The 115,343-nt window shown below is 42.5% G+C and carries 108 protein-coding genes, 1 other RNA gene, 1 pseudogene and 1 riboswitch (1 of these 111 running past the window's edge); of the genes and pseudogenes, 91 read left to right on the top strand and 19 right to left on the bottom strand.

Annotated elements, in window-relative coordinates; all coding sequences use genetic code 11:
• From hpaE to hpaB, 3 genes are all read left to right on the top strand, one after another.
• Positions 1–1,273, top strand: the 3' portion of a protein-coding gene (gene hpaE / locus AS888_RS22195) for a 5-carboxymethyl-2-hydroxymuconate semialdehyde dehydrogenase (protein ID WP_061144254.1). It extends 242 nt beyond the left edge of the window; only the last 1,273 of its 1,515 coding nucleotides appear in the window; its start codon lies off the left edge, out of view; its stop codon occupies positions 1,271–1,273.
• Between the two features lie 25 nt (positions 1,274–1,298).
• Entirely contained in the window at positions 1,299–2,282 is a 984-nt protein-coding gene (gene hpaD, locus AS888_RS22190; protein ID WP_061144253.1) for a 3,4-dihydroxyphenylacetate 2,3-dioxygenase, read from the top strand.
• A gap of 117 nt (positions 2,283–2,399) precedes the next feature.
• Complete coding sequence (gene hpaB, locus AS888_RS22185; protein ID WP_061144252.1) at positions 2,400–3,872, top strand: 4-hydroxyphenylacetate 3-monooxygenase, oxygenase component; 1,473 nt, start codon at positions 2,400–2,402, stop codon at positions 3,870–3,872.
• A 57-nt stretch (positions 3,873–3,929) separates the two neighbouring features.
• Here the strand turns inward: hpaB and AS888_RS22180 are convergent, their stop codons facing one another.
• Genes AS888_RS22180 through AS888_RS22170 form a run of 3 tightly spaced genes read right to left on the bottom strand, consistent with a single transcriptional unit; the run spans position 3,930 to position 5,901 of the window.
• On the bottom strand, positions 3,930–4,313 hold the full coding sequence (locus tag AS888_RS22180; protein ID WP_061144429.1) for a 5-carboxymethyl-2-hydroxymuconate Delta-isomerase: 384 nt from the start codon (positions 4,311–4,313) through the stop codon (positions 3,930–3,932).
• A 17-nt stretch (positions 4,314–4,330) separates the two neighbouring features.
• Positions 4,331–5,119, bottom strand: coding sequence for a fumarylacetoacetate hydrolase family protein (locus AS888_RS22175; protein WP_061144251.1), 789 nt, complete (start codon positions 5,117–5,119; stop codon positions 4,331–4,333).
• Positions 5,116–5,901, bottom strand: a complete 786-nt coding sequence (locus AS888_RS22170; RefSeq protein WP_061144250.1) for a fumarylacetoacetate hydrolase family protein — start codon at positions 5,899–5,901, stop codon at positions 5,116–5,118. Before AS888_RS22170 ends, AS888_RS22175 begins: the two co-directional genes overlap by 4 nt.
• A gap of 389 nt (positions 5,902–6,290) precedes the next feature.
• On the opposite strand from AS888_RS22170, the gene asnS reads away from it, so the two are divergent.
• From asnS to AS888_RS22150, 4 genes are all read left to right on the top strand, one after another.
• Positions 6,291–7,583, top strand: coding sequence for an asparagine--tRNA ligase (gene asnS / locus AS888_RS22165; protein ID WP_061144249.1), 1,293 nt, complete (start codon positions 6,291–6,293; stop codon positions 7,581–7,583).
• 116 nt (positions 7,584–7,699) lie between these two features.
• A complete protein-coding gene (locus AS888_RS22160; RefSeq protein ID WP_061144248.1) occupies positions 7,700–8,395 on the top strand; it encodes a DnaD domain-containing protein in 696 nt (231 codons plus the stop codon).
• Positions 8,396–8,417: 22 nt separating this feature from the next.
• Entirely contained in the window at positions 8,418–9,074 is a 657-nt protein-coding gene (gene nth, locus AS888_RS22155) for an endonuclease III (protein ID WP_061144247.1), read from the top strand.
• Positions 9,071–9,610, top strand: coding sequence for a YpoC family protein (locus tag AS888_RS22150; protein WP_061144246.1), 540 nt, complete (start codon positions 9,071–9,073; stop codon positions 9,608–9,610). The genes nth and AS888_RS22150 overlap by 4 nt, the downstream gene beginning before the upstream one ends.
• 348 nt (positions 9,611–9,958) lie before the next feature.
• Here AS888_RS22150 and AS888_RS22145 read toward each other — a convergent pair whose 3' ends face one another.
• Together AS888_RS22145 and recU are read right to left on the bottom strand one after the other, a co-directional pair.
• Positions 9,959–12,679 (bottom strand): PBP1A family penicillin-binding protein, encoded by a 2,721-nt coding sequence (locus AS888_RS22145; RefSeq protein ID WP_061144245.1) that lies wholly within the window; start codon positions 12,677–12,679, stop codon positions 9,959–9,961.
• A gap of 28 nt (positions 12,680–12,707) precedes the next feature.
• Positions 12,708–13,319: a Holliday junction resolvase RecU gene (gene recU / locus AS888_RS22140; RefSeq protein WP_081092569.1), complete on the bottom strand. Its 612-nt coding sequence runs from the start codon at positions 13,317–13,319 to the stop codon at positions 12,708–12,710.
• Between the two features lie 143 nt (positions 13,320–13,462).
• Between recU and AS888_RS22135 the strand changes: the two genes are divergently transcribed.
• From AS888_RS22135 to AS888_RS22120, 4 genes are all read left to right on the top strand, one after another.
• Positions 13,463–14,419: a DUF2515 family protein gene (locus tag AS888_RS22135; RefSeq protein ID WP_061144244.1), complete on the top strand. Its 957-nt coding sequence runs from the start codon at positions 13,463–13,465 to the stop codon at positions 14,417–14,419.
• A gap of 359 nt (positions 14,420–14,778) precedes the next feature.
• Entirely contained in the window at positions 14,779–15,051 is a 273-nt protein-coding gene (locus AS888_RS22130; RefSeq protein ID WP_061144243.1) for a hypothetical protein, read from the top strand.
• A 66-nt stretch (positions 15,052–15,117) separates the two neighbouring features.
• Positions 15,118–15,486 (top strand): YppE family protein, encoded by a 369-nt coding sequence (locus tag AS888_RS22125; protein ID WP_061144242.1) that lies wholly within the window; start codon positions 15,118–15,120, stop codon positions 15,484–15,486.
• A 79-nt stretch (positions 15,487–15,565) separates the two neighbouring features.
• On the top strand, positions 15,566–16,240 hold the full coding sequence (locus AS888_RS22120) for a YppG family protein (RefSeq protein ID WP_061144241.1): 675 nt from the start codon (positions 15,566–15,568) through the stop codon (positions 16,238–16,240).
• 69 nt (positions 16,241–16,309) lie between these two features.
• Here AS888_RS22120 and AS888_RS22115 read toward each other — a convergent pair whose 3' ends face one another.
• Positions 16,310–16,771, bottom strand: a complete 462-nt coding sequence (locus AS888_RS22115; RefSeq protein ID WP_061144240.1) for an Hsp20/alpha crystallin family protein — start codon at positions 16,769–16,771, stop codon at positions 16,310–16,312.
• Positions 16,772–16,911: 140 nt separating this feature from the next.
• On the opposite strand from AS888_RS22115, the gene AS888_RS22110 reads away from it, so the two are divergent.
• The 13 genes from AS888_RS22110 (at position 16,912) to AS888_RS22050 (ending at position 32,156) form a co-directional block, all read left to right on the top strand.
• Entirely contained in the window at positions 16,912–17,676 is a 765-nt protein-coding gene (locus AS888_RS22110) for an alpha/beta fold hydrolase (RefSeq protein WP_061144239.1), read from the top strand.
• 122 nt (positions 17,677–17,798) lie between these two features.
• On the top strand, positions 17,799–20,078 hold the full coding sequence (locus AS888_RS22105) for a DEAD/DEAH box helicase (protein WP_061144238.1): 2,280 nt from the start codon (positions 17,799–17,801) through the stop codon (positions 20,076–20,078).
• A 32-nt stretch (positions 20,079–20,110) separates the two neighbouring features.
• Entirely contained in the window at positions 20,111–21,409 is a 1,299-nt protein-coding gene (locus tag AS888_RS22100) for a ribonuclease H-like domain-containing protein (RefSeq protein ID WP_061144237.1), read from the top strand.
• A gap of 413 nt (positions 21,410–21,822) precedes the next feature.
• Positions 21,823–22,329, top strand: a complete 507-nt coding sequence (locus tag AS888_RS26970; RefSeq protein WP_260320336.1) for a spore coat protein — start codon at positions 21,823–21,825, stop codon at positions 22,327–22,329.
• A 64-nt stretch (positions 22,330–22,393) separates the two neighbouring features.
• On the top strand, positions 22,394–22,945 hold the full coding sequence (locus AS888_RS22090; RefSeq protein ID WP_061144236.1) for an SLOG family protein: 552 nt from the start codon (positions 22,394–22,396) through the stop codon (positions 22,943–22,945).
• Between the two features lie 201 nt (positions 22,946–23,146).
• Entirely contained in the window at positions 23,147–23,458 is a 312-nt protein-coding gene (gpsB, locus tag AS888_RS22085; protein ID WP_057915139.1) for a cell division regulator GpsB, read from the top strand.
• 77 nt (positions 23,459–23,535) lie between these two features.
• An RNA gene (gene rnpB / locus AS888_RS22080) (RNase P RNA component class B) lies at positions 23,536–23,925 on the top strand.
• Positions 23,926–24,487: 562 nt separating this feature from the next.
• Positions 24,488–25,639, top strand: a complete 1,152-nt coding sequence (locus AS888_RS22075; RefSeq protein WP_061144235.1) for a THUMP domain-containing class I SAM-dependent RNA methyltransferase — start codon at positions 24,488–24,490, stop codon at positions 25,637–25,639.
• Between the two features lie 189 nt (positions 25,640–25,828).
• Positions 25,829–26,029: a cold-shock protein gene (locus AS888_RS22070; RefSeq protein WP_034307871.1), complete on the top strand. Its 201-nt coding sequence runs from the start codon at positions 25,829–25,831 to the stop codon at positions 26,027–26,029.
• Between the two features lie 213 nt (positions 26,030–26,242).
• Positions 26,243–28,156: an ATP-dependent DNA helicase gene (locus AS888_RS22065; protein ID WP_061144234.1), complete on the top strand. Its 1,914-nt coding sequence runs from the start codon at positions 26,243–26,245 to the stop codon at positions 28,154–28,156.
• 120 nt (positions 28,157–28,276) lie between these two features.
• A complete protein-coding gene (locus tag AS888_RS22060) occupies positions 28,277–29,794 on the top strand; it encodes a carboxypeptidase M32 (protein ID WP_061144426.1) in 1,518 nt (505 codons plus the stop codon).
• A gap of 189 nt (positions 29,795–29,983) precedes the next feature.
• Positions 29,984–30,085: riboswitch (purine riboswitch) on the top strand.
• A 165-nt stretch (positions 30,086–30,250) separates the two neighbouring features.
• Positions 30,251–30,850 (top strand): xanthine phosphoribosyltransferase, encoded by a 600-nt coding sequence (locus AS888_RS22055; protein WP_061144233.1) that lies wholly within the window; start codon positions 30,251–30,253, stop codon positions 30,848–30,850.
• Positions 30,843–32,156, top strand: coding sequence for a nucleobase:cation symporter-2 family protein (locus tag AS888_RS22050; protein WP_061144232.1), 1,314 nt, complete (start codon positions 30,843–30,845; stop codon positions 32,154–32,156). The genes AS888_RS22055 and AS888_RS22050 overlap by 8 nt, the downstream gene beginning before the upstream one ends.
• A gap of 359 nt (positions 32,157–32,515) precedes the next feature.
• On the opposite strand, the gene AS888_RS22045 is transcribed toward AS888_RS22050, so the two are convergent.
• Entirely contained in the window at positions 32,516–32,965 is a 450-nt protein-coding gene (locus tag AS888_RS22045; protein WP_061144231.1) for a chemotaxis protein CheX, read from the bottom strand.
• Between the two features lie 192 nt (positions 32,966–33,157).
• Between AS888_RS22045 and AS888_RS22040 the strand changes: the two genes are divergently transcribed.
• The 7 genes from AS888_RS22040 (at position 33,158) to AS888_RS22015 (ending at position 41,931) form a co-directional block, all read left to right on the top strand.
• Positions 33,158–34,243, top strand: coding sequence for a type III polyketide synthase (locus AS888_RS22040; RefSeq protein WP_061144230.1), 1,086 nt, complete (start codon positions 33,158–33,160; stop codon positions 34,241–34,243).
• Complete coding sequence (locus AS888_RS22035) at positions 34,243–34,773, top strand: isoprenylcysteine carboxyl methyltransferase family protein (RefSeq protein WP_061144229.1); 531 nt, start codon at positions 34,243–34,245, stop codon at positions 34,771–34,773. Before AS888_RS22040 ends, AS888_RS22035 begins: the two co-directional genes overlap by 1 nt.
• A gap of 25 nt (positions 34,774–34,798) precedes the next feature.
• Entirely contained in the window at positions 34,799–34,984 is a 186-nt protein-coding gene (locus AS888_RS26545) for a hypothetical protein (protein WP_155645582.1), read from the top strand.
• Positions 34,985–35,268: 284 nt separating this feature from the next.
• Positions 35,269–38,976: a dynamin family protein gene (locus tag AS888_RS22030; RefSeq protein WP_061144228.1), complete on the top strand. Its 3,708-nt coding sequence runs from the start codon at positions 35,269–35,271 to the stop codon at positions 38,974–38,976.
• A gap of 326 nt (positions 38,977–39,302) precedes the next feature.
• Entirely contained in the window at positions 39,303–40,130 is an 828-nt protein-coding gene (locus tag AS888_RS22025; RefSeq protein WP_061144227.1) for a sulfurtransferase, read from the top strand.
• Positions 40,131–40,215: 85 nt separating this feature from the next.
• On the top strand, positions 40,216–41,091 hold the full coding sequence (locus AS888_RS22020; protein WP_061144226.1) for a 5'-3' exonuclease: 876 nt from the start codon (positions 40,216–40,218) through the stop codon (positions 41,089–41,091).
• 546 nt (positions 41,092–41,637) lie between these two features.
• Positions 41,638–41,931 carry a DUF6123 family protein gene (locus tag AS888_RS22015; RefSeq protein WP_061144225.1) on the top strand — a complete coding sequence of 98 codons (294 nt, stop codon included), beginning with the start codon at positions 41,638–41,640 and terminating at the stop codon, positions 41,929–41,931.
• Between the two features lie 44 nt (positions 41,932–41,975).
• Here the strand turns inward: AS888_RS22015 and AS888_RS22010 are convergent, their stop codons facing one another.
• Positions 41,976–42,887: a DMT family transporter gene (locus AS888_RS22010; protein ID WP_061144224.1), complete on the bottom strand. Its 912-nt coding sequence runs from the start codon at positions 42,885–42,887 to the stop codon at positions 41,976–41,978.
• A complete protein-coding gene (locus AS888_RS22005) occupies positions 42,871–43,284 on the bottom strand; it encodes a reverse transcriptase-like protein (RefSeq protein ID WP_061144223.1) in 414 nt (137 codons plus the stop codon). The genes AS888_RS22010 and AS888_RS22005 overlap by 17 nt, the downstream gene beginning before the upstream one ends.
• A 206-nt stretch (positions 43,285–43,490) precedes the next feature.
• Here AS888_RS22005 and AS888_RS22000 point away from each other — a divergent pair, with 206 nt between their 5' ends.
• The 3 genes from AS888_RS22000 (at position 43,491) to AS888_RS21990 (ending at position 45,418) form a co-directional block, all read left to right on the top strand.
• Positions 43,491–44,171, top strand: a complete 681-nt coding sequence (locus tag AS888_RS22000) for a ribonuclease H family protein (protein ID WP_260320335.1) — start codon at positions 43,491–43,493, stop codon at positions 44,169–44,171.
• Positions 44,168–44,353 carry a zinc-finger domain-containing protein gene (locus AS888_RS21995; protein ID WP_061144222.1) on the top strand — a complete coding sequence of 62 codons (186 nt, stop codon included), beginning with the start codon at positions 44,168–44,170 and terminating at the stop codon, positions 44,351–44,353. The genes AS888_RS22000 and AS888_RS21995 overlap by 4 nt, the downstream gene beginning before the upstream one ends.
• 78 nt (positions 44,354–44,431) lie before the next feature.
• Positions 44,432–45,418, top strand: coding sequence for an HD-GYP domain-containing protein (locus AS888_RS21990; protein ID WP_155645581.1), 987 nt, complete (start codon positions 44,432–44,434; stop codon positions 45,416–45,418).
• 19 nt (positions 45,419–45,437) lie between these two features.
• Here AS888_RS21990 and AS888_RS21985 read toward each other — a convergent pair whose 3' ends face one another.
• Complete coding sequence (locus AS888_RS21985) at positions 45,438–45,899, bottom strand: RrF2 family transcriptional regulator (protein ID WP_061144220.1); 462 nt, start codon at positions 45,897–45,899, stop codon at positions 45,438–45,440.
• Positions 45,900–46,069: 170 nt separating this feature from the next.
• Between AS888_RS21985 and hmpA the strand changes: the two genes are divergently transcribed.
• The 5 genes from hmpA to AS888_RS21965 all read left to right on the top strand — a co-directional run bounded on the left by hmpA (position 46,070) and on the right by AS888_RS21965 (position 50,513).
• On the top strand, positions 46,070–47,278 hold the full coding sequence (hmpA, locus tag AS888_RS21980) for an NO-inducible flavohemoprotein (RefSeq protein WP_061144219.1): 1,209 nt from the start codon (positions 46,070–46,072) through the stop codon (positions 47,276–47,278).
• A 97-nt stretch (positions 47,279–47,375) separates the two neighbouring features.
• The gene (locus tag AS888_RS26965) at positions 47,376–47,504 is read left to right on the top strand and encodes a hypothetical protein (RefSeq protein ID WP_260320334.1); all 129 of its coding nucleotides are present in this window, start codon (positions 47,376–47,378) and stop codon (positions 47,502–47,504) included.
• A 111-nt stretch (positions 47,505–47,615) separates the two neighbouring features.
• A complete protein-coding gene (gene proB, locus AS888_RS21975; RefSeq protein WP_061144218.1) occupies positions 47,616–48,704 on the top strand; it encodes a glutamate 5-kinase in 1,089 nt (362 codons plus the stop codon).
• Positions 48,705–48,742: 38 nt separating this feature from the next.
• Positions 48,743–49,990: a glutamate-5-semialdehyde dehydrogenase gene (locus AS888_RS21970; RefSeq protein ID WP_061144217.1), complete on the top strand. Its 1,248-nt coding sequence runs from the start codon at positions 48,743–48,745 to the stop codon at positions 49,988–49,990.
• A gap of 79 nt (positions 49,991–50,069) precedes the next feature.
• Entirely contained in the window at positions 50,070–50,513 is a 444-nt protein-coding gene (locus AS888_RS21965) for a general stress protein (RefSeq protein WP_061144216.1), read from the top strand.
• A 205-nt stretch (positions 50,514–50,718) separates the two neighbouring features.
• Here AS888_RS21965 and AS888_RS21960 read toward each other — a convergent pair whose 3' ends face one another.
• Positions 50,719–51,165, bottom strand: coding sequence for a DUF5392 family protein (locus AS888_RS21960; protein WP_061144215.1), 447 nt, complete (start codon positions 51,163–51,165; stop codon positions 50,719–50,721).
• 493 nt (positions 51,166–51,658) lie between these two features.
• Between AS888_RS21960 and AS888_RS21950 the strand changes: the two genes are divergently transcribed.
• Together AS888_RS21950 and AS888_RS21945 are read left to right on the top strand one after the other, a co-directional pair.
• The gene (locus tag AS888_RS21950) at positions 51,659–52,039 is read left to right on the top strand and encodes a hypothetical protein (RefSeq protein ID WP_260320333.1); all 381 of its coding nucleotides are present in this window, start codon (positions 51,659–51,661) and stop codon (positions 52,037–52,039) included.
• Entirely contained in the window at positions 52,029–52,505 is a 477-nt protein-coding gene (locus AS888_RS21945; RefSeq protein ID WP_061144213.1) for an endolytic transglycosylase MltG, read from the top strand. The genes AS888_RS21950 and AS888_RS21945 overlap by 11 nt, the downstream gene beginning before the upstream one ends.
• Before the next feature lie 85 nt (positions 52,506–52,590).
• Here AS888_RS21945 and AS888_RS26015 read toward each other — a convergent pair.
• Both AS888_RS26015 and AS888_RS21935 read right to left on the bottom strand, forming a co-directional pair.
• Positions 52,591–53,410 (bottom strand): annotated as a pseudogene (locus tag AS888_RS26015) (transposase); the annotation flags it as partial.
• Positions 53,411–53,824: 414 nt separating this feature from the next.
• Positions 53,825–54,745: a MerR family transcriptional regulator gene (locus AS888_RS21935; protein ID WP_061144212.1), complete on the bottom strand. Its 921-nt coding sequence runs from the start codon at positions 54,743–54,745 to the stop codon at positions 53,825–53,827.
• A 315-nt stretch (positions 54,746–55,060) separates the two neighbouring features.
• Between AS888_RS21935 and AS888_RS21930 the strand changes: the two genes are divergently transcribed.
• From AS888_RS21930 to AS888_RS21900, 7 genes are all read left to right on the top strand, one after another.
• Entirely contained in the window at positions 55,061–56,599 is a 1,539-nt protein-coding gene (locus AS888_RS21930) for a phytoene desaturase family protein (RefSeq protein WP_061144211.1), read from the top strand.
• An 11-nt stretch (positions 56,600–56,610) separates the two neighbouring features.
• Positions 56,611–57,492, top strand: coding sequence for a phytoene/squalene synthase family protein (locus AS888_RS21925; protein ID WP_061144210.1), 882 nt, complete (start codon positions 56,611–56,613; stop codon positions 57,490–57,492).
• Positions 57,493–57,567: 75 nt separating this feature from the next.
• Positions 57,568–59,073, top strand: coding sequence for a phytoene desaturase family protein (locus AS888_RS21920; RefSeq protein ID WP_061144209.1), 1,506 nt, complete (start codon positions 57,568–57,570; stop codon positions 59,071–59,073).
• A gap of 258 nt (positions 59,074–59,331) precedes the next feature.
• A complete protein-coding gene (locus AS888_RS21915; protein ID WP_061144208.1) occupies positions 59,332–59,820 on the top strand; it encodes a glycosyl-4,4'-diaponeurosporenoate acyltransferase CrtO family protein in 489 nt (162 codons plus the stop codon).
• A 388-nt stretch (positions 59,821–60,208) separates the two neighbouring features.
• Positions 60,209–61,657 (top strand): sensor histidine kinase, encoded by a 1,449-nt coding sequence (locus AS888_RS21910; protein WP_061144423.1) that lies wholly within the window; start codon positions 60,209–60,211, stop codon positions 61,655–61,657.
• Entirely contained in the window at positions 61,654–62,340 is a 687-nt protein-coding gene (locus AS888_RS21905) for a response regulator transcription factor (RefSeq protein ID WP_061144207.1), read from the top strand. Before AS888_RS21910 ends, AS888_RS21905 begins: the two co-directional genes overlap by 4 nt.
• Positions 62,341–62,605: 265 nt before the next feature.
• Positions 62,606–63,304 (top strand): ankyrin repeat domain-containing protein, encoded by a 699-nt coding sequence (locus AS888_RS21900; RefSeq protein WP_061144422.1) that lies wholly within the window; start codon positions 62,606–62,608, stop codon positions 63,302–63,304.
• Positions 63,305–63,585: 281 nt separating this feature from the next.
• Here the strand turns inward: AS888_RS21900 and speB are convergent, their stop codons facing one another.
• On the bottom strand, positions 63,586–64,554 hold the full coding sequence (speB, locus tag AS888_RS21895; protein ID WP_061144206.1) for an agmatinase: 969 nt from the start codon (positions 64,552–64,554) through the stop codon (positions 63,586–63,588).
• Positions 64,555–64,972: 418 nt separating this feature from the next.
• Here speB and AS888_RS21890 point away from each other — a divergent pair, with 418 nt between their 5' ends.
• The gene (locus AS888_RS21890) at positions 64,973–66,268 is read left to right on the top strand and encodes an APC family permease (protein ID WP_081092575.1); all 1,296 of its coding nucleotides are present in this window, start codon (positions 64,973–64,975) and stop codon (positions 66,266–66,268) included.
• A 276-nt stretch (positions 66,269–66,544) separates the two neighbouring features.
• Here AS888_RS21890 and AS888_RS21885 read toward each other — a convergent pair whose 3' ends face one another.
• A complete protein-coding gene (locus AS888_RS21885; RefSeq protein ID WP_081092565.1) occupies positions 66,545–67,396 on the bottom strand; it encodes a MurR/RpiR family transcriptional regulator in 852 nt (283 codons plus the stop codon).
• A gap of 197 nt (positions 67,397–67,593) precedes the next feature.
• Between AS888_RS21885 and AS888_RS21880 the strand changes: the two genes are divergently transcribed.
• The 7 genes from AS888_RS21880 (at position 67,594) to AS888_RS21850 (ending at position 73,050) form a co-directional block, all read left to right on the top strand.
• Positions 67,594–67,989: a PTS sugar transporter subunit IIA gene (locus tag AS888_RS21880; protein WP_061144203.1), complete on the top strand. Its 396-nt coding sequence runs from the start codon at positions 67,594–67,596 to the stop codon at positions 67,987–67,989.
• Between the two features lie 12 nt (positions 67,990–68,001).
• Positions 68,002–68,472: a PTS sugar transporter subunit IIB gene (locus AS888_RS21875; RefSeq protein ID WP_061144202.1), complete on the top strand. Its 471-nt coding sequence runs from the start codon at positions 68,002–68,004 to the stop codon at positions 68,470–68,472.
• A 39-nt stretch (positions 68,473–68,511) separates the two neighbouring features.
• Positions 68,512–70,098 carry a PTS system mannose/fructose/sorbose family transporter subunit IID gene (locus AS888_RS21870; RefSeq protein ID WP_221408622.1) on the top strand — a complete coding sequence of 529 codons (1,587 nt, stop codon included), beginning with the start codon at positions 68,512–68,514 and terminating at the stop codon, positions 70,096–70,098.
• Between the two features lie 9 nt (positions 70,099–70,107).
• Positions 70,108–70,809 (top strand): N-acetylmannosamine-6-phosphate 2-epimerase, encoded by a 702-nt coding sequence (locus AS888_RS21865; protein WP_061144420.1) that lies wholly within the window; start codon positions 70,108–70,110, stop codon positions 70,807–70,809.
• A 378-nt stretch (positions 70,810–71,187) separates the two neighbouring features.
• A complete protein-coding gene (locus tag AS888_RS21860; protein ID WP_061144201.1) occupies positions 71,188–72,465 on the top strand; it encodes a Glu/Leu/Phe/Val family dehydrogenase in 1,278 nt (425 codons plus the stop codon).
• A gap of 29 nt (positions 72,466–72,494) precedes the next feature.
• Positions 72,495–72,785, top strand: coding sequence for an SAV0927 family protein (locus tag AS888_RS21855; RefSeq protein ID WP_061144200.1), 291 nt, complete (start codon positions 72,495–72,497; stop codon positions 72,783–72,785).
• Positions 72,786–72,801: 16 nt separating this feature from the next.
• A complete protein-coding gene (locus AS888_RS21850; protein ID WP_061144199.1) occupies positions 72,802–73,050 on the top strand; it encodes a biotin/lipoyl attachment domain-containing protein in 249 nt (82 codons plus the stop codon).
• Between the two features lie 101 nt (positions 73,051–73,151).
• Here the strand turns inward: AS888_RS21850 and AS888_RS21845 are convergent, their stop codons facing one another.
• Positions 73,152–73,892: an IclR family transcriptional regulator gene (locus AS888_RS21845; protein ID WP_061144198.1), complete on the bottom strand. Its 741-nt coding sequence runs from the start codon at positions 73,890–73,892 to the stop codon at positions 73,152–73,154.
• A 173-nt stretch (positions 73,893–74,065) separates the two neighbouring features.
• Here AS888_RS21845 and AS888_RS21840 point away from each other — a divergent pair, with 173 nt between their 5' ends.
• The 10 genes from AS888_RS21840 to AS888_RS21795 all read left to right on the top strand — a co-directional run bounded on the left by AS888_RS21840 (position 74,066) and on the right by AS888_RS21795 (position 86,656).
• Positions 74,066–74,923 carry a dimethylarginine dimethylaminohydrolase family protein gene (locus AS888_RS21840; RefSeq protein WP_061144197.1) on the top strand — a complete coding sequence of 286 codons (858 nt, stop codon included), beginning with the start codon at positions 74,066–74,068 and terminating at the stop codon, positions 74,921–74,923.
• Between the two features lie 21 nt (positions 74,924–74,944).
• Positions 74,945–75,706: a dimethylarginine dimethylaminohydrolase family protein gene (locus tag AS888_RS21835; protein WP_061144196.1), complete on the top strand. Its 762-nt coding sequence runs from the start codon at positions 74,945–74,947 to the stop codon at positions 75,704–75,706.
• 70 nt (positions 75,707–75,776) lie between these two features.
• The gene (locus AS888_RS21830; protein ID WP_061144195.1) at positions 75,777–77,393 is read left to right on the top strand and encodes a M20/M25/M40 family metallo-hydrolase; all 1,617 of its coding nucleotides are present in this window, start codon (positions 75,777–75,779) and stop codon (positions 77,391–77,393) included.
• Positions 77,394–77,477: 84 nt separating this feature from the next.
• Positions 77,478–78,932, top strand: a complete 1,455-nt coding sequence (locus AS888_RS21825) for a YfcC family protein (RefSeq protein ID WP_061144419.1) — start codon at positions 77,478–77,480, stop codon at positions 78,930–78,932.
• Between the two features lie 43 nt (positions 78,933–78,975).
• Entirely contained in the window at positions 78,976–80,214 is a 1,239-nt protein-coding gene (locus AS888_RS21820) for an amidohydrolase (RefSeq protein ID WP_061144194.1), read from the top strand.
• Between the two features lie 87 nt (positions 80,215–80,301).
• Positions 80,302–81,723 carry an amino acid permease gene (locus tag AS888_RS21815; RefSeq protein ID WP_061144193.1) on the top strand — a complete coding sequence of 474 codons (1,422 nt, stop codon included), beginning with the start codon at positions 80,302–80,304 and terminating at the stop codon, positions 81,721–81,723.
• Between the two features lie 350 nt (positions 81,724–82,073).
• Positions 82,074–82,790, top strand: coding sequence for a FadR/GntR family transcriptional regulator (locus AS888_RS21810; protein ID WP_061144192.1), 717 nt, complete (start codon positions 82,074–82,076; stop codon positions 82,788–82,790).
• Positions 82,791–82,845: 55 nt separating this feature from the next.
• Complete coding sequence (locus AS888_RS21805) at positions 82,846–83,832, top strand: fumarylacetoacetate hydrolase family protein (RefSeq protein WP_061144191.1); 987 nt, start codon at positions 82,846–82,848, stop codon at positions 83,830–83,832.
• A gap of 149 nt (positions 83,833–83,981) precedes the next feature.
• The gene (mhpA, locus tag AS888_RS21800; RefSeq protein WP_061144190.1) at positions 83,982–85,574 is read left to right on the top strand and encodes a bifunctional 3-(3-hydroxy-phenyl)propionate/3-hydroxycinnamic acid hydroxylase MhpA; all 1,593 of its coding nucleotides are present in this window, start codon (positions 83,982–83,984) and stop codon (positions 85,572–85,574) included.
• Between the two features lie 200 nt (positions 85,575–85,774).
• Positions 85,775–86,656: a VOC family protein gene (locus AS888_RS21795; RefSeq protein ID WP_061144189.1), complete on the top strand. Its 882-nt coding sequence runs from the start codon at positions 85,775–85,777 to the stop codon at positions 86,654–86,656.
• Positions 86,657–87,046: 390 nt separating this feature from the next.
• On the opposite strand, the gene anmK is transcribed toward AS888_RS21795, so the two are convergent.
• Positions 87,047–88,201, bottom strand: a complete 1,155-nt coding sequence (gene anmK / locus AS888_RS21790) for an anhydro-N-acetylmuramic acid kinase AnmK (RefSeq protein ID WP_061144188.1) — start codon at positions 88,199–88,201, stop codon at positions 87,047–87,049.
• 44 nt (positions 88,202–88,245) lie between these two features.
• Positions 88,246–89,769 carry a glycoside hydrolase family 10-like protein gene (locus AS888_RS21785; RefSeq protein WP_061144418.1) on the bottom strand — a complete coding sequence of 508 codons (1,524 nt, stop codon included), beginning with the start codon at positions 89,767–89,769 and terminating at the stop codon, positions 88,246–88,248.
• Between the two features lie 349 nt (positions 89,770–90,118).
• On the opposite strand from AS888_RS21785, the gene murQ reads away from it, so the two are divergent.
• From murQ to AS888_RS21735, 10 genes are all read left to right on the top strand, one after another.
• On the top strand, positions 90,119–91,012 hold the full coding sequence (gene murQ, locus AS888_RS21780) for an N-acetylmuramic acid 6-phosphate etherase (RefSeq protein WP_260320332.1): 894 nt from the start codon (positions 90,119–90,121) through the stop codon (positions 91,010–91,012).
• A gap of 32 nt (positions 91,013–91,044) precedes the next feature.
• Complete coding sequence (locus tag AS888_RS21775) at positions 91,045–91,350, top strand: PTS sugar transporter subunit IIB (RefSeq protein ID WP_061144186.1); 306 nt, start codon at positions 91,045–91,047, stop codon at positions 91,348–91,350.
• Positions 91,351–91,401: 51 nt separating this feature from the next.
• Positions 91,402–92,691, top strand: coding sequence for a PTS sugar transporter subunit IIC (locus AS888_RS21770; protein ID WP_061144185.1), 1,290 nt, complete (start codon positions 91,402–91,404; stop codon positions 92,689–92,691).
• A 74-nt stretch (positions 92,692–92,765) separates the two neighbouring features.
• Positions 92,766–93,050: a hypothetical protein gene (locus AS888_RS21765; protein ID WP_061144184.1), complete on the top strand. Its 285-nt coding sequence runs from the start codon at positions 92,766–92,768 to the stop codon at positions 93,048–93,050.
• A gap of 23 nt (positions 93,051–93,073) precedes the next feature.
• On the top strand, positions 93,074–94,423 hold the full coding sequence (locus AS888_RS21760) for a 6-phospho-beta-glucosidase (protein ID WP_061144183.1): 1,350 nt from the start codon (positions 93,074–93,076) through the stop codon (positions 94,421–94,423).
• 70 nt (positions 94,424–94,493) lie between these two features.
• Positions 94,494–94,823 carry a PTS lactose/cellobiose transporter subunit IIA gene (locus tag AS888_RS21755; RefSeq protein WP_061144182.1) on the top strand — a complete coding sequence of 110 codons (330 nt, stop codon included), beginning with the start codon at positions 94,494–94,496 and terminating at the stop codon, positions 94,821–94,823.
• A 20-nt stretch (positions 94,824–94,843) separates the two neighbouring features.
• Positions 94,844–95,929: a DUF871 domain-containing protein gene (locus AS888_RS21750; RefSeq protein ID WP_061144181.1), complete on the top strand. Its 1,086-nt coding sequence runs from the start codon at positions 94,844–94,846 to the stop codon at positions 95,927–95,929.
• 68 nt (positions 95,930–95,997) lie between these two features.
• Entirely contained in the window at positions 95,998–96,894 is an 897-nt protein-coding gene (locus AS888_RS21745) for an N-acetylglucosamine kinase (protein WP_061144180.1), read from the top strand.
• Positions 96,895–96,917: 23 nt separating this feature from the next.
• Complete coding sequence (locus AS888_RS21740; protein ID WP_061144179.1) at positions 96,918–97,793, top strand: MurR/RpiR family transcriptional regulator; 876 nt, start codon at positions 96,918–96,920, stop codon at positions 97,791–97,793.
• A 135-nt stretch (positions 97,794–97,928) separates the two neighbouring features.
• Positions 97,929–98,657, top strand: a complete 729-nt coding sequence (locus AS888_RS21735; RefSeq protein ID WP_061144178.1) for a GntR family transcriptional regulator — start codon at positions 97,929–97,931, stop codon at positions 98,655–98,657.
• 134 nt (positions 98,658–98,791) lie between these two features.
• Here the strand turns inward: AS888_RS21735 and nfsA are convergent, their stop codons facing one another.
• On the bottom strand, positions 98,792–99,541 hold the full coding sequence (nfsA, locus tag AS888_RS21730) for an oxygen-insensitive NADPH nitroreductase (RefSeq protein ID WP_061144177.1): 750 nt from the start codon (positions 99,539–99,541) through the stop codon (positions 98,792–98,794).
• 168 nt (positions 99,542–99,709) lie between these two features.
• Here nfsA and AS888_RS21725 point away from each other — a divergent pair, with 168 nt between their 5' ends.
• The 15 genes from AS888_RS21725 to AS888_RS21660 form a co-directional block, all read left to right on the top strand.
• Positions 99,710–100,198, top strand: coding sequence for a helix-turn-helix domain-containing protein (locus tag AS888_RS21725; RefSeq protein WP_061144176.1), 489 nt, complete (start codon positions 99,710–99,712; stop codon positions 100,196–100,198).
• A gap of 182 nt (positions 100,199–100,380) precedes the next feature.
• Positions 100,381–101,415 carry an ROK family transcriptional regulator gene (locus AS888_RS21720; protein WP_061144175.1) on the top strand — a complete coding sequence of 345 codons (1,035 nt, stop codon included), beginning with the start codon at positions 100,381–100,383 and terminating at the stop codon, positions 101,413–101,415.
• A gap of 49 nt (positions 101,416–101,464) precedes the next feature.
• A complete protein-coding gene (locus AS888_RS21715; RefSeq protein WP_061144174.1) occupies positions 101,465–102,697 on the top strand; it encodes an MFS transporter in 1,233 nt (410 codons plus the stop codon).
• Between the two features lie 244 nt (positions 102,698–102,941).
• Entirely contained in the window at positions 102,942–103,673 is a 732-nt protein-coding gene (locus tag AS888_RS27080; RefSeq protein ID WP_061144173.1) for a GntR family transcriptional regulator, read from the top strand.
• A gap of 396 nt (positions 103,674–104,069) precedes the next feature.
• Positions 104,070–105,119, top strand: a complete 1,050-nt coding sequence (locus tag AS888_RS21705) for a LacI family DNA-binding transcriptional regulator (protein ID WP_061144172.1) — start codon at positions 104,070–104,072, stop codon at positions 105,117–105,119.
• Positions 105,120–105,203: 84 nt separating this feature from the next.
• Positions 105,204–106,478: a Gfo/Idh/MocA family protein gene (locus AS888_RS21700; protein ID WP_061144171.1), complete on the top strand. Its 1,275-nt coding sequence runs from the start codon at positions 105,204–105,206 to the stop codon at positions 106,476–106,478.
• Between the two features lie 284 nt (positions 106,479–106,762).
• Positions 106,763–108,007: an ABC transporter substrate-binding protein gene (locus AS888_RS21695; RefSeq protein ID WP_061144417.1), complete on the top strand. Its 1,245-nt coding sequence runs from the start codon at positions 106,763–106,765 to the stop codon at positions 108,005–108,007.
• 57 nt (positions 108,008–108,064) lie between these two features.
• Positions 108,065–109,012 carry a carbohydrate ABC transporter permease gene (locus AS888_RS21690; protein WP_061144170.1) on the top strand — a complete coding sequence of 316 codons (948 nt, stop codon included), beginning with the start codon at positions 108,065–108,067 and terminating at the stop codon, positions 109,010–109,012.
• A 14-nt stretch (positions 109,013–109,026) separates the two neighbouring features.
• Positions 109,027–109,860 carry a carbohydrate ABC transporter permease gene (locus tag AS888_RS21685; RefSeq protein ID WP_061144169.1) on the top strand — a complete coding sequence of 278 codons (834 nt, stop codon included), beginning with the start codon at positions 109,027–109,029 and terminating at the stop codon, positions 109,858–109,860.
• A gap of 301 nt (positions 109,861–110,161) precedes the next feature.
• Entirely contained in the window at positions 110,162–111,067 is a 906-nt protein-coding gene (locus AS888_RS21680) for an ROK family protein (protein ID WP_061144168.1), read from the top strand.
• A 16-nt stretch (positions 111,068–111,083) separates the two neighbouring features.
• Complete coding sequence (locus AS888_RS21675) at positions 111,084–112,256, top strand: SIS domain-containing protein (protein WP_061144167.1); 1,173 nt, start codon at positions 111,084–111,086, stop codon at positions 112,254–112,256.
• Between the two features lie 135 nt (positions 112,257–112,391).
• A complete protein-coding gene (locus AS888_RS26950) occupies positions 112,392–112,541 on the top strand; it encodes a hypothetical protein (protein ID WP_260320331.1) in 150 nt (49 codons plus the stop codon).
• Positions 112,542–112,680: 139 nt separating this feature from the next.
• On the top strand, positions 112,681–113,616 hold the full coding sequence (gene lacC, locus AS888_RS21670) for a tagatose-6-phosphate kinase (RefSeq protein WP_061144166.1): 936 nt from the start codon (positions 112,681–112,683) through the stop codon (positions 113,614–113,616).
• 15 nt (positions 113,617–113,631) lie between these two features.
• Positions 113,632–114,627, top strand: coding sequence for a tagatose-bisphosphate aldolase (lacD, locus tag AS888_RS21665; protein WP_061144165.1), 996 nt, complete (start codon positions 113,632–113,634; stop codon positions 114,625–114,627).
• A 526-nt stretch (positions 114,628–115,153) separates the two neighbouring features.
• A partial coding sequence (locus AS888_RS21660) for a transposase (RefSeq protein ID WP_061144164.1) occupies positions 115,154–115,343 on the top strand: 190 nt, incomplete at its 3' end.

The following is a 115,343-nucleotide window of genomic DNA, read 5'->3' as shown; positions in this document are numbered from 1 at the left end:
TTTAATTGAAGAACATGCCGAGGAAATATCCTTTTTGGAATCACTTGATACTGGGCTGCCCATTAGCCAAACAAAAAAACAGGCAGCAAGGGGAGCCGAGAATTTCCGGTTTTATGCGGAGATGGTGAAAAGCAGGCTGATTGGTGAATCGTATCAGGTGGATGACACATTCATTAATTATACGATCCATAAACCTATTGGCGTTGCAGGCTTAATCACGCCGTGGAACGCGCCTTTCATGCTTGAAACCTGGAAGATAGCACCGGCGCTTGCTACAGGTAATACATGTGTACTTAAACCTGCGGAATGGTCCCCCTTGACCGCCAATAAATTAGCTCACATATTTGACCAATCCGGCTTGCCGAAGGGTGTGTTGAATATCGTCCATGGTTTTGGGGAAACGGCAGGGGCATCTCTTGTTGCCCATCCTGACGTCCAATTGATTTCCTTTACCGGGGAAACGACGACTGGCGCTCAAATCATAAAAAATGGCGCCGATACCATGAAACGGTTTTCCATGGAGCTCGGAGGGAAGTCACCTGCGATCATTTTTGAAGATGCCGACCTGGAAAAGGCCCTTGATTCGGTTATTTGGGGAATTTATTCTTTCAATGGGGAGCGCTGCACAGCGAATTCGAGGTTATTCGTCCAAGAATCGATCATCGAAAAATTCGTCCAAAGATTGAAGCAGCGTGTTCACTCGATCAAAGTTGGCAATCCGATGGATCCGGGAACGGAGATCGGACCGCTTATCCACCGGAACCATTTTGATAATGTCTCCCGTTATCTGGACATAGCCAAAGACGAAGGTGCTGATATTGTAAGCGGCAGCATCCCTGACGAATTCAAGGAAGGGAATTTCATTGCCCCGACACTTCTTCTTAACTGTACGAATGATATGACGGTGGCACAGGAGGAGATTTTTGGTCCGGTGATGGCCGTCATCCCATTCAAGACGGAAGAAGAAGTCCTGAGAATGGCCAACGATGTAAAGTATGGGCTAGCCGCATATGTATGGACGAATGACATGAGGCGCGGACATAGATTCGCTCAAGCCGTCGATAGCGGGATGGTCTGGGTGAATTCCCAAAATGTCAGGGATTTGCGAATTCCGTTTGGCGGTTCGAAGTACAGCGGGGTTGGTCGTGAGGGAGGCCATTACAGCTTTGAGTTTTATACGGAAACCCAAGTAATCCATGTTGCGATTGGGGAGCATCACATTCCGAAATTCGGAGTGGAAAAACAGAATGCCGTTTCTTCTGCCGAACAATAATCGAGATTAAGAAAGGGAGAACACTATGAACTTTTCCATTATCCGTGTTGCGAGAACGATTCTTAATGTTACCGATTTAGACAAATCGAGGGCATTCTATGTGGACGCCTTAGGTTTTATTGAAACGGAAAGAACGAATGCTCACATTTATTTACGTGGCCTGGAGGAAGCGCACCATCATTCGCTGATCCTGCAAAAGGCAGAAAAGCCTAGCGTGGAAGCGATTGGATACAAGGTTGAAAAAGAAGAAGATCTTATTGAATTGGAAACATTATTCAAATCCAAAGGGATGAAAATGAAGTGGATGGCAGAAGGGACGCAGCATGCACTAGGCAGGGCGCTCCGTGTTCAGGACATTTCAGGCTTGCCAATGGAGTTTTTTTGCAAAATGGATAAAGCGGAGAGACTGCTGCAACGATTCGATTTGCACAAGGGATCAAGGGTCCAGAGAATCGATCATGTGAATTGCAGCGTTGCCAATGTGCAAATGGCCCATGACTTTTATGTGAAAGAATTAGGTTTTGCCTGCTCGGAAGATACAGTAGATGAGGCGGGGCATTTATGGGCCACATGGCTGCATAGGAAACAAACGGTCCATGATCAGGCCTTCATGAATGGTGTTGGTCCTAAGCTTCACCATATCGGCTTTTGGCTGCCGGATCCGCTCGCTCTCATCCATGCCTGTGATGTGCTGGCATCTCTCGGTTATGCCCAATCCATTGAACGCGGACCCGGAAGGCATGGTCTGTCCAACGCATTTTTCCTTTATTTAAGAGATCCGGATGGACATAGAATTGAATTATACAATGGCGATTATTTAACGTCCGATCCAGATAATGAACCGATCCATTGGGATTTGGATGACCCGAGGCGCCAGACCTTCTGGGGTGCCAAGGCTCCTGATTCATGGTTCGATGAGGCTTCCGTTGTCCTTGATATCATCACGCGCGAAGAAGTTCCACTTGAAGACCCAATCCTTGAAAAAAAGAAGCCTGAATTCATGATCTAGGGCTGATGCTGTAAGATATCGATTGGTGCGGAAAAGATCTTCAAAAGCTTGACGGCAATTTTCAAAGCTGTATTTTGTAAGCGCTTCATTATCACCGGGATAAAAGGAGGATACTAGATGCCAGCGAAAACAGGTGAAGAGTATATTAATAGGGTGGACGAAGCAAAGGCGAATGTTTGGATCAATGGGGAGCAAGTGAAAGGCAAGATCAGTGAACATCCGGCATTCATGGGGGTCATGAAAAGCCAGGCAGAATTATATGACCTTCAGCATGACCCCGATAAACAAGACACCATGACATATATCTCGCCAACCTCGAATGATCGGGTGGGGACATCATTTTTGCAGCCGCGGACGAAGGAAGACCTTGAAACAAGAAGAAATATGATTCAGGAATGGGCCCGTCATAATAATGGCATGATGGGAAGGTCGCCTGATTATATCAATAGCGGGATGATGGCCTATGGCTCGGCTGCTGACATGTTCGGCACACAAGATGCGGCATTTGCAAAATATATGAAAACGTATTATGAGCTCTGCCGGGAAAAGGATTTGTCCTTGACACATACCCTGATTCAGCCGCAGGTTAATAGGGGTGTAAGTGCGGCAAAGCTTCCCGATCCATACATCGCTGCCAGGATAGCGGGCAAGAATTCAGAAGGGCTTATCATTAAAGGAGCAAGGCTACTCGCTACACAAGGGGGCATAACGGATGAAATCATGGTTTTTCCTTCAACATTGCTTAAGCAATCCGAAGAAGAAAACCCCTATGCATTCGCCTTCTCCATCCCCAATAATACACCGGGTTTAAAGTTCATCTGCCGTGAATCCTTCGATTATGGCAAATCACATTATGACCATCCGCTTGGCTCAAGATTTGAGGAAATGGATACGATCATCGTTTTTGATGATGTGGTCGTTCCTTGGAATCGAGTATTTGCCTACGGAGATGTTGGAATTTGTAACCAGGCATATTATGAAAGTAATGCCGTGGTACATATGACGCATCAAGTGGTAGCGAAAAATATTGCCAAAACGGAGTTCATCCTGGGGATTCTGCAATTGATGGTGGAAACGATCAACATTGGGCAATATCAGCATGTTCAGGAAAAGATTTCGGAAGTCATCATTGCACTGGAAACGGTGAAGGCATTCATTACAGCCTCTGAGGCAAATGCAAAATTGGATAAGTGGGGAATTATGACTCCAGATTTCACCCCGCTGAACATTGCCCGTAATTATTATCCGAAAATTTATCCAAGGTTCAGTGAAATCATGCAGCTTCTTGGAGCGAGCGGCTTAATGGCCATCCCGAATGAGGCCGATTTCAACTCCGAACTCCGGCCTGATTTAGATAAATATCTTCAGGCAGCCAATGGGCCGGCATATGAAAGGGTCAGGTTGTACCGGCTGGCTTGGGATGTGTGCATGAGCTCATTTGGCACAAGACAAACGCTTTATGAACGGTTCTTTTTTGGAGATCCGATCCGGATGGCAAGCGCTTTATATAACGGCTATGATAAACAGGAATATGTGGACCGCGTCAAAGAGTTTTTAAACCGCTCCGAACATCTCGCGGAAATCAACTGATTACATGTCGAGTGAATAATCAAAGGCCTTCCTGATCACCGGGAAGGCCTTTAAGTTTCACTTATATCGATCATGGATATTATTCTTTTTATATGTGCCCGACTCACCGAATTCCACAAGCTCCATGGAAAGGGCGAGATACCTTTTCGAAAAGAGCGGGGCGAAATGGGCTTCCATCATGGCGAAAAGCTTTTCACATACTTTCGTCTTATCAGGCTCATTTCGTCCAGCGCCCATTTTTAACAGGGCGTGAACAAAGGCATCATCCTCAGAGCCATCAGCCACACGATAATGCTTCAATTCAATGGCCCGGGAACGAATGCCCCCAATCGGAAAGATTGTGGGAAAGGAGATCAAAACATCGTTCATTTTCTTTAATAATTCCCCAATCTGGATTTCATCTTTTATATTGTCCGTATATTCTACAATGATATGAGGCATATGATTGATCCTTTCCATCAATTATTGATTTTTATGTGTGACGGTTCCTGTCCTTTCGTAAAGATATCGTCACTGACGATCGTGCTGACGAGCTTTCCGATTCCTTCAATTTCCGTCGTGATTTCGTCGCCTACAGCGGTATTCGCCAAACCTTCGGGTGTTCCTGTCAATATCACATCACCTGGACTCAATGTCATGAAACTGCTGAAGTATTCAATTAACTCGGCAATGCCGAATATCATATCGTTTGTATTGCCTTCCTGGGTCAATTTCCCGTTGATGTATGTCTTAATGGTAAGGTTCATCGGGTCAGGAATATCTCTGGCATCGACGAGCCACGGGCCAATCGGCGTGCAAGTATCACGGTTCTTAACCTTTAAGTTGGGACGGTAGTAGTTCTCGAGGTAATCTCTAATTGCGTAATCATTGGCAATGGTATAACCACATACGTATTCAAACGCTTCTTCCTTTTTCACGGCCTTCGCCGTTTTTCCGATGACGACAGCCAGTTCGCATTCATAATGCATATATGCGGCATCTAGGGGCCGTCTTGTCTGTCCGCGATGGCCGATGAAGGTATTGGGTCCTTTTAAGAAAGCCAGGGGTTCTTCAGGGGCTTTAAACGCAAGTTCCTTTGCATGATCTGCATAATTCAAGCCTAGTGCGAACACAGTACGGGGCTCCAACGGGGGAAGCCAGACAACATCTTGCTCATCAACGATCCGGCCATCTGTTAATTTTAGCCGTCCATTAGATTCGCATGCCTGATGGATGGCACCGGCATAAGCTACACGCGCTTTCTTCATGAAATCCCCTCCATCGCCAGTTTCTCTTCGGTTACAATCGGATTTTCCAAATAACCAATTTCGTCTATTTCGATTCTTACATGATCGTTCGCTTTCGCGAGAGGGGCATTCTCCGGAACTCCGACTAAAAGGACGTCCCCGGCATTCAAGGTCATGAAGTCTGTTATATCTTCAATGAGCCGGGAAATGGGGCGTATTAGATTGGACGTTGTATTTTCTTGCCTTAGCTCTCCGTTAATATACACACGGATCCCTAAACGATCGGGATTTGATATCGAATCTTTGGATACGACCCAAGGGGCGATCGGGCAAAAACCATCACGGGCTTTATATCGGATCGCAGGACGGTAAACGCTTTCGTGAGGGATGCTAATATCATTGACGATCGTAAAACCCTCTATATAATCCATTGCCTGCGCTTTCTTGACTCTTGTGGCTGTCTTGCCGATTACAATTCCAAGTGATGCACCGATTTCCAATTCAGGTTCCCCAGTTGGGAGGGGAACGGGTTTTGCAAAAGCAGAAAACGTGTTTCTAGGTTTAATATAAAGAACTGGCCCTTTAGGCGGTTCATTATAAGGAGGATGGTGGACCTGTTCCATCAGCGCCTCCAATGAACCTTTGTAGTTTAATAGGGTCCCATACAACGTTCCTGTAACCGGAATATCCAGATTCACTTGAGATAACTCCGAGCTTTTTCCGTTCCTTACCATATGATGATCTGAAATCTCCACTTCTTCCGAAAACTCTGAATCCTTAAGCTTCACCTTTGCTTTAATCACGGCACTCACCCCTTGGAAATTTTATAATCATATAGGATATCGTATATGATTTATTGTTTAAGTTCAACATTTTTAGATGATTAAGGATAATTATGAAATAAAAGTAAAATAAGAAATGAAAATGCCCCTGAATATAGGCTGTTGAAACGGTTAGCCGTTCACTGGAATCGATGTGAAAAAGTCAATGATAGGGAAACACAGCTACACCCTGGAATCCTTGCATTCGTAATCACGTAATCTATCAAGCCATACGCGTGCCGGCTTTCTGAAATTTAATGGAGAGAGGGAGATTTTCATTCATGTGATTTATTTGCTTGTAAGGAGGGCTATGGGTATAATAAGTAGAGTAAATTCCTTAGTAAGTTAAGCTATTTTTGGAGGGAAATTCCGTGAAAATTACAATAAAAGATGCTAGCAAGTTCGTCGATCAAGAAGTGACGATTGGAGGCTGGCTTGCCAGCAAGCGTTCCAGTGGGAAAATTGCGTTCCTTCAAATACGTGATGGCTCCGGTTTCATTCAAGGAGTGGTCGTGAAGGCTGACGTGGGTGAAGAGATTTTTGCCCGTGCGAAATCGGTTACACAAGAGACATCCATGTACGTAACAGGTGTCATCCAAAAGGATGAACGCTCGCCGTTCGGCTTCGAATTACAAGTGAAAGATATTGAAATCATCCATGAATCGTTGGATTACCCGATTACGCCTAAAGCGCATGGTCCTGAATTCTTAATGGATAACCGCCATCTGTGGCTGCGTTCAAAGCGCCAGCATGCTGTGATGAAAATCCGCAATGAAATCATCCGTGCTACATATGAATTTTTCAATGAAGAAGGATTCGTCAAGGTCGATCCGCCGATTTTGACTGGAAGCGCACCAGAGGGAACGAGTGAATTGTTTGCGACTAAATATTTTGATGAGGATGCCTATCTTTCACAAAGCGGTCAGCTTTATATGGAAGCGGCAGCCATGGCGTTAGGAAAGGTATTTTCCTTTGGACCTACTTTCCGCGCTGAAAAATCCAAGACAAGACGTCATTTAATCGAGTTTTGGATGATTGAACCAGAAATGGCCTTCATCGAATTTAAAGAAAACCTTGAGGTTCAGGAACAGTTCGTATCTTCCATAGTCCAGTCGGTATTGAAAAATTGCCAGCTTGAACTGAATACCTTAGGTCGTGACACGGCTAAACTTGAACAAATACAAGCTCCTTTCCCGAGGATCACGTATGATGATGCGATCAAATTCCTTCATGAACAAGGATTTGAAGATATCCAATGGGGTGATGATTTTGGAGCGCCGCATGAAACGGCGATTGCTGAAAGTTATGATAAGCCGGTTTTCATCACGCATTATCCAACCAAAATCAAACCATTCTATATGCAGCCAGCCCCTGATAGGGAGGAAGTCGTTCTTTGTGCAGATTTGATCGCCCCAGAAGGATATGGAGAAATAATCGGCGGCTCGGAGCGGATTCATGATCAAAAATTGCTTGAACAGAGAATAAATGAGCATGGCTTGAGCGAAGACGCATACAAATGGTATATGGAATTAAGAAAATACGGCTCCGTACCACATTCAGGCTTCGGCTTGGGATTGGAACGCACCGTTGCCTGGATAAGCGGCGTGGAACATGTCCGTGAGACAATTCCATTCCCGCGTCTACTAAATCGACTATATCCTTGATTTTGTGAAGAAGCGGTTATCTTGTCATTTGTGACAGATAACCGTTTTTTGTTAAAATTATAAACTTATTCGGTGAGCCGTATTCATGTTATACTTAAAATGAGGTGTCCAAAAACATGAATAAAGAACATTTATATGCGTGGTTTAAGGAAGGAACGATAACGATTCCATCCTTTTTGCTGACTAACTATAAGTCAATGGGACTGAATGAACAAGAAATGGTCCTATTAATACAATTGCAAAGCTTCATTGATAAAGGTAACCATTTCCCTGCACCGTCCCAAATATCCGATCGGATGACATTACAGGAAACGGAATGTCTGTACTTGATTCAGCGGTTGGTTCAGAGGGGATTCGTGGAAATGGCGGTTGAAGAGAATCAAGAAATCGGCCAGGAAAAATATTCGCTAGCGCCGCTTTATGAAAAAATGATGGACTGTTTCCTGAAAACGTTGAAGCGGGCAGAGTCTGCTGAAGTGCAAAAAGCGGAGGAGAGCCTATATACGATTTTTGAACAGGAATTTGGCCGTCCTTTATCTCCTTTTGAATGTGAGACATTGGCCATGTGGATGGAGGATGACCACCAACCTGAAATCATCAAGTCAGCCCTGAGGGAATCAGTCATTTCCGGAAAGTTGAATTTCCGCTACATTGATCGGATTTTATTCGAGTGGAAAAAGAATGGAATAAAAACCTTGGCACAGGCTAGGGAGCAAGGACAAAAGTTCAGGGCCCATCAAAAGCGGGAACGTAAGACAGAAGCTGCACAACCAATCAAAGATGTGCCCTTTTATAATTGGCTCGAGCAGTAATGCAAAATGAAGGAGAACGAAAATGTTGAACAAAGCTCAAATTCGATTTTGTCTGGATACAATGGGGGAAATGTTTCCGGAGGCCCATTGTGAGCTGAATCATTCCAATCCATTTGAATTGGTGATCGCTGTTGCACTGTCAGCTCAATGTACGGATGTATTGGTCAATAAAGTCACGAAGGATTTATTCCAAAAATATAAAACGCCTGAGGATTACATAAGCGTTCCGATAGAAGAGCTGGAAAATGACATCCGCTCGATCGGTTTGTTTCGTAACAAGGCTAAGAATATCCAAAAGCTGTCGCGCATGCTGATCGACGAATACGGCAAGGTGGTACCCCGTGATCGTGATGAGCTAGTTAAGTTACCAGGCGTTGGCAGAAAGACCGCGAATGTGGTCGTTTCCGTTGCTTATGATGTGCCGGCGATAGCTGTAGATACGCATGTAGAGCGTGTTTCCAAGCGCTTGGGAATTTGCCGGTGGAAGGATAGCGTCTTGGAGGTTGAAAAAACGTTGATGGCTAAGATTCCGATGGATGAATGGTCCGTTACGCATCACCGCCTGATCTTCTTTGGACGCTATCATTGCAAGGCCCAATCACCACAATGTGAAACCTGTCCGCTTCTTGAAGTATGCCGCGAAGGAAAAAAACGAATGAAAAGGAAAGAGGCCATGTGACGCAGATCGTATCGTTAAAAGTGCCCAAGGAATTGGATCATCCTTTCTTTTTCCCTGAAAAGCAAATCGCCTTTGATAAAGAACAGTATGCAGGATGGAGCGGGACAATTCCATTTCAGGACTTTCCATATGAAGTGCTTCATTTTAATGAGGTGGTTTCCTATTCTCCGTGGACAAAAGGGGCTGTGCATGTAAAGGAAGTATTGGAAAAATGGAAGCAACTTGATTCGGAATGCAGGTTGTTATTTTCAGAGCGGAAGGCCGGACAGACCTTAGGACTCATGAAGCGGGGCCTCAGCTTATTTTTAACGGCGGTCTTCTGGTTGCATGGAAGGCCAGTAGTGCTGAGTGCCTGGCAGGAGCAAATGGAGTCCTTCCATACAATTCCGGTAAATGTCGCTGAAAGGCTTACTTTCATCCTTTCTCGACCGGCTTTCTTTCCTTCATATAGACAGCTTAGCGAGTTGTTCCAAGAATTCGAAAAACAATATGTCAAATACATGATAAAACAAGCGCATGTCAATAAAAATATCTAAGCGAATTAGACGTTTCATACTGCAGACAAATCCGAAAATAAGGGAGATTTGTCAGCAGTTTTTTTGTTTTGTATTTTGACTGTTTTTATGCACTGCAGGCGCTCTTTTTTAGCGGGGAGGTCCTTTGAGCTTTGCGGGTTTCATGTAGACAGGCATTTCCCGCAGGTGGGTTGCACCTTGCATTCCATTCCACTGTGCGTGAACATGAAGCTGGAATTCCGATCGCCCACAGCTTAGTGGTTGTGTACGTAGAAGGTTGCATGGGTGCCGATATGAAGGGCGAAGGGAGAGCGTCATTGTCCACACACTAAAAAACCGCCTAAGCAAAAGCTTAGGCGGTTTTTTTAGTTAACCGTTATTATCAGTGTCCTGGTCTTTATCTTTTTCCGGATCAGGATCAGGGGCGGGCGTTTCACCAGGTTTTTCTTCTTCCACCTTACCAGGGTCGGTGCCTGTGTTCCCATCTTCGACATTTTCATCGTCTGTATTGCCTTTCCCGTCATCCGGGTTGTTGCCATTTCCATTATTATCAGTGTTGCCATCGCCGTTATTATCGGTGTTTCCATTATCAGTATCGCCATTGTTGTTTTTGTCTTCATCCTGCTTATCTTCATCGCCTTCAGCAGGGGTTTCTTGATCTGGATTTTCACCTTCGGCAGGATCTTCAATCTCCTCATCCGTACCTTCCGGTTCTTCCGCTTCTGCAGGAATTTCAACGGAGGTGCTGGCAGGGTCACTTTGCTGACCATCCGCCAATGCTACCACAGAGAAGGTATATTTACTTCCTGGGGTTGGATTCGGGATCGTCAAACTAGTATCCTTCGATTTCTTCAACACACTCTGAGCACCGCCATCAACGGACATCTTCACCTCGAATTGAGTATCTCCGTCACCTTTAGGATATGCCCATGATAGGTTGATTTGATTACCTTCTTGATCGTATGAAGCACTGATGCTAGGTTTGTCGATTTTTTCATATTCTGTTGTCACTTGTGTCGGCTCATGGCCTTTAACGTAATACTCATAAGTGATTTTACTGCTCGGTGTATACGCATTGGCTTTTACCGCTGGGTTAGAACCTTTTATGACGCCAACCTTCACAACGCTGTCCGGTTGATCAAAGTCCTTCGTTTCCTTGGTCTGTGCCATATGTTCCATCAAATTCTTAAAGATCGCCTTAGGGATCCGCTGGGATGAATCGCCGAGGTATTCCAATTTCTTACCTGAAGCATTATCATAGCCAGCCCAAACCGCGACTGTATAATTGGTTGTATAACCCGCCATCCAGCTATCTTTTACACCGGAAGAGGGGATATTGTTTGCTGCACGCTGTTCAGGCGTGAAATTGGTTGAGCCGGTTTTTCCGGCTACAGGCAGACCAGGTATATTCGCAAGCCTTCCTGTTCCATAAGGTTCATTCAAGACGCTCTTCAGCATATCGGTCACGATGAAAGCAGTGGAGTCTTTCATGACCGGTTTCGATTCGGTCTTGTTTTTGATGGTCGTTTTGTCACGCAAAACAATCTTTTTCACACTATGCGGTTGATTATAGGTCCCGTTGTTTCCGAATGAACTGTAAGCCCCGGCAAGTTCAAGGGTCGATACGTCCTTGCCGCCGCCAAGTGCAGCGGATTCCGTAATTTCCTTGTCGAAGGGAATGCCAAGCTCAACGGCAAAATCACGGCCCCGGTCCAATCCGACTTCCTGAAGTGTTTTCAGGGCTGGGATATTTAATGACCGTGCCAGCGCTTCACGAATCGTTACCGTGCCATAATGGCGTCCTGACGCATTCTTTAGCGGTGTTCCATTGCTATATGAATATTCCTCATCTTTAATCGGTTGGTATGTGGACCAATTCAAATATTCAACTGCCGGACCGTAATCCAAAATCGGCTTGATTGTCGAACCTGGTGAACGCTTGGCATCCGTTGCATAATTCCAGCCACGTTTGACCGTCGTGTTCCTGCCGCCGCCGACTGCTTTGATCTCACCGGATTGCGTATCCAGTAAGGTGATCCCGGCTTGAAGATCTTTGCTTGGATAATTGATGATTTCATCACTGTTCAACATTTTGTATACATATTCCTGGGCATCTTTATCGATCGTCGTTTGGATTTCCAAACCATCGGTGAAGACGTTATAGTCACCCATCTCACCGACTTCTTCAATGACTAAATCGATGAATGCATCGTAAGCGGTCGTATCAATTTGGCTTTTATCGATTTCCTGCAAGCCTTCTTTAATATCGACGCTTTGCGCATCCTTCATTTCCTTTTCGGTGATGTATCCGTGCTTATTCATTAAGTGAAGGACGATATCACGGCGTTCTTTCGCGCGTTCCGGATATTTATATGGATCATAACGGCTAGGGCTTTGCGGTAACCCGACAAGCATCGCCGCTTCGTTCAATTTCAATTCGTCCAGATCTTTGCCATAATAAGTGCGGGAAGCGGTTAGGATCCCATTTGCACGGTTAGCGAAGAAAATTTTATTCACATACATCTCGAAAATTTCTTCTTTTGTGTATTTCCTTTCAAGCTGGATGGATAGCCACATTTCCTGGACTTTCCTCTTTATGGTCTTATCAGGCGTTAAATAAGAACGCTTGATGACCTGCTGGGTCAATGTACTTGCACCCTCAGAGCCGAATCCGTTTTTGACGTTGGCTATTACGGCACTGCCCAATCTCAGGAAGTCCACCCCGTGATGCTTGTAAAAACGGGAATCTTCCGTTGCCAGGAAGGCGTGTTCGACTAGATCGGGTATGTCTTCATAATTGACAAAGTCCCGGTTTTCAGTACCGACTTCAGCTAGTAATTTACCATTCTCATCAAGTATTTTGGATGTAACGGGATCTTTCAATAACTTTTCGTCGAGTTTTGGAGCATCGCTTATGAAATAAGCCAATGCCGCGCCTCCTGTCACCAAGCCGATAATCCCTATCGTAACGAGTATAAGGAAAACGCGCTTAAGCATGTTGGTTGACTTCTGGGGGCCTTTTTTCGGTCCCTTTTTTTGAGACTGCCCCTGCTTTCGGCGCTCTTCCCTAGTATTATATTTTTCAGCCATTACAGCTAACCTGCCTTTCTAAAAAAAACTAAAAATTTTCTGTGATAAGCGAATCTACTACTTTAATATAGTCAATTCTCGGTTGAAAGCCAAGAGTAATCTTCTTTGAACTGTTTTCAACCTCTTTCAGAGTAATGGATTTGCGTCCGCCATCTTTCATTCGCTGCCAGTAAAAACTCAACTGTTCAGAACTCATTAAGTATATGTCATCCATTGAGGAGAATCGGATGATCACAAAGGCAATTCCGTCATGCTGCACGATGTCTTTCATATGTTCAATTTGATGGTCATGAAAGTTCTTGAGGGGGAAGGAACTGCTGTTTTTCGTTTCCTTTGCCTCAAAATCAATGTACCTTCCTTTATAAACTCCATTATAATCAGTGGTCGATGCTTGTTTGAAGTAGGCTTCCTTAATGACTGCCGCGCTTCTCTTCGGGTAGTGGACATCGACGATTTGGATCGGTGTCGGTTTTTTATGAATGACGGCAATGCCGTGTGCCAAGTAATACTGGTTGGTTTCGTTCAAATCGTCTTCCAATGTTTTTCCCCGGTTGCTATAACTGATTTTTTTAAGTGGGCTTTTCTTTTCTTCCATAGCCTGCGGTACAAATCTTCGTCCGTTGGGATAATGAAATGCCACTTTTACCCCTCCTTTTTTTCACTTATCTATATTAGCAAAAAAAGAATCCAAAATGTGAATAAAAAGAATTGTTTCTTAGAACGATAGGGTTTAAGTACAATGAAATGCCACAATTCAAACGATCAGGGAAGGGCTGATTCCATATGATGCATCTGTCAGGGACGGAAAAGCGATTGCTCCATTCGATAAAAGTACGAACAGCAAAGGCGAATAGGGATAATATATCAAGAACCAAGGCATATGAACAATTTTTTAGAGAACACCCTGAAATACAATGGTCTTTTCTGGCAGGGATGGTCTCCAGGAATGCAGGCTGGAATATGTGTGATCTGGAAGGGGTTTGGTTCTCACGGATGCTTGGCCGCAAGTACAGGCGGCATTTGTTCCTGACATATGAAGAAGCGAATTGGAGAATATTTCAAGACGCCTATCCGCAATTACTTCTCTATCATTATTCGACGAGATATCGTCGCCCTTTGTTTCACTTAGGTCGCTTTTTTTTCATCACTCAATTCATGACAAACGCATGGAATGCATTTTGGATAAGCGGAAATCGTGAAAACTTGGTCACGGCACTCATCATAAACGAACAAAATATCATTGAAAAACCGGTCATAAAAAAACAATCATTCGTTTTTCATTCTTTATTATTTTTCCTGCAGGACTGGATGCATTTTAGCACGGTGCTATTTCCCACCTGCACCGGAAAGCTGTATGGTTCATCCGTGTCTCATTTCAGAAATATCGATGAAAGGATCAAATTGGGGAAAAGGTTGGCCGGACTCCTGTTTTCCAAAGAGTTATTTTCGCAATTTCATGAGTTTTCCTGCAGGACTGAGCCGACCGGAGCAAGATATGATTATGAACGATATCGAAAAAAACCTAGGCGCCATGAAACGCCGATGCTGCGGAAGGTATATCCGGTGATTTCCCATCAAATTGAGAAGACAGAGCAGTGGGATATGTATAGAAGGGTGAAAAAAGATTGGTTGATTGAGCCGGAGTGGGAAGAAAATCCGCAATTGAGCGAATGGTATGACCATAAGCAGAAGCAACTTCACACAGCCGTAATGGTGAAGGAGTGGCTAGGCTTTCATTAGAAAGTGAACAGGGAAGGCATCGTTATCAAGCCTTCCCTGTTCGTGGTGCTACTCATCATATGTTACGTAGAGGGGTGGTTTTTCCCGCTTAGTTTCGGATTGCCGGTCCCGGCTTTTTTTGACGGCGGCTTTTGTCGTTTTTCGTACTCTTGCTCTTTGCTGTCATTCGACTGCATGAAATCACCTCCTATCTGTATTTTTGTTTAAAAGTCCAATCTTCATTCTGCCATTGTTGTCGAAGGGCATAATAAATTAAGTGAATTACACTTTCTTTGCCGATTCGCTTCTAGTTTTGTCAGGCATGAAGGGCTTTAAGATAAAAACAAGAATAGTACAGGTAAAGAATGGGAGGGATCAGCATGGTCAATAAAAGTGTAGCAACAGAGGAAATATTGAGGATGATAGCTGAGATCAGTACCAGCCTGGATCGCTTGGAACTTTCATATGGTGAAACGGTAAATACAGTACGGTGCAAATTATGGGCAGAACAATATATATTAGTGAATGACGCCCAGGAGGCCATAGAGAAAGCCGAGGATTATTGGGTGAATACGGCGGAGGACCGCTCCTTTTCTTTCGTTACGGAGAAATCGGTGAATAAACATAATTATTTGGCTGAAGTGCAGGTATGAGTTACAGAATTTCATTTTTTCAGGATCTGGATTATACTTAGGGGAAAATGTACGGAGGAATCCATTGTGGAAAAAGAAAAACTGCAACGATTAACAGATCAATTAATAAAATATACGGAAAATGCGAATGATACCTATGAGGAAGTACGAGAGGCTGGAAAAGAAAAAGATTTTTTTTCGGAAGTTAAGCCATTTGCAGATCAGGTAAGGGAAGCATGCATGGAATGGGAAACTGGAATGAAGGAATGGATGAAGGAAATCGAATTCAGGCACCTGTTCCCCGAGCAAATTGAACAAACGGCCCATAATCTTTCCGATGTAGCCGTCCAGGCATTTTTCCCCAAGACCAGCTATAAGCGCTTCAAAAGCCATGTCCAATCCATCGAATTTATTTTGCATAATGTAAAAGCGGAAATCGCACGGATCTTATCATAAAAAACACCTACACTATATTGCCTCTTTTTTCATATATTATCAGAACCATGTAATGAAAAAAGAGGAGGGCTCATTGAACATGATGAGATCCGGTTTTAACCAAGTCCCCCCCAATCAAGGACAGTACCCCCATTCGCTTCCGGAATATGGGGGTGGATACCAACAGCCCATGCAGTATCCCGTGCAGCATGAACAGAATCATGAAGCCTTCGTTCCTCCATATCCCCAAAATTCGGAGGGATATATGATGCCATATCATGATCCTTATCAACAAGGGGCCTATCATCCGTATCAACAATTGCAGCAGCCGGCAATGCCTGCAAGTGCGCAGCATCCGGGCAACAGTGTCATGCAGCCAATGTCCCCGATGCCGCAAATGCAGCCGACACCGCAAATGCAGCAGCCGACACCGCAAATGCAGCAGCCGACACCGCAAATGCAATACATCCCACAAATGCAATCCAATCAGTTCAATCAGTATCCGCAGCAGCAAACGTTCAGCCCGTTTGCTAACCCGCTATTGCCAGCCAAAAGGCCGCCGCAAGGACAGCAGCAGGCCCATAATCCTTATCCGAAGCAGCAATTCATGCAAAAGCCCCAGCCATCAGGCATCAAATCGGTGATGAACCAATTCAAAACCCAAGACGGCTCCATGGATATAACGAAGATGATGAATACAGCTGGACAAATGATGAATACGGTTTCCCAAGTTTCTTCAATGGTAAAAGGAGTAGGGGGCTTCTTTAAAGTTTAGATGACAAGTAAAGAAAAGGCAGACTTACAAGTGATCCAGCCACTTTCCTAAGTCTGCCTTTAAATTTGCCTAATTGATTTCAATTCGATTTCCTTTAATTTTGGGCAGGTGCAGTGTGAGGATGCCATCACGATGTCGTGCGGTAACCTGTGCATCATCAATCGGTTTTTGAAAGGTAATGGTGCGGGACATGTTTCCTGTGGAGCCTTCCTTTTGAAACAATCCGTGTGTGCCAGGATTTTTATGCTGTTTGTCTGGCTGCCTCGCCGATATGGTGACAGCCTGTGTGAGGACATCAATCGATATATGGCTGCGTGCAATGCCTGGCAGGGTAGCTGTCAGGATATATTCCGAATTCGATTCTTGAATATCAACGGGAAAGCCCCGTTCTTTTGTGGAACCGAAGAATTCATCCAAAGATTGCAGCATGCCTTTGGGAGGTCTTTCGGAAAACAGCCGATCCATTTTATTGATGAAATGAGTGAATGGTTCGATTCGCGTCCTGTTATTATTTTTTTCAGAAGAGGTCATCACGGTGCTCCTTCCTAAAAATTCCTTTGCCTATAGGCTATGTAGGGGCTGAAGTTTTGTGAATGCAAGGATGGGTTTTAGATGGGTAGCTATGGGGAATAACGTTAGGGAATGAATATAATTGGAAATGAGGGATCAATATGGCAGAAAGTAGCAAGCTTTCATACATAGATACGGGGAAGGGAACGAAAACGTTGCTATTTATCCATGGCTTTTGCGGAAGCCGTGAATATTGGAATGATATCGTCTCAAAATTAAAAGATGATTTTCGTATAGTGGCTGTCGATTTACGGGGACATGGTGAAAGTGAGCCGATTGCAGCATCTTTTTCCATAGATGATATGGCGAATGATATCGCATTGGTCTTGGAAAATCTGGAAATCGATCAGGTTTATATGTTTGGACATTCCCTCGGCGGCTATATCACCTTAGCGTTTGCAGAAAGGTTTCCTGGGAAATTGTCTGGGTTTTCATTGGTTCACTCCACAGCTTTGCCAGATGATGCAGCTGGGAAGGAAGGTCGATTAAAATCCATCGAAACCATCGAAGCGAAAGGGGTGCCTGCTTTCATTGATGGTCTTGTGCCGAAGCTGTTCGCCCATTCCGAGGACCCGCGCATTGAACAAACAAAGGAAATCGGATATAAAACCAGTGAAAGCGGAGCGATCGGCTCACTCCATGCGATGAGGAACAGGGTGGACAGGAACCACGTGCTTAAAGAAACGAAGCTGCCTGTCCTTTTGGTTGCAGGCGAGCAGGATAAAGTCATAACTCCAGAAAAAACTTTTTCAGTTAAAGGCAGTCATATTCAGGAAATGACCCTTGAAGGAAGCGGACATATGGGGATGCTTGAAACTCCAAGGAGATTGGCTGAAGAAATCAGGCGGTTTGTGGAATCGAATTAATGTACAATGGACTGAGCAGGAAACGGGATGTTGCCGTTTCCTGCTTTTTTTTTTTGAAAAGGAAATAGTTTCCCTTTTGCATAGAACGTTCATTCGGTAGAATAGGAATATGAGGTGGATATATGAAACTGCGAAAAAATTTACAAGAGATCATCACTGATTTAAAAACAAATGAGGGTTTTAATGAAAATATCGTACATTGGCAAGTGATTGAAGCAAAAGAGGCAAAGCAGGTTCCTTTCCCTGAACGGTTGGACGAGAAAATCAAACAAGCACTGAACAAAAGAGGGATCAATGGGCTGTATACCCACCAGGCAACTGCTTTTGAAAATGCCGTGAACGGCAATAGCCTTGTGGCGGTCACGCCAACGGCATCCGGTAAAACCCTATGCTATAATTTGCCGGTCCTTCAAAAAATACTGGAAGATGAAAAAGCGAGGGCGCTTTATATTTTTCCTACAAAAGCGCTTAGTTACGATCAAAAAAGCGAATTGAACGAAATGATCCACGAAATGGACGCCCACATAAATAGCTATACGTACGATGGGGATACGCCCTCTAATATTAGGCAAAAAATCCGTCAGGCTGGGCATATCGTTATCACCAATCCCGATATGCTTCATTCCGGAATCCTGCCGCACCATACGAAATGGGTCTCCCTTTTTGAAAACCTGAAGTACGTGATCATCGATGAACTTCATATTTACCGGGGTGTTTTCGGGAGTCATACGGCAAATGTCATTCGAAGGCTAAAGAGGATCTGCAGGTTTTATGGAAGCGATCCTGTATTCGTGTGTACGTCCGCAACCATCAATAATCCAAAAGAGTTGGCTGTGGAGCTGACGGAAACACCGATGGTCCTTGTCGATAATAATGGGGCTCCGAGCGGAAAAAAACACTTTGTCTTTTATAATCCGCCAATCGTTAATAAACCGTTGAATATTAGAAGAAGTGCGGTTTTGGAGGTCAGGAGGCTTGCGAATGAGTTTTTGAAGAATAAAATTCAGACGATCGTCTTTGCCCGGAGCAGGGTTCGTGTGGAAATCCTGCTGACGTATTTGCAGGAACTTGTATCGAAGCAGCTTGGGCCGAAAGCAATCAGGGGCTACCGTGGCGGCTACCTTCCCACTCAGCGCAGGGAAATTGAACAAGGCTTGAGGGACGGCTCCATATATGGTGTGATATCAACAAATGCCCTGGAGCTGGGAGTGGATATAGGTCAGCTTCAAGTTTGCATCATGACCGGTTATCCTGGTTCGATATCGAGTGCCTGGCAACAGGCCGGCCGCGCAGGCAGAAGGCATGGTGAAGCGCTGATCATCATGGTCGGAAGCTCCAGTGCCCTTGATCAGTATATCGTACAGCATCCCGATTATTTCTTTAACAGAAATCCGGAAACGGCAAGAATCAATCCGGATAACCTTTTGATCTTGGTGGATCATGTCAAGTGTGCGGCATATGAGCTTCCGTTTAAAAAAGGCGACACGTTCGGAAAGGCAGAAATCATGGAGGTGTTGGAATTTCTTGCCGAAGAAAGGGTATTGCATCAAAATGGAGACAAATGGCATTGGATGAACGATGCATTTCCTGCAAGCAATATCAGCCTTCGTTCCGCTGCCCAGGAAAATGTCGTAATCATTGATCAAACCAATGCCCCGGGCAATAAGGTCATTGGAGAAATGGATACATTCAGTGCAATGACCCTCCTTCACGACGAAGCGATCTATTTGCACCAAGGCACGCAGTTTCAGGTCGAAAAACTGGATTGGGAAGAAAAGAAAGCATTTGTACGAGAAGTCAACGTGGATTATTATACGGATGCTAACCTAGCTGTGCAGCTGTCTGTATTGGAAGTGGATAAACAGCGAACTTTCGCTTCGACCTCTGCGGCCTTTGGTGATGTGGCCATCCGGGCGATGCCGACGATCTTCAAAAAGATCAAATTCGAGACGCATGAAAATATTGGCTCAGGCCCGATCACCCTCCCTGAAATGGAATTACATACCAATTCAGCGATGCTTTCAATGGAGCCGGACATATTTGAATGGGACGAAAACCGGATCGAGCAAGGAATGATAGGTGCCTCCCATGCACTTAATTGCATGATTCCGCTTTATGTTATGTGCGATCCCCATGACATCCATGTGTATCCCCAGGTTAAGGCGGCACACAATGAAAAACCGACGATTTTTATCTATGATAGTTATCCAGGAGGGATTGGCTTGAGTGATAAAGTCTATGAAAATTCTGAGCTCATTCTTAAGGAAACGATATCAATGATTGAAAATTGCTCTTGTGATAGCGGCTGTCCTTCCTGTATTGGAACGGAATCTGCAACAAAAACCGCTAAAAGTGATGCCAAAAGGTTATTGGGACAATTTTGTAAGGAAAAACAATCATAGAGTGATGTGATTGGTGAAAGAAGGTGTTGTTCATGTCTTTAAAAAGTAAATTGAACCGGATGAAAAAGCATATGAATATAGAGCCGGTTAAGCATGCTCCCCCTATTGCTGAAAATGCCGAGGCCGTCAAGGACATTCCTTATCTTGAAAAATGGTTGGAGAACGATACCGCTTCCTATCATTTCGATGGGGACTATTGCTTCATTAGGGAGGTCCGCTATCCTTTGGATCATAAACATGGAATATATGCCTTTTCCGAACTGAATAAGATCGTGAGGGAATGGAACCAAGCGCCGCTTTCGCATCCGCTTTCCACCAAGGGAAGAAAAAGTGAAGAGCTCTTCTTCTTCGATACCGAAACGACCGGACTCGGCGGCGGTGCCGGCAATACGATTTTTCTACTCGGTTATGCCTACATTGAAGGGGAAGAGGTAGTCGTGAAGCAACATATCCTGCGGGAGCCAGGCAGCGAAATACCGCTTTATCAAAGCTTCCTTGAGAGCATTAATTATGAAACGCTCGTTACTTATAATGGGAAGTCATTTGACTGGCCTCAGTTAAAAACGAGGCATACCTTGATAAAGGAACATGTTCCGAAACTCCCGGAATTCGGGCATTTCGATTTATACCATGCTTCCAGAAGGCTATGGAAAAATAAATTGGAACGCGTGAAGCTATCTGCAGTGGAAACGGATATTCTAGGTGTGCATCGGCTGGATGATATTCCTGGATACTTGGCCCCGATGATTTATTTTGATTTTGTCGAGAGGAAAGACCCCGAGATCTTATTCGGAATCATGAAGCACAATGAAATGGATGTGCTATCATTGATCACTTTGTATATCCATTTGTCCCGGAAAATTCTCCAAATGGATGGATATACGGAAGAGTCCATGGAAATTGCACGCTGGCTCGATTATCTAGGAAAGAAACAAGAATCGGCGGACGCCTATGAAAAAATCTTGGTCGCAGGAAATGAAGAAGAACGGATTATGGCTGGCCACGCCCTAGCCTTTCAGAAAAAGAAGCAGAAACAATACAATGAAGCGCTGGACATTTGGAAAGAGGTTGCCTTGAAGGGCAATGTCCAATTAAGGGTAGCGGCAAGAATAGAATGTGCAAAACTTTTCGAGCATCAATTCAAGGATATACCTGCCGCACTTGAATGCGCTGTAGCTGCACAACAAGAGATGATGGCGAAAGGGCAGGGCCTCGCTGCCGAAAAAAAACAAATCGAGCTGGAAAAAAGGATCCGCCGCCTGGAACAGAAAGAAAAATCCAAGGATCTTGCCGATGGTGCAAGAAAATCCGCAGTGCCAATTAATGAGTAAAAAAAAGAATACAAATATTGTAGCCTTCAACTATTATGTGTAAAATGGGAAGAGCTGAGGGTGGAAGTGCCGAGACATTGATTTCACTCCCTGCATCATTTAAATTTGAAAGCGGAGCGGAGAAATGCATAAAACGACTTTATTCCTATTTTTTGTTGTCCTTTGTTTAACGATTGTTTTGTTTACATCACTAAAAGGCAGTTTCTATTCCTTTTTATAAGAAGAAAAAGCATCACCTTAATGGAAATGATTAAGGGTTAACCATAGTTTAAGATGTGTACGTGGTGTTTGTCACAAAGAGTTTTTTGCCTATTCCCCATAAATAGGTCATTTCATCAGTACACGTCTCCCCTTTTTTTCATAGTCTGTAATGGTAAGACTAAACTTATCAGACGAAAGGGGACGTATTTTAGATGAATTTTCGTAATTGTGGAGGAAATAACTCCAATGTAATGGGCGCATATAACAACAATAACGCCAATGTAATGGGCGCATACAACAACAATAACGCCAATGTAATGGGTGTATCGAACAACAACAACGTCATGGGCGTATCGAACAACAACAACGTTATGGGCGTATCGAACAATAACAACGTCATGGGCGTTTCAAACAATAATAACTCCAACGTAATGGGTGCTTATTCTCAACCGATGCAATATGGCCCAACACAAACACTTCCATCTCAAATGGCTCCGGCCCAAGTCAACCCAACCAAGCAATATGTCAATACGAATGTATCGAACACAGTGATTCCTGTCGTTCATCCATCACATACTACTACGGTCAACAAACATGTGAACACGTATAAGCATTACTTCCCGCATACACAATCCGTGGTGAATGAGTGCTATAACCAGAACTTGATTTGTGGAAAGCCGCACAATCCGTGTTGTCCACCTAGGCATTACGGATACTGATTAATAAGGGCTATTAAGCCCTTATTTTCATACATAATCACTAAAAAGGGAGATTGGCCAAGCAATGAAGGTTTTATATTTAACTGGCTACAAGGCGTTTGAATTCGGAATATTCAAAAATGACCACGAGGCCGTGAAATATATTAAGAAAGCGATTGAACAGCGTCTTTTACCGTTGGTGGAAGATGGACTGGAATGGGTAATCATATCCGGACAGTTAGGAACCGAGCTTTGGGGAGCTGAAGTGGTATTTGACATGCGGAAGCATTATGATCAGCTTAAATTAGGCGTTCTCACTCCCTTCCTGAAACAGGAGGAATCATGGAACGAGACCAATCAAGAGTATTATCGGTCGATATTGGCCCGTGCCGATTTTGTGGAATCGATTTTCAATAAACCATATGAAGGGCCCCAACAATTGAAAATCAAAAATAAATATATGATCCATAAAAGTGATGCGATGCTCATCATTTTTGAAGCCGAAAAAGATGGTTCAGCCAAATACCCATACTATGAGGCGCTGAAAAAAGCGGAAAATCAACCATACCCCATCTATCAGGTGAACTTTGATGACCTGCAAATGGCGGCGGAAGAGGGCAACTGGTCCGGAGAATGACGGTGTGAAAATAATTATGGATTAAAAGTTGTTTCTGAAAGCCATTCATATTATGATGAAATTTAGATAGAGATTCATGGGAGTACATAGCGCGCACGCAAACAGTATGCATTTGTTAGTGTGTTTCGTTGACAAACCCAGTCAGATTTGAAAAAATAATAAAAAGTCGATTGTATTGGCGAAAGTATTGAGGTGAGTCTTATGCTATCCGATAAGATAAAATTAACGGCTAAAGATATTCTTGAGAAGGATTTTAAAACAGCCATGCGCGGTTATAAACCTGAAGATGTCGATCAATTCCTGGATCTGATCATTAAAGATTATGAAGTGTTCCATCAGGAAATCGAGGATCTTAAACAAGAAAATCTCAAATTGAAAAAACATGCCGAAGAAAGTACAAAACGTCCGAACCAGCCTGCTCCCAGTGCAACTCCGGGAACCACTAACTTTGACATCCTGAAACGGTTATCCAATCTGGAAAAACACGTTTTTGGAAACAAGCTATTTGATTAATTCCTTCTACAAAAAGGAAAATGATTTTGGTGTTGTGTTTTGATAAGTAATGGAGTATAATCAATGATGTTATGTTAACGTTTGGGTAATTGCTGCTGCATTCTTTGCAGTAGAGGAAAGTCCATGCTCGCACGGACTGCGATGTCCGTAGTGTTCGTGCCTGGCGAAAAAATAAGCTTGGGCAGCAGTCTTGGACTGTTGACGGCTGGGAAAATGCCTAAGTCCTCTTGGATATGGCATGACTACCTATAAAAGTGCCACAGTGACGGAGCCTTTACAGAAATGTAAAGGGTGGAACGAGGTAAACCCCACGAGCGAGAAACCCAAATTAATGGTAGGGGCGCTTTCTTCCTTGGAATTGAACGAGGAGAAGGACAGGAGCCATGCTTCTGTAGATAGATGATTACCGCCGAAGTACGAGACGCGAGTCGCTTGCAGTACTGAGGAACAAAACATGGCTTACAGAACGTTATCATATTATATCAAAAGCACAACTCTCCTTTTAAAAGGAGAGTTTTTGTTTGTGATGCACCCCTTTAATAAATTATTTATCGATATCCAAAACTCCTCTGTGTTAAACTAAGTACTTGACGGAAATCACGAATCACGAAGTTCTACCATCATCCATGTAGAAGCAGAAAGACGATGGATTGGTTTCATCCTCTGCCTGTATGCTTAAAAAAAATCTGAGATAGTTACGCTATTCCATGATTCTGGGTATCCTCTATATATAAGGATCCGTCAATCGAGTATAAGGATGGGTGTGAATAGCAGCTGCATGAGTATCGGAATTTCACCAAAAAACGATTGCGGTCATGGCCAGTCGATACATAGAATGTGTGTAAGCTTCAAGCGTTGGATGACTGCATATGGGTAAGCTTTTTAAAAAAGGGCAATCTCCGACGAACGCTAAGCGGATTAAAAGGAACGGGAATTTTTGATTAAAATCGACGTCCTGTCACATCCTGCCAAAAGAAGGCAGAGCAGGGCGGTCATGATTTGGATTAATGGGAAGAAGGTGCAATACTAATGAAACAATTCGATATTATCGCGACGTCAGCAATGGGATTGGAATCCATTGTTGCCAAGGAAGTTAGGGATTTAGGTTACGATTGTCAGGTCGAAAATGGAAAGATCATGTACAAAGGTGATCAATCTGCGATTGCCCGCTCCAATTTATGGCTTCGGAGTGCAGATAGAGTCAAAATTAAAGTCGGAGAATTCAAAGCATATTCTTTTGATGAATTGTTTGAAAAAACGAAGGCCTTGAATTGGGAAGATTATTTGTCGGCCGATGTCGAGTTCCCTGTTAGCGGTAAATCCGTTAAATCACAGCTTTACAGCGTGCCTGATTGCCAGGCTATCGTCAAAAAGGCCATCGTTGACAGATTGAAAAGCAAATATAAGCAAGTATCCTGGTTTGCCGAGACTGGCCCTTTGTTTAAAATAGAAGTATCCATCTTGAAGGATGTAGTGACGCTTACGATGGACACCTCAGGTGCAGGCTTGCACAAACGTGGCTATCGGACCGGGCAGGGGGAAGCGCCCCTTAAAGAAACCTTGGCAGCAGCCTTGATCATGCTGACCAATTGGAAACCGGAAAAACCTTTCATCGATCCATTCTGCGGATCCGGGACGATTCCGATCGAGGCAGCCTTGATCGGGCAGAATATAGCTCCTGGCTTCAATCGCGAATTTGTTGCGGAAACGTGGTCGTGGATGGACGGTAAGGTCTGGGATGAAGCGAGGAATGAAGCGGAGGACTTGGCCGATTATGATCAGCATTTGGATATAACCGGCTGTGATATTGACCATCGAATGGTTGATATAGCCAAGGCCAATAGTTTTGAAGCTGGCCTGGGGGATTTGGTTGAATTCAAGCAAATGCAAGTGAGGGATATATCAACGAGGAAAGAGTATGGTGTCATTGTCGGTAACCCTCCGTATGGTGAACGGCTTGGGGAGAAAAAAGCGGTCGAACAAATGTATCGGGAAATGGGACAGGCGTTCAAGAAGCTTGATACCTGGTCCGTATACATGATCACCTCCAACCCTGACTTCGAACAGCATTACGGTAAGCCAGCAACTAAAAAAAGGAAGTTGTTCAACGGCTTCATTCGTGCCGATCTTTATCAATATTGGGGAAAACGCCCGCCGAGACAGCCTCGAGTCGAGGAATAGGTCCAATATAATGGAACATTTTGAATAGTCAGGACGTTTTATTCATAATAGGTTCCAGTCTTGCTTATCATTTCCTTTTCTGTTATTCTAATAATGAATTATTTTTGTTCAGATTTAAGGAGTACCTTAATGTGCAATGAGCAAGGATAGTAATATAATGTGTGGAAAACACACTAGGAGGCAACAAAAATGGAACAAGGTAAAGTAAAATGGTTTAACGCAGAAAAAGGTTTTGGCTTCATCGAACGTGAAGGTGGAGACGATGTATTCGTACATTTCTCAGCTATCCAAGGCGAAGGTTTCAAAACACTTGAAGAAGGCCAAGATGTTACATTTGATGTAGAACAAGGTCAACGTGGACCACAAGCATCAAACGTAAACAAAGCTTAATTCAACCCTATATTATTTACAGACAGGCTCTTTTTAGAGCCTGTCTTTTATTTTCCTTGGACCAATTATGAACAGCATGCGCTGAACATTTCATTCCTGGTATATGGCAAATACCTTGACTATTAAAGTGTAATGAAGGATAATATACTTTTGCTTAAGATTATTACGGTGCGGATTTGACTTACTTTATGATAGATAAAAGGGGAGACCAGGATGCTTAAAACACTGCCTTTTTCGGTAACAAAGGAAGATTCTTTTTACGATAAGCTTTCAGAATGGATCGGTGATGTTTTTTACGATATTCTTCCCGAAAAAGGATTTGAGCTGCGTGATGAACAAATCTTCATGGCATTTCAGTTGGAAAAAGCCTTTAAAGAAAAGAATGTAAGTTTTGCTGAAGCTGGTGTAGGGACCGGTAAGACCTTGGTCTATTTACTATATGCGATTTGTTATGCAAGATATACGAACAAGCCGGCAATCATTTCGTGTGCAGATGAAACATTGATTGAACAGCTTGTGAAAGAAGAAGGCGACATTGAAAAAATCAAGAATGCGTTAGGTATTGAAGTGGATGTCCGTCTTGCCAAATACCACGATCAATATGTTTGTCTTAAGAAATTGGAGCATGCGGTCAACCATGAAGATTCTGAAGGCATCGATCAGCTTTATGATGAACTTCCGAAGTTTGTCCATGATAACTCATCCATGAATGCCTATACAGCATACGGGGACCGTAAACAATATCCCTATTTGAATGATGAAGATTGGTCCAAAGTCGGCTGGGATCAGCTTCAAAACTGTTTTACTTGTGATAAACGCCATCGCTGCGGACAAACCCTATCACGGGATCATTATCGAAAATCAAGTGATTTGATCATTTGTTCCCATGACTTTTTCATGGAGCATGTATGGACTAAAGAGAAACGGAAGCGCGAAGGGCAATTACCTTTACTTCCAGAGCATAGCTGCGTCGTCTTTGATGAAGGCCATCTATTGGAATTTGCTGCTCAAAAGGCGTTAACGTACAAAGTCGGCGAACAAACACTCGCTTCTGTTTTGGAATTGCTTACAGGCAATCAGGTTCGTGAAGAAACGCTATACATCATTGAAGACTTAATTGACATCAATGAAGAGTTTTTTGATTTGCTCGATGAAAAAGCGATTCATGTCAGCGGTTCGAATCGCTATGAAATCCCGATGTCCAAACAAATAACGAGCTTCGCCCAAAAGCTTCATAAAAAGGTTGAAGAGTTGGAGGAGAGCCTCGTTTTTGAAGCGGAAATGTACACGATCAATGATTATGACCTAAAGGTTACGGAAGAATATTTAGAACAGCTGGGCTACTCGCTTTCACTATTCGTGAAGGATGAGCAGGCCGTTTCCTGGTTTGAAGAAAATGAAATGACGAAAACATTGGTCATTATGCCAAGGCTGGTACAGGACATCCTGGCTGAACAAGTATTTTCTAAAAAGATCCCGTACATTTTCTCATCGGCGACATTATCGGATAATAAATCTTTCCAATACATTGCTGATAGCTTAGGGATAGAAAAGTATGACAGCTTCTCTGTGGAATCTCCATTCGACTATGATGAAGTTATGAAAATGAACATGCCTGTCTTTGAAAATGGAGACCAAATGGCAAAGCTTCAGTATACATTGAAAACGATTGAGGAAAATGAAGGACGGACGCTGGTGTTATTTCATTCAAAAGAAGAATTGCATTGGTTCAAGGATCATTGTCCTGAATCCGCTTATCCTTTTTATTTTGAAGGGGAAGCGGAAATCAGTGATCTTGTTAAGAAGTTTCAAGAAGATGAGCAATCATCCCTGTTCTCCTATCATTTATGGGAAGGTCTGGATGTTCCGGGGCCATCACTGCAAAATGTCGTGATACACTCCTTGCCATTCCCGCCGCGTGATCCAGTGTTTGAAGCCAAACGGAATTCGGTTGCCGATGCATTCGAGGAAGTGGATCTTCCATACATGCTCCTTCGCCTGCGTCAAGGGATAGGTCGCTTGATCAGGACGAGCGATGACTCTGGAACCGTTCAGATTTTGACGGAAAAGAATCTTTCGGAACAGGTGAAAGATAAGATCGTCTCCGTTCTTCCTGTTACATTGTAAACGCACTTCAGTCTAGAGCCTAAGGGGGCTTGCTCCCTTGGCTCTTTTTTTTTGCCGATAGTTCTGAGGTGAATGATTTTAGTATAATATGGTAAAGTGTAGGTGGAAGGAGCAGTGAAAATGAATAAAAAGGGTATCAAACTGATAGAAAAGGAATTTAAAGAGTATATCAAGAAAATTGCCGCCTATAAGGAGGCACTGGCGCTGATTTTTTGGGATTTGCGCACAGGTGCACCGAAAAAAGGAGTAGAGCAGCGATCAGAAGTTGTTGGGGTTTTATCCTCAGAGGTTTTTAATATGAGCACAAGTAACGAGATGGAGTCGTTCATTACAGAACTTGCAATGGGGGAAGCGAGCCTGAGCCCTACGACCAATAAAATGGTACAAGAATGTAAAAAAGAGTTCGTAAGAAACAAGAAGATCCCTGCAGATGAATTCAAGGAATTCGTAATTCTGCAATCCCGCTCTGAAAGTGCTTGGGAAGAGGCAAGGGAAAAAGCGGATTTTTCGTTATTTCAACCTTACCTAGAGCAAATTGTTGCGTATACGCGTAAGTTCGTAGAGTATTGGGGCTATGAGGGACAGAAATACAACACCCTATTGGATATGTATGAACCAGGGATGACCGTAGACATACTTGACAAGGTATTCAGTGAACTCCGTGCGAGTATCGTGCCTCTTGTAAAGCAAATCGCTGCAAGTGAACATCAACCGGAAACGGCATTCCTTTATAAAAAGTTCCCAAAGGATAAACAGCATCAATTGAACCTTGCCGTTTTAGAACAGCTGGGGTATGATTTCAAGGCTGGCAGGCTGGATGAAACCGTCCATCCTTTTGCGACTGGAATTAATCGGGGGGATGTCCGGGTGACGACCCGCTACGATGAGAATGATTTCAGGGGTGCCATCTTTGGTACGATCCATGAATGCGGACATGCCATTTATGAGCAGAATATCGCGGAGGAGTTAACCGGAACGCTGCTTGATGAAGGGACATCAATGGGGATCCATGAATCGCAATCACTGTTTTTCGAGAATTTCATTGGGCGGAACTATAGCTTCTGGAAGAATAAATATTCCCTTCTAAAAGAATTTGCTCCCGGGCAATTCGATGATGTGACGCTGGATGACTTCTACCGTGGCATTAACGAATCAAAGCCATCTTTGATCCGCATTGAGGCAGATGAACTTACATATCCTTTACACATCATGATCCGGTATGAGCTGGAAAAAGCCCTATTCAACGGAGAACTTGAAGTGAAGGACTTGCCTAAGGTCTGGAATGAAAAATATAAGGAATATTTGGGAATCGTGCCTGAGAATGATGCCATGGGTGTATTGCAAGATGTACATTGGTCAGACGGCAGCTTCGGCTACTTCCCATCTTATGCATTGGGATATATGTATGCAGCCCAAATCAAGCAGTCCATGCTAAAAGACTTGCCTGAATTTGATGCTTTGTTGGAATCCGGCAACATGGAACCAATCAGGAAATGGCTGAATGATCATGTCCATAAATACGGCAAAACAAAAAAACCTCTAGAGATTTTGGAAGAAACGACAGGGGAAGGATTGAATGTCCAGTATTTAATTCAGTATCTTGAAAGTAAATACAAAAAAGTTTATAAAATTCAATAGAATAAAGGGGGACCTTGGTGAAAACGCCAGGGTCTTCCTGTTTTTTGGAGAATTAGGGAAAATAACTGGCTATCAAATTTCATAATATTCCAAATAAACGAATGATCATTATACATTTTAATTGAAAGTTCGGTTTTTATCAAAAATGCCTTTTCAAATTAAAGAAGCGTTGTTATAATTCATATATTAATAAAATTATAAAGTTTCACTCGTATAATCGCAGGGATATGGCCTGCAAGTTTCTACCGAATTGCCGTAAATAATTCGACTATGGGTGAGTAATAGGTTCTGTCGCATACATAATGGGAGGCTTTTGCCGATTCATTATACATAAATGCCCAGGAATATTGCTTCACTCCAACAAAGTGCCGCAATGTTTCCTGGGCTTTTTCATTTTGTCCGGAAACAAGGCACGGTTTATGGGTCAAAAAACATCCAAGACTGGGAGGAACCTTCATGCAACTTTTAAAGGAAAAAATCTTGTCCGAGGGTCAAGCTTTATCTGAAGACATATTAAAAGTGGATTCATTCTTAAATCATCAAATGGATCCTTTGCTGATGAAAGAAATCGGTAAAGAATTCGCCAAGCGTTTTGAACAAAAGGAAATAACGAAAGTGCTGACCATCGAATCTTCAGGCATTGGACCTGGATTGATGGCAGCCTTGGAATTGGAAGTCCCGCTAATCTTTGCACGCAAACGTAAATCGCTTACGTTGACAAAGGATTTAGTGACTGCTTCCGTCCATTCCTTCACAAAGCAAGAAACCAATACAATCACGGTTTCCAATAAATATATTGAAGCGGGCGATAAGGTATTGATCATCGATGACTTCCTTGCGGTCGGTCAAGCAGCTAGAGGCTTGGTGGATATTTGCCATCAGGTTGGTGCAGAAGTGGCAGGAATCGGCATCGTTATCGAAAAAGCTTTCCAAAGCGGCGGGAAGGACCTTAGGGAACAAGGCTTTCAGGTGGAGTCACTTGCAGAAATCGCGGAATTGAAACTCGGTGAGATAACGTTCGTTGAAGAAAAGGAAGGGGCTCCGATCCATGTCTAATCAATCACCATTAAAAGTTGCTTCCTTAGGATTACAGCATGTTCTTGCCATGTATGCAGGTGCGATCGTCATCCCATTGATTGTCGGTGGGGCGCTGGGATTGACCGCAGCGCAGTTAACCTATTTAGTATCGATTGATATTTTAATGTGTGGAATAGCAACCTTATTGCAAGTATGGAAAAATAAATTCTTTGGAATTGGGCTTCCTGTGGTACTAGGTTGCACGTTCACAGCAGTTAGCCCGATGATAGCAATTGGTACGCAATATGGAATCAACTCCATTTACGGCTCCATTTTGGTATCGGGATTGATTGTCGTGTTAATCAGTAAATTCTTCGGGAAGTTGGCAAGGTTCTTCCCGCCCATTGTCACTGGATCGGTCGTTTTGATCATTGGCATTACGCTCATTCCTGTCGCGATCAACAATCTCGGCGGAGGTCAGGGGGCTGAAGATTTCGGTGACTTGACGAATGTGGCCCTTGGATTTGGCACTTTATTATTCATCATATTCATGTATAAATTCTCAACGGGATTCGTACGCTCCATTTCCATTTTATTAGGGCTGTTGGTGGGAACCTTGGTTGCATTTTTCCTTGGAAAAGTGGATTTTAGCTCAGTGGTCAATGCCACTTGGCTGCATATGCCACATTTCTTCTACTTCGGCCTTCCGACATTTAACATCACACCGATCATTACCATGACTTTGGTGGCGATCGTCAGCTTGGTGGAGTCGACTGGCGTATATTATGCACTTGGTGAAATTACGGAAAAAGAGATTTCAGAAGACGATCTAGCTCGTGGATACCGTGCCGAGGGGCTAGCCATCATGATTGGCGGTTTGTTCAATGCCTTTCCATATACCGCTTTTTCACAAAATGTCGGATTGATTCAACTGTCAGGCATCAAAACAAGGAATGTCATTTATACAACGGCAGGTATTCTTATTTTCATAGGTTTTGTTCCGAAAATTGGTGCATTCACGACCATTATCCCCTCATCCGTACTTGGCGGCGCGATGGTGGCGATGTTCGGTATGGTGGTAGCTGCCGGGATCAAGATGTTAAGCAAAGTGGACTTTGCCTCCCAAGAAAATTTATTGATCATTGCTTGTTCAGTCGGCATGGGCCTTGGGGTGACGGTCGTTCCTGAGCTATTTGCCCAAATCCCGCAAAGTTTTCAAATCTTGACGGAAAACGGTATTGTTGCCGGTAGTTTGACAGCGATTTTCTTGAATATCATCTTCAACATCATTCCGACGAAGGGAAAAGTAAAGCAAGCGGGTCTGCAAGGCCAGAAGGCAGCCTAAGTTTTAGTAGATTCAGCCGTTTCTTGTCCCGAATTCTCAAATCCGAGAATTCGGGGCAATTTTTTTGTCTGAAAAATGCAGCACCATTAAAGATGCATGATGGTTTTATCAGATAAAAGGAAACTATCTTCCGTTATTGAATATATTGATAGTATATGTTCAGGAAAGTAGTGATAGAGATGGAGAAAAAATATTGCATTCATTGTCGGACCATTTTAAGCCAGGAGTTCAGGTGCAGTGTTTGTGGCAAAGAGGAGTTTCAAAGCATAATTATCCAGGTACAAAATCAATCTTCCGTAAAAGAGGAAGATTGAAAGCCCCCCCTTACTTCATGAGTAAGGGGGCTTTATTGGGTATGGCTATTTTTCGATTATGAGGATGAAATTAATCGTCCCTGCACCATCCAATGAGATGGGGAGATTAATGGCTTCATTAAAGCCATATAATTTCGTCTTGCCGACTATGACGGTGGGAGGTGTTATATCCATCGTTGTATCGGCTGCCAAGGAGGTTGCCATATTTCCTGCGAGCATATTGCCAAGCTCGGCTGCGAAAGATTCAAGCATTTCCCCTTCCAATGGCATGCCAAACATGCTTTCACCTATTTTACTCATGCATTCGTTTGTGCCTTCAATGATCAGTCTTCCGCGAATATCGCCTGTCATGCCGATGAGGACGCTGATGGATTCCTGCTCGAAAGGCTGCCTAAAGAGAGAGGGCTTTTGAATATCCAACGAGAAAGGAAGGACCGATTTGACAGCGAGAATGGTTCCATTCAGTACTTTTGTGATAACAGCGTTGCTTTCCATATAATTAAATCCTCCGATAGTATGGGTTTATTCTCTATCTTACCAAATAAATAGGTTTTTTTACCTATTTATTTTAATAAATTAAGAAAAAAATACAAGAGATCAACAAAAGCTGTAGTCATTTAGTTAGAAAGCATAAAAATTGTACTGGTGGGTATATTACCCATATCAAGAATAATAAGGGGTGGGCTCATGCCGTATTTACTTTCTGCTTCACATATAAAGCTGCCATATTTACTTTCACAGGATAAAATAATGGAATTTTCACGGGAGATCTTCGGACCTTCCTTTAAAAATATTGAACGGTTACTAAAAGCCTTTAAGAATGGACAAGTAGAGAATCGGTATTTTTCCAATGATCTTGATTGGTTTAAGGAAGAGCATACTTTTGCAGAACGGAATGATTTATATATCAAGCAGGCCATTGAGTTCGGTGTGGAGGCGATTCAAAAATGCTTGGCCAACACGGAATTCTTAAAAGAGGAGCTTCCGGCAAACGAACTGGATGCTTTCTTTTATATTTCGAGCACGGGGATGGCTACTCCGACGATCGATGCCCGGATCATGAATGAACTTCCATTTAATCCGCATGCGAAAAGGATTCCGATTTGGGGGCTAGGCTGTGCTGGGGGGGCGAGCGGCCTATCACGGGCTTTCGAATATTGCAAGGCTTACCCGAAGGCGAAGGTCATTGTCTTAAGCGTGGAATTATGCAGTTTAACATTCCAAAGAAACGATATTTCAAAAAGCAATCTCATTGGAACCTCCTTATTTTCTGATGGAGTAAGCTGTGTATTGGTGTGCGGCGATGAAGTATCTCCTGAACTATCAAGAAAAGAACGTCATTTGTCCTTCCTGGATTCCCAATCCACTCTCATGCCGGATTCCTTGGATGTAATGGGGTGGGATGTTAAGGATCAGGGACTATATGTCGTTTTCTCCAAGGATATTCCCACCATCATCAAGGATTGGCTAAAACCGAATGTACAAGCCTTCTTAGTGGAAAATGAACTGAAGCTCGACGATATTACGGATTTCATTGCTCATCCAGGCGGGAAAAAGGTCATTGATGCCTATCACGAAGCCTTGGGATTCGATGATAGCATGACCAAAGTGTCAATGAATGTATTGAGGGAGTTTGGCAATATGTCATCAGCCACCATTTTGTATGTTTTGGAGAGATTCATGCAGCGCGGCGGAAATAAAGAAGACTTAGGCTTGGCCGCTGCATTGGGGCCGGGATTTTCATCCGAACTGTTATTAATGAGGTGGACATGATGATTTTTGCCATTTTCATTGTCTTGATTGCGACTCAGCGCCTCGCGGAATTATATATTGCCAAACAGAATGAAAAGCAGCTGAAAGGGGCTGGAGCGGTCGAATACGGTGAGTCCCATTACAGATGGATGGTCCTGATGCACGTAAGCTTTTTTATCGTCCTCATTTTTGAAGTAATCGTGTTTGGAAGGGATGTCTCTGCCCTATGGCCTATATGGCTGACTCTTTTCCTGGTTGCTCAGTCAGGAAGGATTTGGGTGATCAGCTCATTAGGGAAGCATTGGAATACAAAAATCATCGTCGTTCCCAATGCCGAAGTAGTCATTAAAGGACCTTATAAATTTTTCAAACATCCAAACTACATTATCGTGGCTACGGAGATTATCGTTATTTCCTTGTTATTCAATGCATATTATACAGCGATCATCTTTACGGTTTTGAACATCTGGATGATGGCGGTTAGAATTCCTCTTGAAGAGAAAGCATTAAGGGAAAATACGGAATACTCGGCGGTTTTCAAAGGAAAATAAAAAACATTTCATTTTCTTATTGAAAATGATTATCGTTCGTGATAATATCTTAATTGAAGATGAAAATTATTCTCAATCAAATAACCAAATGAATTCTTTAAAAAATAAAAAGCAGTTCAATATAAAAGAGGATGGTGTATGTAATGGTCTGGGTATTCATTTTATTGACAATCGCTACATATGGTTTTGTGATGAAATATGTACTGAGTAATATTCAAAAACCGGCAAAGGCGAATAGACCTTATGATGAGTCAACAAAGGAAAACCGGGCATCATTCAACCCCACTCCTACAACCAGGTAAATAGCCTGGTTTTTTTTTGTTTCAAAAAAGGGTTCCGATCAATCAAACTGCGCCTATCCACCAATCGGTGGTTTTTTTTAACATGCCATGTAATGCATCATATAGTAAAACTAAAAGCTGACGGTATGAATAACAATCGAAATCGTTTACAATAAGAGTATTAAAATGACGATAGATTAAGGGGTATGGATTCATGATTCAAGAAACAGTTAAACAACAGTCGAAATTGGGAATTTTGACTGCCATGTATGAGAAATTTCAGTCGGCAGGTGATACAGGCAACGCGGATAAGCTGAAGCAGTTAATCATGAAAGTGAATAATGAGGAATTCATCATCGCTTTTTGCGGTCATTTTTCAGCCGGTAAATCAAGTATGATCAATTTCCTGCTGGATGATCAAGTATTGCCCTCTTCACCGATTCCAACGAGTGCCAATACGGTTAAAGTCCAAAAAGGAGAAGACTATGCCAAAGTCTTTTATCATAACCAGCCGCCCGTTTTATTTCCAGCACCATATGACTTTAAAGAAGTTAAGAAATTTGCGAAAGATGGAGATTCTGTATCGGCTATAACCATAAGTTCCAAGCATTTTTCCCTTCCGGATTCATGTGCCATCATGGATACGCCAGGAATCGATTCGACTGATGATGCCCATAGGGTTTCTACGGAATCAGCGCTGCATCTTGCTGATGTCGTTTTCTATGTCATGGACTATAATCACGTTCAATCAGAAGTGAATTTCCTTTTCACCAAAGAATTGCTGGAGGCTGAAAAACCGACCTATTTGATTATCAATATGATCGATAAGCATGATGAGCGTGAGCTTGGCTTTCAAGACTTCAAGCTTTCCGTTTCGGAAGCATTTGCAAATTGGAATGTATACCCTGATGGGATATTTTATACATCCGTTAGAGAACTGAACAATAAAGATAATGAAATCGAAGAGGTTCGCAAGTTTATATATGAAATGGCAGATAGGGGCCAAAATGATGGAAAGGATGCCATCATGCAATCGGCTAAAGCATTAGTCGACAGGCATCTTGCCTGGCTGAAGGAACAGTATGAAGAAGAACACGCGAATCAAATTGAAGTATTATCCGAACTTCCTTTTGAAGAGCGAAAGCACCTGGCACACCAAGTGGACAGCCTAATGAAGGAAAAAAACACATTGAATGGCCGTACAGAGGCTATCAAGGCCCAATATTCCGATGCCCTTGAAACGATTCTGAAGAGCGCATACATCATGCCCGCATCCACACGTGACCTTGGAAAATCCTTTTTGGAGTCGGCACAACCTGATTTTAAAATGGGTCTATTATTTGCCAAGAAAAAAACGGAGGCGGAGCGTGAGGAGCGTATCCGGGCATTTTTGGCCGACTTGCAAGAAAAAGTGAAGACCCAGCTTGAATGGCATCTTAAGGAGTTGGCGGTCAAAACGTTGACGAAGGCCGAAGTACATGATTCAGCGCTTGAAAGCAAAGCCCAGACACTGCAAATCGAGGTAACGGAAGCTTACATAAAAGGCTCCCTGAAACCTCAAGTCGATATAACCGGTGAATATGTCTTAAATTATACAAATGACTTGGCCTCTGCCATCAAAAAGAAGGCCCGTGATGTATCGGAAAGATTTTTGAACCAAATCGCTGCCGTCATGGAAGGAATCGTGGAAGAGCAGTCGCAATCCATCGATAAGGCGCTCGAAGGTTTTGCCGAATTCGCGGAAGCCTTAAAAGCGACGGCGGTTATCAACGCCGAAATCGCTGCCCAATCGGAAAGTTTGAAGGCAATTGCCAATCAAACGGCCACTTTGGCCACGGAGCACGATATCGACAATCTTCTAAGTCAGTGGAATGAAGAGGAAAAAAACATTACCGTCAAAATCATGAAAACTGCTGAAGCAAACCAACCAGAGCATGTCAAAGTGCCAGCTGTGGCAGAGCAAACAGGGCAGGATGCCGAACCTTCCACTGCGGTTCCCATTCAGGGGGCAACGGATCTAAGGGGAAAAGAAAAGTTAATGGAAACGGCCACAAGCCTACAGCAGGCCGCTCAATTGATTCAACCATTGAGAGGCTTCCAATCACTCTATAAAGAATTGACCGATAAGGCAGTTCGTTTGGAGAAGCAGACCTTTACCGTTGCCCTTTTCGGGGCCTTCAGTGCCGGTAAATCTTCCTTTGCCAATGCGTTAATGGGAGAAAGCGTCCTACCCGTTTCTCCGAACCCGACGACAGCTGCCATCAACAAAATCATGGCTTCCGACGCTGATCATCCTCATGGAACAGCAACGGTCAAATTAAAAACGGAAGCGATGCTGTTGGAAGATGTTAGCCTGGCTCTGGCTGCCTTTGATAAATCGGCAAAGACACTTGATGAAGCCCTTCAACTGGCAGGGCAAATCATCGCCGATGCAGGCGAAGTGGATAAAGGGAAAACACATTTATCATTCCTTCGCGCTTTTCACCAAGGGATGCCCGAGCATAAAGATGATTTAGGCAATGTGGTTACGGTGGATTTGGAAGGGTTCAAACGGTTTGCTGCCGAAGAGTCCAAGTCATGTCTCGTGGATTTGATCGAATTGAGGTATGACTGCGAAATGACAAAGCAAGGGATGGTGCTTGTCGACACTCCTGGAGCGGATTCGATAAATGCCCGACATACAGGAGCTGCTTTCGAATACATCAAGAATTCCGACGCCATTCTTTTCGTGACCTACTATAATCATCCATTTTCCCGGGCAGATAGGGAGTTCCTGATTCAACTTGGCCGTGTGAAAGATTCATTCGCCATGGATAAGATGTTCTTTATCGTCAATGCCGTCGATCTTGCACAAACGTCCGATGAATTGGACGAAGTGATGGATTATGTCAAGAATCAACTGAATGGATTCGGCATCCGTTTTCCAAAGCTGTTTCCACTTACGAGCAAAGGGGCATTATCGGAAAAGCAAACGCCAGGTTCATTTAAGCACTCGTTCCTGCCGAATAGCGGAATTTCCGAGTTCCAAAAGCAATTCGATTCTTTTATCGAAAATGATCTAACAGGACTTGCCATTGAATCGGCACAAGCAGCTGTAAAAAGGACGGAAGAGCTCCTTCGTGATGTGATTGCAGCTTCAAAGCAGGATGAAAAAACGAAAAGAAAAGCTTTGGAAACCCTTTCCAGTGAGGCTCACGCGATTTCTGACATTCTCTCTGTGATGAAAGGCGATGCAGAAAAGCAACGGTTGAAAAAAGAAATAGACGAATTGACTTTTTATAGTAAACAACGGGTCTTTTTCCGGTTTAATGATTTCTTCAAGGAGTCATTCAACCCATCTGTCCTGAAGGATGATGGCGGGGATTTGAAAAGGGTCCTGAAGCAATCACTAAGTAATTTACTGAATGCGTTAGGCTTTGACCTCGCCCAGGAAATGCGGGCAACGGCTTTAAGATCGGAAATGTTCGTCAATAAATTGTTGAACGAAAAACAAAACGGTTTGGTGCAGCAAATGCAGAAAGTAAGAAAAACCCTCTCGGTGCAGCCATATGAACCTAATGAGCGGGAATCGCCAGAATTCACGGGAGCTTTCGTCCAATTGGATACAGCGGAATTCAAGAAGGAATTGGCTTTATTTAAAAACCCTAAGTCTTTCTTTGAAAAAAATGAAAAAGTGAAAATGAGCGAGGGTCTTCAGAAGCGTTTGGATGAACCTGCCCTTACGTATGTAAAAGAGCAGGGGGAGCGGATTTTTGCCATGTATGATCAAGTGCTTGATCAAGAATTGCTTGCCATTCAAAACGAGTTCAAGAAGGAGGTAGCCGATATCTTTGCGGGGCTGCGTGCAGCTTTGGAGGAAAAGGTCGATTTACCATATTATGAAAATGCCGTAACGCAATTGGCAAAAATGCATTCGAAATAAATGTAGTGAGAACCTGGATATCATATGATTGAGAAAAAAACCATAAAACCAAAGAATGGCTGCTGCCGGCAGCCATTCTTTTCATTCATCGAAGGATTTCCAGCTTCCTTTTCATCAGTATATATGATAAGTAATCCGGGAAGTAGTGCTTGAAACCGAAAACAATGAATGGGCAGTTCGATTTTACTGAAAAGCCGAAAAAAATCTTCTCATTAATAGAGGGGAAATCAGCGTACATAAAGAATGAAAGAATGAAGCCTTCTGCATGGAAGTGCACGGGAATGGTCCCAACCATTCTGGACCGTTTTAAATAGGAGGAGATATAGATGAGTTATATAATCGATAAAGAAGAATTGTTGCCGTTGCTGACAACCAATGATATAAGGATCTGTGACTGTCGCTTTCGGCTAGGATCGCCTGACGCAGGGCAAAGGGAATTTGAAGAAGACCATATTCCCGGCGCCGTTTATTTCGATCTTGAAAAAGACTTATCAGGTCAGGTTCAGGAACATGGCGGGAGGCATCCGCTTCCAGACTTAACCGTTTTTAAAGGGAAATTGGAAGCAAACGGAATAACGAATGATACGGTACTCGTGGCTTATGACGGCGGAGAGGGTTCTTATGCGTCCAGATTTGTCTGGCTGCTGAGCTATCTTGGCCATCGGAATGTCCAAGTGCTTGACGGTGGATATGCTGCCTGGAAGAATGGAGGGTACCCAATAGATGCAGCTCTTTCGTATTATCCATCAACTGAATATCATATGGAATTAAATGAGTCGGTTCATGCCTCTTATCAAGAAGTGAAGCAATTTACAATGAGAAGCGCGGATGATATCGTTTTGGTGGATTCAAGGGAAGCCAAACGGTATCAAGGAATCGAGGAGCCGATCGATAAAAAAGCCGGACATATTCCTGGCGCAGTCAATAAGCTGTGGACGAAGGTGCTCGATAATGGCCATTTCAAAAAGGAGGAAGCACTTCATTCGAATTTCAGCGACATTGGCAGAGATAAGGAAATCATCGTGTACTGTGGTTCTGGTGTAACGGCAGCTCCCAATTATGTTGCATTGAAAGAAGCTGGTTACAAACATGTTAAGCTTTATATTGGCAGCTTTAGTGACTGGATTTCGTATGATGATAATCCGATTGAGTGATAAATTTTCCAAATAAACGCTCCTTAAAAAAGTGCACAGGTATGGTAAAATATATGTACATCATGATAGAGGTGATAATGTGTTAATGAAAGAAAATGAGCAGCAGCATTCCTTCATGCTTGTTGACGGAATGGCGCTCCTATTCAGGGCTTTTTATGCAACTGCCGTTACGGGGCAGTTCATGATCAATTCAAAAGGAATGCCTACAAATGCCGTTCAAGGCTTTTTGAAGCATATGCTGACAGCCGTGAATCAATTTTCACCCAGTCATGTAGCAGTATGCTGGGATATGGGAAGCAAGACGTTCCGTAATGAAATATTTGATGGGTACAAGGCCAACCGTTCCGAAGCTCCCATCGAAATGATCCCGCAATTCGACTTGGCTAAAAAGGCAGTAGAAGCCTTTGATATTCCAAATATAGGACTTTCTGGTTATGAGGCGGATGACTGTATCGGGACCATTGCAAAAGCATCTGCCCAGCATAGCCAAGTAAGTATATTGACAGGCGACCAGGACATGCTCCAGTTAATAGAAGAAAATATATCCGTTCTATTGCTGAAGAAAGGCTACGGTAATTATGAGGTTCATAATCCCGATAGCTTTTATGAGTGGAAAGGGATCACACCAAGGCAAATGGTTGATTTAAAAGCTTTAATGGGTGATACAGCTGATAACTATCCCGGAGTGAAAGGGATTGGCGAGAAAACAGCGTTAAAATTATTGATACAGTATCAAAGCATCGAAGGCATTCTTGAAAATGTCGCTTCCTTGACTAAAGGGCAGCGGGCTAAGATTGAGTCTGCCGTCGATATGCTCCATTTATCCAGAAAACTTGCTGAAATAAAATGTGACGTTCCGATTTCATGTTCTTTGGATGAAGCCGTGTACCGCTATGACCGTGAGAAAGTGCAAAACCTTGCCAGGGATCATGAATTCAGGGCTTTACTAAGGATGATATAACACAAAACAAAGGGAGCTTCCTAATCGGAGCTCCCTTTTTGAAATTCCCTTCGATTATTACCCTGAATTTCAGAGGTCAGGGGACCAACCAAACGGTTCGATGCACCAGCTGATCTAACGTAATCATATCAGGTTGATTTGGCTGTATAGTATCGTGTTTAGAGAGCATCCTCATCCCCTCAAGTTTTTATTATTCCCTTGTAAAACCATGAAAAGGGTTTTGTCTTTGAGTTAAAACAAAGTTGTTTGAGCCGGTTCTCGAGGCTCCTGCGGGGGTAGCGCATCTACGGGACACCAAGTTGGCTCGGGCGAACCGCCTCTGTAGAAGCGATTGCCTGTAGTGGAAAGAAACGGAGAAGTACACCCTTCAGAACCGAGGATAACGGGAAAAACATCCATGAACTCTGTAGATCCATTCGTTTTTAATGGGTTTTATTTATAGGAAAGGGTCTAACCAATAGTAAGCTCTTTTACTTTGTACCGTGAATTTTTTGTCGAAAAATGGATAGTCAAAATCTTTTATTTACGGTAAGATGAAAATAAGGCATGAATTTTGGAGTGGATGAAGAAGTGGCGAAATCGACTGAGGAGTACGTTCGTTTTTTGGAAGGAAAGGGATTCACTTTTGGCAATGATGCCATTGGCTTTATTTATTTTGGCAAGCGCTATACAGACGCCAGTGATATTTTAGTCAATGCTGCAATAGAGCTGACTTTAAAGGTCCAGAAGAATTTTGACGGCAGCTTTTATATCTCATTTTTGGAAAACTTGAAACAAAATGGCATTGAAACCCGTAACGGTGCGATATCGTTCGCAATGGAACAGGGGCTGTTAAAATAAATCGGACTCCCTTTAGGTAGAAGTCCGATTTATTTTATGTAGCGTCAGGAAATTTCCTGGGCGATCTTCGTTTTTTTCCGCCTTGTTGGCAATTCAGCAAGTATCATTCCCAAGAAAATGAGTGCACAGCCGATGAGGGAAGCGGAAGTCAATTTTTCCCCTATCAAAATGTAAGAGGATAACGCTGCAAAAACCGGTTCCATTGAAAAGATCAATGCAACCCTGGTCGGTGTGGTATAAGCCTGGAAGTAAGTTTGGGCAAAAAAAGCGAATGCAGTGGCAAGTGCTGCCGTCACCACTAAAGCAGTCCACACGTCTTTCTGCAGCATGACAGATGGCCTGAACATGACGGAATGATCTTCGTTGAAAATGAAGGCTGACGCAAAGGATAATAATGAAACTGTTGAAAGCTGGATCAGCGTCAACGGTAACGCAGGCATGCTTTTGGCGTACCTGGCTGTAGTGATGATTTGCATCGCAAAACTTATCGCGCATAAAAATACCAGTAAATCACCGATATTCATGGTCGATCGGTCAGCCAAGGTCATGAAGTAAAGCCCGGCAGTAGCGGCACCGACGCCTATAAGGGTACGAAGGGAAAGCTTATGCTTTAAAAGGAGAAGCGAAAAGACGGGGACCATGACGACACTCAATCCCGTTATGAAGCCTGTCTTTGCAGGAGTCGTGTAATTCAGTCCTATCGTTTGGAACCCATACCCTAGAAAAAGCCAAACCCCAATGTGAATTCCTGCTAATAAAAGACCTTTAATGCCTGTTTTTTGCCTTTTGTGAATGGTAAGTAAATAAGGGATGAGCAAAAAACCAACGGCCATCAAAAAACGGACGGCATTAAACGTGAATGGTTCAAGAAACGACAGAGCGTTTTGGACCATGACAAACGTAACTCCCCAGATGAATACAACGAATAATAATGAAAGATCAGCAGTCTTGTTCATGAACTTCCTCATTCTGATTTAAGCGAATGGCCCGTCTAGCCAATTCATCAGCGGATTTATTTTCGATACTAGGTATCCATTTCATGAAAAATAATTCAAGATTGGCCGAGAGCTTAAGCGCCCGTTCAAGCAATATGGCATATTTTTTTTTTGCATATTCCTTTTCAATGGCCTGGTTAATGGCTTGGGAATCCGTTCGAAATGAAACGACATCATATTTATTGGCAACACAAATTTCCAATGCTTTAATTAGTGCATGGTATTCCGCTTCGTGATTCTCCATTACTCCGAGCGGAATGGAATGCCGCTCGATGACACCGTTATTATTTATGAAGACACCAGCGCCGCTTGGCCCAGGATTACCTGCGCTGGCACCATCGATATATACTTCAATCATGATGTACTCCTCCCTCTGTATAAGCTAGCAATGATTTGGTGAATGAAAAATAAGATTGAAACAGAGAATTTCAGGCTAATATGGGGACTATAATAGTAAGGATGCATGAACTCCCTTACATTATAGTATAAATGGTATTCGAAAAACAGGTAGGAAATTGAACGATCGTCCGCATGAATATTGAAATGATAAGGAGCTGGAAACCTTTGAAGGTAATTATGCAATGGACCTATCAAGCCTCCAAAAAGCCATCTGCCGCTTTCGTATCGGATTGGCTTGAAGCCGGTACTGCGCTCGTCATTACGGAAGATCTTGAAAAAGCAGGAAGGCTGAAGGAAGTCGAATTTAAGGATGAATTCGATACAGTATGGACGAAGAAGGAGTTAAAGAGACTTTTGACTGAAGTGGAGGAAGAACCACAAGATGTGTCGGTTTTTTTTGATGGAGGATATCAAAAGCAAGAAGGCCTCGCTGGAATCGGTGTGGCCATTTACTTTCGCCAGGGCAAAAAGTTCTGGCGATTACGCGCCAATTTAAAACTGGAGCAATTGGAATCCAATAATGAAGCGGAATATGCCGCTTTTCATGAAGCCCTCAGGCAACTCGATGAACTAGGGGTCCATCACCAGAGCTGTGTTTTCAAAGGGGATTCGCTTGTTGTCTTGAAGCAACTTTCAGGTGAATGGCCATGTATGGAAGAAAGCCTGAATAAATGGCTGGACCGCATTGAAGCGAAGCTTGATAAGCTAAAGATCATACCGGTTTATAGGCCAATTGCGCGGAAGGACAATCAGGAAGCCGATCGTCTGGCAACCCTTGCTCTTGAGGGAAAAGCCATTTTCAGCAAATCCGAAATTGCAGGGTCAAAGGAGCCATATCCACAATGAATAGGAAAAAAATTTATGAAGAAGTCGAAGATGTTCTGACTTCATTCTGCCAGGATTGCTTTTTGAGAAAACATTTCCGAAAAGAAAAGGGGCGTACTTACGCCCACCAGTTCTGTATTACCGAATGTACCGTTGGAGAAAAGCTAAAGAAGTTAGGCAACGAACTTAAAGGACATTTGTAAAATTAGGCCACATAATATCCTGCAGGATCACCAAGGATATGGTATTATAGGTAAAAAATAGAGAAAAGTGTGAGAGCCTTGAAAAATAGAAAAGGGAAGCTGAATGATAAATCGTTTCCGCCTCTTACCATTCCGGAAATTGACTTCATGATGGCAAAATTGAAAAAAGCCGAAAATTACGGAGCGACCTTGAATGAACATCAAGCACTTTCAAAAGTGGAAATCAATAAAAAAATCAATCAAGCCTCCGTTCAACTGAAAGGTCTTTTTCACGAAATACGCAACAATGGCAATATGCAGCTTGAAACGGTCCAGGCAATTCAAGCGCATATTGCACCTGTCATTTTGGAAGCTGCAAAAAATCCGGATATTCATTACCTTTTCGAACGATTGAAAGCGAGCAGTGAGTACACATACAGCCATAATATCGGTGTTGGGATCATTGCCACTTACATAGGGAGGAAGCTTGGATTTTCCAAAGAAAATCTTTCAACCCTGACTCTGGCCGCCACCTTGCATGATGTTGGAAAAACAAAGATTCCCGAGAGTGTATTGGAAAAACGGGGAAAATTGACTGCTGCAGAGTATGAGGAAATGAAGCGTCATACAATCCATGGGTATGAATTACTTAAAGATATCCCCGGCTTGCCTCCGTCGGTTGCATTATCCGCCCTTCAGCATCATGAACGGGAAGATGGGAATGGCTATCCATTAAGACTGAGGGCAAATGATATTCATCCTCATTCGAAAATCGTGGCGATAGCCGATGTATTCCATGCGATGTCATCCAACCGTGTATATCATCAGGCCATGCCATTCCATAAGGTGATTGAGCAAATGAACCGTGATATGTTCGATAAACTCAACCCGGAATTCCTGCTTGGGTTTATATCTCAACTAATGTCTACCTTGGTAGGAAAAGAAGTGTTGCTGACCAATCAGCAAACCGGGACGATCATCATGATCAATCCATACGACCCACTTAAAGTTTTGTTGAATACGGAAACAGGAATCAAAGACTTGAGAATGGAAGAGGAATGCAGGATCGAACGGATCATTGGTTAGTGAAAAAAGGGACCGATCTTTAAGAATCGGTCCCTTCGTCATGCTGTTTAACAGAATCGAAATAGGCTTTGAGCATCACTTTATTCTCAATGAAGTCTGCAATCGTATATTGATCGAGGACCTGTAGGAAAGCATCCAGAGCATTATTTAGGGCAAATTTCAATGAACAGACAGGAGAAATGATACAGTTGCCGTGATCTTTAAAACATTCCACCAAATAAAAATCCTCTTCGGTTTTCCTTACAATTTCCCCGACGTTTATTTCTGCAGGCGGTTTTGCCAGGCGAAAACCGCCATTTCTACCACGTATCGTCTCGATATAGCCTAATTTACCTAAATTATGGACGATCTTCATCAAATGATTTTTGGATAGTTGATAAACTTCCGAAATCTCTTTTATATTTGATAATTTGCTTTGGTCGTGGGAAGCCAGGTAAATCAACACTCTAAGTGAGTAATCGGAATAACTCGTCAACCTCATGTCTATCGCCTCACATTCTATCCCCATTTGACTATATCATAAATGTGAACAATTTATAAACATCAAACTTTAGCGACTGAAAAGATGTATGAAATATATTGCTTTTCAGTTCGTTCCGTTCTAATATAAACATGTATTCAAAATACTTGTTTATGAGAAGGGGTTTATTTATGCTATCCCAGAAAACCATCGATATTATTAAATCCACAGTGCCGGTATTAGAGGTGCATGGTACAACCATCACAACCGTATTCTACAAAAATCTTTTTGAAGCACATCCGGAATTATTGAATATTTTCAATCATGCCAATCAGAAGAAAGGACGGCAGCAACATGCACTTGCCAACACAGTTTTGGCAGCAGCCAAAAATATCGATCAACTAGAATCGATCTTGCCAGTGGTCAAGCAAATTGCGCAAAAACACAGAAGCCTTGCCGTCAAGCCTGAGCATTATCCCATCGTCGGGGAATATTTATTGGCGGCAATCAAGGAAGTATTACAGGAAGCAGCTACAGAGGAGATCCTCCAAGCCTGGGGGGATGCCTATGGTATCATCGCCGGAGTCTTCACTAGCATCGAAAAGGAAATGTACGATCAAGCTTCGGAACAAGAAGGGGGCTGGGCAGACTTCAAATCATTCACAGTCGTCAAAAAAGTGCCGGAAAGTGATGTAATCACATCCTTTTATTTAAAACCGGCAGATGGTGCTGTAATTCCATCCTTCCTTCCTGGCCAATATGTAACCGTCCGGATCGCGATACCTGGTGAACGCTATCTTTTCAATCGGCAATATAGTTTGTCGGATGCCGCTGGAAAAGACCACTTCCGGATTTCCGTCAAAAAAGAGAGGCAGGGAAGCTCTCCGGATGGCAGAGTCTCGAACTACCTGCACGATTCCATCCAGGTGGGGGACAGTCTTGACTTAACCGTTCCTGCGGGCCATTTCACCATCGACCTGGAAAAAAGGACACCTGTCGTCTTCCTCGCCGGCGGCGTCGGGATAACCCCTTTCATGAGCATGGTGCATGCAGTGGCCGATCAAACACCCGAACGTGATGTACACTTCATTCATGCAGCCGATAACGGAAAAGTGCAGCCGTTTAGAGGCGAACTGACAGACCTAGCACAGAAACTCGTGAGCTATCAATTTTCGTTCGTGTATAAAAATCCGGATGAGCAAGATAAGCAGCTGCAAAATTATGTGAAGGATGGGTATATCGATAAGGAATTATTGAGCCTCCATGTAAAGCCTGAAGCTGACTATTATATTTGTGGCCCTGTCCCTTTCATGAAAGCGCTCATCACTTGCCTGAAGGAGTTAGGGGTCGAACCTGAAAACATTCACTATGAGTTCTTCGGTCCTGCCATGGCACTATAAGAAGTCTGTAGTGCAAGGAATGTTATTGACATCAAGAAGATAATTTTGCATACTATATTAAAACCATGAACGTTGAGAGAAGATTAGTATGCGAGATATGACTGTGACAGAGAGCGGCGTCAATTGCTGGAAGGCCCGTGACAGGAAAGCGCAGAACCTGCTTCTTGAGTCCTATGCAAAACATAGGCGCAAATCCTGGCGTTATCAGGCAAAGTGGAATGCATGAAACTTGCGTTCAATGAAGGTGGTACCACGGAGAGCAGCCCTTTTCGTCCTTATTTCGAGGATGAAAAGGGCTTTTTTTCATGGCTAAGATATTTATTGGAGGACTGAAACGATGGAAAAGAAACGCATCGTAGTTAAGATAGGAAGTAGTTCTTTAACCAACTCACAAGGTGAAATCGATCAAAGCAAATTTTCCGATCACATTCAGGCAGTGGCAGCTTTAAGGAATGCCGGACATGAAGTGGTCCTTGTTTCATCAGGGGCTGTAGCGACCGGATTTCGTAAGCTTGGATATCCGACCAGGCCTGTGACGCTTAAAGGAAAGCAAGCGGCTGCGGCTGTTGGGCAAAGTTTGCTGATTCAGTCATATATGGAACAGTTGGGGCAGTTTGGAATCGTCCCGGCACAGATTCTGCTGACACGGAAGGATTTCTCGAAAAAAGACAGATATAAGAATGCCTATGCTACACTGATGGAATTGCTTGAACGCGGCATCCTGCCGATTATCAATGAAAATGATACGGTATCCGTCGAAGAGCTGACCTTTGGTGACAATGATATGCTCTCCGCCTTAGTGAGCGGCCTGGTACACGCCAACCACTTGATCATTTTGACGGATATCAATGGTCTCTATGATTCCAATCCGCATACGAACCCGGAGGCTAAACGATTTGATAAGCTTTCCGAAGTTACGGAAGATTTATTGCAGATGGCAAAAGGTGCAGTCTCCAATGTAGGGACAGGGGGGATGAAATCGAAGCTGATTGCAGCCCAGACAGCACTTTCACTTGGGGTGAAAGTATTTATAGGGTCTGGAGCGGGAAGTGAAAAACTCATCAAGATCCTCGAGGGCGACGGGGACGGCACATACATCGGCAATGATGTCTTGACGACCGTAACGAAAAACAAACAATGGATATCCCTTCATTCACAGGTTTCCGGAAAAATCTTCGTTGATGAAGGCGCTGAACGGGCGTTGGTTTCGAATGGAAGCAGTCTATTGCCCGCTGGAATTTATGAAATAACAGGCGTTTTTAACAAGGGGGATGTCGTCGAAGTCTTTGGCACAAATGGATTGCTGGGCCGCGGTGAGGTTCTTTATTCCGATGAGGAATTGAAACAGGCCATGGGCAAGCGGACAACCGAGCTTGTGATCACTTCCATCGAGGTCATCCACCGTGATAAATGGGTGAAAGCATAGCTCAAATCAATCTAAAGGAAGAAAAGGGGGCATTTGAAATGAGTGAAGTGACGGTAAAAGGAAAGGCAGCGAAAGCGGCCAGTTATCAGCTAATCGGATTGACTACAAAAAAGAAGAATGAGGCACTCGAGAAAATAGCAGAGCAACTAGTAAACGATAAGGAAAGTCTATTGATTGAAAACCAAAAAGATCTTGAAGAAGGCCGCAAAAAAGGCTTGAGTGAATCAATATTGGATCGAATCATGTTAAACGATGCACGCATTGATGATATGGCAGCTGCGATAAAGCTTTTAATGGATTTAAAAGACCCTATCGGCGAAACATTGGAAACGATTGAAAAAGAAAACGGCTTATTGATTAAAAAACTGCGGGTGCCAATCGGTGTTATCGGAATGATTTATGAAGCAAGGCCCAATGTAACCATCGATGCGGCTACATTAGCTTTAAAAACGGGGAATGCCGTCCTGTTAAGGGGAAGCTCATCAGCGAGACATTCCAATATGGCATTGGTCTCCTCCATTCATAAGGCCTTGGCGAAAACGGATATTCCTGTGGAAGCTGTACAGTTAATCGAGGATACGAGCCGTGAAACCGCAAAGGAGCTTTTCCATCTTAATGAGTATTTAGATGTTTTGATTCCCCGAGGTGGTAAGAATTTAATAGAAACGGTCATTAAGGAGTCCACTGTTCCTGTCCTTGAAACAGGAGCAGGCAATTGCCATATCTTTATCGATGAAACGGCAGAAATCGCCATGGTCGAGCGCGTTGTATTAAACGGTAAAACACAGCGCCCATCCGTGTGCAATGCAATCGAGAGCCTTCTTATTCATGAAAACTGGTTTAAAGGAAATGGCGGACGCTTGCTGACGCTCCTCGATGATGCGGGAATAGAAATATTCGGGGATGAAGAGGTTTGTCATACTTTCCCGAAAGCGCAAGCTGCTACGGAGGAAGATTGGTCAAATGAATATTTAGCATTGAAAATCAGCGTGAAAATTGTCGAAGATGTATCGGAAGCCATCGAGCACATTAACCAATACGGTACGAAACATTCCGAAGCGATCCTTACGAAAGCTGAACAAAACGCTTCCATATTTTTAAATAAAGTAGATGCAGCAGCTGTTTATCACAATGCCTCCACCCGCTTTACCGATGGTTTCGAATTTGGTTATGGTGCAGAAATCGGCATTTCCACACAAAAGCTCCATGCGCGTGGACCAATGGGCTTGCCAGCGATGACTTCGAGCAAATACTTCATTTATGGACAGGGGCAAATTCGCGAGTGACATTCATTTTTACTTGGAAGGTTAGAAAAGCTCTAGTAAGGGTATTGTATAGTACATTACTTTTAAAGGAGCAGATACCATGGACAAGAGGTTTATAGCAATATATGAAAATGAAAAAAAAGCGACTGAAGCAGTAGAGAACTTAAAGCAACAAGGTTATACTTCCGATCAAATATCTATCATAGCAAAAAACGTTGACAAATTGCCGAATGAAGCGGAAGAAGTCAGCCCGACAAGGACAGATGGATTGGTTGCTGGTGCAGCAGCAGGCGGAGCTGTCGGATTGACTGGCTTATTGATTGGAATGAGTGCATTGGCCGTACCGGGAATAGGACCGATATTGGCAGCCGGGCCGATATTCGCTACATTTGGGGGAGCGGCAGCCGGGGCAGCCTCAGGAGCAGGCGGCTTGAGGAAACCACTATTGGATATGGGATTGGAGGAAGAAGACGTCGATCAATACGTGGAAGATATCAAGGCAGGAAAGATCCTTGTCATTGCCGACCCCGTATTAAGTGAATGAATTCATGCATAAACATAAAAGCCCCTTGTGAGTTCATGAGGGGCTTGCGTTTGTTTTTTCTATCTCTTACTATTGCTTGATAGGATGATGGCCACCGAGTTCCACCTAATGGTGAAGACAAATGTTGATGACTTCCGGACCGCTTCTGGCAACAGCATTGACCCCTTCTTGATTGTTCAAGAAGGGGCTTTTTTTTTTGCCTTTATCATTCATTATGGAAGGACTGATCCTTCCTTTGCTGTTCTTCTGCAAGAAACTCAAAAAAAACATTCATGGCATATAGGGGCTGCTCATTCATCTTTTTATAATAATTACTTTTCCGCGCATCCGTTACATAGCTGCTTTTTTTGATTCTCTCCAACATATAATTCCGGCTCATTCTCGCGATTTCTTTTTGGTTGTGTTTATTTTCTTTTAATAGTGCGAACCCGACTGCCCCAATCAATGCATAGATACCTAGCGCAATATTCGAGGTCGATAATGATTCGTTCTTAAATAAAAGGAAAAAAAGATTGATGACGGAAAACCCGATCATCACAGTCGATAAAAAGCCATATTTCATATTTTTCTTCAACAAAGGAGATAACTTTGCTTGAAGCTGTTCGATTTCTGCCTGCATGAAACGCGGTATATTCGTTAGTTTAATATTCATAGTTTCCTCCTTATAATCTTGCATGCATCCAATAAAAGAATGACATGGGATAATTTTTACCTATTTTATGAAACAGGAAAAGGAACCTTATATCTATATCTTATCGTTTTGAACTGTATTTGTCATGTTTATCTACTTTTCGAAGGATTGCCTGGATGGAGGCAAGACATGGTCGTCTTGAAAAGCGAATAAATCAGCAAGGGTCGGTAAGGTTTCTAAACATGCATCAAAAATTGCTCACAAGTAGTCCCAACATTAGACCTGGCCTCCCTAGCTATCAAAAAGTATGGACATGTGGTAAAATAGTCCTTAACTGGAAGGTCGATCTTCCAGTTAATCAAGAAGAATCGGGAGTGATGGACATATTGCGCCTTTTTTTTACATAAAAATGTGACTATTGTGGTATTTTGTTCTTTTAAATCGAGTTTTGAGACAAATCAATATATAATTAGAAAGCGAGACAATAGATACAAAGATTAAGGAGGGACATAGAATGATGGAATGGGCTCTTGTCATTTTGTTTGGTGCAGCAGTTTTACTGTTCATTTTATCGTTTAGTAAAAAGGATTCCGTAAAAGTGGACGAACAAATGGAGCAGCTTGCCAGCTCATTTGCAGATGAAATGAGTGTATTACAAGAAAAAATCAGGAACATCGAGATAGATGCAGAAATTACGGCACAAGAGGCAGGCGTTCTTGCTCTGTCTTCGGAAAAACGGAACTTATTGCGTGAAGTGCTTGATTTACATAAGCGGGGCTATTCAACTGAAAGCATTGCATTGAAAACAAAACATCCAGAAAATGAGATTGAAAACTTGCTTACTCCTTACATAAAAGCGAAGAATGAAAGGAGGACCGTTGCCAATGACATCTAAATCATTGCGCAGTTTTGCAGGTGGCCTCATTGTTGCTGCCGGTCTGTGCGGAGCAGTATACTTCTTTGGCCCAGGGGAAGCTACGGGCACTTCGGAGAAACTTTCTGAAGATGAAATGAAAGATTCCCTCACGAGCAAAGGGTATGTCATTCATTCAGAAAAAGAATGGGAAGATCAGATTGCTGAAGCGGAATCCATTAAAAAACAGATGGATGCGGCAAAAGCGGCAGAAACAGAAAAAGAACCGAAGGAAAAAATCGTTTACCGCACAGTCCTGCGTGTGTCTAAAGGTTCGACAAGCATCGATGTAGGGAAAGACCTTCAAAAAGCAAAAGTCATTAAAAATGCTAATGCATTTTCTAAAGAGGTTGAGAAGAAAGGCAAGGCCAACGGTTTACGCCCTGGAACATATGAGGTGGACAGTGAAATGACGACAGAAAAAATCATATCCATCATATTTAAATAACAAGGATTAACGACCATTTTTAAATGGTCGTTTCAGTTTGTAGACAAAAGGGGTTCGGAATCTATTACTCCGAACCCCTTTTAAATTATCTTCGAATGTTCGCCTGAATTTTAGAGATCAGGGCTCGTCCCCTTTGTAAGGCCAGTATTGGACCTTTCCATGTCCAATTGGCCATCTTCTTTACATTCATGGCAGCGAAAGTAAGCATCGCCTGCAACGACAATTTTTTAAGTCCCCTTAAAGTAGTCCAACGCATACCATTTCTTTTGCATCTGCGAATACACGCTCAATCGTTTCTTTACGTTTCGGATAGATAGGGTTTCCATCTTGTTGATGACGCAGATGATCTGACCTTCCACATGTGTTTGCCAGATATGCTGTGTCACCACTTTCTGATGAATTTCGTTGTCTGTACATCGTGATAAAGATGAGCAGGTTGCACAGGTGTATTGGGGAGATTTGTACTCACGATAGCCCTCTTTATTCGTTGGTTGTTGAGTACGTTAAAAGCTAACAATCAAAATGTTCATCGTATACCTAGTCATGTTTGCGAAAGAACCCCTCTTCTGTTCGAGGACGTGTACAGGGTAAAGCCGGTATGATTCTTTGTTAAATAGATAGTTTGTAATTGCCGGTGTTTTATAAGCGGCATTTGCGGCAACAGCTTGTGGGTTTCCAACTTTCTCAATCACTTGATCAATAAGAGGCTCTAAAACCTATCATGTGTATTTCCAGGTGTTACAATCGTTCCTAATACAAAACCGTTGCGGTCTGCAGCGCGTGGAATGAATAGGCAACTGTTTTGTTCGTTCAACGTTTACCTAGTAGCCACTCTCAGAATCCGTTGTCCTTTCTTTTATTTCTTTGATTTCGTTCTTATCAAATTTAACCGGTGGAAAAGGCTTCTACCTATGAATTTAAACAAAGTTGATTGGAACGTAAGGTATGAGACTCCTGCGGGAAAAGCGCGTCTAGGGGAGACACCGTAGGCGCAAAGCGCCAAGGAGGCTCCCCGACCGCCTCTGGATAAGCGAGTGCCTGGAGTGGAAATCAACGGCCACATTGTCCAACCATAAAAATAGACAAACTCGATTATCATCGAGTTTGTCTATAGTCTGTAACGACCATTAAAAAATGGTCGTTTTTTTATATCGCGACACTTTTATGATTAAGCAAACATGACGGGATAGACCTGTGAGTCGAGATATATCGGTACCCGTTTTTGAATCAAGGGTGAAATGATTAACAAAGACATCCATGCGCAATGAATATCAGCCTTTCGCTGACTTGTTTAAATTCACCCTTCATTGACCTAAAATTCAGGATCCCTTCCCTTGCTTCGTAAGTAAGATTTCTTCGATGCTGTTGGTAACACAAATATTATTGATCGTTTTATCTTTAGTGTATTGCATTGCACCCGCTCCTCCTAAATAAAACTCGATTTCTTTATTTTCAGCAGCGAATAAATCCAGGGTGCTAAGCAAATCAGGATCCTTTTCAAATGGAAGCGTCGTCGATGCAGACAGCAGGACTTTAACGGGCTGTAACCGTGTTATTAGTGATTGGATCGACCCAGGAGCCGGTGAAGCTCCGATCAGTGTCGTTTTCCACCCTCTCAACATGAACCGTAACAAAATATAGTGTACAGGAATTTCATGATATTCATGTGGAAGACAAGCACCTAAAACTAATTCCGCTTTATCCGAGTATTGAAAGTTACGGCGGATTTGCACAAGGAAGTCCTTGACTACCATACTCGAAACAGATTCCTGATATTCATCCCATTCGCCGCTTTCCCACATATCTCCGACTTCTTGTAAAAAAGGTGAGACGACAGAAGTCAAAAATTTTTCCAAACCGTAAAAGTGATAAGCCTGCTTCAGAACGATCAGTAAATCCAATTCGTTACACGTATACCCTATTTCCATCAACTGAATCACATAATAATTCAGTTCTGTGTCAAGAGCGGTCTTCGTTTGAACCGTTGCGTTTTCCATCGTATCGAGCTTCTCTTTTGCCAGGTTAGATGCTTGTTTAATAGAAAATCCCTTTTTTTGAAGCGATTTAATAGTTAAAAGAGTGTTGATATCTTCCTCGCTGTAAAGTCGGTATCCATTCTCATGGCGAACAGGCTGTATGATATCATATCTTTCTTCCCATTTTCGAATCACTTGTTTGGAAAGTCCTGTAAGAGCAGAAACGTCTTTTATATAAAACTTGCCACCACGGGCATGGTTCATAGTTTTCATCCCTTATATCAAAATATTTTAGGTATTATCTGTCGGTTCAAACATATAATGAAAATCCTATAACATTGTACAAGGCGACGAGCCGAATGTACATAGGAAAAACCTTATTTTCGCTAGTGAACATGTCAGCTTTTAAAAAAACAATAAGTTTGTATAACGTTTGTATAAAAACATTATACAAAACGGTTGACAACTAAACAACTTCCTAGCAATAATTAACTCAATAACATTACAGGAGTTCTTAAGCTTATTAAAATATTTGGCAATATTACATGAGTGATATGGAAAAAGACATTGGGGGAAACCATGATTAATAAAAAGAAGGTAATTGTTGTTGGAGCGGGAGTAGCAGGGTTGGCAAGTGCGATTAGATTGCAGCATGCGGGGTATCAGGTGGAACTTTTTGAAAAAGAAGCAATACCGGGTGGAAAAATGCACAAAATTGAAAAGGATGGTTACAAATTCGACTTAGGACCAAGTATAGTCATGATGCCAGAGCTTTATCAGGAAATTTTCGAATTGGCAGGCCGTAATCCGGATGATTATATCCCAATGGAGAAATTAAATCCGATGTATTCCGTGTTCTTTGGAAGCAAAGCGGAAGATACTTACGAAATTTCTTCAGACTTAGTCGATTTAATGAAAACCTTGGAGGACATTAGTGACAAAGATGCAGAAGGTTTCCTGAAATATCTTCAAAAAATCTATGAACGTTTCATTGTTGCAAAAAATCATTTTATTCAACGCCCATTCCGGCACGCATCCGATTTCTATAATCCTTTCATGATTCGTCAAGCGTTGAAATTGAAAACATTCGATAATGCCGATCATTTTATTGGAAAATATGTGAAAAATGAACGCCTTAAGCAGATGATTAGTTTTCAAACTTTATACATAGGTGTTTCACCATATAATGGACCTTCCTTATATACCATTATCCCGATGATTGAATTACTCTATGGCGTGTGGTTCATCAAGGGTGGCATGTATACGATGGCCCAATCAATGGAACGGCTGTTTATGGAGTTGGGCGGCATGGTTCACTATAACGCGAGTGTTCAAGAAATAATCATTGAAAATCAGCAGGCCCTTGGCATTAAAGTGGATGATAAAGAAATTCACTCTGATTATGTCCTTTGTAATGCCGACTTTCCCTATGCGATGAAAAATCTGGTCAAAGACACGAAATCGAAAGGCAAGTATACAGATAAAAAAATTGACAGCATGAAGTACTCTTGTTCGTGTTTTATTATGTACTTGGGAATGGATCGAAAATATGAATCGTTAAAAACGATCCATAATTTCGTATTTAGTGAAGGTTTGGAGATGAACTTAAACGACATTTTTGATGGACGGCTTCTAGATGACCCATCCTTTTATGTCTATCTCGGCTCTAAAATGGACCCATCATTGGCTCCTGAAGGGAAAGATGGGATATATATTCTAGTTCCTGTATCTGATCTATCAACCTCCGAATACGAATGGAATGATGAAACGATAAGTCATTACCGTTCAAAAGTGTTCGAAGCTCTTAAAAAAATAGAAGGTCTTGAAAATATTGAAAATGAAATTGTTTCGGAATCCTATATGACACCGCCTGATTTTGAATCGAAATTCAATGCCTATAACGGTGCATGCTTCGGCTTACGTCCTAACCTAGCACAAAGTAATCATCTTCGCCCGCAGAGTAAAGCTAAAAAATGCGAAAATCTGTATTTTACTGGAAGCAGCACGCACCCTGGTGCCGGAGTGCCCATCGTATTACTTTCAGCTAAAATCGCTACAGAAGAACTGATTTTGGATGATCGCGGCAGTAAGCAGGCAGTACATGCAGGGAATAACTAGGAGGTATGCCGATGAGATTGACTGATCAAACACTATTGGATGAAGATTATCGGTATTGTGAGGACATCATCAAGCAGAATTCTAAAAGTTTCTATTTTGCTTTTTTAGGCTTACCGAAGGAGAAAGCAAACGCCGTTTATGCCATCTATGCTTTTTGCAGGAGTGCCGATGATAGTGTGGATCTGGGAGGGACCAGGTCAGAAAAAATCAACGCGTGGAACCGTATAAGTCAGGAGTTAAGCCTGTTCCAGGCATATAAGGAAATTGATCACCCGCTTTGGAGGGCTTTACGAGATGTATTTAATCGTTATGAAATGGATATTCAGCCTTTCTTTGATCAGCTGGAAGGTCAGAGAAGGGATATTGATTTCTCCATTCCCCAAACAATGAGTCAGGTAGAGGAATATAGCTATTACGTAGCGGGAACGGTTGGTTTAATGCTCTTGCCCATCATCGCTTCCGAATCGGAACAAGATCTTACCCAACAAGCGATATCTCTTGGAGTCGCTATGCAAATTACTAATATATTAAGAGATGTTGGGGAGGACTATAGAAAAAACAACCGAATATATTTGCCGTTATACGAGATGGAATCGGAGTCGTACACTGAGGAAGATATTAAACAAGCCAGGATCAATATGGGCTTTATCAGGATTTGGGAGAAGATGGCCAGCCGTGCAGAAGCGTTGTTTGATGACTTTCAAGAAGAGATCCGATATTTTGATAAAGACAGCCAATTCCAGGTTTTGCTATCGGCACGTCTTTATCGTGGAATCTTAAACGCCGTAAGAGATAATGAATATGACTGTTTTTTTAAGAAGAATTTCATTTCTCCAATGAAGATGCAGCAAATTCAACAAGAAATTAAGGTTTTCGCTTCCGCTTCGACTTAGAAAAGGATAGTGAATGAAGATAATCCTTTATTGTTTATCGTTTAATTTTTGAATGGAAAAAGGGGAGTGAAGGTAATGACCAAAACCGCTAAAACGGTCGTCGTTATCGGAGGCGGGCTGGGAGGACTTTCAGCCGCCATATCGATGGCGCAAAGTGGATATAAGGTTTCACTTTATGAAAAGAACGACCATCTTGGTGGTAAATTGAATCGATTGGAACAGGATGGCTTTGGTTTTGACCTTGGTCCATCCATATTGACCATGCCTCAAATATTTGAACGATTGTTTGTAAAAAGCGGCCGCGATATGGCTGACTATATTCCTACGCTTCGCTTAAAGCATGAATGGCGATCCTTCTTTCCAGACGATTCGGTCATAGATCTATATGGAGACTTGAATTTGATGTTACAGGAAAATACTTGCTTGTCTGAAAAGGACATGGAGGAGTATGGACATTTTTTAGAATATGCAAGGCGAATATATGAAGTGACTGAAGAAGGGTACTTTGCCAAGGGCTTGGATTCGACGATGGAAATCTTTAAACAACACGGGCTGATAGAATCGGTTAAAGGTTTTGATCTATTTTCAACCATGTATGATGCCATCCAGAAACGGATCAGCCATCCAAAGCTTCGGAATATGCTTGCTTATTTTATTAAATATGTAGGGTCTTCTCCATACGACGCTCCTGCCGTTCTTAATATGATGATCTATATGCAACATGCTCAAGGTGTTTGGTACGTACCTGGCGGGATGAATCGAATTGCTCAAGGTATGGTCAAACTTGCAACTGAATTAGGTGTTGAATTACATACTGGAATGGCAGTCAGAAAACTCATCACCAAGGAAGGTTCAAAGGGAATCTTGGCAGCGGAGCTGGATGATGGGACGAGGAGAACGGCGGAACATTTTATCTCCAATATGGAAGTCATCCCAGCCTATGAAAAATTATTGGATGAAGGAAAGCACTTTATCAAGAAGCTTGAAAAACGGTTTGAGCCTTCCAGTTCCGGTCTAATTCTGCACTTGGGTGTGCGTAAAACATACCCTCAGCTTGCCCATCATAACTTCTTTTTCTCTAATAATCTACAAAAACAAATGAATAAGGTTTTCCGTGACCATGAACTGCCAGACGATCCTACCATTTATTTAGTCAATGTTAATAAAACCGATCCATCTCAAGCACTTCCAGGTCATGAGAATATTAAAATTCTTCCACATATCCCACATATTCAAGATAAACCATTCACACAGAATGATTACATAGCCCTACGGGAAAAAGTATTGATGAAATTGGAGAAAATGGGCTTGACTGATTTGCGGCAAAATATTGTAACGGAAGACATGTGGACGCCGCATGATATTGAAAGAAGGTATGGATCACATCGCGGATCCATTTATGGTACAGTCTCCCACCGTAAAAAGAACCGAGGATTCAAACATGCAAAGCAAAGTGAGCGCTACGATAACCTTTATTTCGTGGGCGGTACCGTTAATCCTGGCGGGGGGATGCCGATGGTTACATTAAGCGGCCAACAAGTTCGGGATAAAATAGTACAAAAGGATTCCATTCATGGCTAATTCGACTGCAAATCTATCTCAACTAGAGCAATGGAGAAGGTTTCAAAAAGCCAGAAAGTGCATAGCATGACGGAACAATCCGTGAACCTGAAGTGCAGGCGCCAGCTTTTATCCCGATAAAAGAGCAGGCTTGGAGATCATGAAGAAGCTTGGTTGGAGGCGTTGAAGGCAAATTTGGGTAAACCAAGCGCCGAGCTTATGCTTCGGAAGGGCTTTATTGTATAACGAGATTGATTATGTAGACTGGCATTTGTCTAAGTGGATGAGGCCAAGGCGGTTAAACCGGCTTTTGCCTGGCGGGTTGGAGAAAGTGAAGTGGTGCACCACTGGATCATGATTCTTGACATCGTTGCATGGTGTTTCTTCCATATGGGTATGGGTATTTCCTTGTGTACTGTCAATATACCTAATCACCATTCGCGCATAACAATATTATATAGCGGATTAAAAGGTGAGAAATGGAAAAATTACATACCGGATGGTTCAAAAATAATTAAACGCGGTTTTGAAAAGAAACAGCTTCAAGGAACGGATACAATTTCTTTGACGAAGGTCATGTTGGAGACAAAACGGGCAGAATCAACTCACTGGTTTTCCATCTTTCCAGCTGGTTTCTTTTTTGTATGGAATCCAGTTTGGGCAGGGTGGATCATGGTAGTCTATACCATCTCTTTCAATATCCCAATCATCATCGTTCAAAGATATAATTTTGCCCGTTGGCAACAATTGTTGGCCAAGAAGAACTAATCTGTTTAAATAACTGTAAATGAGGACAAGCACGGAAGGGGGGCAGAGCCAAAAATAAAATGGATGAATGAAGAATAACAAGCAATAAAATTATGAATGAATCATGCTTTCAGGAAAAATGATTGAACCAACGAAATGGATGCCCCGTATACTTTCCTCTAAAATATCTTCTCCTCTGCGATTCTTGCCTTCGTCGTTTAGGGATTTTTCATACCAGCTTTAGAAAATTTTAAGATTTGTATGGTATGGTTTCTTTAGTGTCTTCATCGGTAAAGTGGCTTGTTCACATCAAGGAGAAATCCAAAACAAATTGTCAGGATTAGAGTTACATATTTCTTATTGAAATTATAAAGCTAAAGAGAGATAAGTAGTTGTGGAGGTGATTGACATATCGATAAAAACGAGGTTTCTGTTATCTTACGTCGGAGTAATCCTTTTTTCCATCGCCTTGCTATTGGTCGCTGGGTTTTTAATTATTTTTGCGATAACAGGCGATGCAAACTCGATTGAAAATTTTTACAAAAAATCTTATGTCCAGAAACCATTGACGAATGTGGAAGAAACCGCATTTCTTGATTTAAAGCTTTTGGCCAAACATAAACCTGAACAGCTTCTTAAAGTAGAACAATTGAAGGAAATTAAACAAAAGGACATCGACATCGTCGTCAGAAAAGATTCGAAGATCGAGTTTACTTCGCTTTCCTTTAACTATCAGGTACTGGGCAGGTCTCTCCCGGGATTCGAAGAAACGAACATCAATACGAGGGATACGATTAAAATCGATGATTTTTTTTACACATATGTCAAATTTGATTTTTATTTCTCGGATAAAAGCCAAGGAAGTATTTTTGTGTTGAGAAAGGTGAGTTCCTCTGCCGAGCTGGCTCGGGAGTTATTCCCTATTTTATTCGGGCTATTATTATTTCTATTCATCATGATTATCGGGCTGTTAAACTATTTAGTTTCCAGAAGCATCATCAAACCCATTTCACTTCTTAAGGAAGGGGCCAGTCGGATCAAATCAGGAGATTTAAACTTCGAAATAAAAGCTGCCTCCAATGATGAAATCGGACAATTAAATCGGACATTCGATGAAATGAGAATAAAATTAAAAGAATCCGTTAAGATTCAGCTTCAATATGAAGAAAACAGGAAAGAACTTCTATCCAATATTTCGCATGATTTGAAAACGCCGATTACTTCGATTATCGGATATGTTGAGGGAATACAAGATGGTGTCGCCAATACCCCACGAAAAATGGAAAAGTATTTATCGACTATCCATTTAAAGGCGAAAGACTTGGATTCATTGATCGATGAATTGTTCCTATTCTCCAAGCTGGATTTAAATAAAGAACCATTCACTTTTGAAACTGTGGAAATGAATCAATTTATCGGGGACTACGTGGAAGAATTTCATTTGGATTTCCTTCAACAAGGGACCCGAATTGAATGGAATCAAGTGTATGAACCGATATTTGTGACAGCGGATAGGGAAAAATTAAGACGAGTATTGGCTAATTTAATCAGTAATTGCGTGAAGTATGCGGAGAGGGATAAAGTGAACATTTCCATTGCTTTACATGAAGGGCAAGAAGATGTAGCTGTACAGGTTACGGATAATGGCCAAGGAATAGAACCTTCTGCCCTGCCTTTCATTTTTGATCGCTTTTACCGTGCTGAACAATCCAGGAATTCAGAGACTGGTGGCAGCGGCTTAGGGCTGGCGATTGCCAAACAAATCATACGAGAGCATGAAGGGGATATTTGGGCTACAAGCGAGATGGGAAAGGGCACAAGTGTCTTCTTTACCTTAAAGAAAGGTGAGGAGCCATGAAAAAAATATTACTTATTGAAGATGATGTCAGCATTGCAGAACTGCAGCGGGATTATTTGGAGATTGATGATTTTATAGTCAACATTCAGCATACAGGTGATGCAGGACTTCAGCAGGCCCTTCAAAAAAACTACGATTTAATCATTCTCGATATCATGCTTCCCGGCGTGAACGGGTTTGAGATTTGCAAACAAATACGAGCTGCCAAGGATATACCGATATTGATCGTTTCCGCCAAAAAGGAGGATATCGATAAAATTCGAGGGCTTGGATTAGGCGCTGACGATTATATCACAAAGCCTTTTAGTCCAAGTGAACTGGTTGCTAGAGTGAAAGCGCATTTAGCCCGGTATGATCGATTGGCAGGGAATCATTCCAAAATAAATACGGTTTTCGTTCACGGTATATCGATAGATAAGTCATCGCGTAAAGTTCATATCAATGGCGGGGAAGTGCCTTTCACGACAAAGGAATTCGATTTGTTGCTGTTTCTTGTGATGCACCCGAACCAAGTATTGAGCAAGGAGCAACTATATGAGAGCAATTGGGGAATGGAGTCGGCGGCGGATGTCTCGACTGTCACCGTCCATATTAGAAAATTACGTGAAAAAATCGAAAGAGACCCGGCACATCCTAAATACCTGGAAACGGTTTGGGGTGCCGGGTATCGATTCAATGTATAAATGGTCTTTGCATTACCTGTCACAAAAGTGGCGGTTTTTGGGATGATAAATAAAATTTAAAAAGACGTTAAGATTTTTGGAAATTGCATAGCGGGAGTTAATGATTGGGCGTTAACATCATATGAAACGGATAACAAAGCTCACTAAGTTTATGGGATGCGATCGAACAGGGCTGCGTTTTAAACTTGAGTCAGTTAAGTTACAGCCGAATAGGAGGCACATGCAACGAGCGTTGGAAACGAATGGTGAAAGGGGCGTGTCATGGATGTGGAAGCGGATGGTTGTAATGGCAGGATGTCTTCTCTTGCTTCAAGCATGTGCCCCAGATTCCAAGAAGGATTTGAAAAAACTTGGAAATGAGGAGATGGAAATGAATGAACAGCTTTTTCAAGCTGCAGAAAAGGAAGACACGGAAACGGTAAGCAGGTTGATTGAGGAAGGTGCCGATATCGATTCACAGGATTCAAAAGGGCGGACAGCTACTATGATCGCTACTTATCATAATGATGCTGGGACGGCAAAGGTCCTAATCGCAGCAGGTGCAGACGTCAACATCCAGGATGATTTGAAAAACAATCCTTTCCTTTATGCCGGTGCAGAAGGATACCTTGAAATCCTCAAGGCTGCGATCGATGCAGGCGCTGACCCTGCGCTGACCAACCGATATGGCGGAACTGCACTCATACCTGCTTCGGAACATGGATATGTTCATGTGATCAAGGAACTTTTGACCCAAACTGATATTGATGTAAATCATGTCAATAACCTTGGTTGGACGGCATTATTGGAGGCGATCGTATTGAATGATGGAGGTGAGCAACAACAGCAAACCGTGCAATTGCTGATAGATCATGGTGCTGATGTGAATATAGCCGATCATGATAAGGTGACCCCATTACAGCACGCCCGAATGAAAGGCTTTAAAGACATTGAACGAATGTTGATGAAAAAAGGAGCGCAATAACCACATCAAACGGATCATGATAGATGCAGTCAGTTAGGCCATGACCTGTTCTCGAAATCAAATAATATGAACAAAAGCGTAATGACGCACTGATACTCAAGCAGAATTCACCGGTTCGGCAATCGGGCGTGTTCGAGGCGTGTGAAGGGTCCGGATTGTACAACCGAAAAAAACTGTAGACAAACTCGATTTTCATAGAGTTTGTCTACAGTTTGGAAGGGTCATTTTTATTAAATGGCTCTTTTTGTCTGTCTGTGGGTTAATCGCGACCGCTTGTTGTCCTAGTTTTTTTGACTATTTTCGACGGGCATTTCTTGTTCTGCCCTCAATTTCAATGCTACTAAACTGGCAAAGTCGTGAATGATGGTGGCTGCCAATAGGGAAGTGATTTGGGTTGGGTCATAGGGTGGGAGAACTTCCACCAAGTCGAAACCGATGAAGTTGAATCCGTGCAGGGAGCGAATCAACTCCAATGTTTCAAAACTATTCAATCCTCCAACCTCCAAGGTGCCCGTACCAGGTGCGCACGATGGATCTACGAAATCGATATCAAAGCTCAAGAAACATGGTGTATCCCCAATCGTCTTTTTGACTTCCTTCACGACATCCGCGATTCCCCTTTCCTTCAGTTGAGGCGTTGTTATCACGGTATAGCCCAGATCTGTACTGGAATCAATATCGCCTGGATGATTGAGTGTTCCTCTAATTCCAATTTGGAAAACTTTATCCGACTGCAGCAGCCCTTCCTCATAAGCACGGATGAACGGTGAACCATGCCAATATTTCTCTTCATAATAAGTATCCCACGTGTCAGTATGTGAATCGAAATGGAGAAGCGCCACTGGTCCATGGATTTTTGCGGCAGCTCTTAAATTGGCCAATGTTACGGAGTGATCTCCTCCAATTCCGATTGGGATGATGCCCGCTTTCATCAAGTCTGCCATCGCCGATTCAATTAATTCATAGCTTCGGTGGATATTATGGGGAATCACTGAAACATCCCCAATATCAATCGCATTACACTCGTCAAATGGAAAAACTTTCTGAATGGGATGATAAGGAAACAACGTCATGGATGCCTGACGGACCGCCTGTGGAGCGAACCTTGCTCCTACCCTGAATGAAGCGGCTGTATCAAAGGGCAGGCCAACCACGGCCAATTTGGCATTTTCTCTTGAAGAAGGTAAGCGCATAAATGTTCCAGTGGTACAAAACTCTGGTTTTACATCGGGAGTTAAAGGATATTTCATTTTTTTATTCCTCCATTTTCTAATCATGTTAAGGGTCTGAATACTCGCCATTATCAAATGCAATTAACATGCCAAGTCACCTAAAGCGATTTTCTGCAGATACGTAAACGTTTTTTTATTAGGGAATTATGCATGGGCGAATAATCTATCGGAAAATGAATCGAGATGCAGTAAAAAAACGGAGCCGCGTTTCCCCATGAACGATTGAAATGACACGAATGCTGCTGGAATGCCAGCTATTTACGTTAAATGGCACGATATTTGCATTTAGGTATTCAGGTTGTATTTTTAAAAAAAGGAGGTTTTACCATTTATTTAGGACATGTCAAATCGAATAGTTGAAAGCGGTTTCAAGGAGGGATGATAAGTGGAAAATGATGCGAAACTGAAACGAACGCTAAAATTATGGCAAATTGTTATGATGGGATTGGCCTATATGACTCCTATGGTCGTATTCGATACATTCGGTATCGTATCCGGAATCACCGGGGGACATGTACCGACTGCTTATATCGTTGCATTGGTCGGTATGCTCTTTACCGCCGCAAGCTATGGTAAACTCGTAAAGGTTTTTCCAGCAGCAGGATCGGCGTATACGTATACGCAAAAGGCGATCAACCGGCATTTGGGGTTCCTGGTAGGATGGTCCTCGTTGTTGGACTACCTATTTTTACCGATGGTAAATGCATTATTGACCAAAATTTATCTTACTGCATTATTTCCAGAGGTGCCAACATGGTTATGGGTAGTACTGTTCGTTGCGGTTGTCACGATTCTCAATCTCCGGAGTGTCAATGTATTGGCTAACTTCAATGCCCTTTTTGTTTTGATTCAGATTGCCATCATGACGGTGTTCATCATTCTTGTAATCAGGGGCCTGCATAGTGGAGAAGGGACAGGGGAAGTGTTCACGATCCAGCCCTTCGTCCAGGATGGGATGGACTATTCTGCCATCATCACGGGGGCCACCATTCTTTGTTTTTCCTTTTTAGGGTTTGACGCCGTAACGACACTATCGGAGGAAACGCCAGATCCGAAAAAAACGATTCCCAAAGCGATCTTTTTAACGGCACTATGGGGAGGGGTGATATTCATTATTTCCTCTTTCTTTATCCAGCTTTTTTTTCCTGATATCTCCCGTTTCAAGGAACCGGATGCTGCGTTGCCGGAAATTGCCTTATATGTAGGGGGGAAGCTGTTTCAATCGATTTTCTTATGCACCACCCTTGTCAATACGCTAGCATCGGGACTAGCATCGCATGCCAGCGTATCCCGCCTATTGTATGTTATGGGCCGTGATAAGGTGTTTCCGGAAAAATGGTTTGGCTATATTCATCCTAAGTGGAAAACACCTGCCATCAATGTCCTCATCGTGGGGGGCATTGCCTTGTCGGCATTGTTCTTTGATTTGGTGACGGCTGCGTCACTGATTAATTTTGGTGCATTGATGGCCTTCACTTTTGTAAATCTGTCAGTGATCAGCCATTTTATCATCAAGGAAAAAAAGCATCGAACGATAAAGGGATATTTCCATTACTTAATCATGCCCCTAATCGGGGCCATAGCCATTGGCATACTTTGGATCAATCTTGAGACAAGCTCACTAATCATGGGGGTTGGCTGGTTTTTGGTTGGATTTTGTTATCTGCTGTACATTACCAAGGCATTTCGCACTGCACCGCCTCAATATCAAGTGGAAGAAATTCAGCTATAGACTCTTCGCAAGGAAAATGTCACATGCAAGGACCGGTCGGTTTGCAGAGAAAAGGGGTACGGGATTCTTCCAATTCCGTACCCTTTTGATATGGTCGCCTCGAGTGAAGGGACGGCCTGTATGTGGAAAATGTTGTCCACTATTCTACCTTTACAGGGAACACATACTACACCATGAAAACTAGCAAAAGGCTGCGTATTCATTTCAAGAGGATTTACGGTTCGCTGCAGATGCATGGAAGGCGCTTCACCTATCGAGCCTTGCATTAATGATCTCTTACCTTCTTAGTCGGAGGATTTCTTCACGTGCTTTATGATAATTATCGATGGTTTGTTTGTCGATGCGGTGAAAAACGCTTAAGTAAAGGGCGTCGACCATGTTAAGCTGCATGATCCTCGATGCAATGCTGCCGATTCGCTGATCATGTTCAATGTCAGGAAAGCAAAGCTGTATCGTAGCCAATTTTAATAGAGGAGACTTCGAATAGGCGGTAATGGCAACAATGGGAACGGCGATCTTTTTTGCATAGGAAGCCATTTCCAAAACATCCTTCGTTTTTCCGGATGTTGAAAAAAGGACTAAAGCATCTTCGGAAGAGAAATTGGAAACATAGGAGATCACGGTATGAAAATCCGTGTTCATCCCTGTCGCGACGCCAAGTTTAGCGAATTTATGGCTGGCATCCAATGCAGCTGTAGCGGAGCCGCCGACACCGAAAAAAGCAATCCGTTTTGCCCTGCTTAAGCATTCGACTGCTTTATCAAATTCTTTTTTGTTCAATGTTTGTTCAAGCGAATCCAAGGCAATTTTATTGCTCATCGTTACTTTTTGAAAAAGCTGGTAAGGGGTATCATTTTCACGCAATAAAGAAAGGTCATTAATATTGGCATGGTTTGAACTCAGTTCTTTCACTAAAGTATGTTGAAACGTTTTAAAGCTTTCTATGCCCATCCGTTTACAAAAACGGACAACGCTGGCTTGGGAAACATTGGCGTTACTCGATATTTCAGAAATCGTGTACGTTTGCACCAAATCGGCATGATCCAATATATAGTGGGCTACTTGCCGTTCTGCACGTGACAGGGAATCGGCTTTTTCTTTGATTTTTCGTAATAAAGATGTGCTCATAATTGTCCCCCTTATAAGAGATATCCTATTACATTTATATCACAAATGAAATTTTATTGTGAGTAAATGCAGAGAAAAATGCCATTTGTGAAATTTTATTTCTTAATTTTTCGTTAAATTATTGATATTTTAATTCTTTTTATTTATGATTGTAAAAGATAGAATATTTAAAAAATTAAATATAAGGAGGTGGTAAGTTGAATAGGGCCATTATACTTGTAAGTCATGGCAACTTAGCCTCGGCAATGAAGGAATGTGTGGAGCTGATTACAGGAAAACAAAAACGCCTTTATGCATTGAACATGGGTGCTGACGAAGCATTCGACTCATTTTCAAGCCGTCTGGGAATTTCAGTCGATCAATTGCGGGTCCGCTACAAAGAGATTATCCTACTGGCTGATATTAAAGGCGGTTCCCCATGCAATGCATCTACACTTCAAGTGTTGAAAGATGAAGCTGTACAGGTAATCGCCGGTTTCCATTTAGGTTTAGTGATTGAATGCTGTCTATCACCTGCAAGTCCGAGAGAGTTAATCGCCAATGCCTCCCAAAGCATTAGCCATATAAACTCCGCAATCATTCGAGAATCGTGAAGGAGGTTTGTCATGAGCATTGTTGTTACCCGTATCGATGAAAGGCTTATACATGGACAAGTCGCTTATTCATGGAGCGTTGCTTATCAAGTCACCGAATACCTTGTAGTTGATGATGAAGCGGCGAACGACCCGACCCAAATCTTGCTGCTAAGCATGGCGGTTCCTTCTGGGAAAAAACTTGCCATTCTTTCTGTCGAAGATGCAGTGAGCCATCTCGATGCGCAGCCGGATTCCATGAAAACGTTCATCGTCGTGAAAAGTCCCCATGTTCTCTTATCCCTGATTGAAAAAGGGATTATGCTGCCTTCGATAAATGTAGGCGGCATGTACTATAAAGCTGGTAAACAGGAAATATGTAAAACAGTCTATTTGGACGAAGAAGATAAGGCCGTTTTCCGAAAAATAAAAGATCACGGGATTGCCTGTGAAATCCGAACATCTCCAAGTGACAAATCCATTGATTTATATACGAAAATATAGAGACGGGAAAGGCCGTCAGAACGTAAAGGGGGAGAAAAAGTGGATATTGGCTTCCTGCCAGCCGTTTTGCTGAGCGCTTTTGTTGCGGGTCTCATGACTGAAAACTATGGGTACGGATATTGGATGATCAGCCGTCCGATTTTTGCTGGCCCGTTACTAGGTTTAATGATGGGCGACCTCCAAACAGGTTTGATTGTTGGGGCGAGCGTCGAATTGATGTTCATGGGGGTCTTGCCGATTGGAGGGAGCATCCCCCCAAATGCACAAATTGCAGGACTGATTGGTACCATTTTTGCAGTCAGTGCTGGCGGTAAACCAGAAGTTGGAATTGCCCTGGCCTTGCCAATTGGCATTCTGGCACAGCTTTTGATCATGCTTGCTTGGAACTTCAATATTTTTCTCGTGCATCGTGCTGAAAATGCTCTAAAAGATCTTGATCTAAAGAGGGCAGGACGTCTGCACCTGTCCGGTTTGATCGTTTTTTTCACAGTCATGTTCATCCCGACGTTTTTGGCTATTCAGTTTGGAAGCGACTTTGTAAAGCACCTTGTGGATTCCATGCCTGCGTGGTTTCTGGATGGTTTAAAGGTTTCTGCAGGAATTCTGCCTGCCATAGGAATGGCGATGCTCCTGAAAATGATGAGCTTCAAGAAGTTTTGGTCATTTTTCCTGATTGGATTCGTACTGACGGTTTATTTGGAACTCCCCGTACTATCGATTGCCTTGTTGGGTCTTGGAATCGCCATCAGCATTTCGGTGGTGATGAATAAGGCGGATAACAGTGATATCGCCCTTCCTTCGTCCCAGCGAGATGAAGCGGAAACGGCGATCCTGACAAAAAAGGATTTAATCAGCACCTTTTTCCGTTCCTTCTTCAGCATGACGTCGATAAATTATGAGCGCTATGGCAGTTTAGGTTTTTGTTTTGCGGTAATTCCGGCACTCAAAAGACTTTATGGAGACGATGAGGAATTAAAAGAAGCGATTGTCCGCCATAATGAGTTTTTTAACTGTCACCCATATACTACCAATGCCGTCATCGGTGTGACACTTGCCTTGGAAGAGCAACGGGCACAAGGAAAACCGATCACCTCTGAGACTATTTCTTCAACCAAAGCGGCATTGATGGGACCACTTTCTGGAATTGGTGACTCTGTGTTTAAAGCGACCTTCATGACCATTTTTGCGGCAATTGGCGCTGGCTTGGCGTTGGAGGGAAACCCGATAGGTCCGGTCCTATTCATCGTGCCAAACGTATTGCTAAACATTATCTCCCGCTATTATGGATTGATTTATGGGTACAGGTTTGGAATGAACCTTATCTTGAAAATGAAAGATTCGGATATCCTCAATAAGTTTGTACAGGGGGCAACCATTGTCGGATTAATGGTCACAGGTTCGATGATTGTCCATTTTGTTCAGGTGGGAGTGGCCGCTAAATGGAACTACGCTGGCAAAGAAATCATCTTGCAAGAACTTCTCGATTCGATCTTGCCCGGGCTTTTGCCCCTTCTCTTGACGCTTGGCTTCTTATGGGTTCTGCATAAATATAAGAAGGCAATCTACTGGCTCATCCTTTTTTGCTTTGCTGTCGGTCTAGTTGGAAAATCATTTGGAGTCTTGTAGGTGATAAAGATGGGTAAAAAAAACGTATTGAACAAGATCAAAAATGGATTGATTGTGTCGTGCCAGGCAAGGGTAGGCTGGCCCATGTATGGGGCGAATATCATGGGCGCGTTAAGCAAGGCTGCTGAAAAAGGAGGCGCCGTTGGAATAAGGGCAAACGCGCCTGAAAATATCGAAGCGATCAGGAAGGTAACGACCTTGCCTATCATGGGGATTCACAAACAATGGTTTGATGAAAGCGAGGTTTATATCACTCCGACCTATGAAAGTGCTAAAAGCATCATTGAGGCTGGTGCCAGCATTGTAGCCCTTGATGGCACCCAACGAAGGCGACCTGGGGGTGAAACGCTTGAAAGCATCATAAAAAAAATCAATAGTGACCATCCCAATATTTTAGTGATGGCAGATTGTGCGACTTTTGAAGATGGGCAGATCGCAGAAGAACTGGGAGCGGATATCGTATCAACGACATTGTGTGGATATACGGAGGAAACGAAAAACGTGAAGGAAGTCGATTATGTTCTTATTCATAAACTCTCTTCTGCATGTAATATCCCCATCATTGCTGAAGGTCATATTCACACGAAGGATCATGCTCGAAAAGCCATTGAAAGCGGTGCCTTCGCTGTCGTGGTTGGAACGGCCATTACTCGTCCGGAAATTATCACGAAATGGTTCGTGGATGAATTGAAGCTGCTGGCTGAGAAATAGAAGCTTCCAAAACCGATCTATATGGCGGTGTAGGTCTTCTTCGCACAAATGCAAAGAAAGTTTTCTTAGGTCAAGTGAAAAGGGCGTGCATGCGTGCCCTTTTGTGTTTTTTGCATACATCAGCTGCCAACTAGTCCAATATTTCTACTAAAGTAATCATCCAGATATGGAGTTTGTAAAGTAGCCTATGGATGTCCTGTTCCTTGCAGTTTCATAATATGCAGACCTGAATGGCTTATGAATTCATACATACCCAAGAAAAAGTTACGTTCACCGGCGATGAAGGCAACCTCACGATTTATGGCCGTTTACACAAGTTTTTAAAGCTGGCATGAAAGTTGCTTACTAGTTTAATAAGAATAAAAGTGAGGTGCTAAAATGACAGGCAAAACAAAGCTGATGGAAACCCGTCAAAGTGACAATCCGCTGCAAGAGTTCCAGGATATTTTAAAAGAAGCGGTTCTTGTTTTAGGGTATCCAGATTCTGTATATCAATTTTTGAAAACGCCGATGCGCTTTTTGGAAGTCAGCATTTCCATACAAATGGATAATGGTGAAACGCGGATGTTCCAAGGATACCGTGCCCAGCATAATGATGCGACCGGACCGACGAAAGGCGGGATTCGGTTTCATCCGCAAGTCACACCTGACGAGGTTAAGGCGTTGGCGGGATGGATGAGCTTGAAATGTGGAATTACGGATCTTCCATATGGAGGGGCTAAGGGCGGTATTGTCTGTGATACCAGATTGATGAGTTCGTCTGAGCTAGAACGATTAAGCAGAGGGTACGTCAGGGCAGTCAGCCAGATAGTGGGACCGACGAAGGATATTCCTGCACCGGATATGTATACGAATTCCCAAATCATGGCGTGGATGCTCGATGAGTACGATCATATCAGGGAATTCGATTCACCCGGCTTCATTACCGGTAAGCCGCTGACATTAGGCGGATCGAAGGGACGGGAAACAGCTACCTCCAAGGGCGTGTTATATACCCTTCAAATGGTCTGTGAATTAGAGGGAATTCCCATTGAAGGCTTGCGCGTGATCATCCAGGGATTCGGGAATGTTGGCAGCCATTTGGCAATGTATTTGCATGAATGGGGGGCAAAGGTGGTCGGGATAGCGGATGAGCTTGGGGGAATTTATGACCCAAACGGGTTGGATATTCCGTACCTTTTGGAGAACAGGGACTCTTTCGGTGTCGTCTCCAATTTATTCAACGATTCATTATCGAATTCCGACATATTGGAGAAGGAATGCGATGTGCTGATTCCTGCGGCAATTAGCGGGGTGGTCCATAAAGGAAATGCCGAACGAGTGCAATGTAAAATCTTGATCGAAGCAGCGAACGGGCCGACAACAAAAGAAGCAATCAAAATTCTTGATGAAAAAGAGATTGTTTTGGTACCCGATATTCTGGCCAATTCAGGGGGAGTGATCGTTTCATATTTTGAATGGTGCCAAAACAATCAAGGATATTACTGGACGGAAGAACTTGTGGATGAACGATTGAAGGAAAAGATGGCAGAGAGCTTTTTGAATGTCCATCATACCTCACAAAAATTTTCGGTGAATATGAAAGTTGCTGCTTATATTGAAGGGATACGCAAGATCGCGGAAGCTTCCCGGCTTCGTGGCTGGGTCAGGTACTAAAATGATGAAATAAGATAGGGGGCTATCCATTGAACTTTGACATTCTTTCCGAAAATAAAGAAAATCAAGCGATCCATCATTATTGCCTATTGTCCAAAAATTATCGTTATGATGTGACCATTGTATATTCGGCGCAGTTCTTCGGTAAAGCGATGGTAACCTCCTTGCAAAACGGAAGAATGATCCTGATGTGTGCCGGCGATATTCCTTTGGATCAAAATTGGGTCCAGACGCTTGGCATCGAACAAGAAGATATTCCTGAATTCCAGGATTTTCTTAAGTTAGTCCTGCAATCCCCATTTAATTTGGAACAATACTAAAAGGAGGAATAGTGCCATGTACATTGATGTGATTCTTAGCCCGTGTGAAGGTACGCTTGAAAAAATTTCACTATCCGAAAATTCCAGATTTTACGAATGGGAACAACTATTTCAAATCAAGAAAGCGGATGGGAGTGTGGAGATCATAGAAATTGGCGTCAGCGGGGAAATACAATCATTGGAGGTAATGGAGGGGGAAGAAGTGGTGACAGGGGAGGTCCTTGCTTATTTTAAAGAAGACTTATTCGTGACCGGCAGCGATTAATGATAAGCGAAAGAAGATGAAATGACTCATCTTCTTTTTTTGTTTTTCCGAAATCCTTCCCAGCTCTCTGGTTAGGGACAGCGATCGATGGGGTGGAATGGTCATGGTCCCCTATATCCTAATTTGGAAGAAATCCGACTGCCTGTTTCCATCACATGTTGAATGAGGAAATCCAGTCTGTCCTCTGTCAGATTAAAGCTGACAAATCCGATACTCACTGCCCCATGCACTTCCCCGAAATGGTTTAAGATCGGAACGGCCACAGAAGAGGTTCCTTCCGTTCTTTCATTGTGGCTGATGCCATATCCTCTTACTTTCGTTTCTTTCAAGATATCCCATAATGCGGCTCTTTCATCTTCAGGAACAAGAGCATCTATGATTTCGTTCGCTTGGATATATGGCATGTAGGCTAGCATTGCCTTATTGGCGGCACCGATATGCATCGGGATCCGTGAGCCGAGCTGATCATATACGCGAATTTGGCTTTTTTCACTATCGATACGTTCGATGATGAGGGACTCCATTTCCATTGGCTGGCTAAGGTAGACACTTTCTTTCACCCTATTCATCAGCCTTTCCAGCTCTGGCCTGATTTGACTGATATAATCCATTTTGTCATACATCCTCAGGCCATATTCGAGCCAAATATTCCCCAAACCATAGTGTTTGGATTGCTCATCTTGTTGAATGAGGCCGTGCTTGGACATGGCTTTTAACAAGCGGTGCATGGAACTTACCGGAAGCTCACATTCTTGGGAGAGATCCGTAATGGCAAGCCCATTTACCGATGAATTGGAAACTAATACGTTAATGACATTCATCGCACGGTCAATCGATTGCATAAACATTCCACCTATCTTTCCATACAGAAGTCATGAAGATTATATTATTTGAATATTTAAAACATATTGACATTATACCATAAAAAATTTTATAATTTAATAAAAATTCCTATTAACGGAAATGTTTTCCGCATAGTGGAAAAGGAGGAGAGGAAGTGTCATATTGTTCATCAATGTACAAATCTTTGCAACGTGTCATTGTAAAACATCCGAATGATGCGTTCATTAGTCAGGCGCATTTAAGTGATGAATGGCAAAGATTCAATTTTTCCGAAGAGCCGGATTTAAAAGAAGCCGCAAGAGAGTTTGCTGATTTCATTTCCATTTTGGAGAAGTATGTTCCCGACATCAGTTACTTGCCAGCATCGAAGGAAGTGGGCATTGACTCCCTGTACGCGCATGACCCTGTCAAGTTCACAAGCGAAGGAGCGATCCTTTTAAAGTCGGGGAAAAAACTCAGGCAGCCAGAGGCCGCTGTATACAAGCATTTTTGCATGGAAAATAACATCCCGATCATAGGCGAACTAACGGGTGATGCGGTCGCGGATGGCGGTGATTTGGTTTGGCTTGATGATAGGACTCTAGTTGTAGGACATGGTTACCGGACAAACGCCGAGGCAATTAGGCAATTAAAAGAAATGACGGCCCATTTAGTGGATGAATTCATCGTAGTCCAGCTTCCCCATGATCAAGGGGAGGCAGAGTGTCTTCACCTCATGTCTTTCATTAGCATGATTGACCATGATTTGGCTGTCGTTCATTCACGGCTCATGCCAGTCTACTTCAGAAAACTCCTCATTGAACGGGGAGTTCAGCTAATAGAGGTACCGGAAGAAGAGTACATGAATCTTGGCTGCAATGTGCTTGCATTAGCTCCGCGGGTTTGTGTAATGACTGCCGGGAATGAATATACGAAGCAAAAGCTTCTCGATGCGAAAGCCACGGTATATGAATATAAAGGAACTGAAATCAGTTATAAGGGCACGGGCGGGCCTACCTGTTTAACTTGCCCGGTAGTTCGAAAAAAATAGTGAATAATGGGGGAATGAGCTTTGTATAAACATGTCATCGTAAAAACACCAGGTAGAAGTTATGTAAATGGATTAACAACATCGGACCTGGGTACGCCCGACTATGATATAGCATTGGAACAGCATGCCGCTTATGTGGAAGCATTGGAAAAATGCGGGGTCGAGGTGACGCACCTCCCGGCAAATGAGGAGTTTCCAGATTCGACATTCGTAGAAGATACGGCTGTCATTACCCCTGAATTTGCGGTCATAACGAATCCGGGGGATGCTACCAGAAACAAGGAAATAGTGGAAATGGAACCCGTCTTGAAGGAGTTTCATGAAACCATTCACCATATACATGCTCCGGGAACTTTAGATGGGGGAGATGTGCTTCAAGTCAATGACCATTTTTATATTGGCATTTCCGAGCGTACAAATGAGGAAGGTGCACAGCAGTTAAAGAGAATCGTAGAATCCGAAGGCTATAAAGGGACGATTGTTCCGTTAAAAGAGTTCTTCCATTTAAAAACGGGAATTGCCTACCTAGGAGATGATTTGATCGTTGCGGCTGGGGAGTTCATCGAACATCCAGACTTTGCCCAATATAAGAAAATCATCGTTTCAGCTGAAGATGAATACTCGGCGAACTGCATTCTCGTCAATGATTATGTCATTATCCCTAGCGGATATGATCAGACGAAAAGTAAATTGAATGAAGCTGGATATAAAACGATCGAGCTGGAAATGTCAGAGTTCCGGAAGCAGGATGGCGGATTGAGCTGTTTATCGCTTCGCTTCTAATAAAGGTGAATGAAGGAAGCATGCCTCCATGCTTCCTTGCATTTGATGACAAACGGAAAGAGGGATTTCAATGGTCCAATTAAGATGGGGAACTCCGGAAAAACTGCGTGCATTACTATGTGAGCTTGTGAGCTGGGAAAGCAGGACGCTTACAGAAGGTGAAATCACGTTTCCTTATAAAGTCCAGGAGAAATTAGGCGATCTTGATTTTTTTAAGAAGAATCCTGCCAATTTATCACTTCATGAAGTGGATATGGGAAGGCATTTCGTCCATGCTTTTTATAAGCATCCTGAAGCGGACGAGACAATTGTTTTGATAAGTCATTTCGATACGGTACAGACGGAGGAATATGGTGATCTCGAGATGCTGGCCTTTCAGCCGGAACAGCTCACGAAAAAACTCCTTGATCGAAAAGATGATCTGCCGGAAGAGGCGCGCATCGACCTCGAATCGGGTAACTACCTGTTTGGGCGTGGAACGATGGATATGAAAATGGGGCTAGCCCTACACATGGCCCTCATCGAAAAAGCAAGCATCGAAAAGTGGCCGGTCAATCTTTTACTGCTGACCGTTCCAGACGAAGAAGTCAATTCTGCTGGCATGAGGGCGGCAGTCAAGGAGCTTGTTGCGCTGCGTGATAAGTATCGTCTTTCATATAAGATGTTTCTCAATAGTGAACCATCTTTTTCACAGAAACCTGGAGACGAGACCCATTATATTTACTCGGGAACGATGGGGAAAATCATGCCGGCAGCGCTTTTTTATGGAAAGGAAACACATGTGGGAGAGCCATTGAAGGGGATGACAGCTAACTATATGGCCTCGTTCCTTACACAGCTAATGGAGTGGAACACTTCTTTTTTGGAAAGCGATTTCTCGGAAAAAACACCTTTGCCAGTATCGCTTCAGCAAAAAGATCTCAAATTGCAGTATTCAACACAAACGCCTTACCGCGCAGCAGCGCTTTATAATGTTTTCATCATGAAGAGAAGCGCTGGGGAAATCATGGATATTTTCGAGAAGGTTGCAGAGGAAGCGGCGATCAGGTGCAATGAGTCCTATAAGGCCTTATGCATTCGTGAACGGATTGAAGGGGTAGGTGAAGTTCAGGTGCTTCGCTACGAAAAACTCCTATCCTATGCCGTGGGGAAATTCGGGGCGAATCTTGTTGAGCAAATTAAAGGAGAGGTCCAGGCAAATGGGGATTGGGATGAGCGGGAAAAATCACTGCGGATCGTAGAAAAACTGATGATACAATGCCAGGAGCTTGCACCTGCCATTGTATTGCTGTTTGCGCCGCCGTATTATCCTGCCGTCAATACATCAAGTGATCCGCTTGTCATCGAGTCCGTTAAACTATTAAAGGAAACGGCGCAATTGTTTAATGAAGAAATCAGCCAGGTTCATTATTTCAATGGTCTTTGTGACCTGAGCTATGTCCAATATAAAGATGAATCGGATGGCTGGACCGCTTTTGAGAAGAACACGCCAGTTTGGGGGGATAGTTACAGCATTCCTTTTGCCGATATGCTAAAACTTCAGGCGCCGGTGCTCAATGTAGGTCCGTTCGGAAAGGATGCACACCAGCGAACTGAGCGGCTTCATATCGATAGTGCCTTCATTCATACGCCTCTCATGCTGGAAGTGTTAATAAAGAGCATGATCAAAGTCAAGGATGCGCATTGATCCCCAGCAGAAAAAGCAAGGATTACTTTGATAAAAGGTCCAAGTTGCAGCTCATAAAGGAGAAAATATATGGGAGGGTCAAATATGGATAACCTACCAAACGAGCAAATCACATCCGAGCCGCTTAATCCTAAAAATAATGTGCCGAACCAACTATCCGAGTTACCGGAAAAAGGAATCAACCCTTTTGTGTTAATGTTCATCGTCATCGTAATTGTGACGATATTAACCTACATATTGCCTGCTGGCCAATATGAGAGGATTGAACAAGATGGTCGAAGTGTCGTCGATCCAACGTCCTTTGAATTTATCGATTCAAAACCAGTAGGGCTATTGCAAATGTTCAGCAGCATTCACGCTGGAATGATCGAAGGGTCATCGATCATCTTGTTTGTCTTTTTATTTGGAGGGGCACTTGGAATCATGCAGGCAACAGGGGCACTTGATTCATTCATCAAATTCGTGGCGGTCCGATTCGGGACAAAAGAAAAATTGCTTATTCCGTTGATGGTATTGATTTTCGCATCATTAGGGACATTGATAGGTTCAGCTGAAGATGCGCTCGTCTATATCGCGATCATCGTTCCGATGACGATTGCCTTGGGCTTCGACGCCCTCACGGGGTTTGCGATCGTCATCCTAGGAACCTTGGCAACGGGATTTATTTCCGGAATCACCAATCCATTCAATGTTGGGGTCGCCCAAAGCATTGCGGAACTGCCCATGTATTCGGGAATGGGGTTGAGAATTGCAATCCTTGCTGTGTTTTACGTCATCACCGTTTTATATATATATTTTCATGCCATGAAAGTGAAACGAAATCCTGAATTAGGTGAATACGGTAAATTCAGGCGTGAAGATCATACGATGGTTGATGAAGACTTCAAGATGAGTATACGACATTCCATGGCTTTATTCGTCTTATTGCTGAATTTCATACTATTAATCTATGGTGTCATTAAACTAGGCTGGTATATAAGCGAAATTGGCGGGTTGTTCTTATTGAGCGCGATCATCATGGGAATGATCGGGGGCTTATCAGCATCCAAGATGGCCAATGGCTTTATCTCAGGAGCGGGCGATATGGTTTCGGGGGCATTGATTATAGGGGTTGCGCAGACGATCTTGGTCATCATTACAAGCGGCGGCCTGCTGGATACGATTTTATATTATGCGGCAGGAATGGTCGAGCATCTACCGCCCGCCATCAATGCACTTGGAATGTTCATTGTGCAAATGTTCCTTAACTTCATCGTTCCGTCCGGTAGCGGCCAAGCAGCATTGACGATGCCGATTATGGCGCCGTTGGCGGATATAATGGGAGTGACAAGACAAACTGCCGTATTGGCTTTCCAATTGGGGGACGGGATATCGAATATGATATTCCCAACGTCTGGAGTGCTTTTGGCCGGTCTTGCCGTAGCGGGAATCTCATTTACGAAATGGGTGAAATGGGTGCTTCCTTTCCTTATCATCCAGATTGCCGTGGCGATAATTTTTTTAATCATTGCCCAAAGCATTCAATATGGTCCTTTTTAAATAATATCAGAATTTTCCAAATTAACAATCAAGGAGGCCTTTTATGTTGAAGCATGTACAGGAGACGATGGTTGATGAGGTGATTTCGTGGAGACGCCATTTTCACGAAAACCCTGAACTCTCGTACGAGGAGCACGAGACTTCAGAATATATCTACACGATATTAAGCGCCCTTTCAGGATTAGAAGTGACTAGGCCGACCAAGACAAGCGTCATGGCGGTTCTCAAAGGAGACAAGGCTGCGGCGCAAAAACAGAATATCATCGCATTTCGTGCAGATATTGATGCTCTTCCGATCGAAGAGGAAACAGAATTGGAATGTAAATCAAGAAATCCTGGCGTCATGCATGCATGCGGACATGATGCGCATGCAGCGATGTTATTGGGTGCGGCCAAAATCCTTTCTGAAAAAAAAGCAGCCATCAATGGGGAAATCAGGTTCATTTTCCAGCACGCCGAAGAGGTTTTGCCAGGGGGAGCTCAAGAGTTGGTGAAAAAAGGGGTCATGGAAGGAGTCGATTTTGCATTTGCCCTTCATGTTACTCCTTATGAAAGAACAGGGACGATATGTTTAAGGGACGGAGTGTTCTGTGCAGCAGCAGATGACTTTGAAATCAAGATCATTGGTCAGGGCGGACATGCTTCGACCCCTGAATTGACGATCGACCCGCTAATGATCGGTGCAGAAATGACAACCAATATTCAAAACATCGTCTCCAGAAAGATTTCCGCCCTTAGGGCACCCGTCATTTCAATCACTCAGTTTCATGCTGGAAGTGCGCTCAATGTCATTCCGGAATATGCTGAAATCGGCGGTACGATTCGCTCCTTACACTCCGATAGCCGAGTGAAGGCTAGGGAGTACTTGGAGCAAATCGTCAAAGGTGTTACCGAGGCTCATGGAGCAAGATACGAATTAACTTGGCATTTAGGTTATCCAGCCGTAGTGAATGATAAGGCTGCCGTTGATATTTCGCGAACGGTCATGGGAGAGATTTTTGAAGAAAAACAGATCATTGTGGTCGATGATCCGATGTTTGGAACGGAAGATTTTTCGGCGTTTTCAGAAATCGTTCCAGCTTCCATGCAGTTCCTTGGGGTTCATAGTGATGAGTTGGGAAAAGCTTACCCTTTACACCATCCTAAATTTAAAATCGACGAAAGGGCCTTGGAGTATGGTGTAAGATATTTTGTCGGGATTGCCGATAAATTGTGCGGTCAGCAGCCATCCATTAAAGGAAGCATGGCGGGTGAGCCAAAAACGGGTAACATGGCCGAATGAATCGCGGCTGTCCGGAATTCACTCCGGATTAAAATTTTAGATAGCCGGGAGAAGATAGTTAATTGATAAGATAAGGACGTGGAAATTATGGGGAATGGACTGGAGAAAGATGATCAACTGCAGCGCTCAATGAAGCGGCGCCATTTATTCATGCTTTCGCTTGGCGGCGTAATCGGTACGGGCCTTTTTCTGAATGCAGGCTATACCATTAATCAAGCAGGTGCAGGAGGGGCTTTGATTGGTTATTTAGCGGGCGGTATCATTTTATATATGGTCATGGTCTGTCTTGGAGAACTGGCGGTTCATATGCCGGTTACTGGTTCCTTCCAAAAATACGCGGCTGAATATATTGGGCCATCCGCCGGATTTTCACTTGGTTGGATGTATTTCGTCGGCTCGGCTGCAACTGCGGGTGTTGAATTTACAGCAGCAGGAATCTTAATGAAGCACTGGTTTCCCCACGTTCCCACCTGGATATGGTGTGCGGTGTTCATTCTGCTTTTATTCTCCTTGAATGCCTTGACGACCAGAGGGTTCGCAGAGGCTGAATATTGGTTCTCCGGAATAAAAATCATTGCCGTAATCTTGTTCATCTTAATAGGAATCGCTGGCATCTTTGGTTTCGTCTCTTTATCGGATCGTCCGACCCCATTCTTTGAGAATCTTGCTCCTTCCGGTCTTTTTCCAGCAGGGGGGATAACGATTATCTTTGTTACCATGATGAATGTCATATTCTCATATCAAGGCTCGGAACTGATCGGAATCGCAGCGGGGGAGAGTGAAAAACCGGAAGAGAACATCCCTAAGGCAATTCGCAATGTCCTTTTTAGAATCATCGTCTTTTACCTTGCATCCATCATCATCCTTTCAGCGATATTCCCTTCGTCGGAATTGGGCTTATTGGAAAGTCCATTTGTTACCTTGATGAAGATAGCGGGGGTACCTTATGCAGCAGGCATCATGAACTTCATCATTTTGACAGCGATACTTTCCGTCGGGAATTCGTGTCTATATGCCTCAACACGATTGCTTTGGGCGATGGCCCATGATGGAATGGCACCAAAGGTTTTCGGTTTATTATCCAAAAGGAAAGTGCCTTTGAATGCCCTTTTATTCACCATAATCTTTTCACTATTATCGTTATTGACCAGTTTCATGGCTGCTGATACGGTGTTCGTTTTGCTCATGTCGATTGCGGGCATTTCCGTTACGATCTCCTGGATGGGGATTGCCTTATCACAATATATGTTCCGCAGGAAATTTATAAAAGCCGGCGGGAAAACGGAGGAGTTACAATACAAAGTGCCTTTTTATCCTTTTGTCCCTTTGTTTTGCTTAGGCTTTTGTTTAATGGTATTAGTATTCCTTGCTTTTGATCCGACTCAACGGGTTGGCTTGTTCTACGGAATCGGATTTTTGGCAGCCTGCCTTTTATTCTATAAGTTCAAATTGGCCAAGAAGATTCCGTCAACGATGCAAATGGAAAATGGTAATGAGAAATTGATGTAGTCATGAGAAATGACTCGTTCGCAGAAATGGCGAACGGGTCATTTTTTCATATTAAAGGTTCTTTTGCCGTACTCACAGGGTACTGTCAGAACAAAATAAAATAGATTGACAATTATATAGAAGCCCTTTAAGATTAAATAAATACTACTTATTAGAATAAACAGATAAATAGTATTTATTTTCTCCCTATAAATTCAAAGGAGGCTGGTAATGGGTAAGTTGATTCTTTCGTCATAAAGAAAAGGCAAACGATTACTGGATTTTCGTGAGATATGACTCCCATTCTCATTTAAGACCCGTTACCATGTATACTGTTGGTAAAGGTATAAGAAAGGGAGGCAATGCAGGCAATGCAAAATAGAAGTGAAGAATTGGTCCATGAGCTTGGACGGAAAATCGTGAACGGAGAATACCTTCCTGGCGAAATATTGCCAAAGGCTGAAGTATTGAGTGAAATGCATGGAGTCAGTCGAACTGTGGTCCGTGAAGCCCTTAAGGGGTTGGCTACCCGTAAACTTATAAGGTCCAATCAAAGGTCAGGAACGAGTGTATTGCCAAGGGCCATGTGGCAGTGGTGGGATATTGATGTATTGACCTGGATCATTGAAGATGAAAACAATAGTGACTTTATCCTTCATTTGACCGATGTTCGGCTGGGGCTTGAACCAATGGCAGCAGCCTTGGCAGCTAAAAGGGCAACGGACCAAGATCATGTCAAGATCAAGGCATGCTTCGAAAAGCTTGAGCAATCTGTCGGGGACGAGAGAGCCTGGGCAAAGGCTGATTTTGAATTCCATCAAAGCATATTACACGCGTCTTATAACGACTTAATGATCGGCACCATCCAGTCCCTGCATAAAGCGCTCATAATAAGCCGTGAAAAAACGTTTCATGCGGTGAAGGAATATGCAGATCCGACCTTCGATTCTCCAACAAAGGAAGTGTTGGATCGGCATCGGGCAATATATGAGGCCGTGCTTGCACGTGATGAAGACCTGGCACGTCAAAAAATGACAGACCTGATCTTACGTGTCAAGCGGTTGCTGGAAGAGATATATGTATCATGAAGTTCTCCATGATACATGCTAATCATCATTTTTCTAAAAGAGAGGAGTAATGGAGTTGGGTATACAAGTTGTTAGATTCGAAAAAGAAAATAAAGCAAGCTGGGGGGTTGTTGCTGGAGACAAAATCCTCGTCCTTAATGAAGCATATGGCACCCTGGCCGAATTTCTCGAGAAAGGGGCCGAGAAGGCTCGTGGGATAATGAAGCAAGGAACAGCCGATTTTGTTTCATTAAAGGAAGTGAATATCCTGAGTCCGGTTACGAAACCGGCGAGGATCGTTTGCCAAGGGGCGAACTATTCCACACATCGTGCCGAGGCAGGGCTTGAAACGGGACGTCCGCCCTTTAATATGATTTTTAGTAAAGCGGACAGTTCCCTTTGTGGGGCCTACACGGAAATCGTTCGTCCTGCGCACGTGAAATTGCTGGATTATGAAATAGAGCTTGGTCTTGTGATCGGTACGGATATTACAGCGCCAGCCCATGTTACCGATAAGAACCTTCATCGATATGTGGCAGGTTTAGTCATTGTGGATGATGTCTCAGCAAGGGATATCCAGCTTCCCGAAGGTCAATGGTTAAAAGGGAAAAGCTATCGGACATTCGGCCCCACAGGTCCTTACCTTTACCTGCTTGATGAAGAAGAAATCCCGTTAATCCATGATTTAGAGGTGAATCTTTGGGTGAATGACGAATTACGTCAGTCTGCTAATACGAATCAATTATTATTTAAGCCAGCAGAAACATTAACGGAGCTAAGTGAAATCATGGACTTATCAAAAGGAGACTTGATCATTACTGGAACAACAGGCGGGGTCGCTCTAAATCTTTCAGCAGAAATCATGGGTAAAGTATCCAGTCTGGCGGTCCCTGGGCAAGAGAAACTGGATTTGCTCGTTGAGAATCAAAAAACAAGCGCAAAATACCTTCGGGATGGCGATGTAATTCGTTGTACAATCAAAAGCCAGGATGGGAAGATAGACCTTGGCGAACAGATTAATACAGTCATTCCAAGTCAAGTTGCTAGTCTCCTAAATTCTTAAGTGGATGTAAAAGGTTGGGATCGTGCATGTACCTTGTTTTGAGGTCAATCCCAGCTTTATTCCTCGCTTAAGTTAAACAGCTCGATTATTTGTATGCGCTTACAATCCGGATTTACGATATTGGTATGAATGATGGAAGGGGATGTTTTATGAAAAATGAGATTTTCGATGTAGCGATCGTCGGTTATGGTCCAGCAGGGAAATTGTTAGCAGCCTTGCTTGGCCAAAAAGGCTGGAAAGTGGGTGTGTATGAACGATTCCCAGAGGCCTTTTCATTACCTAGAGCCGTACATTATGATCATGAAGTAGCGAGGATCCTTCAAACGGTAATCCCTACGATTGATATCAAAACGATTTCCGAAAGAGTTCAAGATATGTACGAGTGGTGTAATGCGGATCATCAAGCCCTTTTAAAATTGGATTGGTCGGAGTTTGGCATCTCTGGATGGCCGCGGGATATGTTTTTCAATCAACCTGAACTGGAACGAAAAATGGATATATCGTGCAAAAGTCTATCTACAGTAAGCATCAATCTTGGATATGAGGCAGTCGGACTTTCTGAATATCAGGATAGGGTGGATTTGATCGTCAAAGATTTTCAGGGTGTACAAACAAAAGTAACAGCTCGGTATGTTGTAGGATGTGATGGATCCAATAGTTTCGTTCGTAAACAGATGGACCATACGTTCACCGATCTGGGATTTCAATCCGACTGGCTCGTGGTGGATATCATCCCAAAAGAAGAACGGGAGTGGAAACCTAGCAATCTGCAATTATGTGACCCAGCACGACCAACAACCGTGGTTTCTGGAGGACCAGGAAGGAGGCGTTGGGAATTCATGGTTCTTCCTGATGAAACAAAGGAAGAGCTTAATCATGAAGAAGTCGCTTGGCGTTTACTGGAACCGTGGAATATTTCAGCTGATAATGCGATTTTGGAGCGGCATGCCGTTTATACATTTCGGGCAATGTGGGTGGACGACTGGCGAAAAGGAAGGCTTATGTTAGCAGGCGATGCTGCTCACTTGACTCCACCGTTCATGGGGCAGGGACTATGCTCAGGGCTTCGTGATTCGAAGAATTTGGCTTGGAAGCTAGATCTTGTTTTACGCGGCGTAGCTGATGAAGCCATCCTGGATACGTATACCACAGAAAGAAAACCTCATACACAAGCGGTTATTGAAGCCGCTCTATTTTTAGGCAAGATGATTTGTGTAACCGATCCAGAAGCTGCGAAGGAAAGGGACGAAGCCTTTTTAACTGGAAAGGCACCGGAATTTCCAGAATTCCCGAACATGACGGACGGAATTCTTTATAAAAACGATGAAGCAGCCAGTGAATTGCATGCAGGTCGGTTGTCGTTGCAAAGTGAAGTGACCTACAAAGGCGTGACAAGCCTGTTGGACGATGCAGTTGGACAGGGATGGAAGGTTTTAAGTTTCCTTGACGATGCAAGCAGGTTTTTAGGGAGTGGGCAGATAGAGTTTATGGAGCAACTGGGAACAAGATTCATAACCATTATTCCGAATCAAGAAATAAGCAGGGATGCTGTAGTGGATGTAAAGGGGAAGTACGCACAGTTTTTTGATGAAACCGGATTCAAAGCGGTCATTGTCCGTCCGGACTTTTATATATTTGGTGCTGTTTCGTCATTCGATCGGCTGCCTATTTTGATCGATGATCTTTCGAGACAAATAAAGCTGAATAGGAAGACAGATAACACTAGATACATCACTCAATAAGAGAGTAAAGGGTGTGTCATCACCCTGCATGTATCTAGTCAAGATTTGTTGATTGGGTATTGCCTGTGGGAGGCAGGACCAATCATATCCGTGAATTAAGTATAGCATAACTATCGATCTATTATTAATGAATTAGCTGAATATTGGAAATCCGACTTATAAGTTTATTCATATAGCAAATGATAATGGAGGAATGAATGATGACCAAAATAAAAGTTTTTCGGTTAGCATATGCAGATTTCATGACGAAAAATCCAGAAGATATGATTAATTATTATACAAATGTAATGGGTTACCGGGTCACGGAAAAGACAGCAGGCATTACATATTTAAGTAACGGTCTCGATCATCATAATATTATCATCACACCAGCTGAAAAAACGGCCATTCGCAGCTATGGATATCAATTGGATGGCAAGCTGAGCTTGGAGGAAGTACAGGAACAATTACAATTACAGGGCATCGCATCAAAACTGAGAAAAGGAAAGCCTGGAATTGCCACGCTCATTGAATTAAATGATCCTGCTGGAAATATCATTGAATTATTTACGGACATGGAACACTCAGCTGTTGGCTATGGTTCTTCGGGTATCGTTCCCCTGAAACTTGGACATATCGCTTTTTATGCGGACAATCACAAGGAAGTGGTTCAATTTTACCAAGAATCATTAGGCTTCTGGTTTACAGATCAAATTGGTGAAGACTTTTGCAACTTTTTAACATGTAATTCGGATCATCATGTATTGAATATTGTTGCATCCAACGAGACCAGAATGCATCATATTGCCTTCCAGCTGAAAGATGCTAGTCATCAATGCAACAGTTCAGATGTATTGGCGAAACATGGCCGCCCGATACTTTGGGGACCTTCGCGCCATACGGCTGGCCATAACATTGCTTCATACCACCATGATCCAGATGGGAATATCATCGAGCTTTACACGGATCTTGATGTATTCATCCCTGAACTTGGTATGTTTGAGCCGCGTCCATGGCATAAATATTTACCGCTTAAGCCGAGAGTTTGGGAAGGTTTGAGTTCATGGGGAACTGAATTCGAAGTGGATTTGGCAAAAGTTTAAGAGTATAGGGCGAGCGGTGATCGATCGTTAAAGCGGCAACAGAATGGGGCAGTCTTTTTCTCTACCTCTGATCATGAATTGGACTTTTCATTTTCCAGATGCTTATTCTCAGTGATCTAATGGATTAGGAGGGGGCAGGAGGAGAAATCCATGAATGCCTGAAGTTCAATTTAAAGTATGTTATGTAGGAGCCAATTGGAGGGTTGGCTCCTCTTGTTTTCAAGCATCAGGTAATGAACACAAGCTGCAGACATCCGGAAAGCTGAACCTGATATGGTGTAGGCGGTTATCACCTGGCCTATTTCAAATGCTACAGTAGCGGACTCGCATTAAAAAAATTCCCCTAAGATTCAGTTCCAAGGGGAATTTTTAAGAATGTAAGCTTCTTAATCAATATCCTGTTAAAGGGGGGAAGGTGATGTTCCCCAGGATGACATCCTTTTTTGCACCTGTAGCGCAGGGGACATTACTTGGTTTGCCATGAAACGTCTCGTTTGCAAGCAAGGCAAATGCTACGGCTTCTTTTGCTTCAGATGAGTATCCGAGTTCTTCCTGCGTGAGGACGGTTATGGAATCTCCAAGCAATGAGCGGATCATTTCAATTAACGTGTTATTGTAGCTGCCGCCCCCGCCGATGATCACTTCTTCTATGTCGGTTTTCGGCAGGATGAATGCTCGATAGTTGTCGACGATGGACTTGGCGGTAAACATCGTTACCGTCGCTAAGATGTCTTCGCCCGGAAGCGTGTTGAATTTCCTTAATAGGGTTTCAACATATTGTTTGCCGAACAGCTCCCTGCCTGTCGACTTTGGTGGCTGGCTCATAATATAGGGGTGGCTAAGGCAATAAGCTAATAGCTCTTCATTCATTTGCCCCTGCTTCGCCATTTTCCCGCCTTCATCATATTTCCTATGAAATAACTGGCGGCATACCTCATCAATGATCATATTGCCTGGACCGGTATCGAAGGCATACATGTCTTCGAGGGTGGCTTGCTTGGGCAGCACCGTCACATTTCCGATTCCCCCGATATTTTGAAGCAATCTCCCCTTCGTTTCACTTCTGTAAAGAACATATTCGGTATAAGGTACGAGCGGGGCACCCTGACCGCCAGCGGCCATGTCCATGGTGCGGAAATTGGATATGACTGGTGTATTCGTATCGTAAGCTATCACGGCTGGTTCCCCAATTTGAAGGGTTGACGGAACCAGGTTCTTTTCCCGCAAAGGCTGATGATAGATCGTTTGTCCATGGCTTCCTATTAGATCCAGGTGCTCCAGGGGAAGTCCGGCTTTCTTGCAAACTTCCTTGGTTGCCTCTGAAAATAATTTTCCTAACTTGAAATTCAAACTGCAAATCAATTGCACATTGGATGTATCAACGGATAAAGACTGAACGATTTCTTCTTCCACGGCTTTCGGAAAAGGGTAGGTGATGAATTCGATCATTTCAATTTCCGTCTTCAGGCCGCTATCATTCACACGAACAAGTGCCGCATCGATGCCATCCAATGAGGTTCCGGACATTAATCCTACTATGTACATTTTCATGCCACCCATCTTTGCTAGTTTTATCATAACAAGGAATGTTATCTTACCTTTATTTTAATCTGCTTGGTTTGTTTGCTTTCATTGTGGGTACGGTCCAAGGCAGTCACTACATAAGTGTAAGTCTTTCCTTTTTCGACGGTACGGTCGTTGAACGATTGATCATCCTTTTCTTTGTGGACTGTAGCCAGTAAGTTCGTTGAATCCTCAAGATTTCCTTCATGCTTCCCATCAAAACGATAAATGGCATAATAAGATGCATCTGAATGCTTGTGGTCGCGAATCTTGAATTGGATTTCGGCCCCCTTCTGCTTTGCCTTGCCAACCTTAGGAGCTTTTGGCGCTTCATTATCTATCCAAGACATCGATGGAACCAAGGCAGGATGGCGGTAAATGTCTTCACGTAAACGGTCTGCTATCCCGAGGGGGTTATTCCGTAAATCTTTTGCACTGAAATGCATGCTGCCATCGAACTCTTTAAAAGATCGATTTAATTTTATCTGGTTTGGCAGTTCTTCCGGATCAAACCAGTTTTGCACGCCGTTGGACTCCGTATTGATTTTGTAATCTGCCTGTCCAATATAGAGCTGGACATTTTTACCTTTGACTTCTTTTGTCCACCAATCAAGAAGCTTCGCATAGTCGGCTACGGGCAATCCTATGTTCCAGTATAATTGAGGCGCAATGTAATCGATGTAGCCATTATTGATCCATGTTCGTGTATCCGCATATAAATCATCATAATTGGTTTGCCCGGCAGCGGTGTCCGAGCCTGTTGGATCAACCGCTTTGTTACGCCAGACGCCAAATGGACTGATACCAAACTTCACATAAGATTTTTCCGCCTTGATTTGTTCATTAATATGTTTAACTAGATTGTTAACATTGTCCCTGCGCCAATCTTCTACATTCGAAAATTCAGCTGCGCCATACCTTTGATAGGAGTCATCATCTGGAAAAGGTATGCCGGCAATCTTATAAGGGTAGAAATAATCATCCATGTGAACCGCGTCGATATCATACTTCCTAACAACTTCCATAATACCGTCAATCACGAACTGTTGTACTTCAGGGATGCCTGGATCAAAGTACAATTGCTGTCCGTAGGGGATGACCCAATTTGGATGCTTTCTGGCAGGATGGGATTCCGGTAGTTTATCAAGGTCAGAGAGTTCAGCCGTTTTTCCTAAAGGCATGGTGATTCGATAAGGATTGAACCAAGCGTGAAATTCCATATTCCGTTTGTGGGCTTCCTCAATCATGAATGCAAGGGGATTGTACCCTGGATCCTTTCCTTGTACACCTGTTAAATATTGTGACCAAAGTCCATAGCGGGAAGGATAAAAAGCATCGGCTGTCGGTTTGATCTGCATGACGACAGCATTCATCCCCATCGCTTTTTGCTCATCCAAATACTTGATGAATTCTTCTTTCTGAGCCGTAACTGTCAATCCGGGCTTCGATGGCCAGTCGATGTTTAGGACGCTTGCAATCCAGGTGGCACGAAGTTCCTGCTTAACATGGGCCGTTTTGGGAGATGGCGAGTGAGCATCTGCACCTGCCATCAAGTCAGCGGGAAGGAGAAGCGATCCCCCCACTAAAGCAGTCAGTGCCAATGAACCTAGTTTTCTTTTTGTCATTCTTCCATTCATCAATCGTACAACCTCTTTTCAGCTAGTAATTTTTATATGATTATTTGTAAGCGTTAACAAATAATGAATATACCTATTCACTTAAAAAATGAAAGGGAATGCCTGAAAATATTAAAAGTATGCAGAAATTCATAAAAATATAGAGGTATTATGCTTATTTTAAAATTAATTTTCAAAAATGTATATACGATATTGAAATTAATTTTTAGTAATGTTATATTCTTTTTAGAGATTCAACAGCATCACTACAGAAATAAAAAGGATGATAGGCATGCTAGAGCATTTAACGACAGAACGTCGTAACGAAAAGACCATGAGTTTGGATGAAATGAAAACGATTGAATTTTTAGAAGTGATGAACGAGGAAGACATGAAAGTTGCACAATGCGTTAAGAAGGAATTGCCGCAAATTTCAAAAGCCGTGGATATGATCGTTGCAGCAATGAATGCGAAGGGCAGATTGATCTATATGGGTGCCGGAACGAGTGGACGCATCGGTTTATTGGACGCCGTGGAATGTCCCCCTACCTTCAACACTGACCCCGGGGAAGTGGTGGGTCTTATAGCAGGAGGAGAAAAGGCTTTCATCAAAGCGGTTGAAGGTGCTGAAGACAGCTTTGAATTGGGACCCGAGGATTTAAAGAAAATCGAATTAACAAGCAAAGACGTTGTTGTCGGCATTGCCGCAAGCGGGCGAACGCCATATGTCATTGCCGGCCTTGAATATGCCAATCAAGTTGGCGCAGGCACGGTATCGATAAGCTGTAACAAAGGTTCAGAGATAGGGAAAATCGCCAAAGTTGCCATCGAAGTCGTAAACGGGCCTGAAGTTCTGACTGGTTCTACACGATTGAAAGCGGGCACATCCCAGAAACTAGTGTGCAACATGCTTTCCACAGCTTCAATGGTGGGCATCGGGAAAGTCTATGGGAATTTAATGGTGGATTTACAGTTGACTAATGAAAAGCTGGTCGAACGGGCAAAACGGATCATCATGGATGCCACCGACTGCAGTTATGATGTGGCAGATGAATATTTAGCAAAGGCACATTCACAGCCTAAAATTGCCATCGTGATGATTTTAACGAATGTTTCATATGAAGAAGCGACAAACCGTTTGGAAATCGGAAAAGGTTTCATAAGAAAAACGATTTAAGCTTTTTATAAAAAAAATGGGAGGAATTAATAATGAAGGTATTATTCGTATGTTCAGGTGGAATGTCAAGCGCAATCGTTGTAAGCGCTTTAAAAAAGGAAGGCGAAAAACAAGGTATGAATATTGAAGTGTTAGCAGTGGGCTCTCAAGAATTCGATTCAGAGGTCCGGAACGGCTGGGATGTTGCCATGGTGGCACCTCAGGTCAAGCATCGTTTTGACGGCTTCAAGGCATCCGCCGATGATGCGGGAGTGCCATGTGAAGCGATACCTGCCCAAGCTTACAGCCCGCTTGGCGGTCCTAAGCTTTTAAAGCTAGTAACAGAACTAGTAAAATAATGAATCACCAAAAAGCTTCTTATCTATCATAAGTAAAAGGGGAAAACAACCATGGACAAGTTTGTAGCGTTTTTAGAAAATAATCTTTCAACACCGATGGCTAAACTGTCTGAGCAAAAACATTTACGGGCAATTCGGGATGGAGTGGTTTCTGCATTGCCATTCATCATCTTTGGGAGTTTGTTTTTAATCATCGCTTTCCCGCCTGTCGCAGCAGACTCGGCAATTGGTGAATGGTCTGCAAAGCACATAGCAGAAATTTTAATTCCATATCGGTTAACGATGTTCATCATGACGCTTTATATTACATTTGGTATAGGCTACAGTTTATCCCAAAGCTATAAACTTGATCCGCTATCAGGAGGCCTGCTCTCATTGGCTGCCTTCTTGTTCACAATCGGTGTAAAAACGATGGATGACGTGGGGTTTGTGCTGCCCATGACAAATCTCGGTGGCCATGGTCTATTTGTGGGAATGCTTGTATCCATTTTCGCAGTTGAAGTTTTACGGCTATGCAAGACGAAAAACATCACCATTAAAATGCCGGATTCGGTTCCAACATCCGTGGCCCGTTCCTTTGAAGCGTTAATACCGGTTTCGATCGTACTGCTAGTGATGACGTTCATTACCGTCGTGTTTGCAGTCGATTTACATTCCCTTGTCGATAAAGCGGTTGCACCGCTAATCAGTGCAGGTGACACTTTACCAGGTGTATTGATTCCAGTGTTTTTGATTACTTTCTTCTGGTCGTTTGGCATTCATGGCGTGTCTGTTGTGGGCGCCGTTGCTCGCCCGGTTTGGGAAGTGTATTTAGCGAATAACTCGGCAGCGGTTGCAGCGGGATCGACAATACCGCATGTAGCGCCTGAAACATTCTTCCAATGGTTTATTTGGATTGGTGGCTCTGGTGCAACACTCGGCCTGGTCATTGCAATGCTGTTAACGGCAAAATCGACCTATAGCAAAGCGATGGGGAAAGCAACGATCGTTCCAAGCATCTTTAACATCAATGAACCAGTCATATTTGGGATGCCGATTGTACTAAATCCGATCTTGATCATCCCATTCATCATAACTCCATTGATTGGTGCGACACTTGCCTATATAGCAACGTCCATAGGGCTGGTCAACCCTACATATGTAATGGTGCCTTGGACATTGCCTGCTCCGATAGGCGCCTATCTTTCAACAGGCGGTGATTGGAGAGCGATCATTCTTGTCCTGGTCAATCTATCAATCTCTGTAATTGTTTATCTGCCATTCTTTAAAATGTACGATAAAAAACTCTTGGCTCAAGAAAATACGGTAGAAACAACAGATAGCAAAAATATCGCTTTATAAGTGAGAGCAAAAAAGGGAGTTTGGAACGGAATGCTCCAAACTCCCTTTAATTAGGATGGAGAAGGTGGAGTACGATGAATACGACAACAAAAATTCACTTTTTTAGTTACAAAAGTGCATTTATCTTTTTCAGTTTCATTCTTGTTTTTAATTTTATCTTTAACGCATTGATGGATGCCCTCGGAATGGATAAGCAATTATCACTGTACTTAGGAAATACATGTGCGATCAGTGCAGGATTGACGATTGTCATATGTTTGGTTGAAGGTAAGTTTAAAAACAAGAAACAGGCGTCACTCTTATTTTTGTCTTTATTGGCAGTCAGCGCCGTTGTATGTCATGCAATCATCTATGCATAAAAGTAGAAAGTGGTGAGGGGTAAATGAAAGTGTCAAAAGGGTTGAAGGTAGCCACGATTGGAGGCGGATCCAGTTATACACCTGAATTAATAGAAGGTTTCATTAAACGTTTTGATGAGCTGCCGATTAAAGAACTTTGGTTAGTGGACATCGAAGCTGGAAAGGAAAAGCTGGAGATCGTTGGGACGTTGGCTAGGAGGATGGTCAAAAAGGCGGGCGTACCCATGGAGATCCATTTAACATTGGACAGGCGTCAAGCATTGAAAAATGCGGATTTTGTCACTACGCAGATGAGAGTCGGTTTATTGGATGCACGAGTCAAAGATGAGCGCATCCCATTGGAACTGGGATTGATAGGGCAGGAAACGAATGGAGCTGGCGGTTTGTTTAAGGGTTTGCGAACGATACCCGTTCTCCTTGAAATCGCCGAAGAAATGCAGGAGCTGTGTCCGGATGCATGGCTAATTAACTTCACGAACCCTGCCGGAATGGTGACGGAAGCACTTCTCCGCTACAGCAGCCATAAAAAAGTCATCGGGGTATGCAATGTGCCATTTAATATGCATATGTCGATTTCAAAAATGATGGGTGTTGATAGGGAGAGCGTACATATAGACTTCGCGGGACTGAACCATATGGTATTTGGGATTCATGTATACATTGATGATCGGGAAGTGACCGATGAGGTGCTCGAAATGCTCGCTAATCCGGAAATTCAGCTGACGATGAAGAATATTGCCCCGCTTCCTTGGAACAGGAGGTTCTTGAAATCATTAGGCGTAGTTCCTTGCCCATACCATCGCTATTATTACAAAACAAAAACGATTTTAGAAGAAGAGTTGGCAGCGTTCAAATCAGGGCAAACCCGGGCTGAAATTGTGAAAACATTGGAAGAGGGACTGTTTGATCTATACAAGGATGAAACCCTTGCCGTCAAGCCTCCGCAGTTGGAGCAACGTGGCGGGGCTTACTATAGCGATGCTGCGTGTAATGTCATTTCGTCCATTTATAATGATAAAAAGGACATTCAAGTTTTGAATGTCCAAAACAAAGGGGCGCTCGCCGAAGTTGATTTCGATTCAGCTGTCGAGGTTAGCTGTATCGTCACCAAAAATGGCCCAATCCCCCTGACTATGGGAAAACTGCCTGTCCCAATACTCGGCTTGATTCAGCAAATTAAATCATTCGAAAGAATAGGAGCGGAAGCAGCCGTTACAGGCTCCTATGACAAAGCGTTGCTCGCATTGACCATTAATCCGCTGATTCCCAGTGATGACCTGGCTGAAGAGGTTTTGCAAAAACTGTTGAAAGCACATGAGGAATACTTACCACAATTCTTCCATGAAAAGGCTTTGGCGGACATACAGGGATAAATCCAATCAACTGAATTTTTTTCATGAAAACATACCGATCATACTTTAACATAAATAGGAGTGTAGAAATATGTCAACTGAACTGAACAATAACGAAATGGAAATCTTTGAAATCATCTCACATAGTGGAAATGCCAGAGGACTGGCCTTTGATGCATTGACGGAAGCGGAAGAATTCAATTTTGAAAAGGCGGAAGAGCTAATAAAACAAGGTCAGGAAGAATTGAATTTGGCTCATAAGACACAAACCAAATTAATTCAAGCCGAATTGAATGGTGTTCCCAGTGAAAAGACTTTGTTGATGATCCACGCACAGGATCATTTAATGACGGCGATGAGTGAGCAAAAACTGATTGAACATATGATTCGGATCATCAAAAAATTAGCCCCGCAACAGTAATAAAGAAAGAGGTGAGACAAATGGGCAAACTAGGTATTTCCATCTATCCAGAACATTCAACCGTTGCAAAAGATATCGAGTACATTGCTATTGCACATAAGTACGGTTTCAAAAAGATCTTTACATGCCTGCTTTCAGTCGAAGGTGATAAAGAGAAGGTCATGAACGAATTCAAAGAAACGATTGTATATGCCAATCAATTGAATATGGAAGTGATGGTCGATATTGCGCCGCGGGTCTTCGGTACTCTAGGGATTTCTTATGACGATCTTTCATTTTTTGCTGAGCTGGGTGCATATGGAATTAGGCTGGATATGGGCTTTACAGGTAATGAAGAGTCGATCATGACACATAATCCATATGGTTTGAAAATTGAAATAAACATGAGCAATGCAACGAATTATTTAGAAAATATCATGAATTATAAACCGAAAAAAGAAAATTTGATCGGATCACACAACTTCTATCCTCATCGCTATGCAGGATTGAGCTACCCTCATTTTGTAAAATGCTGTGAATCTTTCAAAAAGCATAATATCCGCACGGCAGCCTTCATAAGCTCAAAGGCGGCGACTTACGGACCGTGGCCCATAACAGAGGGATTGTGTACATTGGAAATGCACCGGGAATTAGCCATTACCACTCAAGCGAAGCACTTGTTTGCAACCGGATTGATAGATGACGTGATCATTGCAAATGCCTATGCATCGGAAGCGGAATTGAAACAGCTTAGCATGCTCGATCGTGGATTGTTGACATTCAATGTAAATCTCCATGAAACCATAACGGATTTAGAGAAAAAAATCGTCCTGGAAGAATTTCATTTTTACCGTGGAGATGTGTCCGATTATCTTATCCGTTCGACTCAATCACGCGTCAAGTATAAGAATGAAGAGTTTAAGCCAACCTACACGCCTGATATTAAACGCGGTGACCTTTTAATTGAAAATGAGCTCTACGGACAATATAAAGGTGAATTGCAAATTGCGTTGAAAGATATGAAGAACTCAGGCAAAACGAACGTAGTGGGCCGTATCGCAGACGAGGAAGTGTTCCTGCTTGATCATTTGGAGCCATGGGGTAAATTCCAATTCAGTTCAAATTAATGGTTTAAAGGTGAAAAGGGAAGGAACAGTATACATTCCTCCCTTTTTTTAATGAATAGGAGAATGATATGAACTATATTATCGGTGTTGATGGCGGCGGCACTAAAACAGAAGCAGTTGCCTATGGAGTAGCGGGGAATATAATTAGTGAAAGCAAAGCCGGCTATGGTAATTTGCTCATAAATGAAGAACATGCGATAACGAACATCATCCAGGCCATTGAACAATGCAAGGCACCGATTGAAAATGGAAAATGCCTTTACATCTGTTTAGGATTAGCTGGATATGGCGGGGTGAAAAACCCACAAGGAATAAAAAGTGCATTAACGAAGGCGTTCAATATCCCTTTTACGATCGTTAATGATGGAATTATCGCCCATGCTGCCTTATTGAAAGGAAAAGATGGTGTTTTGACGATTTCAGGAACAGGAGCTGTAAGTATCGGAACCCATGATGGTGCCGTGGAGCAGGCTGGGGGCTGGGGACATCTCCTTGGGGACGAAGGCAGTGGCTATTGGATTGCGATGAAGGCATTCATCAATATGACAAAAGAAGATGACGAAGGCCTGGAGCAGAGCCAATTAACGGGAGCGCTTTTGTCAAAACTGGGCTTTCAACGTGTAGGGGATTTGAAAAAATTCATCTATTCCGCGACGAAGGCAGATATTGCCGCATTTGTTCCATTGATTGTCGAACAAGCAGAGGCAAGCGATGAGATTTCAGAGAAAATACTTATTCAGGCAGGATATCACCTTGCAAAAAATGCCCTCGATGTTTGCAGGAAGTTAAATGTTGGAGAGAATGTTACAATTGCAATGAAAGGCAGCATCCTGACCCAAGTCCGATTGGTTCAAAGCTCCTTTATCGAACATATCCAACTTGAAAAACCAGATGTGAATTTTATCGTGGATGAAGTATCATCAACGTTGGGGTGTTATTACATAGCGGTGAAGCATATAAGTTAAGACAAGGTCGAGGGAGCAATGATATGCACGTTGAAAATATTTTACTGAGAATTGAAAGTCTACTGAATCTATTGCCTAAATCAGAAAGAAAAATCGCCCAATATATTTTAGATAACCCTGCGGAAACCATAAGGATGACCATACATGAATTAGCTGCACATGCCGAGGCCAGCAGTTCGGCTGTGACAAGATTTTGCCGTTCCATAAAAGTGAACAGTTTTTCGGAATTGAAGGTATCTTTATCATCTCTTATTTCGCAACCGGAAAAAAAAGGCTTTCATGACATAGAACCTGACGAAACGATCGCCTCCATCAAGGACAAGATCGTTTCCAACTCTGTCCAGGCCATTCAAGAAACCGCACATTATTTGGATGAAGACGTCCTTGATCAAATCGTCGAAACCTTGAAGGTGGCCGATGTCATTTATGTTTATGGCCTGGGGGCTTCATGGCTGATAGCGGAGGACATCAGCCAGAAATGGTTGCGGCTCGGAAAAATCGTAAGTGCTAATCAAGATCCTCACATTACGGCAACAGCACTTGCTGCGGCATCCAAAAATACCGTTTTTTTCTGTATTTCCAATAGCGGTGAAACGGAAGAAATCCTCCAGCTTGTTGATATCGCTAAAGCATATGGTATCAAAACGATCGGCTTATCACGATTGGGCAACAATGGGTTGACCAAAAAAGTCGATATGCCATTACACCACGTACGGGCACCGGAAGCTAAATTTCGAAGTGCTGCAACAAGCTCGCTGTTCGCACAATTGTTAACGGTGAGTATTATTTTCTATGCGTACGTTTCAAAATATTATAATGAAAATAAAAACGGGATTGAGCGTTCGAGGGAATCTGTATTGAAATTCACCAAAAGAAATCAGGAAACGCCAGAAAAGTGAAGATAAACCTGCAAGAAAGATGTATCGTATGCTCGGGATTTGATAGGAAGAAACTGATTTCTTCGATAGTACAGAAGATTCCAGGTAGGATATTTTGGAAAACCTACATCACCTTGAAAGGATGTTGTATCCTATATGATCGATAAGAATTCGCCGCTTCCAATATACCATCAACTTGAAGAAGTGATTAAAAATGCAATTCAAACCCAACGATTACTGCCTGGCGAGATGATTCCTTCTGAACGGGAATACACGGAAAAATATGAAATAAGCAGGATGACGGTAAGACAAGCCGTAACCAATCTTGTGAACGAAGGATATTTATATAGGAAGCGGGGAGTAGGCACATTCGTTGCCCACCAAAAAATCGAGCAGCCCCTGAAAGGATTAACAAGCTTTTCCGAAGATATGCAGTCTAGGGGGCATGAGCCGAGTACACGTGTTATCCGGTTATCGGAGGTCCATGCTGATCGGGATCTTGCTGCCAAACTTGAGGTGGAGGCGGGAACGCCAATTCTTGAGCTGAAACGGGTAAGGCTGGCTGACCAATTGCCGATGGCTTATGAAACGGTTTATCTTTCAAAGGCGCTTTCACGGGGATTGACGGAGGAAATGGCCCTTACCTCCATTTATGGCTATGTAGAAAAAACGTTTGGCCTGAAAATTCAGTATGGAAGGCAATCCATTGAGGCCTCCATCGCACAAAAGATCGAGGCCGAGATGCTTGGGGTAGCCGTAGGGGACCCGGTATTGCGAATTGAACGAATTAGCAGGCTGGATACGAACAAACCGTTTGAAGTTGCCCATTCTGTTTACCGCGCAGATCGATATAAGCTTACGATTGAAATGGAGAGGTCATCGTAAGGGGACATTCCTTATTCAAGGATAATCGCTTTACCGTCCGCAACTATTCAATCACCCTAAATCCAATCAATGAAGGTGATTGATAGGAGAAGACCTTGCCTCACGTACTGTTCGACTCGTTTTCGATCAAAGCGCTACTTTACATTCATTCTTTTACTTTTTACATATTGTGAATAGTTCGCATCCGCCTTTTTTTGAAAGAGAGCAATATTCTTTCCGGACCATGTATCCGCCCGCGGATTTTCCGATCGTGTTTGGTAATAGGCTTTCATTTTTTGGTCATAGCTTTCTGTAAATTCTCGCTGCTCTTCTGCATCGCTGTTGTATTGATTTTCAAAATAAACGGCCTGTATCGGTAAACGAGGCTTAATTTCCGGTTTCTGGTCCGGGATGCCGATTGCCATTCCAAACAAAGGAATGACGTGGGAAGGTAGGTTCAATAGCTTGTCTATTTCCGGTAAATTCTTCGCGATGGCTCCGATATAGACGACTCCCAGTCCCATTGATTCTGCTGCGAGAGCGGCATTTTGAGCGGCTAACGATGCATCTATCGTCGCTATCTGATAGAACTGTGTACTTTCGAGCATGTCTTGCATGTTTTGTTTTTCCTCTTCAGAGGCCATGATCGTCAATCTATGTAAATCGGCACAAAATATGAGGAAGTGGCCATTGTTTTCAACATAGGTTAAGCCAGTGATCGTTCCGAGGTCTTTTTTTAATAGTGGGTTGGTTATCCCGATAATCGAATATGTTTGCATGAATCTGGAAGAAGGGGCCATTTGTGCTGCTTCTATGATGGTCTTCATTTGTTCTTTTGTCATGGCTTCATCCTTGAACTGGCGAATGGAGCGATGGCTCATTATCGTGTCAATGACTGGATTCATTAAGGCTACATCTCCTAATGGGCATTGGTATTTTTGTTTCCTGGAAACTATAATACCAATGCTTTAAATGGTTGTCAATATTGTTTCTTGGAAACAATACAGTTAGCTATGTCTTGATATATCGGTTAAATAAAATTATGATAAGTATTCAAAGGAGGTCTTTTTTTTATGAATGATTCTTCACAGAAAAAAATTATGGATTCTTTTATTAAATTAATGGAAAGAGAATCAGAGAATGACGAAGAAAAACAATGGTTAATGCAAAAAAGCAGTCATGATACCATCACCGACATGATAAAAGGAATGACGACCTTGATGCTGCATGTCCTCGATGGCATCGGTCGTTTTGAGCCCGTCAATGGGATCACGATTTCAAGACAGCTGAATATCCCTAAAGGCAGTGTATCAAAAATCACCCGGAAGCTAATGGCTAAAAAATTGATCAGGGCAGAATTTCTCCCCAACAATAAAAAAGAAGTGCTTTACCATACAACACTGTTGGGCCAAGAGCTTTTCAATCTTCATCAAGAATTACATAAGGAAATGGAAAAGAACTTTGGCCAATTTTTACAAAAGTACAGCGAAAGCGAGCTGCTAGTAATCTCCGCTTTTCTTCAGGATCTTGCCGGTACAACATTCGTAACCTTAGAGAAATAACCCTGTAAAACGGGAGGGTTTAATCCCCAGCCTTTGTAATGGATACGAAGGCTTTTTTGCGTTTTCATCGATTATGAATATAACAACTTAGTAGCCATTGTTTTCAATTCCTGGATATGGTATATTGGTCCAGAACTTATTAAAGTTATTTAATAAGTGTGTAAAAGGGGGTGATGAACCAAATGGATGAGTTAGTATTTAAGCCAAAATCGATGAAAAAATCGATCCTTCATGGCATTCGTGCTGCTCTATTAGAACATGGAAGTGCTACAAAGGTTGAGCTCAGCGAAAAATTGGGAATCAGTTTCCCGACCATAAGTAAATTTCTGCGGCAGATGGAGAAGGATGGAGAACTGATTTTGACAGGTCTCGATGACTCCAGTGGCGGACGAAGAGCAAAAAGATATACATACAATCCGGAGTATAAGTTGGGTTTGGCCTTGTTTATGGAGGAACATGAAACGAATTATGTGGTCTTTAATTGTTTCGGGGAAGTGAAGGAGCAGGGGAGAACGGCACCTGCCTTAATGGATGGTGCATTTCGCTTCTTAACCAAAGACATAGAAGACCTCATGGATCACTATCCGCAGGTCAGCTCCATGGCAATCGGTGTGCCCGGTTCCGTAGAGAATGGACGGATTTTTTTCATTCCAGGCTACGAGCATATTCAGGATTTTGATTTAAAAGGGTATTTTGAAGCTCATTTTTCCATACCGGTAGTCGTGGAGAACGATATGAATGCTGCAGTACTTGGCTATCACAATAATCGGAAAATCAAGCACGATCATTCTCTTATTTATGTATATTCCGGTCAAAATGGTCCAGGCGCAGGAATCATGATCAACGGGGGCGTGGTTCGAGGGAGCACTTATTTTTCGGGAGAGGTTTCCTTTGTCCCTCAGTATGATGACCGAAACTTTCTGCAAGCTTTGGCAAAAGGAAAGCAGACACAGAAGAAGGCCATTCGTGAGGAATATGAAATCGATGCGATCAGCAGGCTGGTGGCTTCTTTTACAGCCATCATCAATCCGAAAACCATCATTTTTTGCAATGATGAGGTGGACGAATCAATATTGGAACAGATTGCAGGAAGAAGCTCGACGTATATCCCGGAAAAACATCTTCCTGAGCTTGTCGCAAGTAATTGGAAACAAGACTATTTATACGGCTTACAAGTCCTTGGCCTTGATTTGATGATTACTGAAAAAAGTAGTTAAAAAGAGAAACAAATGTACGTGAATAAATGAACGGGAGGCGAATTCTACTATGGCTACATTTTTTTTGGTCATCATCTATTTGGCTTTTATCAGCCTAGGTTTACCTGATTCATTGTTAGGAGTCGCTTGGCCTGTGATGAGTGAGGAATATGGTGCACCGCTTGAGACGGCTGGATGGCTTTTTATGACGATTGCAGCCGGTACCATCGTTTCCAGTTTAGTCAGTGGAATCGTCCTTAAGCGGTTTGGAACCGGCCAAGTCACATTTGTCAGCTGCTTACTGACTGCGGGGAGCCTGCTAGGTTTTCATTTTGCTCCATCGGTTGTCTGGCTGGTCATATTCGCCATACCATTGGGGATAGGCGCAGGGTCTGTTGATGCTGGATTGAACAATTACGTGGCTACGCATTACAAAGCGCACCACATGAGTTGGCTGCATTGCTTTTGGGGCGTCGGGGCCACTCTTGGTCCCATCATTATGGCCCAGTCCATTTCAGGGGGGAATTCTTGGAGAAGCGGGTATCTTGCAATTGCCGGCATTCAGTTCGCATTGGTCATCATCCTTTTCTTCACCTTGCCTTTATGGAATAAAATCGCAAAAAACAGCGCTGCCGCGTCTTCGGAAAAGAAGGACGAACCGGCTGCTGCCTTGCTTGAAGAAGATGCTATACAAACAAAACCTTTGCGAATTAAAGGCGTGAAGCTTGCTCTGGTTTCCTTTTTGTTTTATTGCGGGGCCGAAGCAACAATAGGTCTTTGGGGAAGCAGCTTCCTCGTGAATGTAAAGGAATTGCCTGTTGATGTAGCGGCAAAATGGGTTTCGTTATATTATGCAGGAATAACGATCGGACGGTTCATTACAGGCTTCATTACATTAAAAGTCAGAAATCGCACGCTGATTCGAGTCGGTCAAGTGACAGCCTTGTTAGGAACAGCACTTTTATTATTACCCTTGCCGTCAGGCTTCTTGCTAGCAGGGTTCATCATGATCGGATTAGGCTTTGCTCCGATATTCCCATGCATGCTGCATGAAACGCCAGCGCGATTTGGAAAGGAACATTCCCAGACCATCATGGGCTTTCAAATGGCCATGGCCTATACTGGCAGCATGTCCATGCCTCCTCTTCTTGGATTCTTCGCATCTCACACATCAATCGGGATTTTTCCGTTTTTCATTGCCTTTTTTGTGGCAGCGATGTTCTTGGGATCGGAAAAATTAAATGATTTATTAAAAAAAAGGCGATCCGTACAGGGTGAACATTCGAATTCCATGACCCTGTAAACATGAAGGGGGTTGTTAAGGAGATTAAACAGAGGAGTCTTGAAATGGGAATAATATGGTGACTGGGTAACGATTCATATACAGGCGATCCTTACTAAAAAACACTGAGCCTAATGGAATTTTTCATTCCCCTTCGCAAAACTGATGCCAAAGACAACTGTGCGTGCTCGTTTGACACAATTAGTGTCGATGATATAATTTGGTAATAAGAATGCAAGTTTGGATGGAAGGTAGGCTTACGATAATGAAACCACTGGAGCATGGAAGTGTAATACCTCTTTATCACCAATTAATGGAGAGGTTAAAGGGGTCAATTGAAAAGGGTCATTGGGCGCTCGGTGATAAAATCCCATCTGAAAATCAATTAATGGACCAATTTGGTGTGAGTCGGAACACTGCAAAAAAAGCTATTGAAGAGTTAGTACAGGAAGGAATTCTTTACCGAATTCAAGGAAAAGGTACCTTCGTGGCAAAACCAAAATTGCAACAGTCATTGATGGGGTTTTACAGCTTTAGTAAGGTATTGAAGGAAAAAGGAATGAATCCCAAAGATATCATTCTAAAAATAGAGGAAGTCCATCCCACTTCAAAAATCAGGGAAGCGTTGCTGGTTGGGGAAGATGAGAAGGTAATTGAAATGAAACGCCTCCGTTGTGCAAACGATGAACCGTATATTTTGGAATCATCTTTCATACCGAAAAACGTGGTTTCCGATACGGAGCAACTTAAAAAAGTTGGTGAAGTTTCACTATATGATTTATTTTCACAACAATTCAATATCGTAGTAACCAGAGCAAAAGAATCATTTGAACCAGTTCTTATTCGTGCCGAAGAAAGTGAGCATCTCCAAACGGAAGAAGGTCGTCCTGCTCTGTTGCTTGAACGGACTGCTTATGATATCAATGGAAAGCCTGTGGAATTTTGTATTTCTATTGTTCGGGGCGATCGCTGCCGTTTTTATACAGAACTTACATAAAGATTCCATCACTCATAGCATTGTGTCTATGAGTTTTCTTATAAGCTAATAACTCCTAAACATACAAGAAGGACGAAATAGTAAATTACAAGGATTAAAGAAACATATTATGGTTTAAATTATTTAAGTTGTTGGGTTGACAGGTTAACTCACAGCGTATATATTTGTATTAGTTAAAATTTTCTGTCAATAAAGGAAGGTAAAGAAGACGATTTTTGCTGGAATCTTTTTTTTAATTTGACTTGTACCTACAACCCATTAACTTCGAATCCATAGTAAAAAGTAAAACTTCTCTTAAAACATTTTTAAGATGCAAAAGTATTTCTTAAAAGGATACAAAATTTGTTATCCTATTTAAGAAGGCTATTAAGTACATAATTAAGAGGTGTTTTATTCGTGATAAGACTAAAGGATATTGCTGAACGGGTAGGAGTTTCTATCTCTACTGTTTCGAGAGTAATTCAAAATGATCAAACCAGAAATGTTAACCAGGAAACAAAAGCGAGAATTTGGGAAGCGGTTAAGGAGTTAGGGTATATACCAAATCAGCATGCCCGAAATTTAGTTGCTAATAAGCAAGAGAAGCGGAACATAAGAACAATGAAAATTGGATGGGTAGCCAATCCCAAACAAGCGGAAATTAACCCTTACTTTGCAAATATTTATACAGGCATTCGTGATGAATTAACAAATAATGAGTACAACTTGATTAGTATTACCAAGGATGAACTTGAAAATGAGGCCCTGCTTCTTAAGACCATTCATGATTCAGGAATTGAAGGACTGCTTCTAATCGATAAGATTAATGATCGTATTATCGAATATATTCAACAATATATACCACTAGTAGGGTTGGACTTTTTTTATGCAGATAAAAATATAGCGATTGTCGATTACGATCGCGAGGCTTCTATCAAAATGGTTGTTAAGCATTTAGTTAAGCAAGGTCACCACGATATAGGCTTTATTGGCGGAGGCGTAAATGAAAACTTTGAAGATTTATATGCTGAACAACGGTTTAAAGGCTTTCAACGTGCCATGGAAGAAACCGGGCTGAAAATCCAACCTGATTGGGTAATGAATACACGGTGGAAAATGGATAATAGCTATGTGGAAATGAAAAAATTGATTAAAAAGGATTCGTTGCACCTGCCAACAGCTATGGTCTGTGCGAGTGATTTGATGGCGATCGCTGCCATGAGATCTGCCAGGGAAAATAACATTAGAATTCCAGAGGACATCGCCTTCTTTGGAGTAGATAATATTGAGATGGGCAAATATTCGTCACCCCAGCTGTCAACGGTAGATATCCCTAAATATGAAATGGGGAGAATGGCAGCTAAAACGATTATAGAAATGGTAGAAGAGAAAATTAAACTCCCGGTGAAAATCATCCTGCCATTTGAATTAGTCCTTCGAGAATCTTCTAACATAAAACGAACCTAAGCGGTTCTTTTTTTAAAACTCATTGGAAAACGTTTGGCTTAAATCGGGAAAATAATAGGAAAATTAAAGATAGGGGAATATGCCATGAAACAAATGAAAGCAATAATTATCGGAGCAGGTGACAGAGGGGGAAGAGCTTATGCACCATATGCCCTAAAGAACCCAAATGAATTGAAGATCACAGGTGTGGCAGAGCCGTTTAAAGAAAGAAGGGCCAAATTTCAAAAAGAACATGATATTTCCAATGAAAATTGCTTTGAGTCGTGGGAGGAGGTATTCAATTTAAAAAGAAAAATAGCAGATATTGCCATAATATGTACACTAGATCGCCATCACTTTAAACCTACCATGAGAGCATTGGAACTAGGTTATCATGTTCTTTTGGAAAAACCGATGTCCCCAGATCCGATGGAATGCATAGAAATGGAACAAGCAGCGCAAAAATATAATCGAAATCTTACAATATGTCATGTATTAAGGTACACAGAATTTTGGTCAGCGATAAAAAAGGTTATTTCCACTGGGGAAATTGGAGAGGTAGTATCGCTGCAATTGAATGAAAATGTAGAAGTGATGCATATGTCTCATAGTTTTGTACGTGGAAATTGGAATAACAAAGAAAGAACGAGCCCCATGATTCTGCAAAAGTCCTGTCATGACATGGATATCATTTCTTTTGTAATAGGCAAGGATTGTAAACGTGTAAGTTCATATGGTTCGCTTATGCATTTTAAAGAAGATCATGCACCTAAAGGAGCCCCAAAAAGATGTTTGGACGGTTGTCCAGTTGAATATGAATGTCCATATCATGCTGGCAGGTATTATCTTGGTGAAGGTAAAGGGTGGGCAAGGAAATTTACAGAAGATTATACGAATGAAGGAATCATAAAAGCATTAAATGAAACTCCATATGGAAAATGTGTTTATCGTTCAGATAATAATGTCGTCGATCATCAAGTAGTAAACATGGAATTCGAAGGTGGGGCAACAGCGACATTTAGTATGTGCGGGTTTACAAGGGAACAAACACGTATCGTGCAAATAATGGGAACAAAAGGGGAAATACGTGGAAATATGGAGGAAAATAGTATTTCGATTTTTGATTTTCTCACCAAGCATGAAACGGTAAAAAAATTTGACAATCCTATTGGTGGACATGGTGGTGGAGATAATAGCATCATGAGGACTTTTTTGAAAGAAATTCAATTTGGAGATAAACAAGATGGCGTGTCATCTGCCTTAGCTTCAGTAAGAAGTCACCTTATGGCATTTGCTGCTGAAGAGTCGAGGTTAAATAATGGTCAATCCATTAATATAGACCAGTATTACCGTAGTTTAGAAGAAAATACCAATAGTTAAGAACTTGGAGATTATAAAGGAAGTTTGTTCTCATCCAGGTTTTTAAACAAGATATCATCTGATGACTGAAGCTTTAAAAATAAAAAAATTACATCATGAGACCATTTTATTTAGTGGGGGTGGTAAGCTATCAGCATTTGGAGGGGTTTCGAAGTTACTTAATAGGAAATGTTTCAAGGGATGAAGCAAATGTAAGGGCTACCAAGGGGGAACTAAGCATAAAACCATCATGTCCTGGGAGTTTTTAGAATACTACTAACTTTATTTGAAGGAAGGGAAATATGATGAAAAAATGGCTAATGATAGTTTTTACCGCGATTTTAGGATTAATGGCACTAGTTGGATGCAGCAATGATGACGCTGCATCAGGGGACGGGAATGTTGAAATCACTTATGGATTTTGGGATAAAAAGCAAGTCTCTGCCATAGATGAAGTTATCAAATTATTTAACGAAAAATATCCGAACATTAAAGTCAAAACGGAGATCACTCCTTACGGTCAATATTTCCAAAAACTTGAAACTGCTGCCACTGGTGCGGCGCTACCTGATGTTATGTGGATGAATGGGGCACATGTTCAACAATATGCTGAGGGAAAGGTAATCCTTCCACTTACTGATCTTGCAAAAAAAGAAAACTATAGCTTAGATAATTATCCGGAATCTTTAATTGATCTTTATACTGTTAAAGGAGATATATATGGTATACCAAAAGATTTTGATACAACAGGCTTATGGTATAACAAAAAAATCTTTGATGAAGCAGGTGTGCCATATCCAGATGACACCTGGGACTGGAATAAGTTAAAGGAAAACGCCAAAAAACTGACGGATAAAAATAAAGGTATTTGGGGCTATGCTGCTTTAATGGGGAACCAAGGTGGTTATTATGATTTCATTTGGCAAAATGGGGGTTATATCATTTCTGACGATGAAAAGTCTGTAGGATTCGATCAACCGGAAGCGATTGAGGCACTTCATTATAATACTAGTTTCATAAAGGAAGGATTATCTCCGACACAAGCTCAAATGACAGAAACAGCCGCTTCTGAATTATTCTCTTCAGGAAAAGTAGCTATGATGTTCGATGGACCTTGGATGTTACAAGAGTATAAGAATAATCCGGATATAAATGTTGCTGTAGTACCAAAAGGAAAACAGCGTGCAGTGGCCATTCATGGGCTAGCCAATGTTATAGCGGCTAACACAAAGCATAAAGAGGCTGCATGGAAGTTTGTCCAATTTCTAGGATCTAAAGAAGCGGCAGAGATATTTGCCAAAACAGGGACGGTCATTCCAGCCTATAATGGTACGCAAGAGGCTTGGGTTCAAGCCGTTCCAAATATCAATCTTCAAGCCTTTATTGATGGTGCTGATTATTCTGTTCCGCTGCCTAGTGTTAAAAATACCGGAGAAATTTGGCAGTACGAAACGGACGTTCTTAAAAAGGTTTGGAGCGAAGAAGAAAGTGTGGAAGATGCCGTAAAAGAGTTAACAGACAAGGCAGATGGGGCACTATCCAAGAAATAGAAAAAATGAAGGAGAGAAGATGTTTCTTCTCTTCTTTCCATAAAAGGAGTGAGAACGGTGCAGGAACATTCTCTACAGGCCGAGGTCAAAGCAAATTCAAAATTTAAGGTTTCTAACTTAACGAAGACAAGGAAAAGTTCAGACCTTTTTTGGGCTTATCTCATGATTGCTCCTACCATGTTAGGTTTGTTCATTTTCTATCTCTGGCCCATCTTTCAGAACTTTTACTTTAGCTTCACCGAATGGGGAGCCTTTGGTCAATATGAGTGGACGGGGCTGGATAACTATAAGCGCATGCTAGAGGATACCAACCTCATTAAATCATTTAAGAATACAGCGATATATATTATCTTTACTGTTCCCATCGGTATATTCTTATCTATTCTACTAGCTGTACTCCTGAATCAAAATATTAAAGGGAAATCCGTTTATCGCACATTATATTTCTTACCCGTAATCACTATGCCAGCTGCCATCGCCATGGTTTGGAAATGGCTATACAATTCGGATTACGGACTGCTAAACTATCTTTTATCTCTATTCGGAATCAAGGGCCCACAATGGGTAAGTGATCCGAAAATTGCTTTATATTCAATTATTGTCGTAGCAATCTGGAGTGGAATCGGTTATAACATGATCATTTTCCTTTCCGGATTACAAGGAATTCCGAAGTCCTATTATGAAGCAGCGGAAATGGATGGAGCTGGCCCGCTTAAGGTATTCTTTAATATTACACTGCCGCTGCTCTCCCCTGTTATTTTCTTTGTAAGTATCACGTCCCTAATTGGAGCTTTTCAAGTTTTTGATTTAATTTTCATGATGATTGGTAAAAGTAGTACAGCCTTGGAAAGTACGCAATCAGTTGTTTATCTATTCTATCAGCACGCATTCGTTTTAAACGATAAGGGATACGCAGCAGCAATCGCTGTTCTTTTATTGATAGTAATCTTGATTATCACTGCAATCCAAATGGTCTTACAGAAAAAATGGGTTCACTATGACTAAAGGAGGTAGAAACAATGGAAAGAACGAGGCAGCTTGTGACAAGTAAAACATTCCTTATCCATTTTGTGCTCATTTTGGGATCTGTAGCAATGGTCACGCCTTTTTTATGGATGATCTTAACCTCCTTAAAAACGTATGCTGAGTCCATTCACGTTCCGCCTATAATCTTTCCGAAGGACTTGCAATGGGGAAATTATATAGAGATTTTTGGACTTTTGCCATTTTTTAAATTTATGTTTAATACAGTTATTGTTACGGTCGTAAGGACAGCGGGGCAATTATTTTTGTGTTCGTTAGCCGCCTATGCATTCGCCAGGATTGAATTTCCGGGCAGGAATATCCTGTTTTTGTTAGCTTTATCCGTTTTAATGGTACCAGGGCAAGTGTTTTTACTCCCGCAATATATGATTATGGTTAAACTTGGGTGGTTGAATACATTACAGGCGGTAATAGTCCCAGGAATGTTTAGCGCATTCGGTACGTTCCTGCTAAGGCAATTCTTTATGGGCCTTCCAAAAGAACTGGAAGAGGCAGCAAGACTTGATGGCTGTAACCATTTTCAAATTTACTGGAAAGTAATGCTTCCTCTCGCCAAACCTGGTTTGATTGCATTGGGTATTTTCACGACTCTTTGGAGCTGGAATGAATTGATGTGGCCAATGATTGTAAACAGTTCTCCCGGATCAATGACACTTTCAGTTGGATTGTCATCTCTTCAAGGTCAATATTTAACGAACTACCCTATACTTATGGCAGGCTCCTTTTTAGCGATACTGCCCATGCTCGTATTATTCATCATCTTGCAAAAACAATTCATTGAAGGTATTGCCGTAACAGGCGGCAAATAAAGACAAGAATAAATAAGGACAAAGGGGGCTAACCTTTAGTTCGCATCATTTTAACCACCTTATTAGGTGGGGGTGACCCAATGAGTTTTCTTGATGAGGAATATGCAGATGTAACGCCGTATGAATTTCAAGAAAAATGGAAAGTCTTTATCGCATGAAAAACTCATAGTATTGGCTATGAGTTTTTCATGAAAGTAACTTGTACCAACAACCCATCTTTTTTTAAGAGCGATGAAGATAGAAAAAGTAAAAAGCTTGGACTAAAAAGTAGGCGATCGAGAGGAATAAGGGGTGCAGGAAAATGAAACAGGCGATCGGCATTGATATTGGAGGGACTAAGATAACAGCAGGGATCATTACAGATTCCGGAAAATTGCTAAGGCGTGAGGATATTGAAAGTGATCCTTCAGATCGGGAAAAAATGTTTGCTAGAGTCTTGGAAGCGGTGGAACAACTCTTTAAAAAAACCTCTTTTTCCCTGGCTGACATAGAGGGTATCGGCGTGGGTGTACCAGGTAAAGTGGATTGTGAGAATGGCATCGCTATTTTTCAAAATAATTTACCTTGGGAACAATTCCCCGTCATCGCTCGTTTACGAGAGCAATTCGGCTTTGAAAGGATTAGCATTGACAATGATGTCTATATGGCAGCATTTGCAGAGTGGAAGGCTGCAAAGGAAAAGCGGAATGAAACATTTGTCTATGTGACGATTAGTACCGGCATCTCCTGTTCAATCATTCAAAATGGATCATTTTTCAGGGGGGCGGGATTTGCCGGGGAACTTGGGTTAATACCAGTACTTTTTAAGGCGAACAATGGGGAAAATAGGCGATTGGAAAACGTGGCGGCTGGACCGGCCATTAAAAAGTTGGCCAAAACGGAATTGCAATCCGACCAAATTTCCACCAAGGAAGTCTTTGAAGGCTATATAAAGGGAGCTTGTGAATTTCTACCCATCATCGACGAAGTGACTGACAACTTAGCTCAAGGACTTTATGCGATTTCCTGTTTATTGGATCCACATAAAATGGTTTTCGGCGGCAGTGTAATCGTAAATAATCCCTTTCTGCTTAAGTTAATTAAAGAAAAGCTAAGAAGTTACCTATTACCTGAACAACAACATATTTTAAGCCAAATGAGCATCAGTACATTGAAGCAAGATAATGGTGTCGTTGGGGCAGGATTGCGCGTATTCGAGAGATTATAAAAGAGGAGTGTCTTGGATGTTTACACTTAATCAGGAAAAATTAGTTTCGTTAGGTGCATCGATTACAACAGATGAAATCAAGCAACAACCTGTTCTATGGGATGAAACCTATTCACTGTATACAAAGAAACGTTTAGAAATTCAATCGTTTTTACAAAAATTAGCTAAACAATATGATCGGATTCGTGTCATTTTTACAGGTGCTGGAACTTCTGCCTACGTGGGTGACACGGTTACACCCTATTTAAAAGGAAAAGTGGATGAAAAAAAGTGGGATTTGCTGAATATTCCGACTACCACATTAGTGTCAAACCCCTATGAATTTTTAAAAGCAGATTGCCCAACCTTATTGGTTTCATTTGCTCGAAGTGGCAACAGCCCCGAAAGTTTGGCTGCCGTAGAATTAGCGCAAAACATCATCACGAATTTCTACCAGTTGACGATTACTTGTGCAAGTGATGGAGAGTTAGCGAAAAGGGCAAAAGGTGACGAAGACAATCTTTTGTTGTTGATGCCCGAAAAAGCCAATGATCAAGGATTTGCTATGACCGGAAGCTACTCATGCATGACTCTATCAGCATTACTGGTTTTCGATACGCTGTCATTGGAGGAAAAGGGATCACTTGTAAGCACAATCTCTCAAATGGGAAAAACTGTTATTGGTAGAGAAGAAGATATCCAACAAATCATCGATCATGATTTTGAAAGGATAATTTATCTTGGCTCAGGGTGCCTAGAAGGCTTAGCGAGGGAAGCTCAGTTAAAAATATTAGAGCTGACGGCTGGTAAAATCGTAACAGCATTCGATTCGCCATTAGGTTTCCGTCATGGACCTAAATCATTTGTCAATGAAAAGGCGGTGGTTTTTGTTTTTGTTTCGAATCATCCTTATACACGTCAATATGATTTGGATCTGTTAAATGAATTGAAGCGAGATAACATTGCTAACTACATCTGTGCCATAGAAGTTGATGGGAAATCCAGATATGCTGGAAACTCATTTTTATTTAATAGTGATGCTCAATCCGTACCGGATGCTTACCTGGCATTGCCATTTGTCATGATTGGGCAAACTGTCTCACTGCTAGCTTCCATAAAAGTCGGTAATACACCTGATACACCTTCTCCGACTGGAACAGTTAACCGTGTGGTCAAAGGCGTAACCCTATACGAGTATAACAAAATGTAATGTCCTTGCGCATGTAGTTGTTTTATAGAATGAGAAGATTAGGCATGTCAACATATATTTTTGCCGATTGTATGATGGCTGGTGGTATGTCAGAAGGAATTTATCAATTGGGAGTATTACCTGTGGAGGTTAAAGGTGGGGCTGCCTGTATGGAAAGGTGGAAGTTCAGCAGGCAGTGCTTTGCAATTGAAAGATGCCGTCAAAAATGTTGTCCAATGGGGTGTGGCCACCCCGGAAAAAGCCATCTATATGGCAAGTACTGCTCCTGCCATAGTGTTCAATTAAATTACGAATGCGGGAAAATTGCAACGGGGTACGCAGCTGATTTTATCGTATTGAATTCAGGGCTTGATTTTACTTGCAACTTATTTGAAAGGTGTCGGTCGTTATCAAGCCTAATCAACAATCGGAAAGAGGGATGACGATGATTGTAGCTGTAACAATGAATCCCTCGGTTGACATATCCTACCCATTAAATCGATTTAAATTTGACGATGTCAACCGTGTAGAATCGGTGAGTAAAACGGCTGGTGGAAAGGGCTTGAATGTTGCCCGAGTGATCGCGCAAATGAAAGAAGATGTCATATGCACAGGGGTTGTAGGCGGAACGATTGGCGATTACATTGTTCAGCAATTAGATGGAAGGCATATTCGAAATGACTTTTTGAGAATCGAAAGTGAATCAAGAAATTGCATCGCCATCCTTCATGAGGGTATGCAAACTGAAATCTTAGAATCAGGACCGACATTATCTGAACAAGAAGGTATAGCTTTTCTTGAAAAATTCGAAGGTTTGATTACATCTGCTTCTCTAGTAACCATTTCAGGAAGTCTACCGAAAGGCTTACCGACTCATTATTACTGCAAAATGATTGAAATCAGTCATAAAAAAGGGAAACGTGTGATTGTCGATTCTTCAGGTGAATCGTTAAAACAAGTCTTGATGCATGAGAAAAAACCTTTTGCCATCAAGCCGAATACGGCGGAATTTTCACAGCTAATGGGGTTCGAAGTGGAAGCTGAAATCATTGATTTGAAACGAACGTTAAGCCATAAGATTTTCGAGGGGATTGAATGGATTGTCGTGTCCATGGGTAGTAAGGGGGCTTTTGTCAAGCATGGGACTGATTACTATCAGGTTACGATTCCGGAAATAGATGTGGTCAACCCAGTAGGGTCAGGAGATGCGACCGTTGCCGGATTTTCTGTGGCCTTGAACCGCAATCAAAACGTGGCAACTGTGCTGAAAACGGCAATGACCACAGGGATGTTAAATACGATGGAAGCCGGAACCGGCTATATTAATAAAAACAAATTTAAACAGTACTTCGATTTCGTAAAAGTTGAAAAAATAGATTGAAAGAGGAGAATGCCGATGTTAGACCTATCAAAAAATAAAGTGGATGCTCTTAAACGTTTATCGGATGAAAATGGTGTGATTGGAGCATTAGCCATTGATCAACGTGGCTCATTAAAAAAAATGATTGCAACAGGTAATGCAAGTCATGTGGGAGATGAAGGCATCATTCGTTTCAAAAGATTGGTTTCTGAGGAATTAACACCATTTGCAACGGCTATTCTTTTGGACCCTGAATATGGTATGCCAGCGGCAAAGGTCCGGGACAAGAAAGCCGGTTTATTAGTAGCCTATGAAAAAACAGGCTACGATGCGTCAGACGTGGGACGGTTACCTGATTTACTACCGGAATGGTCAGTGAAACGCTTGAAGGAAGCCGGCGCCGATGCGATCAAATTCCTCCTGTATTATGATGTGGATGAAGAAGAAAAAATTAATAACGCTAAACATGTTTATATGGAACGTGTTGGATCCGAGTGTGCGGCTGAAGATATTCCATTTTTCTTGGAAATTGTAACTTATGATGCTAAAAACGAAGATGTGAAAAGTAGAGAGTATGCAAAAGTGAAACCGAATAAAGTGATTGGGGCGATGAAGGAGTTCTCCAAACCCGAATACCAAGTAGATGTATTGAAGGTCGAGGTTCCGGTAAATATGAACTTTGTCGAAGGGTATGCGGAGGGAGAAGCTGTTCACAGTAAAGAAGAAGCTGCCTTTCTTTTCAATGAACAAAGTAAAGCAACTGAACTGCCCTTTATTTTCTTGAGTGCTGGGGTGAGTGCAAAACTATTCCAAGAAACATTGAAATTTGCCAAAAGATCCGGTTCCACCTTTAACGGTGTATTATGTGGACGGGCAACCTGGAAGGAGGGCGTGTCACCTTTTGCCATAGATGGAGAGCAAGCAGGACGTGTCTGGTTACAAGATACTGGTAAGAAAAATATTGAAGAACTGAATGTCGTTTTGAAAGAGACAGCTAAATCCTGGTTTGGGAAAATAAGCGCTTCAACTTGAACCGATCGCCTTTTATTGAAGACTGCAACTATAGTTTTATATAATAATGCACCGAATTCAAATGTTTGACATCATTTTTGCTTAGATATGGAAAATGGAGTCTTCAAACATTAAACCAACAAGACCCAAAGAAAGTTGGGATACAGAAGTGACGGAGTTTTATTTATATGTTGAAAAGTTGTACTATCGCACATTCTTGCCTTTTTCATCTATAAGGAAAATAAAAAGCCTGTATCCAATTTGGATCAGGCTTTCAGACTGTAGACAAACTCGATAAAAATCGAGTTTGTCTATTTTTATGGCCTGTACAATTTAGACGTTGATTTCCACTCCAGGCACTCGCTTTCCGCGGGCGGTCGGGGAGCCTCCTCGGCTTTGCCTGCGGGGTCTCCCCTAGACGCGCTTTTCCCGCAGGAGTCTCGTACCTTCCGTTCCAATCAACTTTGTCTTACCTTTTAGATAGAACACTTTTGACTGGAGTCATTTTTGTTTTAAAATTGAAGGATTAAAACTTGAGGTGATGAGGATGCTTTCTAAACATGATTCTATTCAGCGAGATCAACTTGAAATGATTACTTTAGATCAACTGGTGCCACCGAACCATTTGGTTCGTAAGATGGAGGCTGCCATTGACTTCACTTTCATTTATGACTTGGTGAAAGATATGTACTCAGAGGTAGGACGCCCAAGTATTGATCCAGTTATTTTAGTTAAAC

It is taken from the genome of Peribacillus simplex, assembly GCF_001542915.1.
In the GTDB taxonomy this organism is placed as follows: Bacteria; Bacillota; Bacilli; order Bacillales; family DSM-1321; genus Peribacillus; species Peribacillus simplex_B.
Note: the sequence above shows the minus strand (reverse complement) of the source record. Positions and strands in the feature narration are given on the sequence as shown.

Excerpts from the sequence above, each read along its gene's own strand:
- AS888_RS21685 (WP_061144169.1), top strand. The coding sequence starts at position 109,027 with ATGGAAAGAACGAGGCAGCTTGTGACAAGTAAAACATTCCTTATCCAT.
- AS888_RS21725 (WP_061144176.1), top strand. The coding sequence starts at position 99,710 with ATGAATGATTCTTCACAGAAAAAAATTATGGATTCTTTTATTAAATTA.
- AS888_RS21960 (WP_061144215.1), bottom strand. The coding sequence starts at position 51,165 with ATGAATATTAAACTAACGAATATACCGCGTTTCATGCAGGCAGAAATC.
- AS888_RS21700 (WP_061144171.1), top strand. The coding sequence starts at position 105,204 with ATGAAACAAATGAAAGCAATAATTATCGGAGCAGGTGACAGAGGGGGA.
- AS888_RS21735 (WP_061144178.1), top strand. The coding sequence starts at position 97,929 with ATGATCGATAAGAATTCGCCGCTTCCAATATACCATCAACTTGAAGAA.
- AS888_RS22005 (WP_061144223.1), bottom strand. The coding sequence starts at position 43,284 with ATGATTGAAGTATATATCGATGGTGCCAGCGCAGGTAATCCTGGGCCA.
- AS888_RS21825 (WP_061144419.1), top strand. The coding sequence starts at position 77,478 with ATGGATAACCTACCAAACGAGCAAATCACATCCGAGCCGCTTAATCCT.
- AS888_RS22055 (WP_061144233.1), top strand. The coding sequence starts at position 30,251 with ATGCAACTTTTAAAGGAAAAAATCTTGTCCGAGGGTCAAGCTTTATCT.
- AS888_RS21890 (WP_081092575.1), top strand. The coding sequence starts at position 64,973 with ATGATGGGATTGGCCTATATGACTCCTATGGTCGTATTCGATACATTC.
- AS888_RS22050 (WP_061144232.1), top strand. The coding sequence starts at position 30,843 with ATGTCTAATCAATCACCATTAAAAGTTGCTTCCTTAGGATTACAGCAT.
- AS888_RS21995 (WP_061144222.1), top strand. The coding sequence starts at position 44,168 with ATGAATAGGAAAAAAATTTATGAAGAAGTCGAAGATGTTCTGACTTCA.
- AS888_RS21680 (WP_061144168.1), top strand. The coding sequence starts at position 110,162 with ATGAAACAGGCGATCGGCATTGATATTGGAGGGACTAAGATAACAGCA.
- AS888_RS21925 (WP_061144210.1), top strand. The coding sequence starts at position 56,611 with ATGAGATTGACTGATCAAACACTATTGGATGAAGATTATCGGTATTGT.
- AS888_RS21845 (WP_061144198.1), bottom strand. The coding sequence starts at position 73,892 with ATGCAATCGATTGACCGTGCGATGAATGTCATTAACGTATTAGTTTCC.
- hmpA (WP_061144219.1), top strand. The coding sequence starts at position 46,070 with ATGCTATCCCAGAAAACCATCGATATTATTAAATCCACAGTGCCGGTA.
- AS888_RS22040 (WP_061144230.1), top strand. The coding sequence starts at position 33,158 with ATGCCGTATTTACTTTCTGCTTCACATATAAAGCTGCCATATTTACTT.
- AS888_RS22115 (WP_061144240.1), bottom strand. The coding sequence starts at position 16,771 with ATGACCTCTTCTGAAAAAAATAATAACAGGACGCGAATCGAACCATTC.
- AS888_RS22175 (WP_061144251.1), bottom strand. The coding sequence starts at position 5,119 with ATGAAGAAAGCGCGTGTAGCTTATGCCGGTGCCATCCATCAGGCATGC.
- AS888_RS26970 (WP_260320336.1), top strand. The coding sequence starts at position 21,823 with ATGAATTTTCGTAATTGTGGAGGAAATAACTCCAATGTAATGGGCGCA.
- AS888_RS21965 (WP_061144216.1), top strand. The coding sequence starts at position 50,070 with ATGGACAAGAGGTTTATAGCAATATATGAAAATGAAAAAAAAGCGACT.
- nth (WP_061144247.1), top strand. The coding sequence starts at position 8,418 with ATGTTGAACAAAGCTCAAATTCGATTTTGTCTGGATACAATGGGGGAA.
- AS888_RS21875 (WP_061144202.1), top strand. The coding sequence starts at position 68,002 with ATGAGCATTGTTGTTACCCGTATCGATGAAAGGCTTATACATGGACAA.
- AS888_RS22025 (WP_061144227.1), top strand. The coding sequence starts at position 39,303 with ATGAGTTATATAATCGATAAAGAAGAATTGTTGCCGTTGCTGACAACC.
- AS888_RS21840 (WP_061144197.1), top strand. The coding sequence starts at position 74,066 with ATGTACAAATCTTTGCAACGTGTCATTGTAAAACATCCGAATGATGCG.
- lacC (WP_061144166.1), top strand. The coding sequence starts at position 112,681 with ATGATTGTAGCTGTAACAATGAATCCCTCGGTTGACATATCCTACCCA.
- AS888_RS21985 (WP_061144220.1), bottom strand. The coding sequence starts at position 45,899 with ATGAGGTTGACGAGTTATTCCGATTACTCACTTAGAGTGTTGATTTAC.
- AS888_RS21765 (WP_061144184.1), top strand. The coding sequence starts at position 92,766 with ATGAATACGACAACAAAAATTCACTTTTTTAGTTACAAAAGTGCATTT.
- AS888_RS21900 (WP_061144422.1), top strand. The coding sequence starts at position 62,606 with ATGTGGAAGCGGATGGTTGTAATGGCAGGATGTCTTCTCTTGCTTCAA.
- AS888_RS21775 (WP_061144186.1), top strand. The coding sequence starts at position 91,045 with ATGAAGGTATTATTCGTATGTTCAGGTGGAATGTCAAGCGCAATCGTT.
- AS888_RS21785 (WP_061144418.1), bottom strand. The coding sequence starts at position 89,769 with ATGGCAGGTGCAGATGCTCACTCGCCATCTCCCAAAACGGCCCATGTT.
- AS888_RS21935 (WP_061144212.1), bottom strand. The coding sequence starts at position 54,745 with ATGAACCATGCCCGTGGTGGCAAGTTTTATATAAAAGACGTTTCTGCT.
- AS888_RS21930 (WP_061144211.1), top strand. The coding sequence starts at position 55,061 with ATGATTAATAAAAAGAAGGTAATTGTTGTTGGAGCGGGAGTAGCAGGG.
- AS888_RS21795 (WP_061144189.1), top strand. The coding sequence starts at position 85,775 with ATGACCAAAATAAAAGTTTTTCGGTTAGCATATGCAGATTTCATGACG.
- AS888_RS22065 (WP_061144234.1), top strand. The coding sequence starts at position 26,243 with ATGCTTAAAACACTGCCTTTTTCGGTAACAAAGGAAGATTCTTTTTAC.
- AS888_RS21720 (WP_061144175.1), top strand. The coding sequence starts at position 100,381 with ATGGATGAGTTAGTATTTAAGCCAAAATCGATGAAAAAATCGATCCTT.
- AS888_RS21865 (WP_061144420.1), top strand. The coding sequence starts at position 70,108 with ATGGGTAAAAAAAACGTATTGAACAAGATCAAAAATGGATTGATTGTG.
- AS888_RS22070 (WP_034307871.1), top strand. The coding sequence starts at position 25,829 with ATGGAACAAGGTAAAGTAAAATGGTTTAACGCAGAAAAAGGTTTTGGC.
- hpaD (WP_061144253.1), top strand. The coding sequence starts at position 1,299 with ATGAACTTTTCCATTATCCGTGTTGCGAGAACGATTCTTAATGTTACC.
- AS888_RS21905 (WP_061144207.1), top strand. The coding sequence starts at position 61,654 with ATGAAAAAAATATTACTTATTGAAGATGATGTCAGCATTGCAGAACTG.
- AS888_RS21715 (WP_061144174.1), top strand. The coding sequence starts at position 101,465 with ATGGCTACATTTTTTTTGGTCATCATCTATTTGGCTTTTATCAGCCTA.
- AS888_RS21920 (WP_061144209.1), top strand. The coding sequence starts at position 57,568 with ATGACCAAAACCGCTAAAACGGTCGTCGTTATCGGAGGCGGGCTGGGA.
- AS888_RS21745 (WP_061144180.1), top strand. The coding sequence starts at position 95,998 with ATGAACTATATTATCGGTGTTGATGGCGGCGGCACTAAAACAGAAGCA.
- AS888_RS21850 (WP_061144199.1), top strand. The coding sequence starts at position 72,802 with ATGTACATTGATGTGATTCTTAGCCCGTGTGAAGGTACGCTTGAAAAA.
- AS888_RS22100 (WP_061144237.1), top strand. The coding sequence starts at position 20,111 with ATGTCTTTAAAAAGTAAATTGAACCGGATGAAAAAGCATATGAATATA.
- AS888_RS21950 (WP_260320333.1), top strand. The coding sequence starts at position 51,659 with ATGATGGAATGGGCTCTTGTCATTTTGTTTGGTGCAGCAGTTTTACTG.
- AS888_RS21815 (WP_061144193.1), top strand. The coding sequence starts at position 80,302 with ATGGGGAATGGACTGGAGAAAGATGATCAACTGCAGCGCTCAATGAAG.
- AS888_RS26965 (WP_260320334.1), top strand. The coding sequence starts at position 47,376 with ATGACTGTGACAGAGAGCGGCGTCAATTGCTGGAAGGCCCGTGACAGG.
- AS888_RS22090 (WP_061144236.1), top strand. The coding sequence starts at position 22,394 with ATGAAGGTTTTATATTTAACTGGCTACAAGGCGTTTGAATTCGGAATA.
- murQ (WP_260320332.1), top strand. The coding sequence starts at position 90,119 with ATGATAGGCATGCTAGAGCATTTAACGACAGAACGTCGTAACGAAAAG.
- AS888_RS22035 (WP_061144229.1), top strand. The coding sequence starts at position 34,243 with ATGATTTTTGCCATTTTCATTGTCTTGATTGCGACTCAGCGCCTCGCG.
- speB (WP_061144206.1), bottom strand. The coding sequence starts at position 64,554 with ATGAAATATCCTTTAACTCCCGATGTAAAACCAGAGTTTTGTACCACT.
- AS888_RS27080 (WP_061144173.1), top strand. The coding sequence starts at position 102,942 with ATGAAACCACTGGAGCATGGAAGTGTAATACCTCTTTATCACCAATTA.
- AS888_RS22130 (WP_061144243.1), top strand. The coding sequence starts at position 14,779 with ATGGTCAATAAAAGTGTAGCAACAGAGGAAATATTGAGGATGATAGCT.
- AS888_RS22145 (WP_061144245.1), bottom strand. The coding sequence starts at position 12,679 with ATGGCTGAAAAATATAATACTAGGGAAGAGCGCCGAAAGCAGGGGCAG.
- AS888_RS21740 (WP_061144179.1), top strand. The coding sequence starts at position 96,918 with ATGCACGTTGAAAATATTTTACTGAGAATTGAAAGTCTACTGAATCTA.
- AS888_RS22020 (WP_061144226.1), top strand. The coding sequence starts at position 40,216 with ATGAAAGAAAATGAGCAGCAGCATTCCTTCATGCTTGTTGACGGAATG.
- AS888_RS22180 (WP_061144429.1), bottom strand. The coding sequence starts at position 4,313 with ATGCCTCATATCATTGTAGAATATACGGACAATATAAAAGATGAAATC.
- AS888_RS22030 (WP_061144228.1), top strand. The coding sequence starts at position 35,269 with ATGATTCAAGAAACAGTTAAACAACAGTCGAAATTGGGAATTTTGACT.
- AS888_RS22110 (WP_061144239.1), top strand. The coding sequence starts at position 16,912 with ATGGCAGAAAGTAGCAAGCTTTCATACATAGATACGGGGAAGGGAACG.
- AS888_RS21945 (WP_061144213.1), top strand. The coding sequence starts at position 52,029 with ATGACATCTAAATCATTGCGCAGTTTTGCAGGTGGCCTCATTGTTGCT.
- AS888_RS22160 (WP_061144248.1), top strand. The coding sequence starts at position 7,700 with ATGAATAAAGAACATTTATATGCGTGGTTTAAGGAAGGAACGATAACG.
- AS888_RS21750 (WP_061144181.1), top strand. The coding sequence starts at position 94,844 with ATGGGCAAACTAGGTATTTCCATCTATCCAGAACATTCAACCGTTGCA.
- AS888_RS22060 (WP_061144426.1), top strand. The coding sequence starts at position 28,277 with ATGAATAAAAAGGGTATCAAACTGATAGAAAAGGAATTTAAAGAGTAT.
- AS888_RS21695 (WP_061144417.1), top strand. The coding sequence starts at position 106,763 with ATGAAAAAATGGCTAATGATAGTTTTTACCGCGATTTTAGGATTAATG.
- AS888_RS22045 (WP_061144231.1), bottom strand. The coding sequence starts at position 32,965 with ATGGAAAGCAACGCTGTTATCACAAAAGTACTGAATGGAACCATTCTC.
- AS888_RS21860 (WP_061144201.1), top strand. The coding sequence starts at position 71,188 with ATGACAGGCAAAACAAAGCTGATGGAAACCCGTCAAAGTGACAATCCG.
- AS888_RS21820 (WP_061144194.1), top strand. The coding sequence starts at position 78,976 with ATGTTGAAGCATGTACAGGAGACGATGGTTGATGAGGTGATTTCGTGG.
- AS888_RS22135 (WP_061144244.1), top strand. The coding sequence starts at position 13,463 with ATGATGCATCTGTCAGGGACGGAAAAGCGATTGCTCCATTCGATAAAA.
- AS888_RS22010 (WP_061144224.1), bottom strand. The coding sequence starts at position 42,887 with ATGAACAAGACTGCTGATCTTTCATTATTATTCGTTGTATTCATCTGG.
- anmK (WP_061144188.1), bottom strand. The coding sequence starts at position 88,201 with ATGTACATAGTAGGATTAATGTCCGGAACCTCATTGGATGGCATCGAT.
- lacD (WP_061144165.1), top strand. The coding sequence starts at position 113,632 with ATGTTAGACCTATCAAAAAATAAAGTGGATGCTCTTAAACGTTTATCG.
- AS888_RS21675 (WP_061144167.1), top strand. The coding sequence starts at position 111,084 with ATGTTTACACTTAATCAGGAAAAATTAGTTTCGTTAGGTGCATCGATT.
- proB (WP_061144218.1), top strand. The coding sequence starts at position 47,616 with ATGGAAAAGAAACGCATCGTAGTTAAGATAGGAAGTAGTTCTTTAACC.
- AS888_RS21770 (WP_061144185.1), top strand. The coding sequence starts at position 91,402 with ATGGACAAGTTTGTAGCGTTTTTAGAAAATAATCTTTCAACACCGATG.
- AS888_RS21760 (WP_061144183.1), top strand. The coding sequence starts at position 93,074 with ATGAAAGTGTCAAAAGGGTTGAAGGTAGCCACGATTGGAGGCGGATCC.
- AS888_RS22120 (WP_061144241.1), top strand. The coding sequence starts at position 15,566 with ATGATGAGATCCGGTTTTAACCAAGTCCCCCCCAATCAAGGACAGTAC.
- AS888_RS22015 (WP_061144225.1), top strand. The coding sequence starts at position 41,638 with ATGAATTTTGGAGTGGATGAAGAAGTGGCGAAATCGACTGAGGAGTAC.
- AS888_RS21755 (WP_061144182.1), top strand. The coding sequence starts at position 94,494 with ATGTCAACTGAACTGAACAATAACGAAATGGAAATCTTTGAAATCATC.
- AS888_RS22105 (WP_061144238.1), top strand. The coding sequence starts at position 17,799 with ATGAAACTGCGAAAAAATTTACAAGAGATCATCACTGATTTAAAAACA.
- gpsB (WP_057915139.1), top strand. The coding sequence starts at position 23,147 with ATGCTATCCGATAAGATAAAATTAACGGCTAAAGATATTCTTGAGAAG.
- AS888_RS21970 (WP_061144217.1), top strand. The coding sequence starts at position 48,743 with ATGAGTGAAGTGACGGTAAAAGGAAAGGCAGCGAAAGCGGCCAGTTAT.
- mhpA (WP_061144190.1), top strand. The coding sequence starts at position 83,982 with ATGAAAAATGAGATTTTCGATGTAGCGATCGTCGGTTATGGTCCAGCA.
- AS888_RS21810 (WP_061144192.1), top strand. The coding sequence starts at position 82,074 with ATGCAAAATAGAAGTGAAGAATTGGTCCATGAGCTTGGACGGAAAATC.
- AS888_RS21830 (WP_061144195.1), top strand. The coding sequence starts at position 75,777 with ATGGTCCAATTAAGATGGGGAACTCCGGAAAAACTGCGTGCATTACTA.
- AS888_RS21885 (WP_081092565.1), bottom strand. The coding sequence starts at position 67,396 with ATGAGCACATCTTTATTACGAAAAATCAAAGAAAAAGCCGATTCCCTG.
- hpaB (WP_061144252.1), top strand. The coding sequence starts at position 2,400 with ATGCCAGCGAAAACAGGTGAAGAGTATATTAATAGGGTGGACGAAGCA.
- AS888_RS26545 (WP_155645582.1), top strand. The coding sequence starts at position 34,799 with ATGATTATCGTTCGTGATAATATCTTAATTGAAGATGAAAATTATTCT.
- nfsA (WP_061144177.1), bottom strand. The coding sequence starts at position 99,541 with ATGAATCCAGTCATTGACACGATAATGAGCCATCGCTCCATTCGCCAG.
- AS888_RS22075 (WP_061144235.1), top strand. The coding sequence starts at position 24,488 with ATGAAACAATTCGATATTATCGCGACGTCAGCAATGGGATTGGAATCC.